This is a genomic window from uncultured Friedmanniella sp., from assembly GCF_964244005.1.
GTDB lineage: Bacteria > Actinomycetota > Actinomycetes > Propionibacteriales > Propionibacteriaceae > Microlunatus.
In genome coordinates, this window is record NZ_CAXTHG010000002.1 from 1 (window position 1) to 111763 (window position 111763).

112 protein-coding genes, 1 tRNA gene and 3 pseudogenes (1 of these 116 cut by a window edge) are annotated in these 111763 nt (G+C 71.3%); 47 read left to right on the forward strand and 69 right to left on the reverse strand.

What is annotated here, in order from left to right; all coding sequences use genetic code 11:
• Positions 1-57 precede the first annotated feature (57 nt).
• From ACFE76_RS01300 to ACFE76_RS01320, 5 genes are all read right to left on the reverse strand, one after another.
• On the reverse strand, positions 58-1212 hold the full coding sequence (locus ACFE76_RS01300) for a PQQ-dependent sugar dehydrogenase (RefSeq protein ID WP_375429925.1): 1155 nt from the start codon (positions 1210-1212) through the stop codon (positions 58-60).
• A gap of 67 nt (positions 1213-1279) precedes the next feature.
• On the reverse strand, positions 1280-2200 hold the full coding sequence (locus ACFE76_RS01305) for an ABC transporter substrate-binding protein (protein WP_375429926.1): 921 nt from the start codon (positions 2198-2200) through the stop codon (positions 1280-1282).
• 12 nt (positions 2201-2212) lie between these two features.
• Positions 2213-2905, reverse strand: coding sequence for an ABC transporter permease (locus ACFE76_RS01310; RefSeq protein ID WP_375429927.1), 693 nt, complete (start codon positions 2903-2905; stop codon positions 2213-2215).
• A complete protein-coding gene (locus ACFE76_RS01315) occupies positions 2902-3549 on the reverse strand; it encodes an ABC transporter permease (RefSeq protein ID WP_375429928.1) in 648 nt (215 codons plus the stop codon). Before ACFE76_RS01315 ends, ACFE76_RS01310 begins: the two co-directional genes overlap by 4 nt.
• Entirely contained in the window at positions 3546-4727 is a 1182-nt protein-coding gene (locus tag ACFE76_RS01320) for an ABC transporter ATP-binding protein (RefSeq protein WP_375429929.1), read from the reverse strand. Before ACFE76_RS01320 ends, ACFE76_RS01315 begins: the two co-directional genes overlap by 4 nt.
• Before the next feature lie 216 nt (positions 4728-4943).
• On the opposite strand from ACFE76_RS01320, the gene ACFE76_RS01325 reads away from it, so the two are divergent.
• On the forward strand, positions 4944-7118 hold the full coding sequence (locus ACFE76_RS01325; RefSeq protein WP_375429930.1) for a (Fe-S)-binding protein: 2175 nt from the start codon (positions 4944-4946) through the stop codon (positions 7116-7118).
• A 27-nt stretch (positions 7119-7145) separates the two neighbouring features.
• On the opposite strand, the gene ACFE76_RS01330 is transcribed toward ACFE76_RS01325, so the two are convergent.
• The 7 genes from ACFE76_RS01330 to ACFE76_RS01360 form a co-directional block, all read right to left on the reverse strand.
• A complete protein-coding gene (locus tag ACFE76_RS01330; protein ID WP_375429931.1) occupies positions 7146-7643 on the reverse strand; it encodes an RNA polymerase sigma factor in 498 nt (165 codons plus the stop codon).
• On the reverse strand, positions 7640-8323 hold the full coding sequence (locus ACFE76_RS01335; protein ID WP_375429932.1) for a hypothetical protein: 684 nt from the start codon (positions 8321-8323) through the stop codon (positions 7640-7642). Before ACFE76_RS01335 ends, ACFE76_RS01330 begins: the two co-directional genes overlap by 4 nt.
• Positions 8324-8521: 198 nt before the next feature.
• Positions 8522-9091 (reverse strand): dCTP deaminase, encoded by a 570-nt coding sequence (dcd, locus tag ACFE76_RS01340; protein WP_375429933.1) that lies wholly within the window; start codon positions 9089-9091, stop codon positions 8522-8524.
• Positions 9092-9101: 10 nt separating this feature from the next.
• On the reverse strand, positions 9102-10115 hold the full coding sequence (locus ACFE76_RS01345; RefSeq protein WP_375429934.1) for an RDD family protein: 1014 nt from the start codon (positions 10113-10115) through the stop codon (positions 9102-9104).
• A 45-nt stretch (positions 10116-10160) separates the two neighbouring features.
• Positions 10161-11285 carry an FHA domain-containing protein gene (locus ACFE76_RS01350; RefSeq protein WP_375429935.1) on the reverse strand — a complete coding sequence of 375 codons (1125 nt, stop codon included), beginning with the start codon at positions 11283-11285 and terminating at the stop codon, positions 10161-10163.
• Between the two features lie 83 nt (positions 11286-11368).
• Positions 11369-11947, reverse strand: a complete 579-nt coding sequence (locus ACFE76_RS01355; RefSeq protein ID WP_375430133.1) for a DJ-1/PfpI family protein — start codon at positions 11945-11947, stop codon at positions 11369-11371.
• A gap of 50 nt (positions 11948-11997) precedes the next feature.
• Positions 11998-12840, reverse strand: a complete 843-nt coding sequence (locus tag ACFE76_RS01360; RefSeq protein ID WP_375429936.1) for a siderophore-interacting protein — start codon at positions 12838-12840, stop codon at positions 11998-12000.
• Between the two features lie 117 nt (positions 12841-12957).
• On the opposite strand from ACFE76_RS01360, the gene ACFE76_RS01365 reads away from it, so the two are divergent.
• On the forward strand, positions 12958-14013 hold the full coding sequence (locus ACFE76_RS01365; protein ID WP_375429937.1) for a class I SAM-dependent methyltransferase: 1056 nt from the start codon (positions 12958-12960) through the stop codon (positions 14011-14013).
• Between the two features lie 13 nt (positions 14014-14026).
• Here the strand turns inward: ACFE76_RS01365 and ACFE76_RS01370 are convergent, their stop codons facing one another.
• The 6 genes from ACFE76_RS01370 to ACFE76_RS01395 all read right to left on the reverse strand — a co-directional run bounded on the left by ACFE76_RS01370 (position 14027) and on the right by ACFE76_RS01395 (position 19073).
• Positions 14027-14596 carry a DinB family protein gene (locus ACFE76_RS01370; RefSeq protein ID WP_375429938.1) on the reverse strand — a complete coding sequence of 190 codons (570 nt, stop codon included), beginning with the start codon at positions 14594-14596 and terminating at the stop codon, positions 14027-14029.
• A 66-nt stretch (positions 14597-14662) separates the two neighbouring features.
• On the reverse strand, positions 14663-16810 hold the full coding sequence (locus ACFE76_RS01375) for a YhgE/Pip family protein (RefSeq protein ID WP_375429939.1): 2148 nt from the start codon (positions 16808-16810) through the stop codon (positions 14663-14665).
• Positions 16811-16812: 2 nt separating this feature from the next.
• The gene (locus ACFE76_RS01380) at positions 16813-17478 is read right to left on the reverse strand and encodes an ABC transporter ATP-binding protein (protein ID WP_375429940.1); all 666 of its coding nucleotides are present in this window, start codon (positions 17476-17478) and stop codon (positions 16813-16815) included.
• Positions 17475-18092 carry a TetR/AcrR family transcriptional regulator gene (locus ACFE76_RS01385; protein ID WP_375429941.1) on the reverse strand — a complete coding sequence of 206 codons (618 nt, stop codon included), beginning with the start codon at positions 18090-18092 and terminating at the stop codon, positions 17475-17477. Before ACFE76_RS01385 ends, ACFE76_RS01380 begins: the two co-directional genes overlap by 4 nt.
• A 96-nt stretch (positions 18093-18188) precedes the next feature.
• Positions 18189-18938 carry an MmcQ/YjbR family DNA-binding protein gene (locus ACFE76_RS01390; RefSeq protein ID WP_375429942.1) on the reverse strand — a complete coding sequence of 250 codons (750 nt, stop codon included), beginning with the start codon at positions 18936-18938 and terminating at the stop codon, positions 18189-18191.
• Positions 18939-18999: 61 nt separating this feature from the next.
• A tRNA-Gly gene (locus ACFE76_RS01395) sits at positions 19000-19073 on the reverse strand.
• A 246-nt stretch (positions 19074-19319) separates the two neighbouring features.
• On the opposite strand from ACFE76_RS01395, the gene ACFE76_RS01400 reads away from it, so the two are divergent.
• Genes ACFE76_RS01400 through ACFE76_RS01410 form a run of 3 tightly spaced genes read left to right on the forward strand, consistent with a single transcriptional unit; the run spans position 19320 to position 22890 of the window.
• Positions 19320-20003 carry a DUF1707 domain-containing protein gene (locus ACFE76_RS01400; protein ID WP_375429943.1) on the forward strand — a complete coding sequence of 228 codons (684 nt, stop codon included), beginning with the start codon at positions 19320-19322 and terminating at the stop codon, positions 20001-20003.
• 20 nt (positions 20004-20023) lie between these two features.
• On the forward strand, positions 20024-20515 hold the full coding sequence (locus tag ACFE76_RS01405) for a PH domain-containing protein (RefSeq protein ID WP_375429944.1): 492 nt from the start codon (positions 20024-20026) through the stop codon (positions 20513-20515).
• The gene (locus ACFE76_RS01410; protein WP_375429945.1) at positions 20512-22890 is read left to right on the forward strand and encodes a PH domain-containing protein; all 2379 of its coding nucleotides are present in this window, start codon (positions 20512-20514) and stop codon (positions 22888-22890) included. The genes ACFE76_RS01405 and ACFE76_RS01410 overlap by 4 nt, the downstream gene beginning before the upstream one ends.
• Here ACFE76_RS01410 and ACFE76_RS01415 read toward each other — a convergent pair.
• On the reverse strand, positions 22880-23350 hold the full coding sequence (locus ACFE76_RS01415; RefSeq protein WP_375429946.1) for an SRPBCC family protein: 471 nt from the start codon (positions 23348-23350) through the stop codon (positions 22880-22882). The two genes, ACFE76_RS01410 and ACFE76_RS01415, sit on opposite strands and share 11 nt — an antisense overlap.
• Before the next feature lie 61 nt (positions 23351-23411).
• On the opposite strand from ACFE76_RS01415, the gene ppgK reads away from it, so the two are divergent.
• Entirely contained in the window at positions 23412-24206 is a 795-nt protein-coding gene (gene ppgK, locus ACFE76_RS01420; RefSeq protein WP_375429947.1) for a polyphosphate--glucose phosphotransferase, read from the forward strand.
• 76 nt (positions 24207-24282) lie between these two features.
• Here ppgK and argS read toward each other — a convergent pair whose 3' ends face one another.
• Entirely contained in the window at positions 24283-25920 is a 1638-nt protein-coding gene (gene argS, locus ACFE76_RS01425; RefSeq protein WP_375429948.1) for an arginine--tRNA ligase, read from the reverse strand.
• Between the two features lie 47 nt (positions 25921-25967).
• Between argS and ACFE76_RS01430 the strand changes: the two genes are divergently transcribed.
• From ACFE76_RS01430 to ACFE76_RS01440, 3 genes are read left to right on the forward strand one after another with little or no spacing between them, the layout of a single operon-like run.
• A complete protein-coding gene (locus ACFE76_RS01430) occupies positions 25968-27857 on the forward strand; it encodes a glycogen debranching N-terminal domain-containing protein (RefSeq protein WP_375429949.1) in 1890 nt (629 codons plus the stop codon).
• On the forward strand, positions 27854-29098 hold the full coding sequence (locus ACFE76_RS01435; protein ID WP_375429950.1) for a phosphotransferase family protein: 1245 nt from the start codon (positions 27854-27856) through the stop codon (positions 29096-29098). Before ACFE76_RS01430 ends, ACFE76_RS01435 begins: the two co-directional genes overlap by 4 nt.
• A 31-nt stretch (positions 29099-29129) precedes the next feature.
• Positions 29130-29498, forward strand: coding sequence for a nuclear transport factor 2 family protein (locus ACFE76_RS01440; RefSeq protein ID WP_375429951.1), 369 nt, complete (start codon positions 29130-29132; stop codon positions 29496-29498).
• Between the two features lie 56 nt (positions 29499-29554).
• Here the strand turns inward: ACFE76_RS01440 and ACFE76_RS01445 are convergent, their stop codons facing one another.
• Genes ACFE76_RS01445 through ACFE76_RS01465 form a run of 5 tightly spaced genes read right to left on the reverse strand, consistent with a single transcriptional unit; the run spans position 29555 to position 30847 of the window.
• Positions 29555-29731 carry a response regulator transcription factor gene (locus ACFE76_RS01445; protein ID WP_375430134.1) on the reverse strand — a complete coding sequence of 59 codons (177 nt, stop codon included), beginning with the start codon at positions 29729-29731 and terminating at the stop codon, positions 29555-29557.
• Positions 29712-29870 (reverse strand): hypothetical protein, encoded by a 159-nt coding sequence (locus ACFE76_RS01450; RefSeq protein ID WP_375429952.1) that lies wholly within the window; start codon positions 29868-29870, stop codon positions 29712-29714. The genes ACFE76_RS01445 and ACFE76_RS01450 overlap by 20 nt, the downstream gene beginning before the upstream one ends.
• An 8-nt stretch (positions 29871-29878) precedes the next feature.
• On the reverse strand, positions 29879-30085 hold the full coding sequence (locus ACFE76_RS01455) for a response regulator (protein ID WP_375429953.1): 207 nt from the start codon (positions 30083-30085) through the stop codon (positions 29879-29881).
• Positions 30085-30522 carry an ATP-binding protein gene (locus ACFE76_RS01460; protein WP_375429954.1) on the reverse strand — a complete coding sequence of 146 codons (438 nt, stop codon included), beginning with the start codon at positions 30520-30522 and terminating at the stop codon, positions 30085-30087. The genes ACFE76_RS01455 and ACFE76_RS01460 overlap by 1 nt, the downstream gene beginning before the upstream one ends.
• The gene (locus ACFE76_RS01465; protein WP_375429955.1) at positions 30470-30847 is read right to left on the reverse strand and encodes a hypothetical protein; all 378 of its coding nucleotides are present in this window, start codon (positions 30845-30847) and stop codon (positions 30470-30472) included. The genes ACFE76_RS01460 and ACFE76_RS01465 overlap by 53 nt, the downstream gene beginning before the upstream one ends.
• Positions 30848-31466: 619 nt before the next feature.
• On the opposite strand from ACFE76_RS01465, the gene ACFE76_RS01470 reads away from it, so the two are divergent.
• Positions 31467-31736 (forward strand): hypothetical protein, encoded by a 270-nt coding sequence (locus ACFE76_RS01470; RefSeq protein ID WP_375429956.1) that lies wholly within the window; start codon positions 31467-31469, stop codon positions 31734-31736.
• A gap of 25 nt (positions 31737-31761) precedes the next feature.
• Here the strand turns inward: ACFE76_RS01470 and ACFE76_RS01475 are convergent, their stop codons facing one another.
• Together ACFE76_RS01475 and ACFE76_RS01480 are read right to left on the reverse strand one after the other, a co-directional pair.
• On the reverse strand, positions 31762-32571 hold the full coding sequence (locus ACFE76_RS01475; RefSeq protein ID WP_375429957.1) for an Fpg/Nei family DNA glycosylase: 810 nt from the start codon (positions 32569-32571) through the stop codon (positions 31762-31764).
• Positions 32572-32601: 30 nt separating this feature from the next.
• Positions 32602-33492, reverse strand: coding sequence for a DNA-3-methyladenine glycosylase family protein (locus tag ACFE76_RS01480; protein ID WP_375429958.1), 891 nt, complete (start codon positions 33490-33492; stop codon positions 32602-32604).
• A 63-nt stretch (positions 33493-33555) separates the two neighbouring features.
• Here ACFE76_RS01480 and ACFE76_RS01485 point away from each other — a divergent pair, with 63 nt between their 5' ends.
• Positions 33556-34200, forward strand: a complete 645-nt coding sequence (locus ACFE76_RS01485; protein ID WP_375429959.1) for a vancomycin high temperature exclusion protein — start codon at positions 33556-33558, stop codon at positions 34198-34200.
• A 191-nt stretch (positions 34201-34391) separates the two neighbouring features.
• Positions 34392-34886, forward strand: coding sequence for a hypothetical protein (locus ACFE76_RS01490; RefSeq protein WP_375429960.1), 495 nt, complete (start codon positions 34392-34394; stop codon positions 34884-34886).
• 63 nt (positions 34887-34949) lie between these two features.
• On the opposite strand, the gene ACFE76_RS01495 is transcribed toward ACFE76_RS01490, so the two are convergent.
• The 3 genes from ACFE76_RS01495 to ACFE76_RS01505 all read right to left on the reverse strand — a co-directional run bounded on the left by ACFE76_RS01495 (position 34950) and on the right by ACFE76_RS01505 (position 37840).
• A complete protein-coding gene (locus ACFE76_RS01495; RefSeq protein ID WP_375429961.1) occupies positions 34950-35819 on the reverse strand; it encodes a hypothetical protein in 870 nt (289 codons plus the stop codon).
• A 121-nt stretch (positions 35820-35940) separates the two neighbouring features.
• Positions 35941-37614, reverse strand: coding sequence for a glucose-6-phosphate isomerase (pgi, locus tag ACFE76_RS01500; RefSeq protein WP_375429962.1), 1674 nt, complete (start codon positions 37612-37614; stop codon positions 35941-35943).
• Between the two features lie 25 nt (positions 37615-37639).
• Complete coding sequence (locus ACFE76_RS01505; RefSeq protein ID WP_375429963.1) at positions 37640-37840, reverse strand: hypothetical protein; 201 nt, start codon at positions 37838-37840, stop codon at positions 37640-37642.
• A gap of 76 nt (positions 37841-37916) precedes the next feature.
• Between ACFE76_RS01505 and ACFE76_RS01510 the strand changes: the two genes are divergently transcribed.
• Genes ACFE76_RS01510 through ACFE76_RS01525 form a run of 4 tightly spaced genes read left to right on the forward strand, consistent with a single transcriptional unit; the run spans position 37917 to position 41484 of the window.
• On the forward strand, positions 37917-38363 hold the full coding sequence (locus tag ACFE76_RS01510; RefSeq protein ID WP_375429964.1) for a MarR family winged helix-turn-helix transcriptional regulator: 447 nt from the start codon (positions 37917-37919) through the stop codon (positions 38361-38363).
• Positions 38364-38393: 30 nt separating this feature from the next.
• Positions 38394-39914, forward strand: a complete 1521-nt coding sequence (locus ACFE76_RS01515; protein ID WP_375429965.1) for a deoxyguanosinetriphosphate triphosphohydrolase family protein — start codon at positions 38394-38396, stop codon at positions 39912-39914.
• A 49-nt stretch (positions 39915-39963) separates the two neighbouring features.
• A complete protein-coding gene (locus ACFE76_RS01520; RefSeq protein WP_375429966.1) occupies positions 39964-40731 on the forward strand; it encodes a hypothetical protein in 768 nt (255 codons plus the stop codon).
• 21 nt (positions 40732-40752) lie between these two features.
• Positions 40753-41484, forward strand: a complete 732-nt coding sequence (locus ACFE76_RS01525; RefSeq protein ID WP_375429967.1) for a M50 family metallopeptidase — start codon at positions 40753-40755, stop codon at positions 41482-41484.
• 7 nt (positions 41485-41491) lie between these two features.
• Here the strand turns inward: ACFE76_RS01525 and ACFE76_RS01530 are convergent, their stop codons facing one another.
• A complete protein-coding gene (locus ACFE76_RS01530) occupies positions 41492-41647 on the reverse strand; it encodes a hypothetical protein (RefSeq protein ID WP_375429968.1) in 156 nt (51 codons plus the stop codon).
• Positions 41648-41757: 110 nt separating this feature from the next.
• Here ACFE76_RS01530 and ACFE76_RS01535 point away from each other — a divergent pair, with 110 nt between their 5' ends.
• On the forward strand, positions 41758-42906 hold the full coding sequence (locus tag ACFE76_RS01535; protein WP_375429969.1) for a serine hydrolase domain-containing protein: 1149 nt from the start codon (positions 41758-41760) through the stop codon (positions 42904-42906).
• Here ACFE76_RS01535 and ACFE76_RS01540 read toward each other — a convergent pair.
• Positions 42875-43333 (reverse strand): hypothetical protein, encoded by a 459-nt coding sequence (locus ACFE76_RS01540; RefSeq protein WP_375429970.1) that lies wholly within the window; start codon positions 43331-43333, stop codon positions 42875-42877. The genes ACFE76_RS01535 and ACFE76_RS01540 overlap by 32 nt on opposite strands.
• A gap of 68 nt (positions 43334-43401) precedes the next feature.
• Positions 43402-44298 carry an SH3 domain-containing protein gene (locus ACFE76_RS01545; RefSeq protein ID WP_375429971.1) on the reverse strand — a complete coding sequence of 299 codons (897 nt, stop codon included), beginning with the start codon at positions 44296-44298 and terminating at the stop codon, positions 43402-43404.
• A 178-nt stretch (positions 44299-44476) separates the two neighbouring features.
• On the opposite strand from ACFE76_RS01545, the gene ACFE76_RS01550 reads away from it, so the two are divergent.
• Complete coding sequence (locus ACFE76_RS01550) at positions 44477-45859, forward strand: mercuric reductase (RefSeq protein WP_375429972.1); 1383 nt, start codon at positions 44477-44479, stop codon at positions 45857-45859.
• A 137-nt stretch (positions 45860-45996) separates the two neighbouring features.
• Positions 45997-46299, forward strand: coding sequence for a hypothetical protein (locus ACFE76_RS01555; RefSeq protein ID WP_375429973.1), 303 nt, complete (start codon positions 45997-45999; stop codon positions 46297-46299).
• On the opposite strand, the gene ACFE76_RS01560 is transcribed toward ACFE76_RS01555, so the two are convergent.
• Genes ACFE76_RS01560 through ACFE76_RS01580 form a run of 5 tightly spaced genes read right to left on the reverse strand, consistent with a single transcriptional unit; the run spans position 46286 to position 51766 of the window.
• Positions 46286-46867, reverse strand: a complete 582-nt coding sequence (locus ACFE76_RS01560) for a DNA-3-methyladenine glycosylase (protein WP_375429974.1) — start codon at positions 46865-46867, stop codon at positions 46286-46288. The genes ACFE76_RS01555 and ACFE76_RS01560 overlap by 14 nt on opposite strands.
• Before the next feature lie 36 nt (positions 46868-46903).
• On the reverse strand, positions 46904-48061 hold the full coding sequence (locus ACFE76_RS01565) for a Gfo/Idh/MocA family protein (protein ID WP_375429975.1): 1158 nt from the start codon (positions 48059-48061) through the stop codon (positions 46904-46906).
• 45 nt (positions 48062-48106) lie between these two features.
• Positions 48107-49141: a substrate-binding domain-containing protein gene (locus ACFE76_RS01570; RefSeq protein ID WP_375429976.1), complete on the reverse strand. Its 1035-nt coding sequence runs from the start codon at positions 49139-49141 to the stop codon at positions 48107-48109.
• Entirely contained in the window at positions 49138-50166 is a 1029-nt protein-coding gene (locus ACFE76_RS01575) for an ABC transporter permease (protein ID WP_375429977.1), read from the reverse strand. The genes ACFE76_RS01570 and ACFE76_RS01575 overlap by 4 nt, the downstream gene beginning before the upstream one ends.
• 49 nt (positions 50167-50215) lie before the next feature.
• Positions 50216-51766 carry a sugar ABC transporter ATP-binding protein gene (locus ACFE76_RS01580; protein ID WP_375429978.1) on the reverse strand — a complete coding sequence of 517 codons (1551 nt, stop codon included), beginning with the start codon at positions 51764-51766 and terminating at the stop codon, positions 50216-50218.
• Positions 51767-51928: 162 nt separating this feature from the next.
• Between ACFE76_RS01580 and ACFE76_RS01585 the strand changes: the two genes are divergently transcribed.
• Entirely contained in the window at positions 51929-53932 is a 2004-nt protein-coding gene (locus tag ACFE76_RS01585) for an ArnT family glycosyltransferase (protein WP_375429979.1), read from the forward strand.
• 100 nt (positions 53933-54032) lie between these two features.
• Here the strand turns inward: ACFE76_RS01585 and ACFE76_RS01590 are convergent, their stop codons facing one another.
• The 3 genes from ACFE76_RS01590 to ACFE76_RS01600 are packed head-to-tail and all read right to left on the reverse strand — an operon-like array spanning position 54033 to position 55980.
• Positions 54033-54761, reverse strand: a complete 729-nt coding sequence (locus ACFE76_RS01590) for a DUF72 domain-containing protein (protein WP_375429980.1) — start codon at positions 54759-54761, stop codon at positions 54033-54035.
• Positions 54758-55228 (reverse strand): DUF6328 family protein, encoded by a 471-nt coding sequence (locus ACFE76_RS01595; protein WP_375429981.1) that lies wholly within the window; start codon positions 55226-55228, stop codon positions 54758-54760. The genes ACFE76_RS01590 and ACFE76_RS01595 overlap by 4 nt, the downstream gene beginning before the upstream one ends.
• Positions 55225-55980, reverse strand: coding sequence for a TetR/AcrR family transcriptional regulator (locus tag ACFE76_RS01600; RefSeq protein ID WP_375429982.1), 756 nt, complete (start codon positions 55978-55980; stop codon positions 55225-55227). Before ACFE76_RS01600 ends, ACFE76_RS01595 begins: the two co-directional genes overlap by 4 nt.
• Positions 55981-56151: 171 nt before the next feature.
• Here ACFE76_RS01600 and ACFE76_RS01605 point away from each other — a divergent pair, with 171 nt between their 5' ends.
• Positions 56152-56340 (forward strand): CsbD family protein, encoded by a 189-nt coding sequence (locus ACFE76_RS01605; RefSeq protein WP_375429983.1) that lies wholly within the window; start codon positions 56152-56154, stop codon positions 56338-56340.
• Positions 56341-56405: 65 nt separating this feature from the next.
• Here ACFE76_RS01605 and ACFE76_RS01610 read toward each other — a convergent pair whose 3' ends face one another.
• Entirely contained in the window at positions 56406-56807 is a 402-nt protein-coding gene (locus tag ACFE76_RS01610) for an adenylyltransferase/cytidyltransferase family protein (protein WP_375429984.1), read from the reverse strand.
• Positions 56808-56896: 89 nt separating this feature from the next.
• Between ACFE76_RS01610 and ACFE76_RS01615 the strand changes: the two genes are divergently transcribed.
• Positions 56897-58207, forward strand: a complete 1311-nt coding sequence (locus tag ACFE76_RS01615) for an MFS transporter (RefSeq protein WP_375429985.1) — start codon at positions 56897-56899, stop codon at positions 58205-58207.
• A 33-nt stretch (positions 58208-58240) separates the two neighbouring features.
• On the opposite strand, the gene ACFE76_RS01620 is transcribed toward ACFE76_RS01615, so the two are convergent.
• From ACFE76_RS01620 to ddaH, 3 genes are read right to left on the reverse strand one after another with little or no spacing between them, the layout of a single operon-like run.
• The gene (locus ACFE76_RS01620) at positions 58241-58984 is read right to left on the reverse strand and encodes a GAF and ANTAR domain-containing protein (protein WP_375429986.1); all 744 of its coding nucleotides are present in this window, start codon (positions 58982-58984) and stop codon (positions 58241-58243) included.
• Positions 58981-60246, reverse strand: a complete 1266-nt coding sequence (rocD, locus tag ACFE76_RS01625; protein ID WP_375429987.1) for an ornithine--oxo-acid transaminase — start codon at positions 60244-60246, stop codon at positions 58981-58983. The genes ACFE76_RS01620 and rocD overlap by 4 nt, the downstream gene beginning before the upstream one ends.
• Entirely contained in the window at positions 60240-61127 is an 888-nt protein-coding gene (ddaH, locus tag ACFE76_RS01630; protein ID WP_375429988.1) for a dimethylargininase, read from the reverse strand. The genes rocD and ddaH overlap by 7 nt, the downstream gene beginning before the upstream one ends.
• Positions 61128-61184: 57 nt before the next feature.
• Here ddaH and ACFE76_RS01635 point away from each other — a divergent pair, with 57 nt between their 5' ends.
• From ACFE76_RS01635 to panC, 3 genes are all read left to right on the forward strand, one after another.
• Positions 61185-61619 carry an Lrp/AsnC family transcriptional regulator gene (locus ACFE76_RS01635; RefSeq protein ID WP_375429989.1) on the forward strand — a complete coding sequence of 145 codons (435 nt, stop codon included), beginning with the start codon at positions 61185-61187 and terminating at the stop codon, positions 61617-61619.
• A gap of 271 nt (positions 61620-61890) precedes the next feature.
• Positions 61891-62778, forward strand: coding sequence for a 3-methyl-2-oxobutanoate hydroxymethyltransferase (panB, locus tag ACFE76_RS01640; RefSeq protein ID WP_375429990.1), 888 nt, complete (start codon positions 61891-61893; stop codon positions 62776-62778).
• Positions 62775-63656 (forward strand): pantoate--beta-alanine ligase, encoded by an 882-nt coding sequence (panC, locus tag ACFE76_RS01645; RefSeq protein ID WP_375429991.1) that lies wholly within the window; start codon positions 62775-62777, stop codon positions 63654-63656. Before panB ends, panC begins: the two co-directional genes overlap by 4 nt.
• On the opposite strand, the gene ACFE76_RS01650 is transcribed toward panC, so the two are convergent.
• Positions 63628-64317, reverse strand: coding sequence for a DUF6308 family protein (locus ACFE76_RS01650; protein WP_375429992.1), 690 nt, complete (start codon positions 64315-64317; stop codon positions 63628-63630). The two genes, panC and ACFE76_RS01650, sit on opposite strands and share 29 nt — an antisense overlap.
• Before the next feature lie 64 nt (positions 64318-64381).
• On the opposite strand from ACFE76_RS01650, the gene ACFE76_RS01655 reads away from it, so the two are divergent.
• The 4 genes from ACFE76_RS01655 to ACFE76_RS01670 all read left to right on the forward strand — a co-directional run bounded on the left by ACFE76_RS01655 (position 64382) and on the right by ACFE76_RS01670 (position 67859).
• Positions 64382-65221, forward strand: a complete 840-nt coding sequence (locus tag ACFE76_RS01655; protein WP_375429993.1) for a hypothetical protein — start codon at positions 64382-64384, stop codon at positions 65219-65221.
• Positions 65222-65255: 34 nt separating this feature from the next.
• Complete coding sequence (locus ACFE76_RS01660) at positions 65256-66158, forward strand: diacylglycerol/lipid kinase family protein (protein ID WP_375429994.1); 903 nt, start codon at positions 65256-65258, stop codon at positions 66156-66158.
• A 79-nt stretch (positions 66159-66237) separates the two neighbouring features.
• Positions 66238-67137, forward strand: coding sequence for an NAD(P)H-binding protein (locus tag ACFE76_RS01665; protein ID WP_375429995.1), 900 nt, complete (start codon positions 66238-66240; stop codon positions 67135-67137).
• Complete coding sequence (locus ACFE76_RS01670) at positions 67134-67859, forward strand: lysostaphin resistance A-like protein (protein WP_375429996.1); 726 nt, start codon at positions 67134-67136, stop codon at positions 67857-67859. Before ACFE76_RS01665 ends, ACFE76_RS01670 begins: the two co-directional genes overlap by 4 nt.
• A 13-nt stretch (positions 67860-67872) precedes the next feature.
• Here the strand turns inward: ACFE76_RS01670 and ACFE76_RS01675 are convergent.
• Positions 67873-71105 (reverse strand): annotated as a pseudogene (locus ACFE76_RS01675) (PDZ domain-containing protein).
• Between the two features lie 52 nt (positions 71106-71157).
• Here ACFE76_RS01675 and ACFE76_RS01680 point away from each other — a divergent pair.
• On the forward strand, positions 71158-71496 hold the full coding sequence (locus ACFE76_RS01680) for a hypothetical protein (RefSeq protein WP_375429997.1): 339 nt from the start codon (positions 71158-71160) through the stop codon (positions 71494-71496).
• Here ACFE76_RS01680 and ACFE76_RS01685 read toward each other — a convergent pair.
• A complete protein-coding gene (locus ACFE76_RS01685) occupies positions 71493-72551 on the reverse strand; it encodes a VIT1/CCC1 family protein (protein WP_375429998.1) in 1059 nt (352 codons plus the stop codon). The two genes, ACFE76_RS01680 and ACFE76_RS01685, sit on opposite strands and share 4 nt — an antisense overlap.
• A 53-nt stretch (positions 72552-72604) precedes the next feature.
• On the opposite strand from ACFE76_RS01685, the gene ACFE76_RS01690 reads away from it, so the two are divergent.
• Positions 72605-73264: an HAD family hydrolase gene (locus ACFE76_RS01690; RefSeq protein WP_375429999.1), complete on the forward strand. Its 660-nt coding sequence runs from the start codon at positions 72605-72607 to the stop codon at positions 73262-73264.
• On the opposite strand, the gene ACFE76_RS01695 is transcribed toward ACFE76_RS01690, so the two are convergent.
• Complete coding sequence (locus ACFE76_RS01695) at positions 73201-73668, reverse strand: hypothetical protein (protein WP_375430000.1); 468 nt, start codon at positions 73666-73668, stop codon at positions 73201-73203. The two genes, ACFE76_RS01690 and ACFE76_RS01695, sit on opposite strands and share 64 nt — an antisense overlap.
• A gap of 32 nt (positions 73669-73700) precedes the next feature.
• Here ACFE76_RS01695 and ACFE76_RS01700 point away from each other — a divergent pair, with 32 nt between their 5' ends.
• Entirely contained in the window at positions 73701-76154 is a 2454-nt protein-coding gene (locus ACFE76_RS01700) for an ATP-dependent DNA ligase (protein ID WP_375430001.1), read from the forward strand.
• A gap of 17 nt (positions 76155-76171) precedes the next feature.
• Here ACFE76_RS01700 and ACFE76_RS01705 read toward each other — a convergent pair whose 3' ends face one another.
• The gene (locus tag ACFE76_RS01705) at positions 76172-77365 is read right to left on the reverse strand and encodes an MFS transporter (RefSeq protein WP_375430002.1); all 1194 of its coding nucleotides are present in this window, start codon (positions 77363-77365) and stop codon (positions 76172-76174) included.
• Between the two features lie 34 nt (positions 77366-77399).
• On the opposite strand from ACFE76_RS01705, the gene ACFE76_RS01710 reads away from it, so the two are divergent.
• Positions 77400-77663: a type II toxin-antitoxin system Phd/YefM family antitoxin gene (locus ACFE76_RS01710; RefSeq protein WP_375430003.1), complete on the forward strand. Its 264-nt coding sequence runs from the start codon at positions 77400-77402 to the stop codon at positions 77661-77663.
• 21 nt (positions 77664-77684) lie between these two features.
• On the opposite strand, the pseudogene ACFE76_RS01715 reads toward ACFE76_RS01710, so the two are convergent.
• Positions 77685-78736 (reverse strand): annotated as a pseudogene (locus tag ACFE76_RS01715) (DNA glycosylase AlkZ-like family protein).
• 24 nt (positions 78737-78760) lie between these two features.
• Here ACFE76_RS01715 and ACFE76_RS01720 point away from each other — a divergent pair.
• Positions 78761-79336, forward strand: a complete 576-nt coding sequence (locus tag ACFE76_RS01720) for a DinB family protein (RefSeq protein WP_375430004.1) — start codon at positions 78761-78763, stop codon at positions 79334-79336.
• A gap of 172 nt (positions 79337-79508) precedes the next feature.
• Positions 79509-79907, forward strand: a complete 399-nt coding sequence (locus tag ACFE76_RS01725; protein WP_375430005.1) for a hypothetical protein — start codon at positions 79509-79511, stop codon at positions 79905-79907.
• A gap of 252 nt (positions 79908-80159) precedes the next feature.
• On the opposite strand, the gene ACFE76_RS01730 is transcribed toward ACFE76_RS01725, so the two are convergent.
• Positions 80160-81593: a DUF222 domain-containing protein gene (locus tag ACFE76_RS01730; RefSeq protein ID WP_375430006.1), complete on the reverse strand. Its 1434-nt coding sequence runs from the start codon at positions 81591-81593 to the stop codon at positions 80160-80162.
• Positions 81594-81897: 304 nt separating this feature from the next.
• Positions 81898-82740, reverse strand: a complete 843-nt coding sequence (gene pip, locus ACFE76_RS01735; RefSeq protein ID WP_375430007.1) for a prolyl aminopeptidase — start codon at positions 82738-82740, stop codon at positions 81898-81900.
• Between the two features lie 148 nt (positions 82741-82888).
• Here pip and ACFE76_RS01740 point away from each other — a divergent pair, with 148 nt between their 5' ends.
• On the forward strand, positions 82889-83779 hold the full coding sequence (locus tag ACFE76_RS01740) for an LLM class flavin-dependent oxidoreductase (RefSeq protein ID WP_375430008.1): 891 nt from the start codon (positions 82889-82891) through the stop codon (positions 83777-83779).
• On the opposite strand, the gene ACFE76_RS01745 is transcribed toward ACFE76_RS01740, so the two are convergent.
• Both ACFE76_RS01745 and ACFE76_RS01750 read right to left on the reverse strand, forming a co-directional pair.
• Positions 83757-84185: an MmcQ/YjbR family DNA-binding protein gene (locus ACFE76_RS01745; protein WP_375430009.1), complete on the reverse strand. Its 429-nt coding sequence runs from the start codon at positions 84183-84185 to the stop codon at positions 83757-83759. The genes ACFE76_RS01740 and ACFE76_RS01745 overlap by 23 nt on opposite strands.
• Positions 84186-84196: 11 nt before the next feature.
• Positions 84197-84628, reverse strand: coding sequence for a hypothetical protein (locus ACFE76_RS01750; protein ID WP_375430010.1), 432 nt, complete (start codon positions 84626-84628; stop codon positions 84197-84199).
• 554 nt (positions 84629-85182) lie between these two features.
• On the opposite strand from ACFE76_RS01750, the pseudogene ACFE76_RS01755 reads away from it, so the two are divergent.
• Positions 85183-85455, forward strand: a pseudogene (locus tag ACFE76_RS01755) (iron chaperone); the annotation flags it as partial.
• On the opposite strand, the gene ACFE76_RS01760 reads toward ACFE76_RS01755, so the two are convergent.
• From ACFE76_RS01760 to ACFE76_RS01785, 6 genes are read right to left on the reverse strand one after another with little or no spacing between them, the layout of a single operon-like run.
• Positions 85431-86657, reverse strand: coding sequence for a fatty acid desaturase family protein (locus ACFE76_RS01760; protein WP_375430011.1), 1227 nt, complete (start codon positions 86655-86657; stop codon positions 85431-85433). The pseudogene ACFE76_RS01755 and the gene ACFE76_RS01760 sit on opposite strands and share 25 nt — an antisense overlap.
• A gap of 12 nt (positions 86658-86669) precedes the next feature.
• The gene (locus tag ACFE76_RS01765) at positions 86670-87764 is read right to left on the reverse strand and encodes a ferredoxin reductase (RefSeq protein ID WP_375430012.1); all 1095 of its coding nucleotides are present in this window, start codon (positions 87762-87764) and stop codon (positions 86670-86672) included.
• A 60-nt stretch (positions 87765-87824) separates the two neighbouring features.
• The gene (locus ACFE76_RS01770) at positions 87825-88010 is read right to left on the reverse strand and encodes a hypothetical protein (protein WP_375430013.1); all 186 of its coding nucleotides are present in this window, start codon (positions 88008-88010) and stop codon (positions 87825-87827) included.
• 10 nt (positions 88011-88020) lie between these two features.
• A complete protein-coding gene (locus ACFE76_RS01775) occupies positions 88021-88986 on the reverse strand; it encodes an alpha/beta hydrolase (RefSeq protein WP_375430014.1) in 966 nt (321 codons plus the stop codon).
• A gap of 54 nt (positions 88987-89040) precedes the next feature.
• Positions 89041-89769, reverse strand: coding sequence for a zf-HC2 domain-containing protein (locus ACFE76_RS01780; protein ID WP_375430015.1), 729 nt, complete (start codon positions 89767-89769; stop codon positions 89041-89043).
• A complete protein-coding gene (locus ACFE76_RS01785) occupies positions 89766-90242 on the reverse strand; it encodes a sigma-70 family RNA polymerase sigma factor (protein ID WP_375430135.1) in 477 nt (158 codons plus the stop codon). Before ACFE76_RS01785 ends, ACFE76_RS01780 begins: the two co-directional genes overlap by 4 nt.
• 289 nt (positions 90243-90531) lie before the next feature.
• On the opposite strand from ACFE76_RS01785, the gene ACFE76_RS01790 reads away from it, so the two are divergent.
• Positions 90532-93834, forward strand: coding sequence for a PKD domain-containing protein (locus ACFE76_RS01790; protein ID WP_375430016.1), 3303 nt, complete (start codon positions 90532-90534; stop codon positions 93832-93834).
• Here the strand turns inward: ACFE76_RS01790 and treS are convergent.
• Both treS and ACFE76_RS01800 read right to left on the reverse strand, forming a co-directional pair.
• Complete coding sequence (gene treS / locus ACFE76_RS01795; RefSeq protein WP_375430017.1) at positions 93831-96098, reverse strand: maltose alpha-D-glucosyltransferase; 2268 nt, start codon at positions 96096-96098, stop codon at positions 93831-93833. The two genes, ACFE76_RS01790 and treS, sit on opposite strands and share 4 nt — an antisense overlap.
• 280 nt (positions 96099-96378) lie before the next feature.
• Positions 96379-97137 carry a class I SAM-dependent methyltransferase gene (locus ACFE76_RS01800; RefSeq protein WP_375430018.1) on the reverse strand — a complete coding sequence of 253 codons (759 nt, stop codon included), beginning with the start codon at positions 97135-97137 and terminating at the stop codon, positions 96379-96381.
• Between the two features lie 218 nt (positions 97138-97355).
• Here ACFE76_RS01800 and ACFE76_RS01805 point away from each other — a divergent pair, with 218 nt between their 5' ends.
• From ACFE76_RS01805 to ACFE76_RS01840, 8 genes are all read left to right on the forward strand, one after another.
• Positions 97356-98153, forward strand: a complete 798-nt coding sequence (locus tag ACFE76_RS01805) for a GAF and ANTAR domain-containing protein (protein ID WP_375430019.1) — start codon at positions 97356-97358, stop codon at positions 98151-98153.
• 89 nt (positions 98154-98242) lie between these two features.
• Complete coding sequence (locus tag ACFE76_RS01810) at positions 98243-98842, forward strand: pentapeptide repeat-containing protein (RefSeq protein WP_375430136.1); 600 nt, start codon at positions 98243-98245, stop codon at positions 98840-98842.
• Between the two features lie 136 nt (positions 98843-98978).
• The gene (locus ACFE76_RS01815) at positions 98979-100877 is read left to right on the forward strand and encodes an acyl-CoA dehydrogenase (protein WP_375430020.1); all 1899 of its coding nucleotides are present in this window, start codon (positions 98979-98981) and stop codon (positions 100875-100877) included.
• A gap of 77 nt (positions 100878-100954) precedes the next feature.
• Positions 100955-101701, forward strand: a complete 747-nt coding sequence (locus ACFE76_RS01820; protein ID WP_375430021.1) for a spermidine synthase — start codon at positions 100955-100957, stop codon at positions 101699-101701.
• Positions 101702-102648: 947 nt separating this feature from the next.
• Positions 102649-103848 carry a sensor histidine kinase gene (locus ACFE76_RS01825; RefSeq protein WP_375430022.1) on the forward strand — a complete coding sequence of 400 codons (1200 nt, stop codon included), beginning with the start codon at positions 102649-102651 and terminating at the stop codon, positions 103846-103848.
• Entirely contained in the window at positions 103845-104507 is a 663-nt protein-coding gene (locus ACFE76_RS01830; RefSeq protein ID WP_375430023.1) for a response regulator, read from the forward strand. Before ACFE76_RS01825 ends, ACFE76_RS01830 begins: the two co-directional genes overlap by 4 nt.
• Before the next feature lie 18 nt (positions 104508-104525).
• Positions 104526-105212, forward strand: coding sequence for an NADPH-dependent F420 reductase (locus tag ACFE76_RS01835; RefSeq protein ID WP_375430137.1), 687 nt, complete (start codon positions 104526-104528; stop codon positions 105210-105212).
• A 41-nt stretch (positions 105213-105253) separates the two neighbouring features.
• Complete coding sequence (locus ACFE76_RS01840) at positions 105254-106099, forward strand: hypothetical protein (protein ID WP_375430024.1); 846 nt, start codon at positions 105254-105256, stop codon at positions 106097-106099.
• Here the strand turns inward: ACFE76_RS01840 and ACFE76_RS01845 are convergent.
• The 5 genes from ACFE76_RS01845 to pdhA all read right to left on the reverse strand — a co-directional run bounded on the left by ACFE76_RS01845 (position 106090) and on the right by pdhA (position 110637).
• Positions 106090-106722, reverse strand: coding sequence for a hypothetical protein (locus tag ACFE76_RS01845; protein ID WP_375430025.1), 633 nt, complete (start codon positions 106720-106722; stop codon positions 106090-106092). The two genes, ACFE76_RS01840 and ACFE76_RS01845, sit on opposite strands and share 10 nt — an antisense overlap.
• A gap of 13 nt (positions 106723-106735) precedes the next feature.
• The gene (locus tag ACFE76_RS01850) at positions 106736-106894 is read right to left on the reverse strand and encodes a hypothetical protein (RefSeq protein ID WP_375430026.1); all 159 of its coding nucleotides are present in this window, start codon (positions 106892-106894) and stop codon (positions 106736-106738) included.
• Positions 106895-106964: 70 nt separating this feature from the next.
• Entirely contained in the window at positions 106965-108479 is a 1515-nt protein-coding gene (locus ACFE76_RS01855) for a dihydrolipoamide acetyltransferase family protein (protein WP_375430138.1), read from the reverse strand.
• Between the two features lie 47 nt (positions 108480-108526).
• Positions 108527-109501 (reverse strand): alpha-ketoacid dehydrogenase subunit beta, encoded by a 975-nt coding sequence (locus ACFE76_RS01860; RefSeq protein WP_375430027.1) that lies wholly within the window; start codon positions 109499-109501, stop codon positions 108527-108529.
• The gene (gene pdhA, locus ACFE76_RS01865) at positions 109498-110637 is read right to left on the reverse strand and encodes a pyruvate dehydrogenase (acetyl-transferring) E1 component subunit alpha (protein WP_375430028.1); all 1140 of its coding nucleotides are present in this window, start codon (positions 110635-110637) and stop codon (positions 109498-109500) included. Before pdhA ends, ACFE76_RS01860 begins: the two co-directional genes overlap by 4 nt.
• Before the next feature lie 136 nt (positions 110638-110773).
• Here pdhA and ACFE76_RS01870 point away from each other — a divergent pair, with 136 nt between their 5' ends.
• Entirely contained in the window at positions 110774-111031 is a 258-nt protein-coding gene (locus tag ACFE76_RS01870; RefSeq protein ID WP_375430029.1) for an RIO1 family regulatory kinase/ATPase, read from the forward strand.
• A 92-nt stretch (positions 111032-111123) separates the two neighbouring features.
• On the opposite strand, the gene ACFE76_RS01875 is transcribed toward ACFE76_RS01870, so the two are convergent.
• Positions 111124-111763, reverse strand: the 3' portion of a protein-coding gene (locus tag ACFE76_RS01875) for an aminotransferase class I/II-fold pyridoxal phosphate-dependent enzyme (RefSeq protein ID WP_375430030.1). Its footprint extends 563 nt past the window's final position; the window shows 640 of its 1203 coding nt (coding positions 564-1203); the start codon falls outside the window, past its right edge; the stop codon is at positions 111124-111126.

The following is a 111763-nucleotide window of genomic DNA, read 5'->3' on the forward strand; positions in this document are numbered from 1 at the left end:
AGCACGCGGCATGCACCCAAACTACACCAATGTGATCTTAACTGAACGGTATTGGATCTAGCGCGGAGTCATCCGGACGATCTTGTCGACCCGCTGGGAGCCCTCGCTGTTGGAGGTGGTGAAGTACAGGACCCCGTCCGGGCCGAGCTGGACGGTCCGGACCCGCCCGTACGCCTTCGTGCCCGGCACGACCTTCGTGCTGGTCACCTTGCCCGCCTTGTTGAGGAACAACAGCTGGACGCCGTTCGCCTTCAACCGAGCGACCGCCAGGGCGCCGTTCCACGTGCCCCACGTCGATCCCTGCAAGAAGGTGATCCCGCTGGTCGCCTTGGTGGGGTCGCCGGACTTCCAGATCGCCGACACTGCCTTCGGGTACTTCTTGAGGTCGGTCATCGGCCGGTTCTCGTCGTAGCCGCCGCGGGGGCCGGGATCCCAGCCGTAGTTGGCGCCCTTGCGCACGAGGTTGACCTCGTCGTCGCGGTCGGTGCCCTGCTCGGCGCTGTACATCCGGTCGGTCCCGGGCTGCAGCGCGAGGCCCTGCACGTTGCGGTGACCGTAGTTCCAGATGTAGCGGGCGTTGCCGCCGGAGCGGTAGTACGGGTTGCTGGTGGCGAGCCGTCCGTCCGGGTGGATCCGCAGCACCTTGCCGCCGAGCGAGGACTTGCGTTGGGGGTTCTTGTACTGGGCTGCGTCGCCGGTGCCGACGTAGAGCATGCCCTTGGCGCTGAAGCGCAGCCGGCAACCGCTGTGCCGGCCGCTGCTCAGTGGGATCCCCTTGATCAGCGGCTTGCCCGTGCCCACCGTGGCTGCCGACCGTCCGTCCTTGCTGAGCCGGTAGCGGCGTACCTGGACGTCCTTGCTGCTCTGGACCGTCTGACAGAGGTAGAAGACGCGGTTGGTCGCCGCGTTCGGGTCCGCGACCATCCCGAGAACGCCGCCCTCGCTCTCAGCGAAGGGCTGAGGGAACGGGCCGGTGACCCGCTGCGGCGCGCCCCCGCGCGGCACCGTGTAGACGCCGCCGGCGCGTTGGTCGAAGAGCATCGTCGAGCCGACCCAGGTCACGTCCCAGGGGATGGCGACCCCGCTGACCACCGTGGTGAAGGCGTACGTCGGTGCGGCCGCCGCGGCGACCTCGGCCGGCCCGGCGATCAGCGCGGACGCGCTCAGGGCGCCGGTCGCGGCGACGACCGTCCAGTTCTTCCAGCGCGACATCGCGCTCCTCCTCGACTCGGGCCCCGAGGCCGCCAGCGTACGCGCCGACGGCGAGCACCGGACCAGCTCAGCTGAGCCCCTTGCCCTGCAGCCAGGCGGCGGCCACCTGGTTCGGGGCGTCGTGGTCGACGTCCACTCTGCGGTCGAGCGCCGCCAGCTCCTCGGTGGTGAGCGCGCTCTGCACCGCGTCGAGGGTAGTGCCCACGGTCGGGTCGGCCGCCACCTCCGTACGCAGCACGGGCACGACGTTCTGCGGCAGGATCATCGCCTGCGGGTCGGTCAGGGCGACGTAGCCCTGGCCCGCGATCGCCGACTCGGTGCTGTGGAACTCCCCGACCTGGATCGAGCCCTTGTCGAGGCCACGCGAGCGGACCGCAGCCGAATCGTACGGCTTGAACTGCTTGATCGTCGCGCCGTAGATCTGCCTCAGACCGGCCGGGCCGTACGGACGGTTGGTGAGGTCTGACGGCCCGCCGAGCACCACCCCGCCGGCCACCTTGCTGAGGTGGGCCAAGGACGTCACGCCGTACCGCTGGGAGAACCGCTTGGTCACGAGATAGACGTCCTGGTTGACGGCTTTGGCAGGCCTGCCGAGCGTGAGGTCGGACGGCAGCACTTTCGGCAGCTCCTGCGCCACCTCGGCGGCGGTGGTGGCGGTGGCGTCCTCGTCGTAGTGGAACAGCAGCTGGCCGGTGTACTCGGGCACGATCGAGACCGTCCCGTCGGTCAGCGCCTTGAGGTAGACGTCGCGGGAACCGAGGTTGAGCCTGGTCGAGGCCGGCATGCCCTTGGCGGTCAGCGCTTGGGCGTACAGCTCGGCGACGACGGTGGACTCGGTGGCGGACGCGGACCCGACCACGACCGCCTTACCGCCGGCCGAACCGGATCTGGGGTACTGGCGCAGCGGGTCGGTCCCGGCGCCGCACCCGGGCAGCAGCAAGCAGGCGAGGCCGGCGACCGCCAGGGTCCGGGTGATGGTCAGGGTCATCGCGGGCGACTACTAGGCGGGGAAGGGTGCGACCGCCAGCGCGGCGCCCGTTCTGCTGCTCGACCGCGCCCGGCGAGCGGCAGCCCAGCCCAGGCCGCCCAGCAGCAGGTACAGCGCGATGGCGAGCGCAGCGATCAGGACCGCGCCCGCGAACATCTGCGGGTAGTCGGTCTGCGCCTGGCCACGGACGAGCAGCTGGCCGAGCCCGCCACCGGAAGCGAAGGCCGCGACTGTGGCCGTGGCCACCACCTGCAGGGTCGCGCTGCGCAGACCCGCGATCGCCGACGGCAGCGCCAGCGGCCACTCGATCTGGCGGACGACCTGGCCCTCGGTCATGCCGAGGGCACGGGCGGCGTGCACCGCCTCGCGGGCGGCACCCCCCACCCCCGACGCGACAGCCGCCAGAATGGTGGGCAGCGCCAGGATCGCCAGCACGACGACGATCGGGCCCGTGCCGGTGCCCAGCAGCATCACGGCCAGGAACAGCAGCCCCAACGACGGAACCGCGTGGGCCGCGTTGCTCAGCCCGAGCGCGATCGCCCCGCTCTGCCGGACGCGCCCGATGGCGATACCGAGCGGGATGGCCACGATCGCGGCCAGCACGACCGCCCCCACCGTGTAGCCGAGGTGCTGCAGCAGCAGCTGCGTGATGCCGTCACCGCCACCCCAGTTGGCGCCGTCCTGCAGGAAACCAAAGAGGTTCATGCGCGCCGAGCCCGGGTCCACGGCAGGGTGCCGCGCTGGATGAGCCGGAGCGCCGCGTCGGCGACCAGCGCCAGCAGCACGGTGAGCACCAGCCCCGCGATCAACGGGGTGTAGAAGCGGCTGGTGTAGCCGAGCTGGAGCAGCGTGCCGAGGCCGCCGCTGGCGACCAGCGCGGCGACGGTCACCAGCGCGATGTTGGACACCGTGACTCTCCGCAGGCCGGCGAAGATGACCGGCATGGCCAGCGGCAGCTCGATACGCAGCAACCGCCGCGACCGGCCGAGGCCCGCCGCTCGGGCGGACTGCCTGACGCGGTCAGGGACGGATCGCAGGCCCTCGACCACACTGCGGATCAGCAGCGCCACGGAGTAGACGGTGAGCGCGACCGCGACGTTGACCCGGCTGAGGATCGAGGTACCCAGCAGCAGGGGGACGACGACGAGCAGCGCCAGCGCCGGAATGGAGGAGATGACGCCGAGGACAGCCAGGATCACCTTCGCGCCTCGACCGGTCCGGTAGACGGCGAAGCCCAGCGGGAGCGAGATCACCAGCGCTACGAGTACCGGCGCCAAGGCCAGGATCGCGTGCTGTCCGAGCAGTGAGGCGATCAGGCCGGCGTTGCGTTGCAGCCAGTCCCAGCTCACCGGACGCCCGCCTCTTCGGGCTCCAGGGCGATCGCGTCGACGTCGTCCCCGCTCTCGTCACCGAGCTCGGCCCAGGCGTGGTCGCCGTAGCCGTACGCCGGCTGTCCCTCGACCGCCGCAGGGCCCGGTCGGCCGCTCCGCAGGGACGCGAGAATCGTCTCGGCGGAGGCGACACCAGCGAAGCGGCTGCGGGCCCCCACGCCGACCGCCAGGCCGAACGGGGAGGTCAGCGCGGCGTCGAGCGCACTGCGCAGGTCACCGGACTCCACGTCGAAGGTCGCGCCCAGCGGCAGCAGCTCGCCGGGCCGGTCGGCGTCGACCCAGCCGGTCGGCCGCGCGTCGGCGTCGAGCACCAGGGTGGGATCGCCCCCGGCGGCCGCTGTCGGGTCACGCACGACCTTGACGCCGTGCAGGCTCAGCCCGTCCGCCGACAGGAACGACAGCGCGCGGTATCCCCGGTCGCGCCCGACAAAGCTCTCGACGAAGGCGTCCGCCGGCTCTTCGAGCAGCTGCCGGGGGGTGCCGACCTGGGCCAGGCGGCCGCCGACGCCCAGGATCGCGACCTGGTCGCCCAGCGCGACGGCCTCGTCGATCTCGCTACTGGCCAGGATGACCGTGAGGCCGATCTCAGGCTGGAGCGTGCGGAAGAGCTGGTGCAGCTCGCTGCGGACCTCCGGGTCGACGCCAGCGAACGGCTCGTCCATCAGCAGTACCGTCGGGTTGGCCGCGAGCGCGCGAGCGATCGCCACCCGCACCTGCTGGCCGCCGGTCAGCTGCACGGGATAGCGGTCGGCGAACGTGCGGTCAAGGCCGACGCGCTCCAGCAGCTCCAACGAACGGGTCTGCGTCTTGGCCTTGGACCAGCCGAGCAGTCCGGGCACGGTCGCGATGTTGTCGACCACGGTGCGGTGCGGGAAGAGGCCGCCGCCCTGGACCACGGAGCCCAGCTGCCGTCGCAACGCGGTCTTGCGGCGGGACCGCAGCGGCGTACCGTCCCAGCTGATCGCGCCCGAGGTGGGTTCGATCAGCCGGTTGACCATCGCCACGGTGGTGGTCTTGCCAGAGCCAGGCGGGCCGACGACGACCGTGACCTGGTCCGTCGGCACGCGCAGGCTGAGGTCGACCACCGCGGCGGTGCCGTTGCGGAAGGTCTTGCTGACGGACTGGAACTCGATCACAGCGGACCCTGACTCTTCGGTTGATGCGTGAGATCGACACTAACGGCGGCCACGGACAATTCCGGCGACTCGTTCCGGCGCGCCCCACGCGCTTGCGACGTTCGGGTAAGTTACCCGTCAGTAACATCGGCTCGGCGATTCAGCCACAGTGTCGGTAGCTCGCACTAAGGTGGCGAACGGCCGCCCACGACCGGTGGCCCGCGAAGGAGCGCTCTGGTGGAGATCGTCGCGATCGTCCTAGCCCTGGCCGTCTCGGTGCTGGGTGTGGCCCTCTTCGCGCGCGCGGTGGCGAGCATTGTCGGGGTGATCTCCCTCGGCCAGCCGGTGGTCGGACGCCGAGACGCTCCGCGCGAGCGCTGGCGGCACATGCTGACCGAGACCCTCGGGCACACCCGGATGCTGCAGTGGACGCTCGTCGGAGCCGCCCACTGGTTGGTCTTCGTCGCCTTCGGCGCTCTCTTCTTCACTCTGGTCACCGCGTACGGCCAGCTGTTCGACCCGCGCTTCGCGCTGCCGCTGATCGGTCACTGGGTGGTGTACGAGTGGGCCAGCGAGCTGATCGCCTGGGCCGGGCTGGTCGGCATCGTGGTGCTGATGGTGCTGCGCGCCCGCTCCCGCAGCCGCGGTCGGGCCTCCCGCTTCTACGGTTCTCGCGGCTGGATGGGCGTCTACGTCGAGCTCACGATCCTCGGGATCGTGGTCTGCGTCCTCACCATCCGGGCGCTCGAGTACCACCTGCTCGGGGCAGACACCAGCCGCTGGCACTTCCCCCTCACCTGGTTCCTGCTGCCAGACGCCATCGCGCCGGAGACGCTGGAGACCGCCGTCGTGCTCGTTGCCGCGGTCAAGATCGTCGTCTCGATGGCCTGGTTCGTCACCATCGGGCTCAACACCACGATGGGGGTGGCCTGGCACCGCTTTACCGCCTGGCCCAACATCTGGTTCAAGCGTCGGGCCGACGGCCGGCCCGCCCTCGGGGCGCTGGAGCCGATCGCGGTCGACGGGCAGCCGCTGGACTTCGCCAACATCGAGGACCTGGACGAGAACGCCAGCCTGGGCGTCGGCAAGGTCGAGGACTTCACCTGGAAGGGCCTGCTCGACTTCACCTCCTGCACCGAGTGCGGTCGCTGCCAGTCCCAGTGCCCCGCCTGGCACACCGGGAAGCCGCTGTCGCCCAAGCTCGTGATCATGGAGCTGCGCGAGCACGCGTACGCGAAGGCGCCGTACCTACAGGCCGCGGAGGAGGCCCGCGGCGGACTGGGCGCGGCCGTACTGGCCGAGTCCGAGCGGCCTCTGGTGGGACCGATCCAGGTGAGCGACGGGGTTGCCGGGGTGATCGACCCGGAGGTGCTGTGGTCGTGCACCAGCTGCGGCGCCTGCGTCCAGCAGTGCCCCGTCGACATCGAGCACGTCGACCACATCCTCGACCTGCGTCGACACCAGGTCTTGATGGACGCCGACTTCCCCAAGGAGCTGAACGGGCTGTTCAAGGGGCTGGAGAGCAAGGGCAACCCCTGGAACATGAGTCCGCGCGGCCGGATGGACTGGGCCAAGGGGCTGCCCTTCGAGGTGCCGGTGGTCGGCGAGGACGTCGAGGACCTGACCAGCATGGAGTACCTGTTCTGGGTGGGTTGCGCCGGGGCGTACGAGGACCGGGCCAAGCAGACGACCCGCGCCGTCGCCGAGCTGCTGCACACCGCCGGGGTCAGCTATGCCGTGCTGGGCAACGGCGAGACCTGTACGGGCGACCCGGCCCGCCGGGCGGGCAACGAGTTCGTCTTCCAGCAGCTGGCGATGGAGAACGCCGAGACCCTGAAGGACGCGGGGGCCACCAAGATCGTGACCACCTGCGCGCACTGCCTCAACACGCTCAAGAACGAGTACCCCCAGCTCGGCGTCGAGGCCGAGGTCGTGCACCACACCCAGCTGCTCAACCGGCTCGTCCGCGACGGCCGGCTGACCCCGGTCACCCCACCGGCAGGCTCGGTCGGCGGCCGCACCATCACCTACCACGACCCCTGCTACCTCGGCCGGCACAACCAGGTCTACGACCCGCCCCGCGACCTGCTCGGCGCTCTCCCCGGGGCGACGCTCGCCGAGATGCCGCGGCATGGGCAGCGGTCCTTCTGTTGCGGGGCCGGCGGCGCCCGGATGTGGATGGAGGAAAAGATCGGTACCCGGATCAACGTGAACCGGACCGAGGAAGCCGTCCAGACGCTCCAGCTGGCCGGCGCCGGGGACTCCGGGGCGATCGCGACCGGATGCCCGTTCTGCCGGGTGATGCTCAGCGACGGGCTGACCGGGATGCAGGCCGACGGCAAGGCGCCCGAGTCGGTCGAGGTCCTCGACGTCGCCCAGCTGCTGCTCGAGTCCGTTCGCCGCGAGGGCTGAGCCGACCCGCTCAGCGGCGACCTCGGGCTAGTCGAGCACCTGAGCCAGCTCGGCTCGGAGCGTTGCTCTGACGCGTTCCAACCGTTTGCGGGCTGCGCCCGGCGAGATGCGGAGGACCTGCGCGGCCTCGGCCGAAGTGAGCTGCTCCCAGTAGATCAAGGTGACCAGCTCGCGGTCGGCGGTGGACAGGCGGTCGAGAAGCTGTTCGGCTCGATCGGTCAGATCGGGGTCGGGCGTGTCGACCATCCGGGGAAGCTCGGCGCGCAGCCGGTCGGCCAGCACGTGACGGCGGGTGGCTGATCGCCGGTGGTTGGCCAGGCAACGTCGTGCGACCCCAAGCATCCAGGCTCGGGCGGCCCGCTCGTCTGACGGCACCGACCGGTACTTGCGCCAGGTGATCATGAGCACGTCGACGTACAAGTCGGCGGCGTCGTCGATCGGGCTGACGCGGCGGGCAAGGTAGGCCAGGACGTCGGGCCCGACCGAGGCGGTCAGCTGCTCGATCCGGCTGGCTGCGTCGGTCAACGGTCGACCTTCGAGCAGTCAATGTCGGAGTCGAGCGGGATCTTGCCGTCTTTGATCGAGGAGGCAACTCTCGCGTCGTGGACCCGGACACCGCCGCCGTCGACCTTGGCCATCAGATCAGAGTCGACGATGCTTTGGAGCTGGGACGCCGCAGCCACCCAACCGGATCGATCGCCGGAGTGGATGGCGTCAACACCCGCGCAGAACCACGACGACTGGGCCCAGAACAGGTATCCGGAATCGATCGCAGTCTCCTGCTGCAACGAGCCCTCACCGTTGGCACAGTACGAAGAGCTCTGGGCCTGAGTAACCAGTGCGCGCGTGGCTACGTCCCAGCTTGTTCCGCCGGGCAATGGACCGTCGGGCTGATGCTTTCTCACCACCTCGGCGTAACCCGGTGCGCAGACGTTGAGCCATTCCGACCGGTCAACGTCTTCGGTGAACCGGCTTGGCTGGCCGTGCATTCCGGTTCGTAGGGCCAGAACCCCTGTACCGGCTGCTGTGGTGGAGACGGTGATGATGATCGCGGCCAGACCGATCCCGAACCTTTTCCTGCGTCCACTACGAGCGCGCGTGCCGAGCTGCGCTGAGATGAGTGCGCCGTGAATGCTGGCAAGGTCGCGGTCCACGTCCAGGCGTGCCGCGGCAAGCGTGTGGGACAGATCGTCTAGGTCGGGCATCGCTGTCGGTCCTCCTCTGGATGATGTCTCTCACCTAGGGAATGTCCGGGGTTGTCGCCCTTTGTGACGCGGGTGCGGGTTGGTCCCCTCAAGACTTGCCTCGACCGGAAGACCGGACCAGCCATGTGCGCCTGGCCGGTGCCAGTCGCCGGCCGGTCGGAACAAGGTTTGAGTGCGACCGCGCGTGCTGGGCCGGGGTCAGAAGCGCTGGAAGTTGAGGTGCGAGCGGCTCGGGGTGGGCCCGCGCTGGTTCTGGTACCGCGAGCCGTACTGGACCGAACCGTACGGCAGCTCGGCGGGCGAGGTCAGCCGGAAGAAGCAGAACTGGCCGATCTTCATGCCCGGCCAGAGCTTGATCGGCAGGGTGGCCACGTTGGACAGCTCGAGGGTGACGTGGCCGGAGAAGCCGGGATCGATGAAGCCGGCGGTGGCGTGGGTGAGCAGCCCCAGCCGACCGAGGGAGGACTTGCCCTCCACGCGGGCGGCCAGGTCGTCAGGCAGCGTCACGACCTCATAGATCGAGCCGAGCGCGAACTCCCCTGGGTGCAGGATGAACGGCTCACCCTCGACCGGCTCGACCGCGCGGGTGAGCTCGACCTGCTCCTCGGACGGGTCGATGTGGGGATAGCGGTGGTTCTCGAAGACCCGGAAGTACCGGTCCAGCCGGACGTCGATGCTGGAAGGCTGCACCAGCTCCGGGGAGTACGGCTCGAGACCGATCCGGCCGGACTCGATCTCGGCGCGGATGTCGCGGTCGGAGAGGAGCATGCCCGCGACACTATCGCGAGCGGCTTCCCTCCCCGTCGCGGTCGACGGCGTCGACCCGGACGGTCAGCCGGTGGTCGCCGACGGTGACGACGGAACCCTCGTCGAGGTAGGTGGGCTGCCCCGGTACGCAGCGGAACGCCTCACCGGTCGGCGTGGTCAGCGTCGAACCGTTCGTCGAGTCGCGGTCGACCACGAAGAGGCCACGCGCGTCGACGTCCAGCGCCAGGTGCGTCTTGGACACCGTCCGGCTCTCGTCGGACAGCTTGATCAGCTCGGCACCCTCTTCACCGGGACGCGGTTGCGGGTTGCGGCCGAGCAGGACGAGCCCCGCCACCACCAGCTCGCGGCCGTCGTCGAGCACCGCCACCCAGGGCCGCGGCGTCGAGGCGGGCGCCGGCGCCACCTCGACCGGAGCGGTCTCGACCGGGCTGGCGGCCTGGACCGGCACAGCCTCGACCGGCGCGAGTGCCTCAGTAGCCGTCTTGGCCGGGGACGCCGCCGGGGAGGCGGCGGCCGGCCGGGCGATGGTCGGCCGGGTCGGGCGAGTACGGGGCGCGAGCGCGCGGGCCCGGATGACCACGGCGTTGCTGGCGAGGTCGTGCCAGCCCTGGTGACGGGGGTGCCGGACGAGGAAGACCAGCATCAGCAACAAGCCGAGTCCGGTGACCGTCAGCAGCGCGAGCACCACCGCCCGCAGCAGCACCCGTCCCCAGCCGATGGGCCGGCCGTCGGTGAAGCCGACGAGCTGCAGCTTCAGCAGCCACATCCCCGGTCCCGCGGCGCGGACAGCGAGCATCCACCAGACCACGAGACCCCAGAGGCCGAGCAGGACCGCGCCCACGGTGGCCGCGCCGCTCGACGGCGAGTCACCGAGGCCGGGCAGGCCGAACGCGACCAGCGTGACGACGGTCGGGACGATCCCGTCGACCAGGGAGGCGACGAACCGCCGGCCCAGCGGGCCGACCACGACGCCGGAGGGCAGACCGGTGAACCGGTCGGGCCTGCGCGTCTGTGCGTTCGCCATAGGTCCTGCTCCTTGGTGGTTGTCGAGCGGGCACGTACAGAGAAACTACTGCGGCAGGTCGAGCAGCACCGAGACGCCCTCGGCGAGCTCGAGCACGCTGCCGAGCGGGACCGGTACGGCTTCACCGGGGGGCAGCGGCCTCCGGCTCGCCCCGTCGGGAGCCACCAGCACCGTCCCGTTGGTCGAGTGCAGGTCTTTCACCAGCACCCGCCAGCCGTCGGGGGCGATCTCCAGGTGGGTCCGGCTGATGTCGTGGGCGGGGCTCGGCACGGTCAGCAGCCGGGCGGCAACCTCACCGCGCTTACCGGGCGCCCGCCCGACCAGCACCACCCGGTCGAGAACGGCCTGGGTGCCGTCGGTCACCCGCAGGGTGGCCAAAGCCGGCTGGGCCACCCGGTGCGGCTGGAGGTCGGTGACCCGGACGCCACAGTCGGTGCAGCGCCGGATGCCGGGCGGGTTCGGGTGCCCGTACGGGCAGACGACGGCGAGGACCGTTGCGGGCGCAGCCCCCACGGCGGGGGCGAACGACGTCGGGGCGTCCGGCAAGGACGCGGGGATCGCGACCAGCCGGGTCTCGCCGTCCTCGCCGGTCAACGAGACGGTGGGCTCGGGCTCGGTCCGGGTGGTCCCGAGGTCGAGCTCGGCCTCGGTCATCGGCTCCGTGGCCTCCTCAGGCTGCGACGTGCCCTGGGGCGAGTTCGGAACGGCGTCCGCGCTCGCGTCCAACAGGATCGACGAAGCCCGTACGGCCCCGACGACCAGCGGGAGCCGCAGCTCGTCGTCGTCAGGACGACTCTCGCCAGCGTCGACCCGGACCGCGACCAGGTCGGCCAGGCCCACCTCCGCCCAGGTCTGGACGCCGTCCCCGCTCGCCACCAGGCGGTCGGTGGCCGGGTCGACGAGGCGTACGGATCCGCGGACGAGCGAGCGCATCCCGGTCGGGGTCCAGAAGAGAGCGCCGAAGCTCGGCATCGTGTCCAGCCCGTAGCCGGCCAGCCGCGCCGCGAGATCGGTCATGGAGGCGGAGCGCAGCACCTCCTGCCAGAGCTCGGCCGCGAGCGTGGTCCACCCGGCGCCCGGCGGCTCGATCACCACGAGAGAAGTCGGGCCGCAGAGCACCAGCCAGCTCCCAGGTGCGTAGGTCGCGCGCCACCGTCCCGCTGCCGCCATCACCCGTCCCCCCGCCTGTGCCCGGCAGTCCGGCCGGCTTCGCTCATTGTCGCCCACCGGCCGCGTTTCGGCAGGCCGCAGGGTCAGACCGGCGGAGCCGGGTCGTACTGGATGTCGCGCCGCACCTCGCGTGCCCGCTCCGTGCCGGCGAGCCGGTCGACCAGGTGCAGGGCCATGTCGATCCCGGCCGAGACGCCGGCCGCGGTCACCACGTCGCCGTCGTCGACGAAGCGGTCGTCGGGCCGCAGCTCGATGGTCGGGTCGAGCTGCAGCAGCTCGGGCAGGGCCGACCAGTGGGTCGTCGCCGGTCGCGAGGTCAGCAACCCGGCGGCAGCGAAGACCAGCGACCCGGTGCACACGCTCGTCATCAGCGGCACGGTGCTGCGCTGGCTGCGCACCCAGTCCATCTGGGCCGAGTCGCTCAGGTGGGTCCGGGTGCCGTGGCCACCCGGATAGACCAGCACCTCGAGCGGTGGCGCGTCAGCGTAGGAGTGGTGCGCCTGTACGCCCAGCCCCTTGGCTCCGGTGACCGGACCGCCGTCGCGGGAGAGACAGAACACGGCATAGCCGTCTTCGGGATGGCCCTGGGTCCAGGTGGAGAGCACTTCCCAGGGGCCGACGGCGTCGAGCTCCTCGAAGCCGTCGAAGAGCAGGATCCCGATCTGTCATGGGTGGTCAGCCATGACCTCACTCTGCCAGGCGCCGCCCAGCCTCAGGCGGCGACGATGCTCTCCTGGCGCTCGAGCTCGACGTTGAAGTCACGCTTGGTCGCCTGCCAGCGGTCCTCGGTCTGGCCGGTGCGCCAGTAACCAGACATCGACACCCGGGCCCGGTTGAAGCTGCAGTCGGTGAACAGGTAGCGCCGCAGCTGGCGGATCATCTCGGCGTTGCCGTGCACGAAGGCCTGGACGTCACCGGCGGGCAGCCCGGCGGAGCGGACGGCCTCGGCCAGCGCGTCCCCGTACGGTCGGCCCGAGCGGTGCACCCACACGACCTCGACCGCAGGCGCCGAGCAGATCTCCTGCTGCTGGTCGGCGTCCTCGATCTCGACGTAGACGGTGGCGTGGGCGCTCGACCCGAGCCGGTCCAGCGTGGCGCAGATCGCGGGCAGCGCCGCTTCGTCGCCGACGAGCAGGTGGTGGTCGGCGGTCGGGTCGGGGGCATAGCCGCCGCCCGGACCGAAGAAGCCGATCTGCTGTCCCGGCTCAGCCTGGGCCGCCCAGGGACCGGCCAACCCCTCGTCGCCGTGGACCACGAAGTCGATCGCCAGCTCGTTGAGCGCGGCGTCGTAGGAACGGACCGTGTACGTCCGGGTCACCGGCCAGCGCTCGGCCGGCTCGGTGGCGCGCAACGTGTCCACGTCGAACGGCCAGGCGTAGTCCGCGCCGGCCGGCGGGAAGAGGATCTTGACGTAGTGGTCGGTGTAGGGCAGATCCGCCATGCAGGCGAGGTCCGCGCCGGTGAAGAACACGCGGCGCATCGACGGGCTGAGCCACTCAGCGCGCACCACCTCCGCGCTACGAGCGATCCGCTTGGGCTTACCTGGCTGTGTCATGCACGATCCTCACACCGTTGTCCCGGACGAGCTCCCGGACGCGAAACGGCGACCCGAACTCCTGCTGGTAAGGGTAGCCTTTGTTTATTCGGATCAAAACCGGGAGAGGATTGGACGGTGCAGCCTCTCGCCGATCCGGTCGACCTGATCCTGCTGCGCGAGTCTGCCCTGCTCCGGGCCACCGACCCGGTCGTCGTGGTCGACGACCAAGGGGGTGCGCTCGTGGACGGCCTGGTCGCCCAGTACGGCGCCGGCGAGGTTCGGGTGTGCTGTGACGCCCTGACCGACGAGCGGGCGGTGGTCGCCGCTGCGGGCAGGCGACCTCAGGTGCGCGTGCTGCCTCCGGGACCGGAGCTGTGGCAGGACGTCCGTGGCGTGGTGGTACGGCTACCGAAAGGGCTGGCCGCCCTGGACGAGACCGCCGAAGCCGTCGCGCGGTGGGCCGACCCCTCGGTACAGGTGCTGGCCGGCGGCCGCGTCAAGCACATGAACCGCAGCATGAACGACGTCCTGTCCCGCCACTTCGAGTCCGTCCGCGGCAGCCTGGGCGCGCAGAAGTCACGGGTGCTGATCGCCACGGGCACCCGGCCGCCGGGAGAGTTCCGCTACCCGCTGTCGGCGGTCGACGACGAGCTCGACGTGACCGTCTGCGCCCACGGGGCCGCCTTCGCCGGACCGTCGGTCGACCTCGGTACCCGCTATCTGCTGAGCTTTCGGGACTCCTTTCCTGCGTCCGCCCGCCAGGTCGTCGACCTCGGCTGCGGCACCGGGGTGCTGGCCGTGCTCGCCGCCCGCACGCTGCCGCACGCGCAGGTGCTCGCCCTCGACGAGTCCCGTGCGGCCGTGCTCTCCGCGGTCGCCACCACCGAGGCGAACGGGGTTGCCGACCAGGTCGAGGTGCGCCGTACGCACCTGAGCGAGGGCGTACCCGACGCGTCCGTCGACCTGGTGCTGTGCAACCCGCCCTTCCACCGGGGCAACACCCGCGACAGCGCCGTCGCCTTCGAGATGTTCGCCGACGCCGCTCGCGTGCTGGCCGCCGGCGGTGAGCTGTGGGCGGTCTACAACTCCCACCTGCCCTACCTACGGGCCCTGCGCCGCCTCGTCGGGCGGACCGACGTGGTGGGCCAGAACCCCGCCTACACCGTCACCCGCTCAGTCCGCAGCACCTGAACCGGCCGGCCACTCAACCGGCGGCGACCTCCGGCCGCCAGGGCTTGAGCCAGTCCGTCTCCGGCCAGCCCTCGACCGCCGCCATCAGCGCGTACATCGTGGCCCCGTCGACGTGCTCGCGAACGAGGTCGGCGTGCCCGGCGTGCCGGCTCAGCTCCTCGAAGATGTGCAGCAGCGCCCAGCGCACGGTGTACCCGCCCCCGGTCGGCATCCAGGGTGCGGCCGGCAGCGTCACCTCCGCGTCCAGGCGGGTCGCCGCCACCACCGCCTCGGTGGCCGCAGCCGTCGCCGCCACCTCAGCGGTGAGGCTCTCCAGCGTGTCCTCCGGCCCCAGCGCGAAGCTGTCCACGTAAGCGTCCTCGGACTGCTCGGAGTGGCCAGCGATCACGTCAGCCCAGCTCTTCTCGGTCCGGCTCGCGTGCTTGATCAGTCCGCCGACGCTCAACGCGCTCACCGTGGGCGTCAGCCGCAGCTGCTCCGGCGTCAGGCCGTACCCGGCGTTGAGCAGCCCGGCGCGCTGCTGGCGCAGATAGACCAGCAGCCCGTCGACCTCGGTACGGACAGGTGGTGCGTTTCCTGGCATCGGTCCCCCTCTGGATCACCTCTGAGGAAGACCACGATGCCGGAGACCACTGACAGAAATCGCGGGTCAGGGAGCGACGAGCGGCGGATGCAGGTCCTTGAGGCCGAACTGCTTGCGTCGGTGCACCGTCAGCACGGTCAAACTGAGCACCACGACCGTCACGGCGGCCAGAACTCCGGCGTCGCGGGCCACATGGCTGAGCAGCCCGCCGGAGATGGCGACCCGGTAGGCGTCGATCAGGTAGGTCATCGGCAGAAACGGGTGCAGCATGGCGAAGAAGCCTGGCAGCAACTCCGGTGGGTAGGTGCCGCCAGCCGCGGTCAGCTGCAGGATCAGCAGCACCAGCAGCAGGCTCGAGCCCGGGGTACCGAGCGCCGTCCGGAGCAGGTGGGCGATGGCGGAGAAGCAGATCGCCGCCAGCGTCACCATCAGCATCGTCAGCACGGGGTGCACCGGATCGAGGCCGAGCGCCACCCAGACCACGCCCACCATCAGCCAGCCGGCGGCGACCGCGATCGCGCCGATCGGCAGCCAGGCGGTCAAGGCCAGCCGCAGCGAGCTGGCCCGGCCGGCCAGGGCTCGGCCGGAGATCGGGCGGACGACCAGGAACACCGAGATCCCGAAGACCCACATGGCGATCGAGAAGAACAACGGGGCGAGGCCGCGGCCGTAGAAGGTGGCGGGGTTGTCGATCTGCATGGCCACGTCGGCGGGTGCAGAAAGGACCTGGACGGCCTGGGCCTGGTCGTCGGCGCTCAGCGTCGGGATCCGGTCAGCGCCCTTCCCGAGCTGCGTCGCGAGAGTCCCCGCGCCGCTCTGGAGCTTGGTCAGGCCGTCGGTCAGGTCGTCGGCACCCTCATGCAGGTCCCCCACGCCGTCGCTCAGGGTGCTCGCACCGGAGGCAAGGCTGGTCGCGCCGTCGGCGGCCTGGCCGACGCCGATACTCAGCTTGTCGGCCCCGGTCGAGGCGCGGTGGATCCCGGTGTGCAGCTTCTTGGCGCCGGACGCCACGTCGGCCGAGCCGTCGGCGAGGTCGTCCAGGTTCTTCCGGGCCGTGCTGATCCGGGAGTCGAGCGTGCCGCCCGTCTGCACCTGGTCGTTGATCGTGTCGACCCGCTTCGCGCCGGCGCGGACGTCGGCGGCGATGTCGTCGGCCCGACCCGACGCCGTGCTGACCGAGGACTGTGCCGTCCGGAACGCCTGGCTGTTGGCGATCTCGGGATACTGCCTCTTCAGCGCGGCCAGCTGCGTGGCTGCGGTGTCGAGGTTGCTGGTGACCGAGGACGATTCACCCGAGGTCTGGGAGGCGATGGCGTCCAGCCGGGAGGTGACCGCCTGGGCGTCGGACTGGAGCCCCGGCAGCGCCGCCTGCGCAGCCTTCAGCGCGGGCTGTACCTGGTCGTTCAGCTCCTTGTTCCCGGCGGCGACCTGGGCGGCACCCGTGCTCAGCTGGCCGGAGCTGGTGTCGAGCTGCTGCAGACCGGTGGCCAGGTCGGACGATCCGGTCCGTGCGGTGCTGAGGCCGTCGGCCAGGGTCGTCGCGCCTGTGCTCAGCGACGTCGCGCCGTCCGCCGCGGTCGACGCGCCGTCCGCGAGCTTGGCGGACCCGTCGTGCGTCGTGGCGAGACCGTCATGGAGCTTGTCGGCCCCCTGCTGCGCGTCGACCAACCCGGAGCGGATCTTCGCCAGGTTGGCGAAGACGGCGTCGAAATAGCTGGCGACCGCCGACTCGTCGACGGAGCGGGCGATCGTGTTCTGGGCGCTGTTGGTGAGGCTGCCGATGACGAAGCCGTTCGCGTCGTTGCGCCGCAGCGTGATGGTGGCCCGCTCGGGGTCGTCGCCCTGGCCGCTGACCAGGTCGGACGAGAAGTCCGACGGCACGTAGACGGCGAGGTAGTAGTCGCCCTCGCGCAGCCCACGGGTCGCCTCGGCGTCGGTCGTGTCGCGCCAGTCGAAGGTGTTCCTCTGGTGCAGGCTGGCGACGAAGTCGTCCCCGGCCGTGACCGTCCTGCCGCCGATCGTGGCCGGCTGGTCGTCGTTGACGACCGCGACGGGCAGCCGGTTCAGGTGCCCGTACGGGTCCCAGTTGGCGGTCAGGTACACCGCGCCGTAGAGCAGCGGGATGATCAGCACGAAGACCAGGGCGATCTTGGCGGGTCGTTCGCGGAAGCGCCGCAGCTCGAAGCGGGCGAGCCGGGCAGCAGGGATGCGCATCGTCAGGGGGTCTTCTCGTCGGTACCGGTGGTGGGGTTCAGGTGGATCACGTGAGCCTCGGCGGGGACCGCAGCCACCTCGGTGGTGCTGGTGAGGATGGTCCGGCCCGGACGGCAGAGCAGGGTGAGCGCGGCCATCAGCCGCCGCTGCGCGGCGAGGTCGAGCGACCGGTCGGCGTCGTCGAAGACGATCAGCTCCGACGGCTTGACCATCGCGAGCGCGACGCAGAGCAGCGAGCGCTCGTACGCAGGCAACTGATCGACCAGGCCGTCGCGGTCGAACGTCACGCCAGTGACCTCTTCCGCCTCGGCGAAGGCGAGGTCGGCGTCCGCGGCCTGGACACCGTCGATCAGGGCCCGCTCGAGCATCGACTCACCGACGGTGAGCTGACCTTCCGGCTCGACCAGGGTGGCGATCCGCGCGATGGCCGTGATCTCGCGCAGCTGCCGGGGCCGCGTCGTACGGGTGTGCCGGCCGAGCCGGACGCTGCCGGTCAGCCCACGCATCCGACCGGAGACGGCGAGCAGCAACGAGGACCGGCCGCTGCCGGACGGCCCGACGACGACCGAGACCTCGCCGCGGGGGACGCCGAACGTGAGGTCGGCGAAGATCGTCCCGGAGCGGCTGGCCAGGCCGAGGTCGTCGACGAGGATCAGCGGAGCGCTCACGCCAGGATCCCGGTCATCACGTGGGTCAACATCGCCTCGATCAGCGGCAGCGGCAGGCTGTGGGGCGCCGCGGCGTACTCGAGGGAGACGCCGTTGACGCAGGTGAGCAGCAGGGTGGCGGCGACCGCCACGTCGACGCCGTCGGCCAGCGGGACGCGGTCCGCGACACCGGTCAGCAGCTGCTCGAGCTCGCGGCGCTGCCGCAGCCGCAGGTCGCCGTAGACCCGGGCCAGCTCGGGGTCGCGCGCGGCGAGGGCCCGGAACTCTGCGAGCAGCGCGGGCAGCCGCTGATCGTCCGCGACGCCCTGGGCCAAGGAAGCGCCGACCGCGTGCGCCGGATCGGTGGCACCGTCCGCCTCGATCGCCGCCATGGCGAGCGTCAGCACGTTGCCCAGCAGGCCGGTGAACTCCGAAGCGAAGACGGCAGCGAAGAGCTCCGGCTTGCCCCCGAAGTTGGAGTAGACCGCCCCCTTGGTGAAACCGGCCGCGGCGGCGATGGCGGTGACCGAGACCTCGGCGTACGAGTGTTCGGCAAAAGCAGTGGCCGCCGCCCGGAGCACCTGCTCACGGACGTCGGAGCGCTTGGTGCGGGAGCGGGGAAGGGTGGAGCTCATCGTGGTGCCGTCCTTTCGATACCTAGGGTATCGGGAAGGCCCGGCTTTGCATACTTGGGGTATCGAAAGCCGACCCCCGGGATGCTCGAGCGCAGTTCAGGCGGGCCGGTGGGAGCGCGGCAGCTTGGCCACGACCATCGCGTACGAGGCGTCGATCAGCTCGCGCACCTCGTCCTCGGGGACGGTTCCGTCGAGCTGGATGGAGTTCCAGCCGTGCTGGCCGAGGTACGGCATTCGGGAGGCGGCCGCCGGATAGCGCTCGAGCAGGAGGTCGGCCTCCTCCCGGTTGCCGCACTTCAGCCCGATGCTCGGTGCGACTCCGTGCAGGCCGAGGAACGCGAAGATCTTGCCCGTGCCGGCCGGCCCGACCTTGGCCACCACGTCGTCCTCCCAGGGCTCGTCGCGCCAGGCGCCCGGCTTGTCCAGGCAGTAGTCGAGCCAGCGGTCCTCGGCCGCGACGCGACGGACAGGGGCGCCCGCTCGGATCGCGCGCGGGATCTCGGCGACGGCGTCGACCCGGGCGAGCAGGTTCGCCAGCTCGTCCGCCGTGGCCGCGGTGTCGACCTGCACGGTGTACTCCACGCCGGTGGACCGCCAGGACTCGACGTCGAAGTCCCCGGAAGCGTCCACCCGGACGCCCTCGACGGCGAGGCCGAGCTCGGCTGCCTCTCGGTAGACATCGTTGAGGACGCAGCCGGCCGTCGCCAGGTGCAGCAGGTGGGCGCCGGTGAAGGCGGCGGTGACACTGACCCCGCCGGCGGTCCAGCGGTGCGGGAAACGCGCGGTCGGCTCGTCCGCCGACGTGAGGGATCCTGCGGTCACGGTCACGGCATAGCGCTCGGTCACATTCGCGGATTCTGCCCGACGCCGTCGTCTGACATTTCTCCAGGGGCAGCTCCGCCGAAGATGGAGCGGACGACGGGAATCGAACCCGCATTCTCAGCTTGGGAAGCTGATGTACTGCCATTGTACGACGTCCACCTGCGGCGAACCGCGTTCGAAAGTCTAGCTCATCCGGACCCCCAAGCTGCCAGCCCGAGACAGCCCGTGCGCCTCCCCGGCCCTCGTGCGCCCCGCCTGCGGGGCGCATCCGTACCGGCCGGGCGCACGACGCCAGCGCCGACCGCGACGTGAGCGCTCAGGGTTTGCCCCTGAGCACACCCCGCCGGCCCCGGAGCTTGGCGCCGACCCCTCGCCAGCGGAGCATCCGCGGCCTAGCGTGAGGCCATGACCGAGAACACCGTCGAACCCAGTGGCGTCGGACCTGTCGCGGGCGGACACCTGCGCGCGGCGGACAGCGACCGGGACCAGGTGTCGACCGTCCTCAGCACGGCGTTCGCGGAGGGACGGCTGAGTCGGGAGGAGTACGACGAGCGGATCGACGGCCTGCTGGCGGCCAAGACGTTCGACGACCTCGTCGGTCTGACCCGCGACCTCGTCGACGTGCGGCCGGCGCCGGCGACGGTCGCGCCGGTCGGTCCCCGGATCGACATGGTCGCCGCCAGCGACGAGACCGACCGGATGATCGCCATCTTCTCCGGCGCCGAGCGCAAGGGGGTCTGGCGGGTGCGGCGCCGGATCGAGTCGTACGCCATCTTCGGCGGCGTCGACCTCGACATGCGCGAGGCGACGTTCGAGAGCCCGGTCACCGAGATCACCGGGGTCTGGTGTTTCGGCGGCTTGGACATCAAGGTGCCGGCCGGTGTGGAGGTGCGCGACCAGACGACGGGCATCTTCGGCGGCAGCGACGTGAAGAACGTCGGTGAGCCGACCCCGGGCGGACCGGTCCTGGTGATCAAGGGAATGGCGATCTTCGGTGGCGTGTCGGTGAAGGGACCGCGGCCCGCGAAGCGGTGGGGCGCCACCGCCCTCAGCCGCCGTTCGGCCGGCGGACACCACTCGCACCACTGAACCCGTAGCCTGGGGGCGCCATGGACGACCTCTTCGCACCGCCCGGCTACGACTGGCAGCGGCTCTCCCCCCAGTACCGCTCGCTGCGCCGGCTGACCACCGTGCTGGTGGCTCCGGTGATCTTCACCATCCCGGCGCTGATCCTGGGGATCGCGTTCGGGCTCTGGTGGGTCTCGCTGCTGCTGTGGGTGCTGGCCGCCGTGATCGTGGTGGTCCGGTACAGCCTGATCGAGCGCACCTGGCGTTCCTGGGGTTACGTCGAGCGCGACGACGACCTCTACATCACCCACGGCGTGCTCTTCCGCACCCTCGTCGCGGTCCCGTACGGCCGGATGCAGCTGGTCGAGGTCGAGTCCGGACCGCTGGAGCGGGCGTTCGGGTTGGCCAGCGTCACGCTGAAGACGGCAAGCCCGGACACGAACGCGACCATCCCGGGACTTCCGCCGGAGGAGGCAGCCCGGCTCCGTGACCGGCTGACCGAGCGGGGCGAGGCGCAGGCCTCCGGGCTATGACCTCCCCGCCCACCGCCGAGCCCGAGACCGCTCCGGGCAGCGAGCCGCTCGCGCCCGCCGTCCCCGGCGCCCCGCCGGTCAAGCAGACCGAACGGCCGCACCCGCTCAGCCCCTTCATCCGGGGGTGGATCGTCTTCGTCGCCCTCCTCTTCTCCCTCTCCCAACAGCTGATCCCCGACGGGAGCGACGACCGCTTCTCGGCGAGCGACCTGGTCAGGTTCCTGCCGTTCGTCGCCGGCTTCCTGCTGCTGGCCGGCGGGACCGGCTTTGTCAGCTGGTACTTCACCCGCTTCGTCATCGACTCCGACGAGCTGCGCCTCGAGACCGGCGCCCTGTTCAAGAGCTCCAAGCGGGTGCCGTTCGAGCGGCTGCAGTCGGTCGACATCATCCAGCCCTTCGCCGCCCGGCTCTTCGGCCTGGCCGAGCTGCGGATCGAGGTCGGTGCCGGCGACAGCTCGCTACGGCTGCGCTACCTGAGCCGCACCCGCGCGACCCGGCTGCGCGAGTACCTGCTGGCCCGCGCGCACGGCCGACGCCAACACCCCGACGATCCCGACCTCGCCCTGCCCGCCAGCGCGTTCACCGACCGCGCCGCGGACGACCGACCACTGGTGCGGGTCACACCGCGGCGTCTGGTGCTCAGCTTCTTGGTCTCGACCGAGTGGCTGGTGTCGGCGGGCTCGACCGTGCTGGTGCTGGTGGTCACCAGCATCTTCGACGTGGTGGCGTACGCGCTGCCGGGACTGCTGCCGCTGCTGATCGGCGCGGTCTCGGTGGTCGGGCGCCGCGTCTTCCAGATGTACGGCTTTACCTTGTCGGCCTCCTCGCGCGGCCTGCGGGTCACCCGCGGGCTGACCAACCTGACGAGCCAGTCGGTTCCGGTCGACCGGATCCAGGGCGTGAGGGTCAGCCAGCCCGTGCTGTGGCGGCCGTTCGGCTGGCACCGGGTGGACGTCGACATCGTCGGTTACGCCAGCGGGGACAGCGAGAACAACGAGCGCAGCGCGACCAGCGTGCTGCTGCCGGTCGCGACGGCCGCCGAGGTCGCCCTGGCGCTCGAGCAGGTGCTGCCGGGGATCGACCTGCCGGCGATCGCCCTGCACCCGGTCCCGCGACGCGCCCGTTGGATCCGCTGGTTCGACTGGTGGACGCTGCGCTACGGCTGGGACGACCGCGCGCTGGTCACCGAGCACGGCTGGCTGACCCACGTCCGCGACGTCCTGCCGCACGCCAAGACCCAGTCCGTCCGGATCGAGCAGGGTCCGCTCCAGCGGCGGTTGCACCTCGCCGACGTCCACTGCGACACCCCGCGCGGCCCCGTCAACGTCGTCGCCCACCAGCTCGACCAGGCCGCGGCCCGCGAGCTGGCCATGAGCCAGCTCGACCGTGCGCGGGCGGCCCGAGCCGCCGACGTCGACCGCCGGGCCGCCGCCCGCGAAGTGACCTCCTCGACCGACGACGAGGCCGCGCTGCTGGCCGCGTTCGGCACCGACCGCTCCGCCCTGCTGGGCGCCGGTTCCGAGAGCGAGGTCTTTGCGCTGTCCGACCCGGAGCGGGTGCTGCGGCTCTACCGATCCGGGCACGAGGCGCCGGATCTGACGTCGGGCCAGCTTCGTTCCCTGTACGACTTCTGGCGCGGTACCGACGTCGGCGTCGAGGTGCCGCTGATCTGGCAGACGGGCCGCGAGGGCAGCCGCAGCTTCACCGTCGACCGGCGCTTCTCGGGCCGCAGCTTCTCCGACTGGCTGGCCGAGGCGCCGACGGATCAGCGACGCCAAGCCCTGCTGACCTATCTGGATGCGACCACGACCGTCTCCCGGCTGCCTGCGCCGTTGCCGGACTTCGCCCGCCTGGTCGGACCCGACGCGCCCCGGTCCTACGGCACCTGGCCCGAGCTGGCGAACGTGATGCTGGCCGGCCCGGTCAGCCGCAGCTCGGCCGCACTGGGGCGCGACCTGCCCGACGTGGCCGCGGTGTGGGACCGGCTGCAGGCCGACCTGCTGGAACGGGTCGTCGTGCCGGTCGTCGTGCACGGCGACATCTGCCCGCCCAACGCCTACGTCAGCCTGGGACCGGCCGGGCCCGTGGTCACCGGCCTCGGCGACTTCAGCCCGCACACGGTGCAGGGCGACCCGCTGCTCGACCTGAGCCTGGCGATCGCCGCGCTGGAGCTGGAGACGTACGCCGGCGCGGTCGAGGACGCCGCCTGGCTGCAGTCGGTCGCGCTCGAGCGCTACGGCGACCTCGACGTGACCGCCGGCGACCTACCGCGCTGGCTCGCGGTGTACCGGCGGTTCGCGGGGTTCTACTTCTCCGACGCGTGCCTCGACCAGCCCGAGCTCTACGCCTGGTGCCTGCGCCAGCTCACGAGCTGAGACCGGCGCCGCCCGGGGTGCGGTCCCGCGCCCAGCCCTCGAGCCGGATCAGGGTCTGCTCGATCGCGCGCTGGTTCCGGCTGGCCGCCCGGATCAGCAGCAGGACGAGGGGCGAGCGCGAGGGGCGAGCGTCGAACTGCTCGGTCACCCGGGTGCTGGTCGCGTCGACCGGCTCGAGGACGTAGCGCCAGACGTGCCCGCCGAAGTGCCGCCAGGCGATCCGCCGGCCCTCCTCGAACTCGACCACCTCGTTCAGGATCTTGTACGGCAGGCCCCAGTGCATCTGCATCCCGAACCGGGCACCGGCCGACAAGCGTTCGGGCGTCCGGTCCTGAGCACCGCGGACCTGACCCGACCCGTCGATCAGCGCGTGTTGGCGCGGCGTCGCCAGCAGCTCGAAGATGTCGGCGGCGGCCGCGGGGATCAGCCGGCTCGCCTCGGCGCTCGGGGCGGTCAGCATGGTGCCAGTGTGACAGCCACCACCCTCCCCACGGGGATCCGCTATCGCTAGGCTGCCAGCCATGACCGACCAACCCGTGCACACGGCTCCCGTCCTCGGCATCGACATCGGCGGCAGCGGCATCAAGGGGGCTCCGGTCGACCTGACCACCGGGGACTTCACCGAGAAGCGGCTCCGGATCGCCACGCCCGCCGAGTCGACCCCAGCGAACGTCGCCAAGGTGGTCGGCGACATCGTCGACCACTTTGCCGACACCATCGGTAAGGACGGCCCGATCGGGGTCACCATCCCGGCCGTCGTCACCCACGGCCAGACCCGGTCGGCGGCCAACATCGACAAGTCCTGGATCGACGCCGAGGCGGAGAAGATCTTCGAGGACCACCTCGGTCGCGACATTTACCTGGTCAACGACGCCGACGCTGCTGGCGTCGCCGAGGTCAAGTTCGGCGCCGCCAAGGACCACCCCGGTCTGGTGCTGCTGACCACGCTGGGCACCGGCATCGGGTCGGCGCTGGTCTACCGCGGGGTGCTGATCCCCAACACCGAGTTCGGCCACCTCGAGATCGACGGTCACGACGCCGAGTCGCGTGCCGCCTCGAGCGTCAAGGACCGCGAGGACCTGTCCTACAGCCAGTGGGCCAAGCGGCTGCAGCGCTACTACGAGCGGGTCGAGGCACTGCTCTGGCCGGACCTGATCGTCATCGGCGGCGGGGTCAGCAAGGACTCGGACAAGTTTCTGTCCAAGATCAAGGTGCACGCCGAGCTGGTGCCGGCCAAGCTGCTCAACACCGCCGGCATCGTCGGCGCCGCCTGGCTCGCCAACGACCGGCGGCTGAACCCGGACCTGCTCAAGTAGGGCGACCGAAGGAGAAGCGCAACCCCTTCGGGGCCTTCGACAAGCTCAGGGCGCGTTTCCAAACGTGGTCGTTGGCCTACATCCGGTCGGGTGCGGGGATGCCGAGCAGGGTGAGGCCGGATCCCAGCACCTTCTTGGTCGCGGCACAGAGCGCGAGCCGGGAGTCGCGGACCTCGCCGTCGCTCTTGAGCACCGGGCACTGCTCGTAGAAGGTCGACAGGGCGCCGGCGAGGTCGTAGAGGTAGGTGCACAGCTTGTGCGGCTGCAGCGACTCCGCCACCTCGGCGACGACCTCGCCGAAGCGGGACAGCAGCAGGGCGAGCTGCTGCTCGGCGGGCTCGCCGAGCACGGTGACCGTCACCTGACCGGTGAGCCCGTCCGCCTCCGCCCGGCGCAGCACCTGGGCCATCCGGGCGTGCGCGTACTGCAGGTACGGGCCGGTGTTGCCGGTGGTCTGCACCATCCGGTCGACGTCGAACACGTAGTCCTTGTTGAGCCCGGTCGACAGGTCGGCGTACTTGATCGCCGCCAGCGCCACCGGCGGGGAGGCCTGTGCCTCGGCCGCGTCCAGCAGCGCCGTCAGCGGGACGGCGGTGCCCTCCCGGGTCTTGAACGGCTTGCCGTCCGGCCCGAGCACCATGCCGTAGCCGACGTGCTCGGCCCGGACGCCCTCAGGCAGGTAGCCCGCCTTGCGGCAGACCGCGAACACCTGGCCGAAGTGGTCGGCCTGCCGGGCGTCGGTCACGTAGATCAGCCGGTCGGCGTGCAGGTCGCGCACCCGGTGCCGGACCGCGGCCAGGTCGGTCGCGGAGTAGCCGAAGCCGCCGTCCCGCTTGCGCACGATCATCGGGGCGTTGAAGCCCTCGACGAAGGCACAGAGCGCGCCGTCGTCGATCACGGCCGCACCGGTGGACTCCAGCTCCTCGGCCACCACGGGCAGGTCGTCGTTGTACATCGACTCTCCTGCCAGGTCGTCGTCGGTCAGCAGCACGCCGAGCCGGGAGTACGCGGCGTTGAAGCCCACGAGGGACGACTCGATCAGCTGCCTCCAGATGTTGCGCGTCTCGAGGTCGCCGGCCTGCAGGGCGACGACGCGCTGCCGGGCGGCGGTGGCGAACTCCGTGTCGGCCTTGAAGTGGGTCGACGCCTGCTGATAGAGGTCGGCCAGCGCCGGTAGGTCGAGATCGTCGGGGTTGATGCCCTCGTCGAGGATCTCCTCGACCAGCATCCCGAACTGGGTGCCCCAGTCGCCGATGTGGTTCTGCGGGATGACCTGGTGGCCGACCGCGGTCAGCACCCGGTTGAGGCAGTCACCGATGATCGTGGTGCGCAGGTGGCCGACGTGCATCTGCTTGGCCACGTTGGGCGCGGAGTAGTCGATGACCACGACCTGCCGGTACTCACCGGGCACGATGCCGGCCGCCGGGTCGGCGAGCTGACCGGTCACCCAGTCGGCCAGCACCGACGACTTCAGCCGCAGGTTGAGGAAGCCGGGGCCGGCGATCTCCGGGGTCTCGCAGAGGTCGTCCAGGTCGAGCCGCTGGAGGATCGAGGCCGCGACCTCGCGCGGCGGCCGTCCCTCGCTCTTGGCCAGACGCAGCGCGACGTTCGACTGGAAGTGACCGAACTGGGGCTTGGTGGCCGGCCGCAGCTCGGGGTCGACACCGACGACGGCTTCGATCCGAGAGCTCAGCAGAGAGGGCAAAGAGGGCACGAAGAGGAAGTATCCCACCCTCGACGAGGGACTGGCAGGATTAACCGGTGCCCCAGCCCCGGCAACCCTTCCTGCACGACCTGGTCACGGTCTTTGCCGCACCGACGCAGGTGCTGTCGGCGTGGAGCGGCGAGATCGACCCCGGCAGCACCGGTCCGAGCGCGGAGGGCGTGCTGCACGCCGACGTCCGGGTGCTGAGCCGCGCGACGCTGACCGTCGACGGGCAGGTCGGTGAGCACATCGCCACCCGGGTCCGCGGCCGCGAGGCGACGTTCACCTCGCTGCTCCGCCAGATCGGCGCGGACCTCGGTGCGGGCCCGGACCCGCAGGTACGGCTCGACCGGGTGCGTCGGGTCGAGCCCGGCTCGGTGGCGGAGCAGCTGCAGCTGACGTCGGTGCTGCCCGGGCCGGTGTCGGTCGAGGTCGCCGTGACCTTCGCCGCCGACCTGGCCCTGATCGAGGCGATCAAGGTGGGTGAGCCGTCCGTCCCGCTTCCCTTTCCCGACAAGACTGAGGGTGAGCTGCTGGCTTGGGGCGGGGGCACCCTGTCCGCCACGCTGACCGCGACCGGGACCAGCCTGGAGCTCGCGCCGGACCAGCTCACCGTGACGGCCCGCTGGCGGGTCGAGGTGCCGGCGCACGGTCGGACTGAGGTGGGCTGGCGGCTGCAGGTGCAGGACGTCGGCGCCGCGGTGGCGGCCGCGGCACCTGCTCCGCCGGTCCCGTACGAGCAGCTGGTCGCGCCTGACGCTGACCAGCGGCTACGCCCGTGGCTCGAGCGGTCGCTGGCCGATCTGGACAGTCTGCGGATGGTCCGGCCTGAGGCCCCGGACGACGTGTTCTACGCCGCCGGCGCCCCCTGGTACCTGACCCTCTTCGGCCGGGACAGCATTTGGGCGGCCCGGATGGTGCTGCCGACCGACCTCGCGCCGGCCCGCGGGACGCTCCGCGCGCTGGCTGCGCTGCAGGGCAGCCGGACCGACGACGAGACCGCCGAACGGCCCGGCAAGATCATGCACGAGCTGCGCCGCGGGTCCTTCGCACTCGGCGACATGGCCCTGCCGCCGCTCTACTACGGCACCATCGACGCGACTCCGCTCTGGGTCTGCCTGCTGCACGACGCGTGGCGGGCCGGGCTGCCCGACGCTGAGGTGGCCGCGCTGCTGCCGAACCTGGAGCGGGCGCTGGCCTGGCTGACCGAGTCGTTCGACGCCGACGGGGACGGCTTCGGGGAGTACCTCGACGCCACCGGTCACGGACTGGCCAACCAGGGCTGGAAGGACTCCGCCGACTCGGTCCGGTTTGCCGACGGGAGCATCGCCACGGGTCCGGTCGCCCTGTGCGAGGTGCAGGGCTACGCCCACGAGGCGGCCCTCGGCGGCGCCGCGCTGCTCGACGCGTACGGCCGACCCGGCGGAGACCGGCTTCGCACCGGGGCCGCCGAGCTGGCCGTGCGCTTCCGGGCGTCGTTCTGGTGCGGGACGGGCGAGGACCGCTATCCGGCGCTGGCCCTCGACGGATCCAAGCGTCGGGTCGACGCCCTGACCAGCAACATCGGGCATCTGCTCGGCACCGGTCTGCTCGACGCCGACGAAGAACGGCTGGTCGCCCGGCACGTCTCGAGCCCGGCGCTGGACTCCGGCCTCGGTCTGCGCACGATGGCGGCGACGGACGGCGGCTACTCCCCGTTGAGCTACCACTGCGGCTCGGTCTGGCCGCACGACACGGCCATCGTGATCGCCGGGCTGGTCCGCGCCGGCCTGGGCGAGCACGCCGGCGGTCTGGTCGAGGGGCTGCTACGCGCCTCCGTGGCCTTCGACCAGCGGTTGCCGGAACTGTGGAGCGGCGAAGGCGAGCCGGTCCCCTACCCGGCCAGCTGCCGGCCCCAGGCGTGGTCGGCTGCCGCCGCGGTCGTCGTTGCGGAGGCCCTGCGGTGAGCGGCCCTGGGGCCGCGGCGGGCGTGGACCTGGTCGCGGCGGTCCGGGGCGGCCGACTGCTCGTGTCGGACGGCGCTTCCGGACCCGTGCTGCCGCGGGTCGAGGACAGCGACGGCTGGCTCGAGACGCCGAAGGTCGTCGCCACCGCCGGTGTCGCTTCGGCCACCGTGCTCGCCCCCGCCACCCGGCTCGGCGGCGAGCCGACCACGACGGTGCACCTGCTGGGCCTGCCGCTGGCCGGACCCGATCCCTCGATCGCCGACGCGTCTTGGCTCGACGTGGACGACCTCGACCGGCTCGCGCACCCGCCCGCAGTCGCGGCCGCGATCCGCACGGGGCTGGTCGAGTACGCGAGGGACGTGCCGTGGCCGCCGGGACGGCCCGCCTGGTACCGGCCCAGCTGGCCGGCGGAGCTGGACGGGTGGGTGGACGAGCAGCTGCCGCGGCTCGGGCTCACGCGCACCGGCGGGACCGTGGCGGTCAAGGTCTGGAGCCTGTCTGCGGTGGTCCGGATCCCCGTCGTGTCCGGCACCGGCGCGACGTCGGTGTACGTCAAGGCCACCTGCGAGCACTTCCGCGCCGAGCCGGCGGTCACCCGGCTGCTGGCGTCGTTGGCGCCGGAGGTGGTGCCGGACGTCCTGGCCATCGACGAGACCAGAGGCTGGATCTTGATGCGGCCGTTCACCGACGGCGACGGCGACGACGCCGAGCGGCCCGAGACCGCCCCGGTGGCCGCCTTCGAGCAGCTCGTCAGCGGCGGTCTCGAGCTGGCGCTGCTGAACCACGTCGAACGGCAGCAGGCGGTCGCACTGCTGCCGTGGGTGGCGCGCGAGCACGCCGCGCTCGCCGCCGTCGGGGTGCCGGACAGCCTCGCGCACGGTGACCTGCACCTCGCCAACTACGTCGCGGACAGCGCCGGGGTCCGGATCTTCGACTGGTCGGACGCTGCCCTCGCGTGCCCCGTGCTCGACGCGCTGATGTTGGCCCACGGCGGCGGTCTCGAGCACGAACAGGCCACCTTCGACGCGTACGCCGAGGTGTGGGCCGAACACCTCCCCGAGGTGGACGTGGCCGCGGCGCTGCGGCTCGCGGCCGTCCCGCACCTGGTCTACCTGGCCGTCTCGTTCGAGGGCATCTACCGCGACCAGGAGCAGCAGTCGCGCTGGGAGATGGCCGGCATCTGCGCCCGCCTGCTGCGTCGGCTCATCCTCCGCTGGACCGAAGCCGGCAGCCCCTCCTGACCGGCGGGCAGCACGTCCCTTAAGGTGCAGCATGGCCGATCCCGTACGCCGCTACTACACCGCGCTCGAAGCCCGGGCCTGGGACGAAGTGGAGTCCCTGCTGGCTCCCGACTTCGTCTACGAGCTGCCCCAGAGCCACGAACGCGTCCACGGAGTGGAGAACTACCTCCGGTTCAACCAGGACTATCCCGGGGAGTGGCACCTCGAGGTGGACCGGGTCATCGCCGATGGCGACCGCGAGGCGGCCGTGCAGCTCACGGTCACCTACGAGGGCGAGCCGATGGCCAACCTGTCGTTGCTCACCTTCGACGACGAGCAGCGGATCACCCGGATGGTCGACTTCTGGCCCGAGCCGGCCGAACGGCCGAGCGGGCGGCCGTACTACGTGGAGAGCGACTGACCCCGTACCAGCTATCCGCCGACCCCGACGACCGGCGCCCGGGTGAGGTGAGTGCGTCAGCGGTTCTCGAGGTAGGTGACCACAGCCAGGACTCGGCGATGGGTTGCGTTGTCGGCCGGTAGGGCGAGCTTGGTGAAGACCGAGCGAATGTGTGTTTCCACGGTCCGCTCGGAAAGCACGAGACGCTCGGCAATCATGCTGTTGGACAGTCCCTCAGCCACCAGTTCGAGCATCACGCTCGCGCTCCGACAGCGAGTCCAGCGCCGATCCGAACCTGGCGCGCACCAGTGCGTGGACGATCTCCGGGTCAAGCGCGCTGCCGCCTCTGGCCACACGCTCGGCCGCGGCGACGAAGTCCGTCAGCTCGATCACGCGGTCCTTCAGCAGACGGCGGCGGCGCCGTCACACTCCATCCGAGGCGGCATGCGGATGTCGATGACCGTCAGGTCGGGCTCGGCCTGCGCCACTGCATCGTGCAGGGCCGTGGCGTCGGCCACGGCCGCTACCACGTCGTGTCCCCGCTCAGAGATCAGGCGAACGAGTCCTTCGCGGAAGAGCACGGAATCCTCGGCCACCACGACCCGCATCAGAGCATCGCCATGATGGTCGTTCCGGCGCCCGGAGGACTGTTGACCGCGAGCGTTCCACCGACTGACAGGACCCGGTCCCGCAGGGCAGGAAGCGGAGCATCCGAGGGCATCCCACCGATCCCGTCGTCGGTGATCTCGACGGCGAGATCTTCATCTCTCGCGGCGATCTTGACCCTGACTCGCGACGCGCCGGCATGCTTCACGATGTTGACGACCGCCTCGGTGACGACGAGATATCGCCTGGCCCGGCGGGAGTCCCACCCGAGGCTGATCCTGGCCACGACCTCGCCGCCGGCCTCGAGAGCGAACCTGTCGGGGTCGGCAACGCTGCTTCCGTCCAGCCTGGCCCAACCGGACGGCGTCCGCACCTGAACGACCAGATCAACATCGTTCTGGACGGTTCGGAGTACCCCTTCGATCTCCTCCGTTGGCATCGCCCGGCCCGCACGTCGGCAGCGAACCGCTCGCCCTCGCTACCGCGACGAAGCGGTCGCGGTCGATGACCCGTCCGACCCGTCGCGCCACATATCGCTGCAGCGGCAGGAACACGATGGCCGCCACAAAGGCGGCCGCCGCACTATTCGGCCCGCCGCCGAGCGAGATGGCCTGACCCATGACCCACACGATCACGATCCCGGCCAGCAGCAACCAGCGGATCTGCTGTCGAGTACGTCCTGTTCCCGCACGATAGCGGACCACCAAAGGTGCGACCGCGAGAACCATGCTCGCGGCCAGCACGGTCATGGACAGATAGCCCACGCCCAGGCGCCACCCCGCTGGTTCCGGTCCGGTGACCCGTCCGCCGACCTGCGCCGATCTCCAGAGGGTGACCTGGAGCCCAAGCGCCGCCGCTACGAATGTCCGCGGCAGCGCGCGCCAAAGCCCGCCGGACCGTGGGCCGTCCGGGAAGATCAACAGAAGCGCGAAAACCCCGGCGAGGTTGAACGGCCAGAGCCCGGTCGACCACGGGACGTGCCCCAGCAGTGCATCGTGCAGGGAGACGGCGACGGCAGCGGCACTCCAACGCCACTGCTGGGCCCACCGGCGAGCGTGCATCGTGCCGCACAACAACCCAGCCGCCGACGACGGCGACGACCCCCGCGACGGAGACGACCAGGAGCTCCTGCGACCGCTCGACCGCGCCGGTGACCAGGCCGGTAGAGACGACCGAGGTGGCGGCGACCGTGAGCAGGCGAGGAGCGGTCAGCGGCACCACAGGATGATTTCAGAACGCGGTGGGCGGCGCTCAGTGCCAGCACTGGCGGGAAGGCGGCGTTGGCACCGAAGCCGCAGTGTGCCGATTCGGCGATGCTGACCCCACCACACACCGCCAACCTCGGGAGCACCCTTGAACGTCATCTTCACGGTCTTGTTCGCCTTGACGATCGGCTTCTTGGTCAAGCAGCGTGGAACCGCGATCGTCACCTATCGGGCGCTCGACGCGATCATCTTCACCATGCAGACCTTCAACGTCCTGCACGACAGCTGGCTCGACGACGAAGGACGTATCACGTTGAGCAACAGCGAAAGCTTGGCTTACTGCGGGGTCAACCTCGTGATCATCGCGGTCGGTGTCGGCCTGGTGGTGTTCGGAACGGTCGTCGCACGACGCCGTGCAGCCAAGAGCAACGCCGTCACGGTCGGCTGACCAGATTCGCAGCCCTTCGACAAGCTCAGGGCCCTTCGACAAGCTCAGGGAACAGGGGCTGGCAGCGCGGGCACCAGTAGCTACGGCGTTCCTGGCCGCGGGGCCCGAACTCCTCGGTGAGCACCGGTGTGCCGCAGCGCCGGCACGGCTGGCCCGGCCGCTCGAACACGTAGCGGCTCCGGCCGGCTCGCAGGTCACCGGTGGTCGACTGCTCGGTGCGCCAGCGGTTGGCGTAGAGCAGCAGCTGACCCCGTTGCAGCACCCGGCGGACGTTCGGGACCTGGCCGACGGGCGTCCGCGGGTGGAGGCCCTGCAGGAACAGCAGCTCGGAGCGGTACAGGGTGCCGATGCCCGCGAGGTTGCGCTGGTCGAGGAGGGCCTCGCCGATGGTCCGCTCCGGTTGGGCGCTCACCCGGCGGACGGCCTCGTCGAGGTCCCAGTCGGGACCGAGCAGGTCCGGCCCGAGGTGGCCAACGACGGTGTGCTCCTCCGCGGTCGGGACGAGCTCGACGACCGGTAAGCGGTACCCGACGGCGTCATGGCGGGCGGTGGCGAGCACCGCCCGGATCTGGAACTCCTGTCCCCCGCTCCAGCGCCGGCCGCGCTCGATGATCCGCCAGGTGCCCTCCATCCGAAAGTGGGTGTGCAGGGTGTAGCCGTTGTCGAACCGGAACAGCTGGTGCTTGCCCCGCGACACCACGGCCCGCACCGTCACCCCGGTCAGGTCCGTGGTGGCCAGCGTGGGCACCCGTAGCTCGCAGCGGGTGAGCTGCTGCCCGGCCAGCGCCTCGTTCAGCCGCTGGCAGGACCGCCAGACCGTGTCTCCCTCGGGCACCCGCCCATTCTGCCCGCCGGGCCCCGAGCGTCACGCCGCCAGCCGTCCCCCCAGCGCGCGGGCGCTGACCAGCACCCAGGTCCGGAACGGCCGCCAGCTCTCGGCCAGCTCTTCCAGCTCGACCACGCTCAGCTCGTGGTCGATGCCGTAGAGCTCCTCCACGGCCTCCCGTGCGTGCCCCTCGACCGCCAGCACGTCGGCGTGCCCGCAGCCGCGGACCACGATCAGCGAGCTGTAGAACGGACCGATGCCGGGCAGCTGTTGCAGCTCACGCTCGGCCTCGGCCGGGTCGAGCGCCCGTAGCCGATCGGCGCCAAGACGTCCCTCGGTGGCCGCACGGGCGATGGCGTGCAGCCGCGGAACTCGGTCGGCCGGCAGTCCGGGAGCGGACTCGACGGCGAGCAGCTGCGACGGCGTGGGCAGCGCGGCGACCCGCTGACCGGCGAGGTCGAAAGTCGTGCCGTACTGCTCGCAGATCCGCTGCCGCAGTGCGATGCCCTGACCGCGGGCCCTACGGGCACTGACCACCGACCAGACCGCCGCCTCGTACGGGGAGTAGAACAGCGCCGGCCGGAAGCCCGGCGCCACCGCGTGCAGCCGGGCCAGGACCGGGTCGCGTCGGCAGATGGCGTCGAAGGCTGCGCCGTCGTGGTCGAGCGAGATCACCCGCGCGACCTGGTGGGCGACGTCAGCCAACCGGTCCGGCGGACCGTGCACCGTGAGCTCCACCGTGGACCCGGACTGGCGGGCCTCCACCCCGACCGGGGTCTCGTAGTCGCCGTCAAGACAGAAAGCCATCCGCATCACCCCGTCGAACTCGCGTTCGTCGCGGTGGCCGAAGCCCATCAGCGCGACCTCGGCGAGGTCGTACGGTCCGGTGACGTCGAGCGACGTCGTCTGCACATCCGCAGTCGTGGTCATGGCTCCATCCTGCGACCAAGGACTGACAGTTTTGGGTCGTCCACAGGCTCGTACGCTGCCGGGATGAGACGCACCGCCCAGATCGTGCTGCTGGCCTTGCTGACCGGGGGCGTCGGGGCGCTGACCGCCGTCGCGGGGTCGGTTGCCTTCGTCCGCGCGCGGTCGGCCGGCCACTGCTACTCCGAGACGGATGTGCCCTCGGCTCCGGTCGCGCTGGTGCTCGGGGCGCAGGTCCAGCCAGACGGCACGCCCTCGCCGTACCTCGCGGCTCGGCTGGAGCTCGGCCGTCGGCTGCTGGAGTCGGGACGCGTGCGGGTGCTGCTGCTGACGGGCGACGCCGGAGCTCCCGAGCACGACGAACCCGCGGCGATGCGGGCGTACCTAGTCGCGGCGGGCGTGCCCGCTGAGCGGCTGGTGACCGACGCCCACGGCTACGACACCTACGACTCGTGCGTCCGCGCCCGCCGGGTCTTCGGCGTCGACCGAGTGGTCGTCGTCAGCCAGAGCTATCACCTGCCCCGCGCGGTGGCGACCGCTCGTTCGGTCGGGCTGGACGCGGTCGGGGTTGGCGACACCTCGGTCCGGCGGGCCAGTCGGGCCTGGATCCAGGGCCTGATGCGCGACCAGGTGGCGTGTGTCAAGACGGTGATCGACCTGGTGACCTCCCGCCAGCCCGTGCTCGGCGGGCTCGAGACCGCGTCTCGCTAGCGCTCGCTCCTTGAACCCTTGCGTCATCGTGTAATCATGTAATCACTGCAAGACGACGCGAGGAGATCGCTATGTGGCATGGAATGGAAGGACCGCACGGGCCGGCGGACGAAGGCGACGGACCGGGGCCGGGTCGGGGTCGTCGCGGACCGCGCGGCCGCGGTTTCGGACGACCGGGAGGCTGGCAGAACGTGGACTCCCCACCCGCTGACGACGCCCCCGCCTGGTTCGAGGGGCGGCTGCCGAAGGACTGGTTCTCTGACGTCACGGTGTCAGTGGACCGCGAGGAGATCACCGTCGTCGGCACGCTGGCCGACGACCCGGCGCCCGACCGGGCGACCGCCGAGGGACGCATCTCGCGCTTCCGCGCTGAGACCCGCGGGACCCGGATCCACATCGCCGAGGAGGCCGAGGCGCGCTACGGCCGCAAAGTCTCCTGGGGTGCTCGGTTCGGCGAGGTCGACACCCTGTTCACCAACGTCTCGGTGCCGGTGATGACCCGGTTGCGGCAGCCCGAGCGGCAGGTGCTCGACACCCTCGTCGACGCCGGCGTTGCCCGCTCCCGTTCTGAGGCGCTGTCCTGGGCGGTCAATCTCGTCGGCGAGCACGCCGACAGCTGGCTCGCCGACCTGCGGACAGCCATGCAGGAGGTCGACAAGCTCCGGTCCACAGGCCCGGAGCTCTGACGCCAAAGTAATTGCTGGGAGATCCGGGCTTCCGCGGCCTCGAAGCAGGCGGTCTCCCAGCAGTTACTGGCCGTAGGACGACGCGCGCACGAGGGCGCGCCACCGGGCCAGCCGATCAGGATCCCAGCACCGCCCGAACAGCGCATCAACGGAAGCGATGATGGGTCCGCCGCCACGGAGCACTTCTGCGGCGGTGTACCCGTGCCGCTGCCAGCCTGTGTCCACCAACCGTCGTTCCCGGCTGAGGTCACGGCGGTGCGTCCCAAGGTCGCGGTGGACCTCGCCGTCGTACTCGTGCAGGCGCCGGGTGCCGACCAGCCACAGGTCTGCCCGGGCGACGAAGCGACGGTTGGCGTCGAAGATCTCGTACTGAGGCTCGACCTCGATCCCCGCCGCCCGGTGCAGGGTGCGCATGATCGACTCCCAGGGGGACTCGCTGCGCGGGTCGAGGAGGGGCAGCACCTCCCGCAACCGAGGCGCACCGCGGCGTCGTTGCCTAGCGGCCTCCGACAGCTCATCGAGCGTGCAGTCGCCCGTGCGGAGCGCCGAGTCCGCCAGCGCCACGAGGTCCAGCACACCGAAGTCGCGAGACAGCGCCAGCAACGTCTCCGCGGCGGTCGCCAGCGGCAGCCCGTCCACGTACTCGACCAGCGGCGATCGTCCCAATCGGGTGACGGCGAGACCGGATCGTTGCGGGTGCCGCTCGCCCGGACCGACCGCGATCTGCACCGGGTGCGAGGCCGGCGAGGGCAGCCACCAGCCGCGGACTTCAGCGGCGGTGAGGTGGGTGAAGACCGCAGTCGTGGGCAGGAGGGACCCCCAGGCGAGCAGCACATCGCGCTGAGCGCAGGCAAGCGGAGGACGGTTGAGGTAGAGGCCGTAGCCCACCCGCGTCCAACCCGCCCCCGGTCGCTGTCCCCGGCTCACCTGCACAGCAGCAGTGTGAGCACCTTTCTGGACCGGTCGGACTTGTCCACAGCCCACCTGAGCCAGCGCCAACTAACTGCTGAGAGCGCCGGGCTAACGGGCCGGCGAGACCCAGATCTTCCAGCAATTAGTTCCGGTGCGCCTGGTACCAGCCGATCAGGGAGCGGGTGGAGGGGTCCTGCTTGGCCAGGGCGTCCGCGTCGCCGTTCACCGCGGGAGTGACCTGCTGGGCCAGCTGCTTGCCCAGCTCGACGCCCCACTGGTCGAAGCTGTCGATGCCCCAGACGACGCCCTGGACGAAGGTGATGTGCTCGTACAGGGCGATCAGCTGGCCGACCACCGACGGGGTCAGCGCAGGGGCGAAGATCGAGGTCGTCGGCCGGTTGCCGGTGAAGACGCGGGCCGGGACGATGGCCTCGGCCGTCCCCTCCGCCCGAACTTCCTCCGCCGTCTTGCCGAACGCCAGCGCGGCGGTCTGGGCGAAGAAGTTCGCCAGGAACAGCGCGTGCACGTCGGCGCCGCCGTCACTGAGCGGATGGGCCGGGTTGGCCACGGCGATGAAGTCGGCCGGGATGACCCGGGTGCCCTGGTGGATCAGCTGGTAGAACGCGTGCTGGCCGTTGGTGCCCGGTTCACCCCAGAACACCTCACCGGTCGGCGTGGTCACCGGCGACCCGTCGTAGCGGACGCCCTTGCCGTTGGACTCCATCGTCAGCTGCTGCAGGTACGCCGGGAAGCGGTGCAGGTACTGCGCGTACGGCAGCACGGCGTGGGTCTGGGCGTCGAAGAAGTTGTTGTACCAGACGTTCAGCAGCCCCATCAGCAGCGGCACGTTCTCCGCCGGCGCCGCCTCCACGAAGTGCGTGTCGATCGCGTGGAACCCATCGAGGAAGCTCGCAAAGCTCTCCGGCCCGATCGCCACGGCGACGGAGGTGCCGATGGCGGAGTCGACCGAGTAGCGGCCGCCCACCCAGTCCCAGAAGCCGAACGCGTTGGCCGGGTCGATGCCGAAGTCGGCCACCTTCTCCAAGGCGGTGGAGACGGCCACGAAGTGCTTGGCGACGGCGTCGCGCGCCGCGTCCTCGCCCTCGGCCAGCGCGCCCGAGGACCGCAGCCCGTCCAGCAGCCAGGTGCGCGCGAGCCGTGCGTTGGTCAGGGTCTCCAGCGTGGTGAAGGTCTTGGACGCGACGATGACCAGCGTCGTCTCCGGGTCGAGGTCCTTGGTCGCCTCGGCGACGTCGGTCGGGTCGATGTTGGAGACGAACCGGCAGCTCAACCCCTCCTGCACGTACGGCAGCAGGGCCTCATAGACCATCACCGGACCGAGGTCGGAGCCGCCGATGCCGATGTTGACCACGGTCTCGATCCGCCTGCCCGTGACCCCGACCCACTCGCCGCTGCGCACCTTGTCGGCGAAGGCGTACACCTTGTCGAGCACCTCGTGCACCTGAGGCACGACGTCCACACCGTCCACCTCCAGGCTCGCTCCGGCGGGCGCTCGCAGTGCGGTGTGCAGCACGGCCCGGTCCTCGGTGACGTTGATGTGCTCGCCGGCGAACATCGCGGCCCGCCGCTCGGGCAGCCCGACCTGCTCGGCCAGCTCGAGCAGGTGGGTCAGCACCGTCTCGTCGACCAGGTTCTTGGACAGATCGACGAACAGGTCACCCGCGGTGAAGCTGAGGCGCTCGGCGCGGCCCGGGTCGTCGGCGAACCAGGCGCGCAGGTCTGGCGCGAAGCCGTCGCGCGCGGCGGTCAGCCCCTGCCACGCGGCGGTGCTGGTCGGGTCTACCGGTGCGCTCATCAAAGCCCTCGTCTCGCTCGCCTGGTCAGTTCCCCGGCAGCCTACTGAGCGAGCGCCGCGCCTCGTGCGCGGCCTTGCGCCGGTCTCGGTCGCGGCGCATCTGGGCCCGCGGGTCGCGCGCCTCATCCAGGTCGGCGGGACCGTAGACGTGCATCAACGCGTACTCGACGTTCCAGCGAAAGCGCCAGAACCAGCCGTACCGCTCGTCCCTGCGGATCTTCTCCATCGTTGCTCCTCCTCGTCGAAAGATCAGTCCACGTATGTTTCGTGTACTAACCATTAGCCTACCGTACAGTGCAGACGTGACCGCAGCAGCCCCCGTCGACCCGCTCGCCCTGCAGAGCCAGGTCTGCTTTGCGCTGGCGGTGGCGTCGCGGCGGGTGATCGCGGAGTACCGGCCGTTGCTGGAGCCGATGGGCCTCACCCACCCGCAGTACCTGGTGATGCTCGCTCTCTGGCAGCACGAACCGCTCTCGCTGCGCCAGCTGGGCGAGCTGGTCTCGCTCGAGCCGGCGACCCTCTCACCGCTGGTGAAGCGGCTCGAGGGGCTTGGCTACGTCCGCCGGGGACGCCGGGCCGACGACGAACGCACCCTGGACGTCACCCTCACCGACGAGGGCCGCGCCCTGCGCGCGGGTGCGCTGGCCATCCCGCCGGCGATGATGGCGCAGCTGGGCATGTCGGTTGACGAGCTGCAGGCGCTGCACGCCCTGCTCAGCGACCTCATCGGTCGGACTGCCGCCCACTGAGCAGGCCCGATCTGGCATACCTTGACGGTCATGGACCCCCGTCTTGAGCGCGCGTGGCCGGAGCCGGAGCACCCGAACGCGCCCGGCGAGTCGGAGTTCCGGACCGATCTGGAACGCATCCGCTTTGCCCAGTCGTTCTCCCGGCTCGCCGAGGTCACCCAGGTGGTCTCGGCCGGCGCGACCAACGGCGTGGTGCACAACCGGCTGACCCACACCCTGAAGGTCACCGCCGTCGCCCGGGCGATCGCCGTCCGGCTGCTGCGCACCGAGGACCGCGACCAGCTGCGCGCGATGGGCGGTCTCGACCACGTCGTCGTCCAGGCCGCCGCCGGCGCCCACGACCTCGGCCATCCCCCGTTCGGGCACCTGGGCGAGCGTGCGCTCGACCGGCTGGCCCGCGACCGGTTCGGGCTGACCGACGGCTTCGAGGGCAACGCGCAGACCTTCCGGATCCTCTCCGAGCTCGAGGTGCTGGGTCCCGGCGACAACGGGCTCAACCTCACCGCCGCCGTTCGCGCCGCCGTCCTGAAGTACCCGTGGGCCCGCTTTCACCACCCCGACCCGCACCCCACCGACTGGCCGGACCCGCCCCGCGGTGCCGGGCACGGCAGCGGAGGCACCGGCGCGGCCAAGTTCTCCAGCTATCTGATCGACCTGCCCGAGATGCTGGACGCGCTGAGCGCCTTTCCCGACCTGCCGCCCGGCCGGCAGACGCTGGAGTGTTCGGTGATGGACCTGGCCGACGACATCGCCTACTCACTCCATGACGTCGAGGACTTCCACCGCTCGGGCGTCCTGCAGTTCTCCCCGGTGTCGGGGGAGTTCCGCACCTGGCTGGCCGACCGCCGGGCGCTCGCCGCCCTCGAGCCACGTGGGCTCGCCGCCGTGGGCCGCGAACCGGGCGCCGGTCTCGAGCGACTGCGGCGCCGGCTGCAGGAAGGGGACGCCTGGATGTTCGACGAGCCGACCTTCATCGCCGCCGTCGCCCTGGTCGGCGACGAGTTCGTCGACGGTGTGCTGGCCACGCCGTACGACGGGTCGATGGTCTCCGACCGGGCCATCTCGGCCTTCGTCTCCCGCTGGATCGACCACCTCGTCGGCTCGGTCACGCTCGACCCCGACCCGCCCGTACGGTCGGGCTACGTGCGGATGAGCGGCCAGACCTGGCACGAGGTGTCGGTGCTGAAGTTCGTCAACTCCTACTTCATCCTCGACCGGCCCGACCTCGCCATGTTCCAACGCGGCCAGGAACAGACCATCCGGCACCTGGTCACCGGCTTCGACCACTGGCTCTCCGACCGCAGCGACGCCGCCCGCGCCCCGCACCGGCTGCTCGACCTGGTCAACTCCGCCACCTACGGCTACGAACGGATCGCTGCCGCCCACCCGGAGTGGCTGGACGCCCGCACCTCCGACGCCGAGGTCGCCCGGATGGGTCGCGGCCGCGGCATCGTGGACTTCGTCAGCGGCCTGACCGACGCACAGGCCGTCGCCTTCGCCGCCACCCTCACCGGCACCAGCAGCGCACTCTGGACCAACGCGAGCTTGTAACTGTGACATGTCGTGGCTGAGTGTCAGACGCGTCGGTCACACTCGAGCTATGGCTTTTTCGGATCGGACCCGCAGCATAGCCGTGGTCGTCACCGCCGTGGCGGAGGTGCTCGTCGGTGGCCTGAGCGCGACCCTCGGCGGTGACGTGGGCGCGATCAGCGACGACAACCGCAGCCCGGTGACGCCGGCGGGCTACGCGTTCGCGATCTGGGGGCTGATCTACCTCGGGGCGCTCGTCCTCGCGGTCTACCAGGCGTTGCCGAGCCAACGGGAGCGCGAGGTGCACCGCCGGACGGGCTGGTGGCTGGTGGCGGCCTTCACCGCGAGCACGCTCTGGGTACCGGTCTTCGTGAGCGGCGCGATCTGGCTGTCCCAGGTGATCATCCTGGCGCTGGTCGCCTTCCTCGCGATGGCTGCACGTCGGTTGGTCACGACCGGGCCGGCTGACGGGCTGACCGAACAGCTGGCGCTCCGGCTGCCCATCACGATCTACCTGGGCTGGGCCACGCTGGCCTCGGCCGCGGGCTTCGGCACCACGTTCCGCTCGCTCGGGATGCCTGAGCGAGCGGGCTGGGTGACCGCGCTGTCGCTGCTGCTGGTGCTGATCGCCGCGGTCGGGTCAGTGATCGCGGTCGGCCGGCTCGTCGCCGTTGCCGGCTTTGCGTTCACGGCCTGCTGGGCGCTGGTCGCGGTCGCGGTGGCGACCTACGCCGGCCCCGTCCGAATCGCCGCGGTGGTCGCCCTGCTGGTCATCCTCGCCGTCGTGGTGCTGCGGACCAGGAACTCACGCCGCCCCACCACGGTTCTGTTTGGCTGAGCCGTCGTGCTGAGGAGGGCAATGACGGTCCTGGCCGAGATCTGGCGGCGCGCGGTGTCCGAGCAGCCGGCGCCGGACGCAGCGCTGGTGGTCGGCGCAGCGGTGGTCGCCCTGGTCGCGGTCCTGCACCCCACCTTGTGGCGGGCCACCCGGCTGCTGGTCACGATCACGCACGAGGGCGGTCACGCCGTCGCGGCGCTGCTTGCCGGTCGCCGGCTACGCGGGATCCGGCTGCACGCCGACACGTCGGGGCTGACCGTCTCGAGCGGACGGGCGGCTGGGCCCGGGATGGTGCTGATGCTGTTGGCCGGCTATCTCGGTCCGGCGGTGGTCGGGCTGGGCGCGGTCGCGTTGCTGCTCAGCGGCCACGCGCTCGGCCTGCTCTGGGCGTTCGTGCTGCTGCTGGCCCTGATGCTGCTGCAGATCCGCAACCTGTACGGGTTCGCCCTGGTGGTGGCGGTCGGCGCGGGACTGGCGGCGCTCAGCTGGTACGCGGCGCCGACCACACAGACGGCGGTCGCCACGCTGCTCACCTGGTTGTTGCTGCTGGCCGCCCCCAAACCCGTGCTCGAGCTGGGGCGGCAGCACCGGGCCGGCCGGGCGACGCACTCCGACGCCGGTCAGCTCCACCGGCTCACCAGGCTGCCGGTGGGGCTGTGGATCGGCGTCTTCGGACTGCTCAACCTCGGGGGCCTCGCGATCGGGACGGCCCTGCTCGTCCCGGCGCTGGCCACCCTGGCTGGCGGGCGCTGAAGGTCAGTCAGCGAAGCGAACCCGGTCCACCGGAGCGCTGGGCGACCATGATGAGCTCGTCGCGGAGGGCGGGGGTGGAGGCGTTGCTGATCGCACGGGACAGCTCACGCCGGGTACGGCTGATCTCACGGTGGCTACGGACGGCCTGCGCGAGGCGGGACATGGTGGTGCTCCTTCGTTGTTCGCCCGAGGACTCTTTGACCTCGAAGCTTTCGATATCGAACTTATCATCTCAACCCTGGCCCGGGCAGCGCTATTCCCTACCCTGAGCGGGTGACTGCGGACACCTTCGGCGCCCTGCTGGCCCGCGGGAGCACCGGCCCACGGCCGCTCTTCCCGGGTGCGGTGCTCGGCCTGGACGTCGCCGGCGATCGGCGGATCTGGACCGTCGGGGTGACGCGGGCGTACGCGGACGCCAGCGGCACCCCGCTGCCCGAGGCGGTCCGGGTTCCGGTGGCCGCGGACACGCTCTACGACCTCGCGTCGATCACCAAGCTGGTCACGGCCACGGTGGTGCTCACCCTGGTCGAGCGCGGCCTGCTCGACCTCGACGAGCCCGCGTGCCGCCGGCTGCCGGAGCTCCGCGGCGAGGACCGGCGCGACGTCACGATCAGGCAGCTGCTCAGCCACACCGCCGGACTGCCGGCGGACACCGGGGCCTGGCGCGACCAGTCCGACCTCCGCGCGCGGCAGCGGGCGGTGCTGGCCACGCCGCTCCTCGACGCACCGGGGACGACCTACCGCTATTCCTGCGTCGGCTACCTGCTGCTGGGGCTGCTCGTCGAGCAGGTCGCCGGCCCGCTGGACGTCGTCGTCCAGCGGGAGGTGGCGGACCCGCTTGAGCTGACCGGGCTGGGCTACCGGCCGCTCGACCGCGGGATCCCACGGGACCGGATCGCGGCCACCGAGGTGCGTCCGGTCAGCTGGAGCAGCCTGGTCAGTCCGGACGAGGCGGACACCCGTGGTGTGGTGCACGACGAGAACGCGGCCTCCTGGGACGGGGTCGCCGGCAACGCGGGACTCTTCGCTACGGCGGCCGACCTGCTGGGGTTCGGCCGCGGCCTGCTCGACCGGCTGGCCGGTCGCCCGTCCCCGCTGCCGCTGGCCGTCAGCTCGGCGCGCGCCATGGTCACCGACCAGGCGCCGGGTCTGGGGGCTGGCTTCGGGGTCGGTCTCGGCTGGCGGGTCGACGACCCGACGTTCCTGGGTGCGCTCGCGGGCCGCGGCCGCGCGTACGGACACACGGGTTTCACCGGCACGTCGCTGGTGGTCGATGAGGACCGTGACCTGGTGGCGGTGCTGCTGACCAATCGCGTGCACCCGTCCCGTACCTGGACCGACCTCAGCCCGTTCCGCCGCGCACTGGCCGCCGAAGTGGCTGGCTTGACCGCTAGGCCGCCTGGCCGAAGTGACGGTCGGTGACGTAGACGCCGGCCCGCTCGAGCTCGGCCTCGATCCGGATCCGCTCGATGTCGCGTTCCATGCCGCCGGTCTCGTGCGCGAGCTCGTGCTCGATGTCGAGCATCTCGCAGGCCTGAGTGAGCAGCCGGTCGTAGGCGAGCCGGTTGCCCATCTGGTGAGCGGCCGAGCGTTGAGCGTCGTCACCGACGACCAGCCGCAGCCGACGCAAGTTGGCCACGACGTCCTCGAGCGGCAGCCCGGCTTGACGACGCAGGGCCCGCACGGAGCGTCGGTGGTCACGGTTCAGCTCGCGGCGTTCGCGCCGGGCTTTGAGGCTCGCGTCCCATCGGCCGGCGAGCAGGTCATAGCTCAGCACGCAGAGGACGGGGACGAGCACCATGATGGACACCGCTATCGCGCCCAGCACCATCTGGTACTTGTCCATCATGGTCGGATATTAGGTCGCGCTCAGTGTCCTCACAAGTCACGGGCGCAGATTGCCCCCGAGAAGAGTCATCAGCCGCCGGAGCTGCCGTACACGGAGACGTGGACGTGGTCCTCGTGGTTGGCCGTGGCCGAGCCCCGGTCGGCGAAGGTGCGCCAGCCCTCGCTGGAGCGCTGCACCGTCCAGATGTGCCGGTCGTAGAGGACCTCGCTGACGCCGAGCTGCTTCGCGTTCGCCCGGACCCACTTCGCGATCTGCCAGCCGACGGTGGAGTCGGAGATCATCGCGTCCAGCGCGCGGCCGGACGGGTGCTCGGGCAGGGAGTCAGCCCGGACGCCGCCGTAGGACGTGACGGCGGGGTAGCGGGCACAGATCGCGCGGTGGACCCGGATGGCGTCCTGGGTGAGCCCGGACTCCACCGTGGAGCCGCCCACGCAGGCAGCCGCAGAGATGCCGGCCGGCTCAGCCTTGGGCTTGGACTCCACCAGGTACTGGTTCTTCACCCAGGCGCCGTCGCCGCGGTAGGAGATGTAGCGCCAACCGTCTCGGACGGTCGCGGTCACCGACAGCTTGCTCCCGGTCTTGAGGACGGTCAGGAGCTCGGAGTCCGGGTCGTTCCTGGCACGGACGTTGAGGTCGACCCGGGTGTACTCGTGGTCGACCACCGTCAGGGACGGCGCCTTGGGCTTGGGCTTCGACGCCTTCTTCTTCGCCGTCGTCGGCGTTGACTCGGCGGCAGCCGAGGGGCTGGCTGAGGACGTGGGCAGGGCCGGCCGGAGGTCGGCGTTGCTGCGGCTGGTCGACTGCTCGCGGACGGGGCTCGAGGTCGGACCGGCGACGGGAACGGCCACCGGGACCGCGGCGACGGTCGGCGGCGACTCCGCGCCCGTGGCGATGCCGACGACGCCGGCGGTGGTGAGGCCGACAAGCAGCCCCGGGACGGCGATCCGACGCACGCGGCCGGCCATGGACGGACGGAGCGCCCGCCGCGGACGTGCTCGAACCACGCGTACCCCACTCCCCCGAGCCGTACCTGGTCGAGATCGAATCGTGATCTTCTGGTTCGGGGAGTCTAGGCACGCCCGTACCGGCTTGGCCAATCCCGCGCGAACTACTGTGAGCAGAAGGCGACGAGAGGGGCTTCCGATGACCACGACGACCGGACGCGGCACCGACCAGTACGACGCGATCGTCGTCGGTGCTGGACAGGCCGGACCGGGCGTGGCCGCGGCGCTCGCCGGTCAGGGACGCCGGGTGGCCCTGGTCGAGATGGAGCGGGTCGGCGGCACCTGCCTCAACCACGGCTGCAAGCCGACGAAGGCGCTGCGGGCCAGCGGAGTGGTGGCCCACCAGGCCAGGCGCGCGGCGGCGTACGGCGTGCACACCGGTGAGGTGACGGTCGACTTCGGCGCCGCGATGGCCCGGGTGCACCGGCTGGTCGAGGACCAGGTCCAGGGGCTGGCCGACTACCTCGACGGGATCGACAACCTGGAGCAGGTGCACGGCCGGGCCACCCTGCTCGCCGACCCGAGCGGCGCCGCCCACCGGGTCACCGTCGAGGGCCGCACCCTGACCTCCAGCCAGGTCTACCTGAACGTGGGGGCCCGCGCGTCCGTCCCACCGCTGCCCGGGCTGGACACCGTCGACCACCTCACCGAGGTCGGGCTGCTGGCCCTGACCGAGCTGCCCGAGCACCTGGTCGTCGTGGGCGGGGGCTACCTCGGGTGCGAGTTCGGCCAGATGTTCGCCCGTTTCGGCTCGCAGGTCACGATCATCGCGAGCGGCGGGCTCGCCGCACGCGAAGATCCCGACGTCCGAGCGATCCTCACCGAGACGTTCGCTGACGAGGGCATCAGCGTCCTCGACGGGCGGACCGCCAGCGTCGCCCCGACGGGTGGCGGCGACGGCGTCGAGGTGACCCTGACCGACGGCCGCACCGTCACGGGCAGCCACCTGCTGCTGGCAGTGGGCCGGCGGTCCAACTCCGACCTGCTGGGCGAGCACGGTGTGGAGACCGACGACCACGGCTTCTTCGTCGTGGACGGCCGCTACCAGACCTCGGCGCCCGGGGTCTGGGCGCTCGGCGACGTGAACGGCCGCGGCGCCTGGACCCACACCTCGTACCAGGACTCCCAGATCCTGCTCGCGCCGCCGCGGACCGCCGACGGCCGGATCACCACGTACGCGATGTTCACCGACCCGCCGCTCGGCCGGGTCGGGATGAGCAGCGCCGACGCCCGGGCGTCCGGCCGGCGGGTGCTCGCGGCGGAGGTGCCGATGTCCCGGGTCAGCCGGGCGATCCTGGAGGGCGAGACCATCGGCGTGATGCGGATCCTCGTGGATGCCGACACCGAGGAGATCATCGGCGCCACGATCCTCGGCCTGCAGGCCGACGACGTGATCCAGGTCGTGAGCACGGCGATCCAGGCCGGTGTGCGCTACCCCACGTTGCGGGACTCGCTGCCGATCCACCCCACGGTGGCCGAGTACGTCCCCTCGATCCTCACGTCGCTGCAGCCCCTCAACTGAACGTTGCCTGAGCACGTTACGACCGCATCACGAGGCCGCCCCCCACCGCCGGTACCGGCGCAGAGTAGGAAGCGACGGCAGCAGCAAGGAGAGCTCGGGATGGGCTCGGCGCGGCCGACGACACGGGGGGACAGCACATGCGTGCACACAAGCAGACGGCCGAAGCAGATCTCGAGCAGTGCGAGGTGGAGGGTCACCGGTGGCCGGCCGTCCGCGAGGCCATGACGGCCCGCCAGTTCAAGACCACGCGTAGCCGCTGCACCCGCTGCCGCGCGCGCAGGGTCGCGGTGCTGCGGACCGACCTCGACGAGCCCACGATCGAGATCACCATCACTCACGGCACCAGCTCGGTCTCCCACCTGGAAGGCCTCGTGCTGCCCAAGGCACCCGCCTCGCCGGGTCACCTCGCCGACGCCGACCTGCAGCTCAAGAGCGCGTAGCTGCTCGCGGGCTGCGCTTGTAGGCGGAGACGAAGCGGTCGCCCGTGAGCCAGAACCGCCAGGGTCGTTCGGCCTCGACCGAGACCCCCACCCGGGGACCCGTGCTGATGGCCGCCGCTGGCTGAGGGTGCCGCTCGAGGGTGACCGGACCGTCGCCGAGCACGGAGGCACCCTGGTGCTCGGCGCCCAGCGCCAGCGCCTGGCAGAGCCGGCCCGGACCACGAGCAAGGTCGCGGTCGGTGGCGCGTCCCCGGCGCGACCGGGCCAGCCCGATGCCCTCGACGACCTCACCGGCGCGCAGCAAGCAGCCCGCGGCGGTGCCGTCGGGTCCGCAGACGACGTTCGCGGCCCAGTGCATGCCGTAGGAGAAGTAGACGTAGAGCCGGCCGGGCGGGCCGAACATCGGCTGAGTCCGCGCCGTCGGTCCGCGGTAGGCGTGCGAGGCCGGGTCGCTGGTGCCGCCGTACGCCTCGACCTCGGTCACCCGGACCGTGACCTCCCCGTGCCGCAGCAACGCCCCGAGCAGGGTCGGCGCCACCAGCTCCACCGGGCTGTCGAGTCCGATCACGACCGGCGTCGGATTCTGTGTGCAGAAATGCGTCGACTACGCCGCAGAAGTGAACACAGGAACGTCGACCCAGGCCCGGGTGGCGGCTGACCTCAGCATCGCGTCGCAGATCGCGGCCGCCCGAGCCCCGTCGGCGAAGGTCGGCAGCCCGTCCGGCCGCTCACCGACCCCGGCGGCGGCGTCGATCGCGGCGTAGGAGTCGGCGACGTAGCTCTCGAAGCACTGGGCGTAGCCCTGGACGTGACCGGCCGGCAGGGTGGCGAGCCGGCGCTGCTCGGCGGAGCCCGCGTTGGGGTCGCGGACCAGCGTGCGGAAACCCTGGGCGTCGCCGAGCAGCAGCTGCTCGGAGAGCTCCTGGTCGAAGACCGCGCTCTGGCTCATCCCGTCCACCTCGACCCAGAGCCGGTTCTTGCGGCCGGCGCTGAGCTGGCTGATCACCGCCGAACCGGCGACGTCATTCACCGTCCGGAAGAGAATGAGCGCACTGTCCTCGGTGGTCACGTCGACCAGCGGGGCGTCGGACGCCGCGGCGCTGAAGCTTGCCGCCGTCGCTGCCGGTCGCTGCGGAATGCTGATCGAGGTGGTGGCCACCAGTGAGGCGATACGGTCGCCCGTCACCCACTCGACCAGGTCGCACCAGTGCGAGCCAACGTCCCCGAACGCCCGGGACGGACCGCCGGCGGCCGCGTCGACCCGCCAGCTGGTGGCCTGCGGGTCGAGCAGCCAGTCCTGCAGATAGCTGCCGTGCACCAGGTTCACCGCGCCGAACGCGTCGCCGGCCACCCGGGCCCGCAGCTCGCGCACCATCGGGTGGAAGCGGTAGGCGAAGGGCATCGTGGCGACCACCCCGGTGCGCTCGGCGACGGCCGCCGCCTGCTGGGCCTCCGCCAAGCTGACGCCGAGCGGCTTCTCGCAGAGCACCGGGATGCCGGCCTCCAGCAGCTGCACCGCGTACGGCACGTGAGAGGCGTTCGGCGTACAGACGTGCACGGCGTCGACGCCGCTGGCGGCCACCTGGTCCAGGTCGACGTACGCGTGCTCGACCCCCCAGGCGCCAGCGACCGCCCGCGACCGCTCCGGGCTGGAGGCCATCACGCCGACGACCTCCGCGCCCGCCAGCAGCGCCGCCCGCCGGTGCACCTCGCCGATCATCCCGGCCCCGAGGATCGCCACCCGCTTTGATGCCGCGCTCATGCGACCAACCCTAGAACGCACCCCTTTCGACACTCCCAGGGAGCTTCAGAAGACCGAGTTCGGGTCGTAGTACTCGTCGATGTTCTCGCAGCCGATCCCGACGGCCTTGGTGAAGGTCTGCTCGGGATAGTCGCTCGGCTTCTTCTTGCCGGTGGCGATGTCGACCGCGATCTGCAGCGCCTGCTCGGCGGCGAGCGAGGGAGAATTGAGGCCGGTGGAGATGTACTTGCCGGTGCAGCCGCCGGACTTGATCAGCTCCTCGCCCTCCTTCTGACCGTCAGCGGACGCGGCGACGTAGACGTTCTTGTACCGCTCCTTGCCGTTGATGACGTTGTACGCCCCCAGGGCCATCGAGTCGTTCAGACCCAGCACCAGGTCGACGTCCGGATTGCCCGCCAGCATGGTCTCGGCCGCGACCTGGCCCTTGTCCTGGGCGTAGTCGCCGGGCTGCTCAGCCTTGATCTCGTACGGCAGGCCGCCCTCCTTGAGCCCGTCCAGGAAACCCTGCCGGCGGGCTGGGCCGACGAACTCATCGGTCGCCGGGCCCGTGAGGATGACCATCTTGATGCTGGTCTTGCCCATGTCCTTGAACCGCTTGGCCGTGATCTTGCCCGACTCGCGGCCGATGGTCAGGTTGTCGGACTGGACGCTGGTGGTGCCGGTACCGGGGACGGAGGTGTCGATGTAGATGACCGGGATCTTGGAGGCGATCTGGGTCATCATCTGCTTCTGACCCTTGACACTGGTGGCGTTGACGATCATGACGTCGGCGCCCTGGGACATCATTGCCTGCATCTGGTTCATCTGGATGACCGGGTCCTTGTTGGCCGCCTGGATGAGGATCTTGAACCCCTGCTGGTCGGCGATCTGCTGGGCCTGCACCTGCATCGCGGCGAAGTAAGGCGCCTGCAGCTGCTGCTGCGCGAAGCCGACGACGACCTGGTGGATGTCGGGCTTGACGCCGTTGGCCGGTCCCTGGGCCGGGGTCGACGACGGATAGATCTGGCCGCAGGCGCTCAGCAGCAGCACCCCAACCGCACCGGCCGCCCCGAGCGCCGTCCAGCGCCGCCCCGTGGTCACTTGGCCGCCGGGGTCGTGGCGGCCTTGCGCTTGCGGCTGAACTGCACCGTGGCCAGCGTGACCGCGACGAGGATCAGCGCGCCGCGGAAGGCGTCCTGAAGGAAGGTGGAGACGTTCAGCAGGGAGAGCAGGTTGGCGATGACCGCGAAGATGATCGTGCCGACGACGGCGCCGAAGACCTTGCCGTAGCCGCCCGACAGCCGCGCGCCCCCGATCACGACGGCGGCGATGGCCTCGAGCTCGAGGAGGTTGCCGGCCGTCGAGGTGCCGCTCGCGAAGCGGCTCAGGAAGATCCAGCCGCCCAGCCCGACGAGCAGACCGGCCAGGATGTAGACCGACCAGAGCGTGGTCTTGACCGGGATGCCCGAGCTGCGGGCTGCCTCGATGTTGGAGCCGATGGCGTAGACCCGGCGGCCCCACACGGTGCGGTAGAGCAGGAAGGCGACGAGGACCACCATCGCCAGCCAGATGATGGCCAGCACCGGGATCCCGATGATCGTGGTCTGGCCGAGCTTGGCGAAGGACGACGCGGCGTCCGGGTTGATCGGGATGCCGTTGCCGTAGGCGTAGACCAGGCCGCGCGCCAGGGCCAGCATGCCCAGGGTCACGATGAACGGCTCCAGGCCGCGGAACGCGACGAGCCACCCGTTGACCGCGCCGATGATGCCGCCGATGACCACGGCGACGACGAGCGCGAGCAGCACCGACGGTCCCTGGAACAGGCCGGCCGCGATGACCGCGGCGAGGCCCAGGGCGGAGCCGACGCTGATGTCGATGCCACCGGTGAGCACGACGATCAGCTCGGCCAGCACGACCACACCGATGATCGACATCTGCAGCAGCAGGTTCGTCAGGTTGGTGCCACCCCAGAAGATCGAGCCGCGGGTGACGGTCGCCACCAGCAGCAGGGCGACCAGGATATAGAGGGCGTACTGTCCCTTGAGCCAGGCCCCGATGGCGTTGCCTCGGGAGTTGTCCTCCTCGTAGGCGTGCACGGAGGGGGGTGGCGCGACGGTTGTTGCCATGAAGGAGCTCCTCGTTGAGTCTGCGGGCCGTGGTGGTGCGTGCGGGGGATCAGTCGGTGTGACTGAGGGCGGTGCGGATGAGGTCGTCGGTGTCAGCCTGCTCGGGGTCGAACTCCTCCACGATCTGGCCGTTGCGCATCACGAGGATGCGGTGACAGAGCGAGAGCAGCTCTTCGGCCTCGCTGGAGACCACGAGGACGCCCTTTCCCCGCGCGGCGACGGCGTGGATGATCTCGTAGATGTTGGAGCGGGCCCCGACGTCGATGCCCTTGGTGGGCTCGTCCAGCACGACGAACTCCGGGTCGGACTCCATCCACTTGGCCACGACGACCTTTTGCTGGTTACCGCCGCTCAGCGTCCGGGTGTAGGTCTTGGTGCCGCCCTTGACCTGGTACTCATCGATCAGCTCGCGGACGCGCTTCTTCTCCACGGCGCTCTTGACCACCCCGCCGGAAGACATCTTCGGCAGCACGACCAGGCTCATGTTCTCGCCGTTGTCGAAGTCCTTGACGAAGCCCTCGAGCCGCCGGTCCTCGGTCAGGTAGGCGATGCCCTTGGACACCGCGGAGCCCGGGGTGGGCAGGCTGATCTCCTCGCCGTGCAGCTTGATCGAGCCACTGACGGCGGGGCGCTGACCGGTGATCGTCCGGGCCACCGACGACCGGCCGCTGCCGACCAGCCCGTACAGGCCGACGATCTCCCCGGGCCGGACCTCGAACGAGACGCCCTTGGCCGTGCCGCCGTGAAGGTCCTTGACCTCGACCACCGGCACGGTGTTGGCGTCGGCCTGGACGGGCGCCGGCCGGTCGAGGGCCTTCAGGGCCTGCCCGATCATCAAGGTGGTGACCTCGTCGGGACTGCTGCTGGCGGTGTCGACCACGTCGATCAGCTTGCCGTTGCGCAGCACCGCGATCCGGTCGGCCATGGCGAAGACCTCGTTGAGCCGGTGGCTGACGAACATGATGTGGGTGCCGGCCTCCTTCTCGCGCCGGACCAGGTCGAGGATGTCGTTGAAGTGCTCCTCGCTGGTCGAGGCCGTGGTCTCGTCCAGGATCATGATCTTGTGCGTGGTCACGGCCGCCCGGGTCAGGGACAGCATCTGGCGCTGGCCGGGACCGAGGTCGCGGGCGACCTCCCGGGTCTTCAGGTGGCCGAGCCCGACACCGGCGAGCACCTTCCGGGTCTCGGCAGAGTTGGTGTCGACCTTCTGAGCCCAGGGGCGGATGTCGCGTCCCTCCCGCAGCTTGTAGAGCCAGACGTTCTCTCCGACGGTGAAGTCGTCGATGATCAGCGGCTCCTGGTGCATCATCAGCACCCCCGCCTGCTCCGCCTCGGCCGCGTTGCGCACGGGGTGCGGATAACCGGCCACCGTGATCTCGCCGTCGGTCGGGGTGTCCACGCCGGCCAGCAGCTTGGCGAACGTCGACTTGCCGGCGCCGTTGGCCCCGCAGACGGCGAGCACCTCGCCGCGGTAGCCCTCGAGGTCGACGCCGTCGAGCGCCTTGACTCCGGGGTAGTACTTCTTGATCCCGACCGCGGTGAAGGCCACCTCACCTCGCGCGGGGGCCTGTGGGGAAGACTCGCGTTCTACTGCGACCACCGTGGGAAGCTCCTTTGCCTTTGCGGGTGATGTGTTGCAGCACATCGGTCCGGAGAGCGAATGTCAAGGATCAGGCATCTTCGGTGCGTCGCCGACAGACGTACAGCGCGCCCACAGACCCATCCCCGACCCGGCACAGGGCGAGCCGCCACGCTCGTGCCCATGCCTGCCACCGCCCTCTCCCCCGACAGCACGTCGCTGACCGGCCACCGCCTCACGCGTGCGTCCCGGCCCGCCACCGATCCGGCCGCACCCGCCACGAGACGTCGAGGCCGCTTGGTCCTGCGCTCGGTCATCACCGGGGCGGACCGTGACCCGCGTTGGGCCCAGCCGCTGCTGTGGCTGTTGCTGCTCGGGACCGCCGCCCTCTACCTCGTCAACCTCTCCTCCTCGGGGACGGCCAACGAGTTCTACGCCGCTGCCGTCAAGTCCGGCACCGAGTCGCTGAAAGCCTGGCTCTTCGGCTCCCTCGACTCGGGAAACGCGATCACGGTCGACAAACCGCCGGTATCGCTGTGGGTGATGGTGTTGTCGGCTCGCATCTTCGGATTCTCCTCGTTCTCGATGCTGCTGCCGCAGGCGTTGATGGGCGTCGGCTCAGTCGCGGTGACCTACGCCGCGGTCAAGCGCTGGTCCGGACCCGCCGCCGGGCTGATCGCGGGCGCGCTGCTGGCCCTCACGCCGGTGGCCGCGCTGATGTTCCGCTTCAACAACCCGGACGCACTGCTCGTGCTGCTGATGGCGGTCGCCGCGTACGGTGTGGTCCGGGCCATCGACGCCGCGAGCGAGACCGCGCGGCACGCGGCGCTGCGCTGGATGCTGGTGGCCGGTGCGGCGATAGGCTTCGCCTTCCTGACCAAGATGGCGCAGGGCCTGTTGGTGCTGCCGGCGTTCGGGCTGGTCTACCTGGTGGCCTCGCCGCTCCGGCTCAAGGCCCGGATCGGCCACCTGCTCGCCGCGACCGGCGCGATGGTCGTCTCCGCGGGCTGGTTCGTCGCCCTGGTCGCGCTCTGGCCGACCGCCTCGAGGCCCTACATCGGTGGCTCCACCAGCAACTCCCTCTGGGAGCTCGCGATCGGCTACAACGGCCTCGGCCGGATCTTCGGCGCCACCGGCAACGGCGGCGGGGGCATGGGCGGCGGCGGGAACACCAGCTTTGGCGGGGCGACCGGCATCACCCGGCTGCTCGGGACCGCGTTCGGCACCCAGATCTCCTGGTTCCTGCCGGCGGCGCTGATCGCGCTCGTCGCGGGCCTGGTGCTGACCTGGCGTGCTCCGCGGACCGACAGGACGCGCGCCGGGCTGCTGCTCTGGGGCGGCTGGCTGATCGTCACCGGCCTCGTCTTCTCCTTCATGTCCGGCACGATCCATCCGTACTACGCCGTCGCCCTCGCCCCGGCCATCGGCGGCCTGGTCGCCATCGGCGGCCGCGAGCTGTGGCGGGCCCGTACCTCCGACGTCGCTCGGACCACCCTGGCGCTGATGGTCACCGGCACGGCGGTCTGGGGCTGGTACCTGATGGACCGGGACGCCAGCGGCTGGTCGACGTGGCTGGCCTGGACCATGCTGGTCGGCGGAGTGCTGGGCGCCCTCGTGCTCGTGGCCTCGACCGGTCGGCTCAAGAAGCTGGCCGTCGCCGCCCTGCTCGTCGGCGCGATCTCCGCCTCCCTCGGCGCCGCGTCCTTCACCACCGCCACCGTGTCCACCGGTCACACCGGTTCGACCCCCTCGGCCGGACCCAGCTCGGTCGCCAGCGCCCACCTGGGTGGGATGGGCGGCTCCAGCACGACCGACACCGCCCTGGTCGACCTGCTGAACGCCACCAGCAGCCGCTGGTCGGCCGCGGTGGTCGGCGACCAGTCGGCTACGGGGTACATCCTGTCCACCGACACCGCCGTGATGGCGATCGGCGGCTGGGGCGGCACCGACAACTCCCCCACGCTGGCCCAGTTCCAGGCGTACGTGGCCAGCGGCGACGTCGGCTACTTCATCGCCGGCAGCAACGGCGGCGGCGGGGGCACGGGCGGCGGGGGCATGGGCAGCGGGGGCATGGGCGGCGGGGGCAACAGCAGCTCCTCGGGCAGCGAGATCACCGCCTGGGTCGAGGCTCACTACACCGCGACCTCGGTCGGCGGCGCGACGGTCTACGACCTGACGGCCGGCTGAGCGGGCTCGGGCTCGCCCGGTACTGATGAGCAGCTGCGCGGAGCGCGGATGACCGTGGCCGAGAGCGTTGCGGCCCGACGCGGGAGAGGCAGGGCCCGGGTCAGCCGACGAGCTCGGCCAGCCGGGCGGCGTTGCGGACGGCGTGGCCGTGGCCGTCGTTGTTGAAGTAGGCGTAGACGTCCTGACCTGCCTCACGCCACTCGCCGATCCGCTCCGCCCACCAAGCCACGTCGTCCTCGCCGTAGCTGCCCGCGTAGAGGTGGTCGTGGTCGGGCCCGTGCAGCCGGACGTACGCCCACGAGGTGGTGGTCCGCAGCAGGCACGGCAGCCCGGCGCCGCTCAGCACACAGTAGGCCGCGTCGTGGTCGGCGAGCAGGCCGAACACCCGCTCGTCCACCCAGCTCGGGTGTCGGAACTCCACCGCCACCCGGATCCAGGACGGCAGCCGGTCCAGGAAGTACGCCAGCCGGGCGTCGTCGCGCTCGTGGCCGGGGTGCAGCTGGACGAGCAGAGCACCGCGGCGGTCGCCCAGCTCGTGCCAGCAGGCGGCGATCCGCTCCACCCAGGCCTCCGGGGCGTACAGCCGCTTGGCGTGGGTCAGCCCACGCGGAGCCTTGACGCTGAGCCGGAAACCGTCCGGCAGTCGTCGACGCCACGAGGCGAAGCTCGACTCGCGCGGCCAACGGTAGAAGCTGGCGTTGAGCTCGACCGTGCCGAAGGAGCCGACGTAGCGTGCGAGCCGGTCGCGCGAGGGCAGACCTGGTGGGTAGAGGACGTGCTCCCAGTGGTCGTAGCTCCAGCCGGAGGTACCGATCCGGACCTCCGTCACGACGGACGGACGAAGTGCGGCAGCCGCGGCAGCAGCGCGATCGCCGCGATGACCAGGGCCGTCGCCCCGCCGGCCACCAGCCCGGCCGTCCGGCCGGCGACCACGTCGAAGACCAGCAGCACGACACCCGTCAGCACCAGCCCGACCCCGAGCAGCATCAGCCGCAGCACGACGTGACCGAACCGGACGATGGTCAGCTTGGCGTGCCGCCGGAACAGGGCCCGGTGCAGGCTCACCGGGGCCAACCCGACCGCGGTCGTGAGCACGGCCAGCCCCACCAGGACCAGATAGATCAGCTGCTGATCTGCGGTGATGGTGTCGAACTTCTGCTGGAACGAGATCGTCAGCAGAAAGCCGGTGAGGATCTGGGTGCCGGTCTGGGTGACGCGCAGTTCCTGCAGGATCTCGCTCCAGTTGCGGTCGAGGCGCTCGTTCACCGACTCGTCGCGTCCGTCGGTGGCGGTCACGCGCTGTCGCCGCTGACCAGCAACCGCGCGATCAGGTCCTCGAGCGCGTCCTCGAACTCGTTGTCGAAGGTGTCCAGCGACAGCTGCGGCGACAGCGCCATCAGCCGCGGGTAGTGCGCGAGGTCGCTGCTCTCGACGAACTCGAGGTCAGCCGCCGGCAACGCCTTCGGCTCCACCGCGTAGATGGCCGACTCGAGCAGCAGGTGACCGAGCAGAAAGGTCGAAAAGGCGCGGTAGGCGCGGACGCTCTCGTCGGCGCTGAAGCCGTAGTGCGCCAGCCCCTCGAGGAAATCCTCCACCCAGCGCAGGCTGCGCAGCGGCGGCCGCAGCCAGGGCGCCGCCGGCGGTCGGCTCGCGACCAGCGGAAAGATCTTCGGGTGCACCATCGAGATGGAACGCACCCCGTGGGCCATCTGCTGCAGGAACTCCTGCCAGGTCTCGGGCCGGTCGCGGCCCATCGTCATCGCGTACAGCTCGTCCATCACCACCTCGACGACACCGTCGAGCAGCTCGTCGCGGCCGGGGACGTAGCGGTAGAGGGCCATCGCCTCGACGCCGAGCTCGGCGCCGAGCCGGCGCATGGTCAGCCGGTCCCGGCCGTGCTCGTCGATGAAGCTCACCGCAGCCGTGAGGATCACGCGCTGGTCGAGCGGCCGCCGACCACCTGGAGTGGGGACGCGTTCTGGACCGGACGCCTTCTTGGGACCCGGCGCCGTCGTCGGCGCGGGTCCGTCAGCTCCTCCGCTGGTCATTCGGCACCGCCTCGGTCTCGAGACGCCGGCCCGCCGTTCCGGTGCGGCAAGTCGTGCGCCTACCGTTCATCATGGATAGCCGCCAGGGATTTACAGCGTAAATCACGGGGTTTACGTTGGTCTGATGAGGTACGTGGCCGAAAGCCCGTCCCAGAACGTGAGGAGCACGGCATGAGTGGATTGAGTGACAAGCTCGAGGGCAAGGCCGACGAGCTGAAGGGCGCCGCCAAGGAAAAGGTCGGCGACGCGACCGACAAGCCCGACCTGCAGGCCGAAGGCCAGGCCGACCAGGCCGGCGGCAACGCCAAGCAGGCGGTCGGCGAGGTCAAGGACGCGGCGAACGACGTTCTCGGCCGCTAGATCTCCCACACCGAGTTGTCAGCCGCTGTGGCTGCTCTGGCGACCACAGCGGCTGACAGGTCGGGTCAGCCGCCCGCGTTGCTGGAGATGTGCTCGATGATGGCGGTGGTCGAGACCGAGGGCGTACGGGGCAGGTAGATCACCCGGCAGGCGTCGTTCAGGAAGTCGAACTTTCCGGCCCAGTCGTCGCCCATCACCAAGATGTGGGCGGCGTGCTCGCCGACGTAGGCCCGCTTCAGCTCCAGGCTCTCCTCGACGAAGACCTCGTCGACCACCTTGAGGTTGGAGACGATCTCGGTCCGCTCCTCCTGGGTGAACACCGGGTTGCGCCCCTTCTTGGCGAAGTTGAGCGCGTCCGAGGACACCCCCACCACCAGCCGGTCACCGAGGGCTGCCGCCCGGTTCAGCACGCGGACGTGCCCCACGTGCAGGACGTCGAAGGTGCCAAAGGTGATGACGGTCGTCACGAAGTGCTCTCCTGGGATCAAAGGGTGGGGATCACCCTATCGGCCCCCGAGAGCCGAGCCGGTCAGCGCCGACGTAGATTCGACCAGCCATGGCTCTGCTCCTCGACCTCGCTCCGCTCCGGGTGAGTGCCCCGTTCCGGCGGCTGCTGATCGGCCTCGGTGTCTCCAACCTCGGCTCGCAGCTGACCGTGGTCGCGGTGGGGCTGCAGGTCTACGCGATCACCGGCTCCACGCTGTCGGTCGGCGTCCTCGGCATCTGCGCGCTGGTCCCGCTGGTGGTGCTCGGCCTCTACGGCGGTGCGCTGGTGGACGCCTACGACCGGCGTCGGGTCGCGCTCTACTCCTCCTTCGGGCTCTGGGTCGTGACGCTCGGCCTGGCCACCCAGGCGTGGTTGCACGTCGACTCGGTGCTGCTGCTGTACGCCCTCGTCGCGGTCCAGTCGGCCGGGTTCGCCATCAACAACCCGGCCCGCAGCTCGATCATCCCGCGGCTGATCGAGCCGCGGCTGTTGCCGGCGGCCAACGTGTTGACCACCATCGAGACCAACGTCGCCATGACCGTCGGCCCGTTGATCGGCGCCCTGCTGGTCGCTGTCGCCGACTTCGGGCCGGCGTACACGATCGACGCAGTGCTGTTCACGTTCGCCCTCTGGGCGTTGTGGCGGCTGCCGGACCTGCCGCCCGTCGGGGCCGCCGCGGACGCAGCTGAGCTGCGTGGGACCGAGGGGGCACGGGCCAAGCGCGGGTTCGCCTCGATCGTCGAGGGGCTGCACTATCTCGCCACCCGGCCGAACGTCCGGATGACCTTCGTGGTCGACCTGATCGCCATGATCTTCGCCATGCCGCGGGTGCTGTTCCCGGCCGTGGGCGTGGTGTTCCTCGGTGGCGGGGCGACCACCACCGGGCTGCTCAGCGCAGCGTACGCCGCCGGTGCGGTGCTGGCCGGGCTGTTCTCCGGCGGTCTTGTCCGGGCTCGTTGGCAGGGTCGGGTGATCGTCGGTTCGATCCTGACCTTCGGCGCCGCCGTGACCGCGTTCGGCGTGGTGCTGGTCGCCGTCGGAGGGGACCGACCGGGCACCGTGCTGCTCGGCGCGCTGGTGCTGGCGATGATCTTCCTCGCGGTGGCCGGCGGCTCGGACTCGGTCAGCGCCGTCTTCCGGCAGACGATCCTGCAGTCGGCGACGCCGGACCAGATGCGGGGGCGGCTGCAGGGCGTGTTCATCGTGGTGGTCGCCGGCGGTCCGCGCCTCGGCGACCTGGTGCTGGGGTCAGAGTCCAGCTGGTTGGGTGAGGGCTGGGCCGCCGTGGTCGGCGGCCTCAGCTGCATCGTGCTGCTGAGCGTGGTGGCCGGCGTGCAGCGCCGCTTCCTGCGCTACGACGCCCTGCACCCGGTCGCGTGAGGCTCCCATCGGCGTCGCGTGAGGCGCCGGTCGCTAGCGGGTGATGCCGGCCGTGAACGGTGCGGTCTCGGTGCTCCCGGAGCTGTCGTGGGCCTGGACGACCTGCGCGGCGGCGCGGTGCAGCGGCACGTTGTAGTGCTGGGAGTATCGCCGCAGCAGGTCGAACGACGCGTCGGCGCCGCAGCGGTTGCGCTCCATCAGCATCCCCAGCGCCAGGTCGATCGTCCGGCGCCGGTCCATCGCGGCCGCGCGGTCGTCGAGCTCCCGCGCGTGCCGGCTCAGGTGCATCGCGAGGGCGACGCCACCGGAGATGTCGGCGGCGGTCTGGATCGTGATCGCCTGCTCCTTGGCGCCCAGGCCGTCGATCTGTCGGCTGTAGACCTTGAGCACCGCGGCGGGCTCGCCGTCGACGCAGACCGGGACCGACAGGCAACAGGCGGCGCCCCGCTCGGCCGCTCGGGGCCCGTAGTCGCCCCAGCGCAGGTCGGCACCCAGGTCCGCCACGTACATCGTGGTGTTGGTCTCGAGCGCGTGCAGGCAGGGGCCAGCGCCGTTGTCGTACTGGATCCGGTCCACCTCGAGGGCGAGCGCGCTGCTGGTGCCGATCGTCACCGGGGCGGCGCCCAGGCCGAGCGTGACCGCGACACCCCCGACGTCACCGAGCTGCTCCGACAACCGTTCCGCCACCGCGACGAGGAAGTCCTCGAGCAGCGGGGCGACAGCGTGCGCGGCAGGACCGACATCGTCCGGATCGATGGACACCCCCGTAGGACTCACTCGCTCAGGATAGGACGAACGCGCCGACCCGGCGATCGGCTGAGCTCGCCGAGGACCGCCTCGAGCTGGTCCAGCCCTGCGTCGAGCTGGTTCTCGGTGATCACCAGCGGCGGAGCGAGCCGAACCGTCGAGCCGTGGGTGTCCTTGGCCAGGACGTGCCGGGCGGCCAGCGCCTCGCAGACGTGCCGGCCGCTGCCGAGCGACGGGTCGACATCCACTCCCGCCCACAGCCCGCGGGCCCGGAAGCCGACCACGCCGTGGCCCAGCATGCCTTCGAGCCGATCGCGCATCCGTACCCCCAGCCGGGTCGCCCGCTCCTGGTACTCCCCGGTGGCGAGCAGGCCGACGACCGCGCGGCCGACCGCGCAGGCCATCGGGTTGCCGCCGAAGGTGCTGCCGTGCTGGCCGGGCCGCAGCACACCGAGCACGTCCGCGTCGGCCACCACGGCCGAGACGGGCACGATGCCGCCGCCCAGGGCCTTGCCCAACAGATAGACGTCAGGCACGACACCCTCGTGCTCGCAGGCGAGGGTGCGACCGGTCCGGCCGAGACCGGACTGGATCTCGTCGGCGATGAACAGCACCCGGTGCCGGCTGGTCACGGCCCGGACGCCGGCGAGATAGCCGGGCGGCGGGATCCGGACGCCGGCCTCGCCCTGGATCGGCTCCAGCAGCACGGCGACGGTGTGCTCGGTGATCGCGGACTCGAGCCCGGCGAGGTCGCCGTAGGGGACGGTGACGAAGCCCGGGGTGTAGGGGCCGAAGTGGTCGCGGGCGTCCGGGTCGTCAGAAAAGCTGATGACCGTGGTGGTGCGGCCGTGGAAGTTCCCGCCGGCCACGATGATCTCGGCGCGGCCGTCGGGCACCCCCTTCACCTCGTACCCCCACTTGCGGGCCACCTTGACCGCCGACTCCACCGCCTCCGCGCCGGTGTTCATCGGCAGCACCATCTCCTTGCCGACCAGGGCGGCGAGGCTCTCGGCGAACGGCGCGAGCTGGTCGTGGTGGAAGGCGCGAGAGGTCAGCGTGACCCGCTCGAGCTGATCGCGGGCGGCGGCCAGCAGCACCGGGTGCCCGTGGCCGAAGTTCGTGGCGGAGTAGGCGGCCAGGAAGTCGAGGTAGTCCCGTCCCGCGACGTCGGTCAGCACCGCACCGGAACCCGAGGCGACCACCACGTCCAGCGGGTGGTAGTTGTGGGCGACGTGCTCCTCTTCGGCGCTGAGCAGCGCCTCGGCGCGGGTGGGGGTGTCGATGGTCAGCATGAAGCGAAGCCTTTCGTCGGGAGTCGGATCTCCTGGGTGCAGCACTTGACGCTGCCGCCGCCGCGGAGCAGCTCGCTGAGGTCGACCTCGACGGGCGCGTACCCGGCCGCGGTGAGCAGCCCGACCAGGTGGTCGGCGCCGGCGGGTACCCAGACCGTCCGGCCGTCGCTGACGCAGTTGAGCCCAAGACACGCGGCGTCCGCGTCGTCGGCGATCAGGGCGTCGGGGAACAGCTCGGCCAGCAGCTGCTGGCTGGCCGGGCTGAAGGCCGGCGGATAGTAGGCGAGGTGGTCGCGGGTGTCGTCGAGCACGGTGAGCGCGACGTCCAGGTGGTAGAAGTACGGGTCGACCAGCTCGAGGCTGATCACCGGCCGGCCGGTCAGCCGCGCCAGCTCGAGATGCGCTGCGGGTGAGGTGCGGAAGCCGTACCCCGCGAGGATCCGGTCGGCCAGCACCGCGTAGTCGCCCTCGGCCTCGTTGACGGCGTCCGGCAGGGTCACCGAGCTCGAACGGGTGGCGTGCCAGGCCCCGTGGTGGGCGGCCTCGGCGGCCCGTTCGGGGGTGGCGAAACGCGCCTGCAGCACCTGGCCGTCGATCACCGTGGCCCCGTTCGCGGCAAAGACCATGTCGGGCAGTCCCGGGACCGGCTCCAGCAGGTCGACCCGGTGGCCCGCGGCCCGGTAGGACTCCACCAATGCTGACCACTGGGCGAGAGCGAGGGCGCCGTCCACCGGCGGTCCGGGGCGCATCCACGGGTTGATGGCGTAGCTGACGTCGAACCAGGTCGGCGGGCACATCAGGTACGTGCGCGGTGAGGCACGACGGACCGGAGCGTCAGGGCCAGTCAGCACCGTAGGGCGAGCCAGCACCGTCGAAGTCACACTTCCACCCTAGGCGTCCTCTTGCGCAACGATAGGGTCCTGTTGTACGAAGTTACTGTGCTGAGTTTGCGTCTGGACGACCTTGACCGCAAGATCATTGCTCGTCTGCTGGAGAACGGTCGGGAGAGCTTCGCCAGCCTCGGTCACCAGATCGGTCTCTCCACGGCCGCAACCAAGCGCCGGGTCGACCGGCTGCGTGGGGAGGGGGTGATCCGGCGCTTCACCGCCGAGATCGACCCGGTGGCGCTCGGCTGGACGATCGAGGCCTTCGTCGAGCTGTACTGCGAGGGACGGGTGCCGCCGGACCGGATGCGCGAGCTGGCCCGCACCATCCCGGAGGTGAGCGCCGCGTACACGGTGACAGGCGAGGCGGACGGGCTGTTGCTGGTCCGCGCCTCCGACGCCAGCCACTTCGAGAAGGTGCTCGGAGTCATCCGCAACCACCCGGGCGTCAGCCGTACCCGCTCGGCCGTCGTGCTGTCGCATCTTTGACGGAGCCAATCGTGACCGCTCTCGGTGCGGGGTCCGCCACGCGACCCGGTCGAAGATGCCACACTGAGCGGGGCCCTCTCCCCCGGGGCCGGACCGATGACCGCCGCCGTACGTGGGCTAGGTTCTCGGGGAACAAAATCACCGGGATCACCGCATGTTTGGTGATCGAGGGCACGCTTGCAGGTCGGCGCTGGAGAAGCCAGCGCACCCAGAGGAGTCCGCGACACACGGCACAGCTGCGCTGATGTGGGGGAGAACAAGAGGTCGTGTTGTGGCTGAGACGACAGCACCGCAGCGTCGGGTCCGCGTCACCGACCTCGTCAACGCCAAGCTCCGCGGGCAGCGTTGGGCCATGCTCACCAGCTACGACCAGTACACCGCCGCCCTCTTCGACGAGGCCGGGGTCTGGAGCCTGCTCGTCGGTGACTCCGCCGCCAACAACGTCTACGGCTACGACTCGACGCTGCCGGTCACCGTGGCCGAGCTGCTGCCGCTGGTCCGGGCGGTGGTGCGGTCTACCCGACGCGCGCTCGTGATCGGTGACCTGCCCTTCGGCTCGTACGAGGTGAGTCCACAGCAGGCGCTGGAGACCGCCATCCGCTTCTTGAAGGAGGGCGGCTGCCACGCCGTCAAGTTCGAGGGCGGCGTCCGGGTGGCCGAGCAGATCCGCCTCGTCACCGAGGCCGGGATCCCGGTGATGGGCCACATCGGTTTCACCCCGCAGAGCGAGCACCGACTCGGCGGCTATCGCGTCCAGGGCCGCGGCGACGGGGCGGCCCGGCTGCTGGAGGACGCCCACGCGGTCCAGGAGGCCGGTGCGTTCGGCGTGGTGCTCGAGATGGTGCCGGGCGACCTCGCCGCGCAGGTCACCGCCGAGCTCGCCATCCCGACCGTCGGTATCGGCGCCGGGGTCGCCTGCGACGCCCAGGTGCTGGTCTGGCAGGACATGCTCGGCCTGCGGCAGGGCAACGTGACCCGCTTCGTCAAGCAGTACGCCAACCTCGCCCAGACCATTTCCGACGCGGCGGCGGCCTACGTCGCCGACGTCACCGACGGGTCGTTCCCGACCGCCGCCCACACCTTTGAGTCCACTCCCACAAAGAAAGCCGCTGGCTCCCCCGCGCCGGGCACCTTCCCCGCACCAGGAGCAACCCCGTGATCGTCACCTACACCCTCGCCGACTTCGCCGAGGCCCGGAACGCCCTCGAGGCCGAGGGCCGACGGCGCGTCGTCTTCGTCGCGACGATGGGCGCCCTGCACGAGGGTCACCGCTCGTTGATCCGCTCGGCCCACCGCCGCGGTGACGCCGTGGTGATCAGCGTCTTCGTCAACCCCCTGCAGTTCGGGCCGGGCGAGGACTACGCGCGCTATCCGCGGCCGCTCTCGGACGACCTGGACGTCTGCGACGCCGAGGGTGTCGACCTCGTCCTGGTGCCAACGGTGGCCGAGCTCTACCCCGCCGGCCGGCAGGTGAGCGTCAGCGCCGGCACGATGGGGTCGGTGCTGGAGGGCGCGTCCCGGCCCGGGCACTTCGACGGCGTGCTGACCATCGTGCTCAAGCTCTTGCACCTCGTCCGACCGCAGGTCGCCCTCTTCGGTCAGAAGGACGCTCAGCAGGTGGCCTGCGTGCAACGGATGGTGACCGACCTCAACCTTGACGTCGAGGTGGTGAGCGAGCCGACCGTCCGCGAGGCCGACGGTCTGGCCCTGTCCAGCCGCAACATCTTCCTGACCCCGGCCGAGCGGGCGATGGCCTGCAGCCTCGCCGCCGCCCTCGAGAAGGCGGCAACCGCCGACACCGTCGCCGCCGCCCGGATCGCCGCCGACGAGGTCCTCGACCGCGTCCAGTTCGAGCCGGCCTTCGAGCTCGACTACGCCGTGATGGTCAACCCGACCACCTTCGCCGAGATCCCCGACGACCACACCGGACCCGCGCTGTTCGTCGTCGCGGCCAAGGTCGGCACCACCCGGCTGATCGACAACATGCCCCTGCACCTCGCCGCCGTGATCAGCGAGTCCGTCGAGCTGACCGCGTAGGTTCTGCCGCCGTGGCGGGCTTTCCGAGGAACCACGCGACGATGTCGAGCGCGCGTAGCGGTGTGACTGGCACGCCGTCCGCGAGACGGCTCAGCTGCTCAAAAGCATCGAGCTGGCTTCGCAGGTCGTGTTGCATCTCCTCGGCGAGCGCGACGGTGAAGTCCGCCCACCCTCGGCCGGGTACGACCGGTATTCGCGGCTCGGATCCCTGCTGGTAGCAGCGGCGCACCTGCTTGTCCTGGAGAGGGATGAGCGCAGGCCGCTTGCGGTGCAGGATCTTGGAGAGGGTGGTGGCCTTGGCCCCATCCAGGCGATCCTCGTCGATACCGGCGAACAGGGCACCGACGAGTCGGAGATCGTCGGCCGTCGCGTCCACCAGGGAGAGTGCGGGGTCCAGCTGGTCGAGCAGCGGCTGCCAGTAGGTGAGCTCTTGCTGGAGGAGGTAGTACGTCTTGACGCTGAGGTGTCGGACGTTGAGCAACGTCGGCGCGAGCAGGTCAGCGTCGATAACTGGACCGGTGGCCGTCTCGAGCATGTACCCGTCGTACGCCGGATAGGCCGACCGGGGAGCGCCCGCCGTCTCAGCGCCCAGGTACTCGGATACGTACTCCACCACCTGTTGCCACGACGCCGACCGATTACCGACTCGAACCAGTTCCATCGGGTGAGTATCGCAGCCGGAACGGCGTCCCTCTTCGGTACCACGGGCGGGGCAGGATGAGCCCGTGGACCTCGAGGCGGCGGCAGACGAGCTGTACGGCGGCTCGCCTGAGGACTTCGTCGAACGCCGGACGGCGCTGGTCGCGGCGGCGCGAAAGGCGCGCGAGCGCGAGCTGGCCAAGCAGATCGGCGCCCTGCGCCGGCCGACCCGGACGGCGTGGCTGGTCAACCTGCTGGCCCGGGAGTCCCCGGTCGAGGTGACCTCCCTGCTCGAGCTCGGGGACGCGCTCGCCGACGCGCAGCGCCGATCCTCCGGCGCCGACCTGCGCCGGCTGTCGACGGACCGGCGGCGGCTGGTCGACCGGCTGGCCAAGACGGCCGTCACCCTCGGCGCCGACCACGGCTACCGGGCGCCGGACGCCGCGTTGCAGGAGATCAGCCAGACGCTGCAGGCCGGTCTCGGCGACCCCGAGGTCCGCGCGCAGCTGCGGGCGGGCCGGTTGAGCGCCGCCGTCACCTACGGCGGGTTCGGTCCGAGCGACCTGATGGCCGCCATGGCCGCCTCCCTCCCCGAGCCGCCGGAGCCTGAGCAGGCCCAGCCGGAGGAGGCGCCCTTCGACGAGCTCAGGGAACAGGACGAGCTCAGGGAACAGAAGGCTCAAGCGGAACAGCAGGCTCAAGCGGAACGGGAGGCGCAAGCCGAACGCGAGGCAGCGGCCGAACGCGAGGCCGAAGCGGCCACCGCCCGGGCCGACGAGCTGGCCGACCGGGTCGAGGAGCTGCGCGCCGAGCTGGCGGCCGCGGAGGCCGACGAGCGCGACGCCCGCGAGACTGCTCGGACGGCCCGGCGGCACCTGCAGGAGGTCCGACAACACCGCCCAGCCGAGCCTCACCCCCAAGGGTGAACCGAGACGCCTCCAAAGTCTGGGAAAATCGAGCGTGTCCGACTCCGCGCCACGCCGGCTCGCCGTGATCGCCAACCCGGTCAAGGTGTCCGCCGCGTTCCCTGACCTGGTCCGCGCCCGCGCCCGGGCCGCGGGCTGGTCCGAACCGCTCTGGCTCGAGACGAGCGTGGACGACCCTGGGCGCGGGATGGCGCAGCAGGCCCTCGACGCCGGCGTGGACCTGGTGCTGGCGGCGGGCGGGGACGGCACCATCCGGGCCGTTGCCGACGTGCTGGCCGAGACCGACGTCACGATGGCCCTGATCGCCGCCGGCACCGGAAACCTGCTCGCCCGCAACCTCGAGCTGCCGCTGAACGAGCCGGGCGGCCTCGACGTCGCCTTCGCCGGCCTCACCCGCGACATCGACCTGATCGAGCTGACCGTCGACGGCGACCGCTCGGAGCACTTCGCCGTGATGGCCGGCGTGGGCGTGGACGCGATGATCATGGACGAGGTCGACCCCGCGCTCAAGGCGCAGGTCGGCCCGGCGGCCTACTTCCTGGCCGCGGGCAAGGCGTTGGGCCGGTTGCCGATGTCGATGGAGATCACGATCGACCAGGGGCGCCGCCGCCGCCGGCGCGCCATGCTCTGCCTGATCGGCAACGTCGGCAAGCTGCCCGGTGGTCTGGTGCTGATCCCTGACGCCGAGGCCGACGACGGCCACCTCGACCTCTACGTCGCCTCACCGCACCGCGTCCGGCACTGGCTCAAGCTCGCGTTGCGGGTGGTGACCCGCCGCAGCCAGCGCGACGACCAGGTCGACACCTGGCAGGCCCGCCGGGTCCTGGTCCGCCTGGACGAGCCCGAGCCCTACCAGCTGGACGGCGACGTCGCCGGCGAGTGCCGCACCCTGGAGGCCGTGATCAAGCCGGGCGTCCTGCGCGTCTGCATCCCCTGACCGACCCCCCGGAGAACTCTGGACGTCAACCGCTCCGCGTAGGCTCGTAGCGACCCGATCACCGGCCCAGGAGGCCCCCATGCCCTTGACCGTCCTCGTCACCGGCGCCTCCGGCTTCGTCGGCTCGCACCTGGCGACCGCTCTGGTCGACGCCGGCCACACCGTCCGGGCGATGACCCGGCATCCCGACGACTACGACGGAGCCGGCGAGCCGGTCCAGGCCGACGTCAGCGACCGGGTCAGCCTCGACCGCGCGATGGTGGGCGTCGACGCGGCCTACTACCTGGTGCACTCCCTCGACAGCGCCGACTTCGTCCGCCGCGACGCCGAAGCGGCTCGACACTTCAGCGCCGCCGCCGCCCAGGCCGGCGTCGAGCGGATCGTCTACCTCGGCGGGCTCGGCGACGAGAACGCCGACCTGTCCGACCACCTGAAATCGCGGCGCGAGGTCGAGCAGCTGCTCGGCGCGGACGGCGTCCCGGTGACCGTGCTGCGGGCGGCGATCGTCATCGGTCATGGCGGCATCTCGTGGGAGATCACCCGTCAGCTGGTGGCGCACCTGCCGGCTATGGTCGTCCCACGCTGGGCCACCACCAAGACGCAGCCGATCGCCCTCGCCGACGTGGTCCGCTACCTGGTCGGGGTGCTCGAGCCGGAGGCGGCCCGGGGTCGGGTGTTCGAGATCGGGGGGACTGAGGTGCTGACGTACGCCGAGATGATGCAGCGGGTGGCCAAGCTGCACCACAACCGGACCCTGCCGATGCTCACCGTGCCGCTGCTGACCCCGCGGCTGTCGTCGCACTGGCTGGCCTTCGTCACCGACGTGGACACCGAGACCGCGCGCAACCTGATCGACTCGATGAGCAACGAGGTGGTCGTGCACGAGCACACGATCCTCGACGTCGTGCCCGGCGAGCCGATGGACTACACCGCTGCGGTGGAAGAGGCGTACGCACAGCGCGCGAAGGCCAACGCGTGACCGACACTCGGGGGCGTCTCCTGGGGCGCGCTTTGGGGGTCGTCCGGCCGATCCTGATCGACAAGGTCGAACGCGACCACGCCCAGACCGACCGGGCGTTCCACTACCGGCGGATCGTCGTCGCCGTCACGCTGGTGGTGGGCGCCACCTTGCTCGGGCTGTCGTTCGCCACCGAACAGGGCGACCCGGCGTTCTATCCGCTGACCTTCGGGCTGGCCGCCACCTGGGCCGTCGGCAGCCTGGCGTCGGGACCGCTGCACCTCGGGCACATCGAGATCCTCGGCGCCCGCCGGCGGCCGATCATCACCCCGATCCTGGTCGGGCTGGCGCTCGGCGCAGTCTTCGTGGTCGGCGGCCTGATCACCCGCGAGATCCCGCCGCTGGCCGCTTACATCGAGGACGTCCTCGGCTACGCCAAGGCCGGCAACCTGTACCTGCTGATGGTCATCACCTTGGTCAACGGGATCGCCGAGGAGCTGTTCTTCCGGGGCGCGCTGTTCGCCGCGATCGGCCGTAAACGGCCCGTCCTGATCTCGACGATCATCTACGCGCTGGCCACGATCGCCGGCGGTAACCCGGTGCTGGTCTTCGCTGCCGTCACCCTGGGCGCGGTCGTCGGGCTGCAGCGTCGCGCCGGTGGCGGCGTGCTCGCGCCGATCCTGACCCACATCACCTGGTCGACGATCATGCTCCTGGTGCTGCCGCGGATCTTCAACGGATAGCCGATCGAGTGCCTCAGCGCACGCGCGGCTCCGGCTGCGTGGGCGGGCTTGCCGCCGGGGTCTGGGCCAGCCGGTCAAGAGCCTCCGCGATAGCCCGGTCGAGCTGCGGGTCGGCTTCGGACTCGCGCTCGTAGTCGTCGGGGGAGTGCACGACCTCGATGTCGGGGTCGACGCCGTGGTTCTCCACCGCCCAGTCGTAGCCCTGCAGCCAGGTGGCGTAGCGCGGCTGGGTGATGCTGGTCCCGTCGACCAGGTCGAAGCGGCCGTCGATCCCGACGACCCCGCCCCAGGTCCGCCTCCCGACCACCGGGCCGAGTCCCATCGCCTGCGCGCCGGCGTTGACGATGTCGCCGTCGGAGCCGGAGAACTCGTTCGCCACGAAGATCACCGGCCCCCGCGGTGCCAGGCTCGGGTACGGCCGGGCCTGGTCCGCGTGCCGGGCGACGGTCCAGCCGACGACCCGGCGGGCCAGCCGCTCGAGCACCAGCTGGCTGGTGTGGCCGCCCCGGTTGTAGCGGACGTCGACCACGAGACCCTCGGTCTCCGTGGCCAGGTGCAGGTCGCGGTGCAGCTGGGCCCAGCCCGGGCTCATCATGTCGGGCACATGGACGTAGCCGAGCCGACCGCCGCTGTGCTCGCGGACGTACGCCGAGCGGCCGAGCACCCAGTCCTGGTAGCGCAACGGCTCCTCGTCGCCGAGCGGCACTACGACGACGCGGCGATCCCGGTTCCCGGAACGCAGCGTGAGCTCCACCGGCTTGTCCGCGGTCCCGATCAGGGCGGCCGCCGGACCCACGGTCGGGTCCACCGGGCGGCCGCTGACCGCGACCACGAGGTCGCCCGGCTGCGCGGCGACCCCGGCGGCCCGTAGCGGCGACCGGGCAGCCGGGTCGCTGCTCTCCCCGGGCAGGATCCAGTCGATCCGCCAGCCGCCGGCGGCTGGGCTGAGGTCGGCGCCGAGCAGGCCGAGCCGACGCTCGCCGTCGCCGGCGTGGCTGCCAGCGTCGACGTAGGCGTGGGAGGTGTTCAGCTCGGCGACGGTCTCCCAGAGCAGGTCGACCAGGTCGTCGTGGCCGGCCAGCCGCGCGACCAGCGGCCGGTAGCGGGCAACGACGGCGTCCCAGTCCACGCCGTTGAGGTCGGCCCGCCAGTAGTGGTCGCGCATGATCCGAGCGTTCTCGTCGAACATCTGGTGCCACTCGGCGACCGGGTCGAGCTCGAACCGCAGCCGGCTGAGGTCGACGGTGACCAGCTCGCTGTCCTCGGGCTTGACCGGGCGCGCGGTCAGCCGCACGGAGACCTCGTCGCCCGCCCGGACGACCACCCGCTCACCGTCGCCACTGACCCGGGCGCTGTCGGCGCGGTCGACCAGCTCGACCACCTTTCGGTCGACGAAGGAGAAGAACTCGACCGCGTGGCCGGGCGGCTCCCCCTCGACGCCGGCCCGCCGCGCACCCAGCTCGCCGGAGTCAGCGGCCTCGCGGATCCAGAGGACACCGTCCCGGGCTGCCTGCAGGTCGCGGAACCGACCCGAGGGCACCGGAAAGGCCACGACCCGCTGCTCGAAACCGTCGGGATCCAGCGCCACGGCCGGCCCGGACGGCGCCGTCTCCTCCGGCTTGTCGGTGGCGGGCTCCTTGCTGAGCCGCCAGCCGTCCGCGCTCGGACCGAAGGGCGCCGGCTCGGTCGCGGTCAGCGGCACCAGGTAGGGCCGGACGGCCGCGCTGAAGCCGAGGGAGAAGACGTGGCTGTCATAGCTCGGGTCAAAGGTGCGAGCGGAGAGGAAAGCCAGGTACTTTCCGTCGGCGGTGAAGGCGGGCGAGGTGTCGTCGAACCGGCCGCTCGTCAACGGCACCGGCTCGCCCTGCGGAGCGTCCAGGTCGACGAGCACCAGTCGGTGCTGCGCCTCGATGCGGATGGGCTCGGACCAGACCAGCCAGCGGCCGTCGGGGGAGAAGGTCAGTCCTCCGGCCTCACCGTTGGCCGAGGTGCCAAGCAGCCGGACGGCACCGGTCGTGGCGTCAACCAGCCGGACCGCGCCGTCGTGGGACACGGTCGCCACCCGCTCACCCGCGGGGTCGCTCTCCAGGTGCAGGACCCGGCCCAGCTGGCCGAGGGCCAGCCGGCGTACCTGGCCGGCGCCGGGCGCAGGATGGACCTGCATCGCGTCCTCGCCGTCGGCGTCGCTGACCAGCACGGCAGACCCCGTCCGACCGAGGGGACGTACCAGCCGGGCTCGGACGCCGGAGTCGGCCGCCAGGGCACGCGCCGGTCCCTGCCGGTGGCTGAGCAGGAAGGCCTTGCCGTGCCACTCGACCAGGCTGGCGTCAGCGCCGGCGTCGGGACGCAGCTCGGTGAGCTGCTTGGTCGGGTCGAGCTGGCGCGGCTGCCGGCCAGCCAGACTGCCCGGCAGCGTGATGTCCAGGGGGGCGGCGGACCCGTCGAGGCTCGGCAGCAGGTACAACGTGCCGAGGGCGGCGTAGACCACCCGGTCGCCGTCGGTGGTGGCGTCGCGCACGTACCCGGCTGAAGCGGTGTGACTGGTCAGTCGACGCGGTCGGGCCCCCGGCTCGTCGACGTCGAGGGCGTAGAGATTGCCGACCTCGTCGGCATGGTCGGGGAACGTCGCGGCCAGGTCGCTGGTGAAGACCAGCGTCGAGCCGAGCCACATCGGGTCGACCAACGAGGCCTCTTCCTCGGCCAGCAGCTGTTCCCACGTGGCCGGGTCGCCGCCCCGGTTCAGCCAGAGCCGGGGCGCGGTCCCGCCGCGGTAACGCTTCCAGAGGGCGGGCGGCCGACTGCCCACCGTGGCAGCACCGTCGCACCGTCGGCGCGGGTGGCGAGGCCCCAGGCGGGCCCGTACGGCAGCCGCTCGACGGCGCGGTCCAGGCCCACGGCGTGCACGACCTGGCGGCGCAGGTTGGCCTCGTGGGCCGACGAGGCGACGAGCACCCGGCCGTCGGCGGTCCACCCGAGCACCGAGGTGGTGGGGTTGCCCCACCAGGTGAGCCGCAACGGCGTGCCGCCCTCGACGTCGACCGCGTACGCCTCGCTGTGGCCGTCGCGGGTGGAGGTCCAGGCTACCGTACGGCCGTCGGGGGAGAACCGAGGGTTCTTGACCGGCGTCCGGTCGTCGGTGAGCCGCCAAGCGCGGCCGCCGGTGAGCGGGGCGAGCCAGACGTCGTCGGCGGCGACGAAGGTCACCAGGTCGCCGTGCAGGTGTGGGTAGCGCAGATAAGAAGGCATCGTTTTTGCAGGCTATCCGCCGCCACTGACAAGCGCCTGCGAGGATCGGCACGTGCCCCCAGAATCGCGGATGGTCTCGCTCGGCTTCGGCAAGTTCGCCCGGGCCGACAAGATCTTCGCCCACGAGCCGTTGACCGGCGACGAACGCGGGGACGGCCGGCGGACGAAGGTGTGGGTGGACGGCATCCCCGACCCGGTGATCGCCTCCCGCACCGAGGGCACGATCCTGCGCGACATGGGTCAAGAAGCCGCCGCGGACGCCCCGATGGTCGAGGAGGCGCTCGACCTGGCCGCGCGGCTGGCGGCGGCTGCTGACGCCGGCCGGGTCGACCTCAGCGACCTCGGTCGCCGGGCCCGCCGACTGCTGGCCGCGACCGTCACGCCCGGCTAGCCGGTGCCCAACAACAGGCCCAGCAGGTACGTCACCGCAGCAGCCGCGTACCCGATCACGAGCTGCCGCAGGCCACGCTTGAGCGGGGAGGCGCCGGAGAGCAGGCCGACGGTCGCCCCGGTGGCGAGCAGGCTGAGCCCGACCAGGACGGCCGCGACGACCACCGCCGTCAGCCCCGAGAGCCCGAACAGGTACGGCAGCACCGGGATGACCGCGCCGGACCCGAAGAAGCAGAAGCTCGACACGGCAGCGCCGAGCCCGGTGCCGATCGCCTCGTGCTCGTCCACCTCGACCAGCGCGGGGGCGTCGCTGACGTCGGGTTCGGGACTGCCGAGCACCGCGGCGGCGTGCGCTTCCGCCTCCGTCTCGTCCATCCCTCGCGCACGGTAGACCAGGGCCAGCTCGTTGGCGTCGAGGTCGAGCTGGGGCAGCAGGGCTTGGGTGTCCGGATCCGGGGCCGAGGCCTCCAGCAGCTCGCGCTGGGAGCGGACCGACACATACTCCCCCGCCCCCATCGACAGGGCGCCGGCGAGCAGCCCGGCCAGTCCGGTCAGCAGCACGATGTGGTTGGCCACCCCGCTCGCGCTGATCCCCAGCACCAGCGACAGGTTGGAGACGAGCCCGTCGTTGGCGCCGAAGACCGCGGCCCGAAAGGTGCCCGAGAGCCGGTTGCGGCCCCGCGCGGCCAGCCCGCGGACGACCTCCTCGTGGATCCGCTCGTCGGCGGCCATGGTGGGGGTGGCGTCGCGGTCCTGCTCGTACGGCGACCGGGCCTCGGCCCGCTGGGCCAGCGCCAGCACGAACACCGACCCGAAACGGCGGGCCAGCAGCCCCAGGATCTGGGTCCGGACGTCAGGCCGTCGGGGTCTTCCGACGCGGTCGCCGAGCAGGTCGAGCCAGTGCTGCTCGTGCCGGCCCTCGGCCTCGGCGAGGGCCAGCAGGATCTGGCGCTCCTCACCCTGCCGGTGGCTGGCGAGGTCGCGGTAGACCGACGCCTCGGCCCGCTCGTCGGCCAGGTACTGACGCCAACGGCGTACGTGGTCGGGCTGGGGCAACCGACACCTCCGGTGCTGTGCGGGACGTGCGTGACGTGGGTAAGGATCCCACCATGGCTGACACCGCGATCTTCGACGTCGACGGCACCCTGGTGGACTCGAACTACCAGCACGCTCTCGCCTGGTTCCGCGCCTTCCGGCGCTACGGCATCACCCGGCCGCTCTGGCGCATCCACCGCGGCATCGGGATGGGCGGCGACACGTTCGTCCCTGAGATCGGCGGCCGCGAGGTCGAGGAGGCGCACGGTGACGAGCTCCGCGACGCCTGGGTCGAGGAGTTCGACCAGCTGATCAACGAGGTGCAGCCCTTCGAGGGCGCCCACGAGCTGTTGCGCGACGTCAAGGACCGCGGCTTCCGCCTCGTCCTGGCGAGCTCGGGCAAGAGCCAGCACGTCGACCACTTCCTCGACCTGATCGACGGCAAGGGGCTGGCCGACGCCTGGACCACGTCCGACGACGCCGAGCACAGCAAGCCCGAACCGGACCTGGTGCAGAGCGCGCTGGCCAAGGTCGAGGGCTCGACCGCGGTGATGGTCGGCGACTCGGTCTACGACGCGATCGCGGCCGGCAAGCTCGACGTCGCCACCCTGGCCCTACGGACGGGCGGCTTCTCGACCGAGGAGCTGACCGCGGCCGGGGCCGTCGGGGTCTATGACTCGCTGGTCGAGCTGCGCCACCACCTCGACGAGACCGGGCTCGGCCGACCCACCTGACCCAGGGCCGCGGCCAGCGCCACCAGGGCGAGGCGGCTGCGCCACCGGTCGGCGCTCAGCAGCCGGGCGAACAGCTCCGGGTCACGGATGGGTGTGAGCCGTCCGTGCAGGGGCGCGGCGACCAGGGCCGTGGTGGCGAGAGCACCCGCCGAGGCGGCGGCCGCGGCCAGGGTCGGGACGGACGGCCGGGTGAACGCGCAGCCAGCCGACGTCACGACCACCGCGCCGTAGACCAGACCAACCAGGGGCACGATCCGGCGCGAGTGACACGCGTGCGCGGCGGTCCAGGCGTCCGGGGCGACCTCGCCCAGCGCGGGATAGACCAGGGTGGTCACACTCAGCTGGAAGCCGGCGTGCACCGCGGTCGCGGCGACCAGCGCACTTTCCCAACAGATCCGAGGCACGGGCCGAGAGTAGGCCAGGGATACTGACGGGCATGGCCAAGCCGACGAGCGAGCAGGTCGTCGACGTCGACGGGCGCGCGGTCAGGCTGACGAACCTGGCCAAGGTGCTCTATCCCGAGACCGGGACCACGAAGGCCGACGTGCTCGACTACTACGCCCGGGTCGGTGCGGTGATGCTGCCGCACCTGCGGCAACGGCCGGCCACCCGTAAGCGCTGGCCAGACGGCGTCGGTTCAGACGTCAAGCCCGGGAGTGTGTTTTTCGCGAAAGACCTGGCCGCCGGGACGCCCGAGTGGGTGCGGCGCTATCCGATCGCCCACCGTGACCACGACAACGACTACCCGGTGGTCAACGACCTCGCGACCCTGACCTGGCTCGGCCAGCTCGCCGCGCTGGAGCTGCACGTGCCCCAGTGGCGCTTCACCGACGACGGGACGCCGCGGAACCCTGACCGGCTGGTGCTCGACCTCGACCCCGGCGACGGGGTCAGCCTGGCCGACTGCGCCGAGATCGCCCGGCAGGCCCGCGACATCCTGCACGACATCGGCCACGACCCGTACCCCGTGACCAGTGGCAGCAAGGGCGTGCACCTCTACGCTCCGTTGGAGGGGTCAGTGACCCCGGAGCAGGCGACGGCGGTGGCCCGCGAGCTCGCTCTGGCGCTGGAGGCCGAGCAGCCCGACCGGGTGATCAGCTCGATGAAGCGCAGCGACCGCGGCGGCAAGGTGTTCGTGGACTGGAGCCAGAACAACGGCAACAAGACCACCATCTCGCCGTACTCGCTGCGCGGCCGGCAGCGGCCGACCGTGGCGGCGCCGCGGACCTGGGCCGAGCTGGACGACCCGGACCTGCGTCAGCTGGAGTACGAGGAGGTACTGGCTCGGATCGAGGCGGACGGCGACCCGCTGGCCCCCCTTCTGGGCGCAGCGACGGCGGACCGGCTGACCACCTACCGCAGCATGCGCGACGCCGCGAGGACCCCGGAACCGGTCCCCGCGGCCGCGCCCAGCACTCGGGCTGAGGGCAACAGCTTCGTCATCCAGGAGCACCACGCCCGAGCCCTGCACTACGACTTCCGGCTCGAGCACGACGGCGTCCTGGTCAGCTGGGCCGTGCCCAAGGCGCCGCCCACCGACCCGAAGGTCAACCACCTCGCGGTGCAGACCGAGGACCATCCGCTGGAGTACGGCACGTTCGAAGGCGGCATCCCGGCCGGGGAGTACGGCGGCGGGCAGGTCCGGATCTGGGACGCCGGTACGTACCGGCTGCACAAGTGGCGCGACGGGAAAGAGGTCATCGTCACCTGCTTCGGCCGGACTGACGGTGGGTTGGGCGGTGTCCGCAAGTTCGCCCTGTTCCACACCGGTGGAGCCGGCCGGGCGGAGAAGAACTGGCTGATGCACCTGATGGCGACCGACGAAGAAGACCGCCCGTCGACAAGCTCAGGGGACGGAGAGCGGATCGAGCCGATGCTGGCGGCGCTGACCGACGTGGAGCGCTTCGGCCCGCAGCAGGGCTGGGCGTTCGAGATGAAGTGGGACGGCGTCCGGGTGGTGACCTACCTGACCGGCGATCGGGTCGAGCTGCGCAGCCGACGCGGCCGGGACGAGACTGCCGCGTACGCGGACGTCCTCGCCTCGTTCGGTGAGCTCGGGGTGCGCAGCGCCGTGCTGGACGGCGAGGTCGTGGTGCTGGACGAGGTCGGTCGGCCGAGCTTCGGCCTACTGCAGAACCGGATCAACCTCACCAAGCCCGCCAACATCGCGCGGCTGAGCGCAAAGTACCCGGCGCAGGTGATGCTTTTCGACATCCTCGAGCTGAACGGGCAGTCGCTGCTCGGCCGGCCGTACGACGAGCGTCGTCGGATCCTCGAGGAGCTGGTGCCGTCGCGGCCAGGGTCGCGGCTGCAGGTGCCGCCGGTCTTCGACGGCGATCTGGAGGCCGCGATGGAGACCAGCACGCTGCTCGGCCTCGAGGGGGTGGTGGCCAAGCGGCACGACTCCACCTACACCCCTGGCAGCCGCGGCTCCTGGCGCAAGATCAAGCACATCCGCACCCAGGAAGTGGTGGTCGGCGGCTGGCGGGCGGGTCAGGGCCGCCGCGACGGCGTCGTCGGGTCGCTGCTGATGGGCGTGCCGACCGCCGACGGTCTGCACTACGTGGGTCGCGTCGGCTCGGGCTTCGACGACCGGCAGCTCGTCGAGATCACGGCCACCCTGACGCCGCTGGCCCGCGCGACCAGCCCGTTCGCCGACGTCCCCCGCGAGGAGAGCCGGGACGCGCACTGGGTCGAGCCGCAGCTCGTCGGCGAAGTGACCTACAGCGAGCTCACCGGACCCGGCCGGATGCGGCACCCCGTGTGGCGGGGGCTACGGCCCGACCAGCCACCAGCGGAGGTGGTGTGGGAGGTGCCGGGCCGCCCACCAGCGGACGTTCGACATCGCCCTGTCGGGTCGGGACGCGCGCAGAAGGTGCCGCCGGGCTGAGTTCAGGTCGGCAGGGATCACTCGGCCATGCTGCGCATCGCGCGGTTGAGGTGTACGCCGGCCGTCACCAGCGCGGTGGCAGCCGCGAGCACGACGAAGGTCGTCGGTGAACCGGTGTGGTCGAGAAGCAAGCCCGCCAGCGGCGGGCCGGCCGGGGCGACCAGACCGGCGACGAGGTACGACGCGGCCATGACTCGACCCTGTAGGACGGCCGGGGTCCGGCGGACCTGCGCCGCTAAGAGCATCGCGTTGGCCGGGGCGGTCGCGACGTAGAGGCAGCCGAGCAGGGCGCCGGCCAGCAGCGGCCGGTCGACCCAGCCGAACGCGGCGAACACCGTCGTCGCGACCAGGCCCATACCTACCACCAGCCGGTGCGGAGCGAGCCAGCGCTGCAGCGTCGGTGCGGTGATGGCGCCCAGGATGCCGCCGACGGCAGCCACGGCGAACAGCCCGCCCAGCTGACTCGGTGAGACGCCGCGGGCGGTGAGCTCGGCCAGCAGGGCGAACGTGGTGCCGGCGTACACCAGCTGGAAGCCGGCCGCCGCCAGCAGCGTAGCCCGCAGGAACGGGTCACCGAACACGAACTGAAGTCCCCTCAGCAGATCGCGGCTCAGGCGGGGCCGAGGACCGGTGGCCCGAGCCGGATCGGTCAGTGGCGACCGGATGCTCGCCGAGCACACCGCGCTGACCACGAACGAGACGGTGTCCGCGACCAGCGGCAGCCCTGGCGCGACACCGAACAGATAGCCGCCGACCGGCTGGCCGACGAGTCCCACCGCGTGCCCTCGGCCGTCCAGCAGGGCGAACGCCCGTGGCAGCTGGTCGGCGGGCACCAGGTGCCGGACGGCGACCGAGTGCGCCGTGTCACTGAACGTGCCCGCACAGGCGTTGACGGCGGCCGTCGCCACCAACCACGGCAACGTCAGGTGGCTGCTCACCACCGCCGCGGCGGCTCCCAGGGTGGCGCCAGCGCGGATCAGGTCGGCCGTGACCAGCACCCGCCGCAGCGGCAGCCGGTCCACCAGCACGCCCGCCGGCAACCGCATCGCCGCTCCGGCGGCGAGCGCGACGAGACCGACCAGGCCCGCCAGGCTCGCCGACCGGGTAAGGCTCAGCGCCAGCAGCGGGTACGCGAGCGTGGCCACCGCGGAGCCGAAGGCCGACACTGCTCCGCCGGACCACAGCCGTACGAAGTCACCATCTCTGCTCAATTTGTACATAGTGTACGCAGCGTACGCTCACTTCATGAGCAGCGAGATCCCCGTGACCGAAGCGAGGGCGCAGTTCTCCGAACTGGTCAACCGGGTGGGCTACGGCCGCGAACGCATCGTCCTCACCCGGCACGGACGGCCGCTGGTCGCCCTGGTCCCAGCGGCCGACCTGGAGCGGCTGGAGGAGCTGCGTACGGATACCGCCGCTTCCGTGGTGCTCGACCTGTCGGCCCAGCCCGAGCGGCAGCGGTCGTCCTACGAGATCGCGGCGGAGGACTCCTCCGACCACCGGGCGTAGCCGAAACGGTCGACGTGGGCGCTACGAGGTCGTGCTGACCGCCGTCAACGACACTCCGCGGTGGCTGGCGAGCCGCTCCGCCTCGGCGTCGATCAGGGCCCGGCGGCCGGTCAGGACCGGCGTCCAGAGGTCGAGGGTCACGGTCAGCCGACGCCCGGACGCCTGAGGCCGCCAGGTGCCGACGATGTCGGTGCCGACGAGGACTGCTCCGGGTCGTCCGATGGTGGGCCAGAGTGACTTGTGCCGGGTCCGATCCGGGACGAGCAGGTCGCGGTCGCGGCCCTGCAGCAGCAGGTCGAAGGGCCCGAGCAGTCGAACGAGGTCTGCCGGTGGCGGCGCGGCGTCCGGCCCGGGTAGCAGCCACGCAGGAAGGTGACGACGTCCTTGACGGTCGCGGGGCCGAGCAGCCGGAGGTAGCCGCGGATCACCTGCAGCCGCTCCGGTGCGGCGAACGGGTCCGGGGCGGGTCCCCAGCTCGTCCGGGGCCAGTCCGGGATCCGGCGTAGCACCGGCGGTGACGTGCCGGGCTCGAGCTCCAGCCCGGCGTAGAGGGCGCCGAGCCGGAACGGCACCTCCCAGGAGTGGTCAGCCCCGCAGGTCACACAGGTGCGCAGGTACGGCTCGCTCAGCCGGGCGGAGACCCGGGTCGACGCCTCACCCTTGCTGGTCGGCTCGGTCACGACCGCCCGGAGATGGGTGGCCACCTCGGTGAGTCCGTCGACGGGACCGATCCCGGCTTCTTGCCACGGCTTGTCGGGACCGAAGATCCGTTTCGCCGCGTCGCGGTCGCTCATCGGCGACGTAGCGACGAGGACCTCGGGCAGGTCGACCCGGCGGTAGTAGTGCGGGGCGCTACGCAGGGTCCAGGCCAACGCGACGGCGGGACTGCGCTCGAGCTCGGCCGGAGACGTCACCGGGACGCCCCGGTTCGCCAGGGCCCAGCTTGCGCCGTCGCGCCCCGTGTCCTGGACGCCGAGGTCGAAGACGGCCGCGTCGGTGAGAGGGCGGGCTACGGTCGACCGACCGAGCTGTTGCGCGACCAGTCGTCGCGCCAACGCCTCTCCTCGGTCCATCAGCCCTCCCCTAGCGTGGGCTCCATGGAGTCCAAGACTGTCCTACAGCAGTACCTGGCCGAGCAGCGGGCGGGCTTGTTGAGCCGCCTCGACGGTCTCGGCGAGCGAGACCTGCGCTGGCCGATGACGCGGACCGGGACCAATCTGCTCGGGCTGGTGAAGCACGTGGCGAGCGTGGAGGCCGGCTATCTTGGGGACGTCTTCGGCCGCCCGTTCGGCGAGCCGCTGCCCTGGTTGGACGAGGACGCCGAGGTCAACGCAGACATGTGGGCGCCGCCGGAGCAGACCAGCGCGGAGATCATCGCCCTGCACCATCGCTCGGCCGCGCACGCCGAGGCGACCATCGCCGCCCTCGACCTCGACTCCCCAGGCGACGTGCCGTGGTGGGGACCGCAGCACCGGCACGTCACGCTGCACCAGATCCTGGTGCACCAGATCGCTGAGACCGCCCGGCACGCTGGTCACGCGGACATCCTCCGCGAGCTGATCGACGGGTCCGCCGGCGACGACCGGGGCAACCTGGCGGACCAGTCCGCTGATGAGTGGGCGTCCTACCGCCGCCGGCTCGAGGCGGCGGCCGAGGCGGCGGCGGGCTCGTGAGCGCGGCGCCGCTGTTCGTCACCCACTACTACCGGGCGGACCGGCGGCCCTTCGCCAACCTCAGCGACCTGACGGACGACGAGGTCGACGTCGTGCTGGCCAGCCTGGGATCGGCTCCCGCCGCCGTTTCGGTCCGCGGTACCTGGCGTTGCGACGCGCCACCGAGGCGCGGATGCGTGAGCTCTTCGTGGCCGCAGGTGGACGCCCCGAGCGATCGCACCCCCACTACTTCGTGCTCGGCGACAGCCCGTGGTTTGCCGGGCTGTACGACGAGCCGCTCGCTGTCCGGCTACCGCTGTCGCGGCTACCAGGACCGGTGACGAGCTTCAGCTGGACCGACAGCATCACCGCTGTCGGGCTGGGCGAGCACCTCGGGGTGCCCCCGCCCGCGGAGGAGTGGCAGCAGGGTGTCCACCCCCTCGAGCTGCTCGACCCGGGCCGGGCCACTCGGGCGGTCGCTCCTCGCGACGAGGGCTACGACGGCTACCAGAGGCGGCCCTTGCAGCACTACGTCGAGGTTCAGCTCTGGTCGGACGGGCCGGTCGCGGACCTGCTCAGCGCCTCGAGCTGAGCGACGAGCGCGCGCCGAAGAGGGTCGTGCTGCGGTCCCAGCCGGTCCTGCGGCGCTGGTCGGGACCACGACTCAGGCGGGTAGAGCCAGACCGGCTTGGTCACGCGCTCGGCGGGCTCCCAGTCGTACCGCGGCCAGACGTGCCGGCGCAGCGCCGTCGGGTTCTCGCCGCGGAGGGCCGAGCCGATACGGTCCTGCCGGAATCCAGACCCATGCCACATGAGACCACGGCGGTCTCGCCGACCTCGGGGGTCAGGCGGCGCTGACGTTTGAGGGCGCGGCGGCACACCAGACCTGGTCGGCGAACCGGCTGCGTCCGAGCGGCAGGGTGCCCTGGTTGGTGACCAGGTAGACGAAGCCGGTCGGGGACCGGAACAGGTACCGGCCGGGTTCGGGTTGTCGGCGTCGCCAGCCGCCGTGGGTGACCGCCCGATGGCTGGACCGGCTGAGCGGACCCAGGTTGGCGAGGCTGGTCTGGCCCGGTGGCCCGCCCGTCGCTCGTGGCCGGTAGGGGATGGTGTGGTCCAGGTCGAGATGGGCGGTGGTGGCGACGCCGTAGGGGAACACGTCCGCGGGGTGTCGGATCGCCATCGCCGCCCGCATCCTCGTCGGGGTCTCGTAGCTGTCGACCGCCGCCACCAGCGCCGGGTCGAGGACCGGTCGGACGGTGACGTGGCACCCGTGGCCGGTCAACCAGGCCGTGAACTCCGCCAGCGTCCACGCCTCCCCGCCCTGGTCGGGGCGGACCAGCCCGTGGCCGTCGCGGACGGCCACCTCGTTGAGGTGGAAGGTGAGGACCACCCGCGGCCGGGCCGCCGACAGGTCCGTTCCCGCCGGTAGCGCGGTCAGGCCGACCGACTGGTAGCCGTCCTCCGGCTCCGCCGCCGGCTCCGGCTCCGGCTCGGGCTCCGGCTCGAGCTTGAGCTCGGGTTCGGGCTCGGTCGGCTGGTCGGGGGCGGGCTGGTCGTGTTGGTGGTCGATCAGCAGCTGTAGTGCGACGGCCGGTTGGGCGAGGATGCCGACCGCTTTCGACCGGCGGGCGCCGACCGGGTCGAGGTCACCGTCGACGGCGAGGATGTCAGCGATCCGGTCCACCATCGCCATGAACCAGGCCACATCGCCTTGGGAGGCGCGGGCGATCAACGACCGCAGCCCGTCGACGGTCCGACCCGCCCACACGCCTCGTTCGGTCTTGGCCCGCTGTTCCCGCTCGACCGCCTGCTCCGGGTCGGCGTCCACGATCGCCGCCACCAGCACGTTCTCGAAACGGGGCCACGGCAACACCCCGAGATAGCCGGTGACCGCCTCATCCACGTCGGCGGCGGCCGCCCACGACAACGGCCGGGTCAGCTCGGCGATCTTCCGCGCCTGCCAGCCCCGCACCTGCCCGGCCTGGACCTGCGCCCACAACCTGGGCAGCCGGTACCGCACATCCAGGGCGTCCGCGATCAACGACCGGGCCGCGACCATCCCGGTCCCCTGCAGGGCGCCCAGCTCGCTCGCGCAGAACTCTGATACTGCCGGTGTCCCGTCCCCGCCCCACGCACACGCGCGTTCGACCAGGGGTTGGTAGTCACCCGCGTCCGCATCCACCTCGTGGGCGTCCGCCCAGGCCACCGCCACCGACAGCACCCGACACTCCACCCGCATCAGGTCGGTGTGGTTCTGACCGAACAACCCCGTCAAGTCAGCGATCGAGCAGCGCGACAGGTCCACCGGCCACCCACCGGACCCCGACCTCGCTCCATCGAACATGTGAGCAATTCTAGAGATGCCCACTGACACTTCTTGAGCAGCGGCCGCGCCGGCTCAGCGGTGACGGCGAGTGAGTCCAGGCAGGACCAACCCGGGTCGCAGGCGGCGCGCGCGGCGGAGATACGGGCCCCGCCTGGCCGTTCAGCGCGGCCAGGCTCGCCTGGCCTGCGACCACGTCGAACCCGTACACCAGCGCCGTCGCGGCGGACCCGTACGGCCGAGGGAACCCCGATTCTCAGCCGCCGAAACGATCGGTTGCCGCGAGCAACGCGTCGCCCATCTCGTCGCTGCCCTTGTGACCGGAGCCAGGAAAGATGGTCAGCTCCGAGCTGGGCCACGCTCGGTGCAGAGCCCAGGCGGTGCCGGCCGGACCGCTCAGGTCGAGCCGGCCGTGCAGCAGCACGCCGGGGATGCCGGCGAGCTGGTCGATGTCGCGGAAGAGCTGGTCCTCCGCCAGCCAGCACCGGTGGGCGAAGTAGTGAGCGCAGATCCGGACGAAGGCGAGGCGGGCGTCGTCGACGCGGTCGCTGTAGGGAGACGCGGAGCCGTACTCTTCCGTCGAGAGCACGGCGTCCTCCCAGGCGCACCAGGCTGCCGCCGTCGCATCCCGGACCGACCGGTCGGGGTGTTCCATCCGCCGCGCGTACGCCTGGACCACGTCACCCCCGCGGTCCGCGACCGGCAGGGCGTCTCGGAACCGTTCCCACGCCTCGGGGAAGAAGGCGCCGACGCCCCCGTACAGCCAGTCGAGCTCGGCGTGCCGGCCAGTCGTGACGCCGATCAGGACGATCTCGCTCACCCGCACGGGGTGCGCCTCGGCGTAGGCGAGGATGAGCGTCGATCCCCAGGAGCCGCCGAAGAGCAGCCAGCGCTCCACGCCGAGGTGCTCACGCAGCCGCTCCATGTCGGCGATCAGGTGCTGGGTCGTGTTGACTCTCATGTCGGTGGCGGGGTCGGCGGCGTGCGGGACGCTGCGGCCACAGCCTCGCTGGTCGAACTGCGTGATCCGGTAGCGGGCGGGGTCGAACGTGCGTCGCGGCCCGGGCCGCGAGCCCGTGCCGGGTCCGCCGTGCACCACCAGCGCGGGCTTGCCCGTCCGGATTGCCCGAGGTCTCCCAGTAGACGCGATTGCCGTCGCCGACGTCGAGCAAGCCGCTGGCGTACGGCTCGATCGGCGGATAGCGCACGACCGTCATTTTGTCAGTGGTGACCATCAGGATGGGACCATGACTGGTACTCGACCTCCTGCTCTCGGCATCGCCTACGTCCCTACGCTGCCGCCGGAGCGGTTGCGCGGCTTGGCGCGCGCGGCCGAGGACAGCGGGCTCGACGAGCTCTGGGTCTGGGAGGACTGCTTCAAGCAGAGCGGCATCGCCTCAGCCGCGGCGGCGCTGGCCTGGACGGTGCGGATCACCGTCGGTATCGGCCTGTTGCCCGTCCCGCTGCGCAACGTCGCCCTCACCGCGATGGAGCTCGCCAACCTGGAACGGATGTTCCCCGGCCGGCTGGTCGCAGGCACGGGTCACGGGGTGCAGCCGTGGATGGAGCAGACGGGCGCCCGCGTGGCCTCGCCGCTCACCCTGCTGCGGGAGCACACCGCGGCTCTCCGCAGCCTCCTCGAGGGCGAGCGGGTGACCACGACCGGCCGCTACGTCCGGCTGACCGACGTGGTCCTCGACTGGCCACCTGCACCGCCGCCACCCCTGATGCTGGGCGGTGCAGGCCCGAAAGCGCTCGCCTTGGCCGCGGAGCTGGGCGACGGGGTGCTGCTCGGTGCCTGCATCTCGGAGTCGGCCGTCGCCGAGATCGCGCAGCGGATCGCGCCCCTGCAGACCCGTCCGAGTCGGGCGCTGGTCCACAGCCACCTCGTCGCCACCGGAGCCGGCGCTCAGGAACGGCTGGAACGCGAGGTGCCGCGCTGGGGTGCCAGCTACGCGCCGGACATCGGGATCGCCGGAGACGCGGCGGCCGTCGCGGCCTCGGTCGACCGGTTGGCCGCAGCCGGTGTCTCCTCGGTCTGCTTCCAGCCGACCGAGGACGAACCAGACCTGGAGGGTCTGGTCCACTTCCTCGGGAGCGAGGTGAAGCCGCTGGTCAGCTCCGTGGGTGCTGGCTGAGCCAGGCCTGCTGCCGACGCGCCGACGCCCGGCAGATCCAGGCGTCCTCGACCATCTCGGTCAGCTGGTCGTAGGTCAGGTCACCGAGCCGGCATGCCCGGACGAGCACCGACGGGTGCCCGTCAAAGTGCGGCGTGGTGAAGAACGGGGTGCGGTCGTCGGCGACGAGCGCCTGCTTGTCGAGCTCGTCGGGCACCCAGAAGATGATCACGTCGTCGTAGCGCTCACCAGTCTGCGGGTCTGCGGCGTCAGGCCGGGGCGTCCGGAAGTAGACGAAGCTGCGACCGCCGACCTGGTAGACCGGGTTCGCCGACGACCCGCTGACCACCGTCACGTACGGCATCGCCGACGCCAGCGCATGCACGTCGGCGACAGATGCCGGCCGTCCAGCGGCGCGAGGCGGCACGTGCGGCAGGCTCAGCGGTTGAACAGCCCGCGGAGTCCGCTCCGCTTGCTGTCAGCGGCGGTAGCCGCGGGGGTGTGGGACCCGTTCGGCGGTACGGCACCGGCAGCGGTCGTCATCTTGGCTTCGGCCTCGACCTCGCTCGGGGCACGGCCCCGGAAGCCGTCGATGTCGAGCAGCGACCCCTTGGCGTCCTCGGCCCGCGGTTCGATCTCACCGCGCACGGCGTAGCGCGTCCGTGTCAACGAGGCGGTGCACTTGACGCCGTAGTCGTACTCCATCACCTCGCAGCCGTAGCAGACCAGTCGCCCCGGCAGCACCGTGACGTCCGGGTTGTCCTGGCCGACCTGCCGCTCGCGACGGTTGACCTCGTCCGCGTACGACGCGACGGCCGGGGCGTTCCAGCACCGCACCCCGTCGCCGCCGTCCTTGATCCCGACCTGCATGCTCGCTCCTTCGCGTTGAAGCCAGCCTACGTCCACGGTGTGTGGCGAGGATCACCGCAATCGATGAGCTGCGGCTGCATCTGGCTGGGGCTGCACCTGCCCGCCCTACTTGGGCCGTGGATCCCGTGTTCTCGCGCGTTGACAGTCAGGTGCGCGTCCCATCGCTCGTGCCGAACCTTGCCTCCCCCTCCCCCTCCCCGCCCCCGCCCCGTGGGGTGGACGCCGCAGAAACGCAAGGGCCAAGCCGAGCGGCGGCACATCAGCGGGCAGGACGATCGCTGCCCAGATCACGTACACCGCCGCGAGGATGACTGCCGCGATGAGCAACAGACGCCGGATCACTGTGGCGCTGGCCAACACGAGGTAGGTCTACGCAGCCCAGCCCGTACGCCGGATACCCCAGCTAACAGATGCGACGGTGGACCATCGCGAAGGTCTGCGGTTCGGTTGCCGGACGTCACCGCGACCAGTCGGCGGGTGGCCCTCATCGATGCCCTCGGCCAACTCAAGGTCGAGGGCTGGACGCGTCCGACGACCTGTGGGACGGTGACCCGATGGGCCACGCTGCTACCACGGTCGAGGACTACCTGGCCGCCCTACCCGCGGATGTCGAGCCGGTCGTGCGTGAGCTGCGCCGACGGATCCGGGTGGCCGTCCCGGACAGCACGGAGACGATCAGCTACGCCATCCCGACAGTCCTGCTCGACGGCCGGCCGCTGATCCACTACGGCGCCTGGAAGTCCCATCTGGGGCTCTATCCGGTGCCGATCGCCGACAGCGACCTCAAGCGGGAGCTCGCGCCCTACCGCTCGACCAAGGACACCTTGCGGTTCCGGTACCGGGACACGATCCCGCTTGACCTGATCGCCCGCGTCGTCAGCGAACGGGCGGCCTTGGTCACCGAGAAGTCGTTGGGCAGCGACAGGGCGATCACCTGACCCCAGGCCGAGGCAACCTGGCGGGGCAGCGATCCGGTGGTGTAGCTGAGGCCGTAGCGCTCGCAGATGTCGCGGATCCGCGGGGCGATCTGCCCGTACCGGTTGCTCGGCAGGTCGGGGAAGAGGTGGTGCTCGATCTGGTGCGACAGGTTGCCGGTGAGCACGTGCATCGCCCGGCTGCCCTCGATGTTGGCCGAGCCGATCATCTGTCGCAGGTACCACTCACCGCGCGTCTCGCCCTCGACCGACTCCTTCGCGAAGGTCTCGACCCCGGCCGGGAAGTGCCCGCACATGATCACCGCGTGCGACCACAGGTTGCGGACCAAGTTGGCGGTCGCGTTCGCCGCCACGGTGGAGAAGAAGGACGGCCCGGACAGTGCCGGGTGCACCAGGTAGTCCTTTCGCGCCTGCCGACCGATCTTGGCCAGCACCGCCTTGGCGTCACGGCGGAACCGCTCCGGGTCGTCGCTGCGGCCGTTCAGCTGCTTGCCGAGCTCGAGGTCGTACGCCGCGATCCCGTACTGGAAGAAGCAAGCGTTGACGAAGTTCCACAGCGGCTGGCCGAGGTACATCGGCACCCAACGCTGGTCCTCGTCGACGCGCATGATGCCGTAGCCGAGGTCGTTGTCGCGGCCGAGCACGTTCGTGTACGTGTGGTGGGTCTGGTTGTGCGACCGCTTCCACAGGTCGGCGGGCGAGGCGTGGTCCCACTCCCAGACCTGCGAGTGGATCTTCGGGTCACGCATCCAGTCCCACTGGCCGTGCATGACGTTGTGACCGATCTCCATGTTCTCGATGATCTTGGCGACCGACAGCCCCAGCGTCCCCGCGACCCACGCCGGCGGGAAGCGCGAGAACAGCAGCACCATCCGACTGCTCAGCTCGAGCGTCCGCTGCACGGTGATCACCCGGCGGATGTACGCGGCGTCGGCGCTGCCACGGGAGTCGAGCACCTCCTGCCGCAGCGCGTCGAGCTCACGGCCGAGCTCGGCGACCTGCTCGGCGGAGAGGTGCGCGGTGGGGTCGGGCTTACCGGAGCGCTTGGGGACGTGGTGCCGCTCGGTGGCTGTGGAGGTCACGATCGAGGTCATGGTCAGGTTCCTTTAGATATCGAGAGTGCAGGCGCTGGCCGCAGCCGAGACGCAGGTCTGGATGCGGACGCCGTCGCCGGGGGCCGCGGTCGTGAGCTCGCCGTTGCGCAGGTCGCGGACCGCGCCGGAGGTCAGGCCGACGACGCAGCCGAAGCAGATGCCCATCCGGCAGCCGGACGGCATCGAGACTCCCGCCGCCTCGCCGGCTTCGAGAAGGGGGGCGGCACCGTCGGTCTCGACGACCGCGCCCGTACGGGCGAACGTCACGGCACCGCCCTCGCCGGCGGTGACCACGACGGCGCGGAAGCGCTCGGTGTGCAGCCGGTCGGCCAGCCCGGCGGCGGACCAGTGGCCCTCGAGCGCGTCCAGCAGGCCGGTCGGCCCGCAGGCCCAGGTCTGCCGGTCGTGCCAGTCGGGGACGAGGGTGTCGAGCTCGTCGGGCACCAGCACGCCCGCGGTCGCGGTGTGCCGCTCGACGAGACGGATCCGCCCCGCGGCAGCGAGAGCCCGCAGCTCGGTCCCGAAGATGACGTCGTCGGGCCTCGGAGCCGAGTGCACCAGCACCACCTCGACCAGCCGCGCCGCGTAGTGCCGGAGCATCCCCATCACCGGGGTCACGCCGCTGCCGGCGGTGACGAAGAGCAAGCGCGGGGGCGGACGCTGCGGCAGGACGAAGTCTCCGGCCGCCTGGTCGAGGTGCAGGATCATGCCGGGCTGCAGCCGCCGGACGAGGTGGTTGCTGACCCGCCCGCCGGGGATGGCCTTGACGGTGATGGCGATCAGGCCGTCGGGCCGGTCCGGTGCGGACGTGAGCGAGTAGGCCCGCCACTGCCGTACGCCGTCGACGTCGACGCCGATCCGGACGTACTGGCCGGGCCGGTGACCGCGCCAGCTGCGTCCGGGGCGAATGGTGACCGTGGCGGCGTCGGCGGTCTCGGCGTACACCGACACGACCCTTCCTCGCAGGTCGGCGCCGGAACGCAGCGGCGCCACCAGGTCGAGGTAGTCCGCCGGCACCAGAGGCGTCGCGACAGTCTCGGCCAGCGAGCCCAGCACCGAGACCAAGCTACGCAGGGGTTTCGCAGGTGCGAGGAAGAGCGAGCTCATACCTCCAGGCTAACCTACGGATCCGTAGCTTACGACTCCGTAGGTTGATCCTCGAGCAACCTAGGAGGCGCCCGGAGCAGCCGGCGGCTCGTCGTCCCCCAGCCGGGTGGACGGGGTCGCGTCCGGCGTCCCGGGGACAGCGTCGGCGCCGCCGCCGGAGGTCTCGGCGTCGCTGAAGCTGTTCGGCCCCTCAGAGACCTCACCGCCCGAGTCGTCGTCGTGGTCGTGCTTCTTGAGCGAGATCATGACGCCGACGCTACCCGGCGGTGTCGTGCAGAGCCTTCCGCAGCGCCTCCGTGGTGGCCGCAACGGCCCGCCGGGCGGACGGCAGCAACCGGGTCAGGTAGGTCGAGCTGTGGATGTGCCCGGCCGCCCGGTAGGTCGAGACGGCGACGCCCGCCTCGCGCAGCCGACGAGCGTACGCCTCGCCCTCGTCGCGCAGCGGGTCGCACTCACACGTCAGCACGAACGCCGGCGGCAGCCCGGAGAGGTTCTCGGCCAGCAGCGGCGAGGCGTACGGGTGGCGGGCGAGAGCGGGGTCGGGCAGGTAGAACGCGTACGCCTCGACCAGCGACTTCCGGGTGAGCCGGTAGCCCTCGGCGAACTCCTCGATCGAGGGCTGGCTCATCGTCGCGTCCAGGGCGGGGATGTCGACGGCGAGGAAGCAGATCCGCGGCCCACCGCGGTCGCGCACCATCAGGGTGAGGGTCGCCGCCAGCCCACCCCCGGCAGAGATGCCGCCCACCGAGAGCCGGTCGAGGTCGACACCCAGCTCGTCGGCGTGGGCGGCGAGCCAGAGCAGCGCGGCGTAGCCGTCCTCGGCGGCGGTCGGGAACGGGTGCTCAGGGGCCAGCCGGTAGTCGACCGAGAAGACCTGGCAGTCGGCGTCGCCGGCGTAGGTGCTGCAGATCGGGTCGTAGGCGGCGGCGCTGCTCAGCCAGAAGGAGCCGCCGTGCAGGAACAGGTGGGTCGGCAGCGGACCGGTCAGGCCGGCGGGGCGGTAGCGGCGGACGCCGATCTCGCCCCCCGCCACGGACACCCGGTGCTCGGTCGTGACCACCGGCGTCCGGCCCCGGGCGGTCACCGTCGCCATCTGGCCGGGACTGGCCGCGGACCGGCGGCGGCGTTCAGCGACGCTGCCCCGCTCGGGCCCGTCCGGGTGGCGCCGCTCGGCGGCGTTGGCCAGCGCCAGCAGGGGCCGTAGGACCGGACGCACGCTCATGGCCCGCAGCGTAGGCGCCCCGGTTGCCTGAAGAGCTCACACCAGTTGGCGGCGTCAGCGCAGCGAGGCCCGCAGCACGGTCTCGTCGGTCGCGGTGGCGCGGATCTCCACGTCTCGGATGTCGGACACCTTCAGCGGCGTGGTGCCGCTGGGGTGCATCACCTTGTTCGTGCTGACCGGCCAGTCCTTCACCGAGCTCGAGCGGCCGGCTCGGTCGATGACGACGATCGAGTACTCCGGGTGCTCCCCGGCCGGGCCCGGATAGACCTCGCCGCCGTACTGGCACTCGACGTCGAGCTGGGTGCCCTGGGCCAGCGGCACCACGTCGACGACGGCGGTGATGGTGGTCGGCTCGACCGGGGAGAAGGCCAGCCGGCGCGCCGGGTCGCTCGCGGGCCGTAGCAGCCCGACGCCCAGGCCGACGGCCAGCAGCAGGATCACCGCTGCCGCGGTGCCGACCAGCGCGCGGGTCAGCCGGGTCCGCCGTCGGGCCGAGGCGAGCACCCGCGGCAGCACCCCGACGGGCGCTCCCGGCTCCGGCGACCCCGCCGCCGACGACGGCGCCTCGGTCAGCCGGGCGGCGTCCTCGGGGTCGACCTGCGCCAGCAGCCCGGGCAGCCCGGCGATCTCGGCGACGCCGGACCGGCAGGCCGCGCAGCCGGCGAGGTGTTCCTCGAACTCCAGCCGCTCGGCCGGGGCCAAGGCGCCCAGCACGTACGCGGCGTCCCAGGAGGCGTACGGGTCGGACCCGGGAGGCTCGAAACGCTCCTTACCGCTGCTCACGCTCGGGTCACTCCCTTCTCCTGCAGAACCAGCTTCAGCGTCTTCAACGCGTAGTGCAGCCGCGACTTCACGGTGCCTTCCGGTATTCGGAGCCGGCCGGCGATGTCGGCCACCGACCGCCCCTCGAAGTAGGCGGCGGCGACCACAGCCCGGTGGTCGACCGACAGGCTCTGCAGTGCCTCCGCAATCAGCCACCGGTCGAGGACCACGCTGGTCGCGTCGCCCACCGACCCCTCCGGAGCCTCCCCCGTCCCGAGCTCGTGCCGCGACGCCGCGCTGCGCCACCGGTCGATGATCAGGTTGCGCGAGGCGGTGAACAGCCAGGCCCGCGCCGCCGCCTCGCCCCGCTGCCCCAGCTGCGGGTCCTTCCACGCCTTGAGCAGGACCTCCTGCACGACATCCTCGGCGACCTGCCGGTCGTGGGTGAGCCGCATGGCAAAGCGCCAGAGCTCGCCGCCGTGACGATCGTGCAGCTCCCGTAACGCCGCCTGCTTCTGCTCCGCGCCCTCCCCGGCTCACACCGTGCCGCTTCCCCCGTGGCCTGCACGCGTGGAGACGTAACGGCGACCTTCCTGGTTCACCGCTGAAGGTTCCAGTGCTGAGGTCACGATAAGGTCTCCATCGCCTGCGCGATGCGGAGGATCGAGGTACTTCTGCTTACAGTGGCGACACCTCGGGGGTGGGACGCCACGGATGTACCGCACGCCCGGCTTCACCAGGCGTCCGTTTCTGGACCGCGGGCGCCCTGACCTAGGTGGCCCCATGACCGTCTGCACCCCCGCGCCCCGACTGCGGCTGCTCGCGCTGGCCCTCACCGTCGTGGCGGGTTACGTCCTCACCCTGCCCGCTCTGCCCCAGGCGGCGGCCGACACCGCACCGGTCACGGGGACGCCGGCGACGGTCTCGAGCGACCCGCTGCCCACTGTCCAGGTCGACGGCGTCGTCTGGTCCCAGGCGGTGGCCGGCAACACGGTCTTTGCCGGCGGCAAGTGGGACACCGTGCGGCCGGCCGGCGCCGCCGCCGGGGTCTCCACGATCGCCCAGCCCAACCTGGTCGCCTACGACATCCGGACCGGCGTCCGGGTCGCCTCGACCCCGGCGGTGGACGGCCAGATCAAGGCCGTCGCGGCCTCGTCGGACGGCTCGACCATCTACATCGGCGGTGACTTCGGCAAGGTCGGCGGCAAGCTGCGCACCAAGCTGGCCGCCTTCAGCGCCACCACCGGCGCCGTCCTGGACTGGGCGCCCGGGGCCAACGCCTCCGTCCAGTCCCTCGCCGTGACCCCCACCAGCGTCTACGTGGGCGGCATCTTCACCGCCATCGGCCTGCCCACGGCGGCCCCGGCCACGGCGCGGACCAGCATCGCGGCGCTCGACCCGGTGACCGGCGCCGTCCAGGCCTTCAACCCGGTCGTCGGCGGCTCTGAGACCAAGGCAGTCAAGGCCATCGCCGTCTCCCCCGACCACACCTTGGTGATGATCGGCGGCCAGTTCGAGACGGTGAACGGGTCAGGTAACCCCGGCTACGGCCTCGCGCTGCTGAACGCCAGCACCGCCGCGTCGCTGCCGCTGCAGGCCAACCAGACCCGGGTCCGCAACGCCAAGAACAACTCCGGCATCCTCAGCCTGACCAGCGCCGCCGACGGCGTCTACGGCACCGGCTTCGCCTTCGGCAGCCCGCCCAGCGGCACCTTGGAAGGCACCTTCAAGGCCGACTGGAGCGGCAACCTCACCTGGATCGAGGACTGCCACGGCGACAGCTACTCCGTCTACCCGACCGCCGACGCCGTCTACGTCGCCGGCCACCCCCACTACTGCGGCAACATCGGGGGCTTTGAGGAGACCGTGCCGCGCAGCTACCACCGCGGCCTCGCCTTCACCAAAGACGCCCAGCTGACGATCGGCAAGGAAACGGGGATCTACAACAACTTCTACGGCGTCGCCGCCCCGCACTGGCTGAACTGGTTCCCCGACTTCAACACCGGCGCGGCCAGCGGTCAGAGCCAGGGTCCGTGGAACGTCACGGGCAACGGCGACTACGTCGTCTACGGCGGTGAGTTCACGAAGGTGAACGAGACCGGCCAGCAGGGGCTGGTCCGGTTCGCGAAGTCGGCGGTGGCGCCCGACCTGGATGGGCCGCGAGTCTCGGGCAGCAGCTACGTCCCGGTGGCGCAGAACTTCGCCCAGGGCGTCCGGCTGCGCTGGCCGGCCAACTACGACCGCGACAACGAGCAGCTGACCTACAAGCTGATCCGCAACGGCAACACCGCCAACCCCGTCTACACCACCCAGCAGGCCTCCACTTTCTGGCAACGGCCGACGATGGCGTTCCTCGACACCACGGCCGTCGCCGGTACGGCCTACACCTACCGGTTGCAGGTCTCCGACCCGTTCGGCAACACCGTCTCCGGGGCCGACATCTCGGTCACGGCCGCGGCCGGCGCGTCGATCAGCAGCTACGACCAACGCGTCCTCGCCGACGGCGCGCAGTCGTACTGGCGGCTCGCGGAGAAGACGGGCACGGCAGCGGTCGACGTCGCCGGCTCGATCGGCCCGGCGACCCGTCAGTCCGGGGTCACCCAGGGCGTTCCCGGCGCGATCAGCGGCGACATGGGTACGGCCTACCGCTTCCCCGGAAACAGCACCGGTTTCGTGTCCACCGACTACCTCCAGGTGGGTCCCCAGTACTTCAGCTCCGAGGCCTGGTTCAAGACCACCAGCACCACGGGCGGGCTCATCCTCAGCTTCGGCAACGCCAAGACGGGCAGCTCGACCACGACCGACCGCCAGCTCTACCTCTCCCCGACCGGCCAGGTCGTCTTCGGCACCAACCCGACGACGCCCAAGGTGGTCACCAGCCCGGCCGGCAAGAACGACGGCACCTGGCACCACGCCGTCGGCACCGTCGACATCTCGGGTCAGAAGCTCTACCTCGACGGCGCGCTGGTCGGCTCTCAGGGCGGCACCCCCGCCCAGGGCGGAGCCACCCAGCCGCAGCGCTACAGCGGCTACTGGCGGATCGGCGGGGACGCCGTCACCGGCTGGCCCAACAACCCGACCACGGGCTACCTCGCCGGCGACATCGACGACGTCGCCGTCTACGACAAGATCTTGACCCCCACCCAGGTGGCCAACCACTACACCGCTGGTCGGGGCACCGCCACCAACACCAGGCCGACGGCCGCGTTCACCGCGACCACCACCGGCCTGTCGGCCTCCCTGGACGCGTCCGGCTCCAGCGACCCGGACGGCAGCATCGCCTCGTACGCGTGGACCTTCGGCGACGCCAGCACCGGCACCGGGGTCAGCCCGACCCACACCTATGCCGCCGCCGGCAGCTATCCGGTGGGTCTGACGGTGACCGACAACGGCGGCGCGACGGCCACCCTGAGCAAGACCGTCACCGTCACCGCTCCGGCGGCCGACAACTTCGTGTCAGACACCTTTGACCGGGCCGTGGCGTCTGGCTTCGGGACGGCGACGACCGGTGGGCCCTGGACCGCCACCACGAGCCGGACCTCGGTCTCCGGCGGCGCCGGCGTGCTCACGCTGCCCTCAGCCGGCGCCAGCGCTGACGCCTACCTCGGCTCGACCCTGCGGACGAGCACGGACGTGACCAGCACGATGAGCCTCGCCAAGGTCGCCGACGGCGGCGGGACCTACCTGACCACGTACGGCCGGCGGGTCAGCACGACGGCGGACTACCGGGCGCGGGTGCTGGTGAAGAGCACCGGCGCGGCGAGCATCTACGTCGCGGCCTTGAAGGGCAGCAGCACGGTGGTCAGCCTGTCCTCGACCGTGTCCGCCACCGGCACCGTGACCCCGGGCAGCCAGATCCACGTCCGGCTGCAGGTCACCGGCACCAGCCCCACCACGGTCCGGGCCAAGCTGTGGCTCGGCTCAGCCACCGAGCCGTCGGCCTGGACGGTGACCGGCACGGCCGACAGCTACGCCGGTCTGCAGACCCCGGGCGCCGTCGGCGCCAACGCCTACCTCTCGGCCAGCTCGACCAACGCTCCCGTTGCGGTGTCCCTGCTGGACATCAAGGCGTTGCCGGTGGCCTAGCGGACGCTGGGCCGGTCGGCGTAGCGGTGGCTGCTGACCGGGTGGTCGCCCGGGCAGAGCACGAGCAGCGAGAGGCCCTGGAACGGGGCGAGGGTGACGTTGAAGCTGTTCAGGTCGTCGACCTCGCCCAGGGTCTCGTCGGTGAACATGTCCATCAGCACGCTGCCGGGCACGAGGTGCTCCGACCGTACGGTGCCGGAGATCTCGAGGTCGGAGAAGTTCAGGACCGTCACCTGCTCGGCGTCGCTGAGCTCGTGCACCATCACGAGCATCGCTTTGTTCGACACCTGCGGGACGTCGAGCTGGACACCGGTGGCGATGCCGTAGCGCTTGCGGACGGCGAGGATGTCGCGCAGCCGGCAGGCGAACGACCCCGGGTCGGCCAGCTGCGCGGGCAGGCTGCCGTACAGGCTGGTGCCCCGGGGCAGCCGGGAGAGCGACTCGGTCGCGTCGGGCCGGTAGTCCATCAGGTCGTACGCGGAGCGGTGGATCCAGCGGGTGTCACCCTCGGCGACCAGCCAGCCGACGGCCTTGCGGTCCAGGGTCAGCATCCCGCACAGGTCCCAGCCGGAGAGGGCGAAGACGCCCGGCTGCAGCGCGTTGAACATGGCCAGCAGCAGGTGCGCCTCGAGGATGGTGCTGATCTGGCTGGGCGCCAGGTTGTCGATCGAGGTGTAGCCCAGCGACGCGGCGATGATCGTGGCCGTCGTCGAGGCGATCCCGTTCTGGGTGAAGGTCGCGTTGTACGGGCCGGCCTCGCCGGTCAGGTGGTCCAGCAGGTCCTGCCGAATCGTGACGGCCAGGTCGCCGCCGCGGACCTCGGCGCCGCGGAACCGGAAGAGGTCCTCCGCGTGCAGGGTGGCGAAGTGCACCAGCTCGTAGGTCATCTCGTCGTGGTTCTGCAGCGCGTGCACCAGGGACGCCGGTTCGATGCCCATCTCCGTGGCGAGGTTCAGGGTGAGCCGCAGGAACTCGGTGTCCCCCGTCGCCATCGCGTGGTGATAGGCGGGGCGGGTGACGAAGTCGTAGGACAGGTCGGCGCCGCGCTCGGCCGAGGACTTGATGTCGTCGATCGTGAGGTTGAGCTCCTGGAAGGTGAAGCCGCCGACCTTGCGCACCATGCTGGCGATCAGCTGGTTGGCCGCCTCGGACAGCGGGTGGCCCTCAGACCAGGCCGGGGTGTCCTCGGCGCTCTTCTCGACGCCGAGGAAGCCGTTCGCGTCCAGTCGCAGCGCACCGCTGCCGAGGTCGCCGAGAGAGTGCAGCGCGTCCCCGATCACCAGCCGCATCCCCGCGAAGGAGGGGTCGAGCCAGTTGATCGAGGGCTGGCCCTCCTTGAAGTAGTGCAGGTAGACCCAGCGCCGCTCGACGCCGTCCGGGCCGAGCACCGGCGCGGTGGCGCTCCAGTTCGTGTCCTTCTGGCCGGGCTCGTAGAAGATGACCCGCTGCAGCCGGCCGATGATGTAGCCCGCCTTGGCCAGCTGGTCCTCGGCCTCGACGTCGAGGTTGATCGAGTCCCCGCGCCGGACCTTGGGCAGCAGGTGCCAGTCCTTGGGGTCGATCTCGACCATGTGGTAGATACCGGGATAGTCCCCGACCTTCATCTCGGCCAGCCGGAAGTCCGCACCCTTGCCCGTGTGACCAGGGACGATGTCGTCGATGATCATGCCCAGGTGGCCAGCCGCCACCTCGGTCATGGTGCGGAACTCCTCCTCGGTACCGAACGCCTCGTCGATCTGGGTGCTGATCCGGTCGAAGTGGCCGTCCACGCTGGGGGTCGGGTCCCAGCCGCTGATGCCGCCAGCCTGCTTGACCGGACCGGTGTGCACACCGTCGATGCCAATCGCCTCGAACGCCGCCCACAGGTCGTCGTCACCGAGGGTGCCGAGGAAGGACGAGCCCTTCTTGGTGATCATCGAGATCGGGTACGCGGTGAACCACACCGACGCCTTCTCGATCGCCGCCCGCGGGTCAGGGTTGGCGAACGGGTTCTGCCACATGCTGCCCTGGCCGGAGAACTGCCGCGCGAAGTCGATCGCGTCGGCCAGCATCGACTGCTCGGCCAGCCAGCTCACGTAGAGCGCGTTGTCGCCGCTCGGCTTGCCGCTGCGTTCGGTCCGCGGTCGCAGGAACAGCCCGCGCAGCCGGGCCCGGGGCCGCAGCCGCTTGGGTCGGGCCGGGTAGCGCTGCTCGTCGTAGCTGATCTCGCTGCGCTCGTGGGCCTCGGTGGACCCCGAACCTGGCTCGGCAGCGCTGTCGCTCATCGATCTCCTGTTGGCGGGTGGTGGCCGACTCCTACGATGGCTCACGTTAGTCCACCGCCTCAGGTCGCCGAGCCGTACTGCTCAGGAGTGGATGCGGACGGATCGCGCGTCCCCGGTCCTTGACGTGACGCCTGTCACAACGCAGACTCGAGGGAGGACACATCGGGCACCTCAGCGTCATCGGGGACGTGCCGAGGCCTGGACCGGGGGCTGGGAACAACGGTGTCTTCCAGCTCCCGTGTCCGAACTCCGCACCCGCTCCTTCTGCCTTCTCGAAGGGTCAGGCGGGGCGGGTACCCACGAAGAACTCCCGTGGCAGCCGGTTCTCGGCGGTGACCTCGGCGACCGAACGGGCCGCGAAGCCCGACTCCGTCAGCACCCGTAACCAGGTTGCGCGTGGGAACAGCCCCAGCACGTGCGTGTCGTGCGCCACCCTCACCGTGCCGTCGGGGTCGCGCAGCAGGAAGGCGTACTCCGTCGTGCTCGTCGTCGCCCCGGCCTCGACCGGGGTCGACCAGGAGAGGAAGCGGACGCCGCGGCCGTCGGCACCGTCCTGGCCGCCGTGGTCGGCGGCCGGCTCGTAGTTCTCGGCGATGGTGTCCGGGACGAGGACGGCGACCCCACCGGGCCGGCAGTGCGCGTAGACGGTCTCGACCGCCTGCCGCAGGTCGTCCTCGCTGGTCATGTACTCGATCGCGTCGTGCACGAACACGGCGTCGAACTGCCGCCCGAGCCGGACGCTGCGCATGTCACCGCGGACGTGCTCGCACTCGGGGTTGAGCTGTTCCGACACCGCGAGCATCTCCGGCGACAGGTCGAGCAGCGTCATGGCGAAGTGCCGCTTGAGGTGGAACGCGTTGTTGCCGCCACCGCTGCCGAGCTCGAGCACCGTCCGGGTGGGCGGCACGGCCTCCCGAAGCAGGGCCGCTGCGAACGCCGCCTCCTCCGCGTACTCCGCCGGTGCCGACACCAGCGGCCACCACGGCGCGAGGGCAGAGTAGAAGAGGTGCGTCGCGGGCGGCGCCGTGGGGTCAGTCACGAGGCCGACGTTACCGCCGAATACGGGGCCGTAACCTGGGGCCACGGCCGGCTGACGCCCGGGCGTCCGGCCCGTCGAGGTCCCGTTGGTTGAGCACACAGCTGACGGGACCGCCGCCGGGCCCCTGCGGCGGACTGTGTCACAGTGGGGCGAGGACAGATCCCGCACAGTGACCGGTCAGCTGACCGGACGGGACGACACCGCCGGAGGAGTCGGAGATGGTGGACGACAGGTCTGATGGCGTCCCTGCCCAGGATCACCCGCCGACCGGGCTCGGCCAGGTGGCCGGGCAGATGGGCGAGATCGCCCGTTCGATGCAGGGCCACGGCGACACCCACGCCCTGCTCGACGACATCGTGTCGGCCGCGGTGTCGCTGATCCCCGGCGTTGACGAGGGCTCGGTCAGCATCGTGACCGACCGCCGCACCATCACCCCGCAGAACCCGTCCGGTGAGCTGCCCCGGATCGTCGACGCGCTGCAGTCCGAGACCGGCGAAGGTCCGTGCCTCGACGCCGTCTACGAGCAGGGCACCGTCCACGTGCCCGACATGGCATCGGAGCAGCGGTGGCTCCACTTCGCCCCCCGGGCCGCCGCGGCCGGCGCCGCCAGCATGCTGTCCTTCCAGCTCTACGTGGAGGGCGACAACCTGGGGGCGCTCAACCTGTACGCCCGCACGCCGCACGCCTTCGACGAGGACTCCGAACAGGTCGGGCTGCTCTTCGCCACGCACGCGGCGGTGGCGCTCGCCAGCGCGCAGCAGCGCGACAACCTGACCCGCGGTGTGGCCACCCGCGACCTGATCGGCCAGGCGAAGGGCATCTTGATGGAGCGGTACCGGATCGACAGCCAGCGGGCGTTCCTGCTGCTCTCCCGAGCGAGCCAGCAGTCCCAGGTCAAGCTGCGTACGGTCGCCGAGCAGCTCAGCCTCACCGGTGAGCTGCCGGCGGGGACCAAGCCGCACCTGCTGATCGACGGCCTGCCGAGCGCGACGGCCGGGCAGAGGCGGGTCAGCTGAGCCCCAAGAGCGCCGGTTCCGCCGCTCGACCGACGTCGCCGCAGCCGGCGCTCCGACCGGGCCTGGCGGACGGGCCCGGACCCGAGCTGCTGGAGACCCCGGCCGACCAGGTCCTCGCCGGCGACCGGCGCGAGGGCGAGCGGTACGTCGACGACACCTTCTCACGGGTACGGCTGAGCGGCACCACGTTCACCGACTGCGCCTTCGAGCGGGTCTCGTTGCACGAGGCGGACCTACGCGGCCTGCACCTGGCCGAGTGCCGGCTGGTCGCGGTGGACGCGCCGGTGCTCACCGTCCCCCGGTCGAGCTGGCGCGACGTCGTGGTCACCGGCTCCCGGCTCGGGGCTGTCGAGGCGTACGAGTCGACCTGGCGCACCGTGCTGGTCGAGGACGGCAAGCTCGGCTACCTGAACGCGCGCGGCAGCCAGTGGACCGACGTGAGCCTGCACGGCTCGGTCGTGGACGAGCTGGACCTCAGCGGTGCCCGGCTGAGCCGGGTCTCACTCGCCGGCTGCCGGATCAGTACGCTGCGCCTCACCGCCGCGACCCTCACCGACGTCGACCTGCGCGACACCCGGCTCGAGGTGATCGAGGGCCTGGCCGGGCTCGCCGGTGCCTGGGTGAGCGAGACCCAGCTGAGAGAGCTAGCGCCGCTCCTCGCCGACCACCTCGGCATCCGCGTCGGGTAAGGGCGGCGTGCCGTCCAGCGGGTCGAGCCGGACGAGCGTCACGATGCACCGCTGGTTGCGGGGGTAACCGGCGGGTAGCATGAGGGAAGTTACTGGCCAGTAACTTCAGTCAGCCACCACCGTCCCAGGGGTCCAGATGAGCCACTACCGGTCCAACCTCCGCGATATCCGCTTCAACCTCTTCGAGGTGCTGGAGCGCGGCACGATCCTCGGCCACGGCCCGTACGAGGACCTGGACGCCGAGACGGTCGACGCGATCTTGACCGAGGTCGACCATCTCGCCCGGACCAAGCTGGCCGCCTCGTTCGTGGAGGCCGACCGGGAGCCGCCGGTCTTTGACCCCCAGGCGCACACCGTGACGCTGAACGAGGCGTTCAAGGCCTCCTACCGGGCGCTGATGGCCTCGGGCATGTGGCAGCTCGAGCTGCCGGCGGAGCTCGGGGGCCAGGTCACCCCGCCGTCGGTGCAGTGGGCGGTCAGCGAGCTGGCCATCGGGTCCAACCCCTCGGTCCACCTCTACTCGGCCGGGCCGAAGTTCGCCTCGATGATCTGGGCCAACGGCACCGAGCGGGACCGGCGGACCGCCGAGATCATGATCGAGCGCGAGTGGGGCGCCACGATGGTGCTGACCGAGCCCGACGCCGGTTCCGACGTGGGAGCCGGCCGGACGCGGGCGGTCCGGCAGCCCGACGGCAGCTGGCACCTCGACGGCGTCAAGCGGTTCATCACCGCCGGCGAGCACGACCTGGCCGAGAACATCGTGCACCTCGTGCTTGCTCGCCCCCTGGTTGCCGAAGGCGCGGGGGGTCCGGGGGATCGTACCCCCGGCGGTGTCACCGTTGGCGGTCCGGGCACCAAGGGACTGTCGCTGTTCGTGGTGCCGAAGTTCCTGTTCGACCCCGCCACCGGCGAGCTGACCGGACGTAACGGCGTCTACGCGACAAACCTCGAGCACAAGATGGGGATCAAGGCCTCCGCGACCTGCGAGCTGACCTTCGGCGCCACGGACGTGCCGGCGCAGGGCTGGCTGCTGGGCGAGGTGCACGACGGCATCAAGCAGATGTTCCAGGTGATCGAGCACGCCCGGATGACGGTGGGCACCAAAGCCATCGCCACCCTGTCGACCGGCTACCTCAACGCGCTGGAGTACGCGAAGTCGCGGGTGCAGGGCGCCGACCTGGTGCAGACCGCCGACAAGACCGCCCCCCGGGTGACCATCACCCACCACCCCGACGTACGACGGTCGTTGATGACCCAGAAGTCCTACGCCGAGGGGCTGCGTGCCCTGGTCCTCTACACCGCGAGCATCCAGGACCGGCTGGCGCTGGCCAAGGCCGAAGGAGTGACCGACGAGGACGGCGCCCGGCTGAACGACCTGCTGCTGCCGCTGGTCAAGGGCTACGGCTCCGAGCGTTCGTGGGTGCTGCTGGGGACCGAGTCGCTGCAGACCTTCGGCGGCTCCGGCTTCCTCACCGACTATCCGATCGAGCAGTACGTCCGGGACGCCAAGATCGACACCCTCTACGAGGGCACCACGGCCATCCAGGGCCAAGATCTGTTCTTCCGCAAGATCGTTCGCGACCGCGGCCAGGCGCTCGACGACCTGTCGAACCAGGTCACGGCGTTCCTGGAGTCCGAGGGCGGCAACGGCCAGCTCAAGATCGAGCGCGAGCTGCTGGCCAAGGGGCTGGGCGACGTCGGCTCGCTGGTCAGCACCATGATCGGCGACATGTACGACTCCGACGCCAGCTCCGGCGGCGACGCGCGCAACGTCTACAAGGTCGGCCTGAACACCACCCGGCTGCTGATGGCGCTCGGCGACGTGATCTGCGCCTGGCTGCTGCTGCGGGGAGCCGAAGTGGCGCTGCGCGCGTTGAACACCGACCAGCCGGCCGCCGAACAGGCCTTCTACGAGGGCAAGGTCGCCTCGGCCCGCTGGTTCGCCCGGACCGTGCTGCCCAAGATCACTGCCGAGCTCGCCATCGCCGAGGCCACTGACCTCGCCGTGATGGACCTGGCCGAAGCCGCCTTCTGAACCTCCCGAGTCCGACGTGTCAGCGTCAGTGGTCGCCATAGCCGCCACTGACGCTGACACGTCGGCAGGATGGTGAGGTGAGCAGGCGTTTCGAGGAGCTCGACTGGCAGCCGACCCCGATCGGGGAGGTGAGTCTGCGGCGACGGCTCGAGCCGGTGACCGGCGTCGAGATCCACGAGGTGCTGCTGGGCGAGGAATACCTGATGTCCAGCATGTTCCCGGTGGCGGAGATCGCCTTGGCCCGGCTCGGGCTGGCCCGGCTCGACTGGCCTCAGCTCGACGGCTCAGGACTGGCCGTCGCGGTGGGTGGGCTCGGGCTCGGCTTCACCGCCGCGACCGTGCTCGAGGACGAGCGGGTCGGCGAGCTGTTCGTGGTCGACGCGCTCGAACCAGTCATCCGCTGGCACCAGCAGGGCCTCGTGCCGCTCGGCCCGAGGCTGACCGCCGACCCCCGCTGCCGCCTCGTCCTCGGTGACTTCTTCGCCCTCAACGCGGGCGCCGGCTTTGACCCCGACCGGCCGGACCGGGCGCTGGACGCCGTCCTCATCGACATCGACCACGCGCCGCGGCACCTGCTCGCCGAGGGCGACACCGACCTGTCCGGCGCCGGCTTCTACTCAGCCGCAGGTACGCGGTCCCTCGCTCGGCACCTACGGCCGGGCGGGGTGTACGGGCTGTGGTCGAACGACCCGCCCGACGAGGCCTACCTCGCCGTCCTGGAGGAGGTGTTCGTCGACGTCGCGGCCGAAGTGGTCACCTTCGCCAACCCGTTGCAGGGTCGCGACGCCGCCAACACCGTCTATCTCGCGACTCGGGCGGCCTAGCGGGCGGCCGGTCCGCAGCCGCCAGAGCGCGAGCGCGCCCAGACCGACGGCCGCGTAGCTGGTCCCCAGCAGGACGCCCAGCCGGTTCTGGTCGGCGCCGGTGACGAAGGTGAACAAGAAGCCGCCCGAGAACACGTTGAGCACGGTGTGCCAGACCACCGCGAGCGTCCAGCGGGAGCGGGCGAGCTGGAACAACACCAGGATCGCCAGCTGGAAGCCGGCGTTGCCGCCGATCCCGACCACCCAGGGCAACATGCCGCTCACCATCAGCGGCAGGTGCCACCCGATCCGCATCGACGCGAGGATCGCAAAGCTCGCGAGCAGGCCGCGCCGCCGGGCCAGGAGGGGCACGACGAACGCCGACCACCCGGCTTCTTCCCCGATGCCGACCATGACCAGCATCCCGACGAGGTTCGGGCCCATCGTGGGCCAGGTCGCCCACTGCTGGGCCGTCGGCCAGGGTGCGCCGAGCAGGTGGTTGATGGCCGTGTCCGTCAACGCAATAGCGACTGGGGCGAGCACCGCCAGCGCGTACAGCCCGGGCGACGCCGCCCAGCCGACCAGCCGACGGGCCCAGCGGCGCAGCTCGGCCCGGCCCTGGCAGGCGGTGACGATCGCGGCCGCCGCCAGCGGACCGAGCGGCATGTTGTCAGGTGAGGAGCCCAGCCCGAAGGCGGCCGCGATGAAGATCGACCAGCCGAAGAGGCAGGCCAGGACGTAGAAGGACACCAGGGGGTGGCGGCTGACGAGACGAGACAGGGTGGACACGGGTTCTCCTCGGGCTGGCGCGGCTCGCGAGTGGGCCGCGGCACCAGCGTGACCGGGGTGCGGCTCCGGCCGCGTCGGCCGGGAGAGTGGAAACGGGCTCCGTCTCCAGCACCGGGTCGGAGGAGTTTCTCCGTCTGCAGACCGAGGACAACGCGTCCGGGGCTGGTTAGCGTGAGGTCGTGGACCGCAGACCTCGTCGCCAGGTGGTGTTCGATGTCGTCCTCGGCGTCGCCCTCACCGCGCTGGTGCTCCCGGTCAACCTGAGCGGACTGGAAGCGGTGCCGGCCAACCGGCCGCCCGGGCCCCTCCTGGTGGTCCTCACCCTGCTGGCCGTGCTCCCCGTCGTCGTCCGCCGCCGCTATCCGATGACGGTGCTCGTGGTCACGCTCCTCGCCGCCTTGGTCATGGTCATCACCCGCACCACCGTCGGCTTCGCCACGCTCGGCCCCCTCGTCGCCTCCTACACCGCCGTGGCCCACCAGTCCCAGGCTCGAGCCCGGCAAGCCACCGCCGTCCTGGTCGCGGGCCTGGCGGCGGGCGCGCTGCTGCGACCGGTCGACCTGAGCGTCGAGGGAGCGGTGGTCCAGGTAATCATCTTCACCGGCGGTTGGCTGCTGGCCCGGGGGACTCGAGAGCGCCGGGAGCTCTTCGCCGCCGGCCTCGGCCGGGCCCAGGACGAGGCCGCGCGGGAACGCGAGCGCGCCGACACCGAGTCCGAGCGGGCCCGGGTGATCGCCACCGAGGAGCGGTTGCGGATCAGCCGCGAGCTGCACGACGTCGTCGGCCACACGCTCAGCGTGATCGTGGTCCAGGCCGGGGTGGCCGAGCAGCTGCTCACCTCCCGGCCGGAGGAGGCGCGCCGCGCCGTGGCCGAGATCGGACGCACCGGCCGGCAGACGCTGGACGAGATCCGGCAGCTGCTGGGCGTGCTGCGTGAGGGTGACCTCGACCGGCCGTCCGCGACGGCGTCGGCCACCCCGACGCTGGCCGACCTGGACGCCCTGACGGCTCGGGTGCGCGACGCCGGCCTAGCGGTGGAGGTACGGGTCGACGGAACCCGGCGGGAGCTGCCGCCGGGCATCGCGCTGGCCGGCTACCGGGTGGCGCAGGAGGCGCTGACCAACGTCCTGAAGCACGCGAGAGCCTCGCAGGCGCTGGTCACGGTCCGCTACGGCAGCGCCGCGCTCGACATCGACGTCGCCGACGACGGGTCCGGGGCGAACGCGCCAAGCGGAAGCAGCGTCACCGGCCACGGGCTCGCCGGCATGCGGGAGCGGGTGGTGGTCTACGGCGGGAGCTTCTGGGCGGGGCCGGCGCCCGACGGTGGCTTTGCCGTGCACGCGAGCTTTCCGCTGGCGCCGGTGGGAGCGGCGACGTGATCTCGGTGGTCGTGGCCGATGACCAGGAGCTGGTGCGCTCCGGCTTCGCGCTGATCCTCGGTACCGACGCCGAGATCGAGGTCGTGGCCCAGGCGTCGGACGGGGTCGAGGCGCTGGCCGTCGTCCGGCGCTACCGGCCGGACGTGGTCCTGATGGACCTGCGGATGCCGCGGATGGACGGCGTCGAGGCGACCCGGCACCTCACCTCCAGCCCGGAGACCCGGGCGACCTCTGTCCTGGTGCTGACCACGTTCAGCGCCGACGAGGACGTGGCGCAGGCCCTGCTCGCCGGGGCGAGCGGCTTCCTGCTCAAGGACACGACCGCCGCCGACCTGATCCGCGCGGTCAAGGTGGTTGCCGCCGGCGAGGCCCTGCTCGCCCCCGCCGTGACCCGCAGCCTGATCGAGCAGTTCGTCTCCGGTCAGCAGGCCGGCCCGGTGGCCGCCACCCTGCCGCCGCTGACCTCGCGCGAACGCGACGTCCTGGCCGCGGTCGCGGAGGGGCTGTCCAACGTCGAGATCGCCGACCGGCTGGTGGTCAGCTACTCCACCGTGAAGACCCACGTCAGCCACCTGCTGACCAAGCTGGACGCCCGCGACCGCTCACAGCTGGTCATGCTGGCCCACCGCGCCGGGCTCGATGGTCGCCGATCTGGCTGACGACGTCCGCGGTGGGGAATCGGGACCGCCCGGCCCGGTGTTGTTCCGGCCATGACCACCATCGGCATCATCGGAGCAGGATTGATCGGCAGCCAGGTCGCGCGTGCGGCGATCGGCGTCGGGTACGACATCGTGATCAGCAACTCGCGCGGCCCGGAGACCCTCGCCGACCTCGTCGCTGAGCTCGGACCTAAGGCGCGGGCGGCGACCGCCAGCGAAGCGGCAGCGGCAGGCGACTTCGTCGTCGTCACCGTCCCGCTCAAGAACTACGAGCAGGTCCCGGTCGAGCCGCTGGCCGGCAAGATCGTGATCGACACCAACAACTACTACTTCGAGCGGGACGGCCACATCCCCGCCCTCGACGCCGGCGTCGACACCGTCTCGGGGATGCTGCAGCGGCACCTGCCGACCAGCAAGGTCGCCAAGGGCTTCAACCACATCATGGCCTCCGACATCACCACCGACGGATATCCGGCCGGCTCGCCCCAGCGCCGGGCGCTGGCCACCTCGAGCGACTTCGAGGAGGCCGCCGAGCTGGTGCAGCGGCTGTACGACGAGCTCGGCTTCGACACCGTGAACGTCGGCCCGCTGGCGGACAGCTGGCGGGTCGAGCGCGACCAGCCCGCCTACGTCGTCCGGCAGAACCGCGCCGAGCTGGTCGAGAACCTGACCAAGGCCGTACGCGCCTCGGCCACCCCCGCCTGAGGGCAAGCCTGGGGGTCATCTCGCGGCGCTACGATGCCGGCATGCTGCGTCAGGTGATCGCCGTCACTACGGTGGCGGTCGCCCTCGGTGGCTGCGCTGCTGTCGTGCCGGCAGTACCCGCGGATACGCCTAGCGCCGCCCCCGTGCCCAGCTCCAGCCCCGACGGTCGGCTGGTCGGGCGTGGGCTGGTCCTCGACGACGGGTCGGGGCCGGAGCTCTGCCTGGGCGGCGTGGCGGAGTCCCTGCCGCCGCAGTGCGGAGGGCCGAAGCTGGTCGGGTGGTCGTGGCCGGCCGATGCGGAGCGAGCCGCCGGCGTCACCTGGGTCGACGCCGCCCTGCTGGGGACGTACGACGGGCACCGCTTCACCGTCGTCCGGACGCTCAGCAACGCCGAGACCACCCGGCTGTTTCCGGCCGAGGAGATGCCCGACTTCGCCACCCCGTGCCCCGAACCTGCAGGGGGCTGGGTGGCGCCGGACCTCGACCGCGCCACCGAGGACGACCAGCAGCGGGTGTTCACCGCAGCCGAGCAATTGCCCGGCTACGCCGAGTCGTGGCTCGACGACCTCGGCGACTCGGCGCAGGACCCGCGCAAGATCGTGGTCAACGTCCGGGTGACCGCCGACCCAGCCACGGCGGAACGGGCCCTGCGTGCCGTCTGGGGCGGATCACTCTGCGTCACCCGCGCCGACCACAGCGCCGCCGAGCTGCGGCGGATCCAGACGGAGCTGATGCGCCTACCCGGCGCCCTGACCTCGGGCGCCGGCCAGGCTCCCGTCGACCTCACCGTCACCTACGACGACGGCAGCCTGCAGGCCGAGCTGGACGAGCGCTACGGCCGCGGCCTGGTCGAGGTGGCGTCAGCGCTGCTGCCCTATCAGGAGTGACGCTTGACCGCCGCCGCAACGGCGTCGGCGTACGCCTGCTGGCCGCGGGCGTTGGGGTGGAAGCTGGCGGTGGACACCGTCGGCGGGTTACCGAGGGTGAAGAGGATCCCGTTGACCCACGGGGTGCCGGTGCTGCAGACGTTGTGGCTGGTGAACGGCGTGGCCACGTCGACGTAGGTCGCGTCGATCCCGTGCCGGCGGGCGCCGGCCACGCTCGCGGCGATGGCGCTGTTCAGGCCTTCGCTGTTCCGGCGGATCCACTTCGCGTCGGTCTTGGTGACGTAGAGCGGCACCTGGCCCACCTGGTCGAGGTCGCCGACCCGGCAGCCCTGCGGGTCGGGGAAGGAGAGCCCGAAGAGCCGCGGGTAACCGGTCACGTAGATCTGCGCCTTCGGCGCCTTCGCCTTGATCGTCGCCAGCAGCGCGGGCATGCTGACCGCGCTCGGGACCGGTTTCGGGGCGCCGGGCACCCCGGCCAGGTAGGCGGTCGCGGCCCGCACCGCCAGGTCGTCCCGGGTGGCGCAGCCCGGCCGGCCCGGCACGAGCTCGGGGGCCAGCGGGCTGTAGATGCAGTCAGCGAGCACCGCTGCAAAGCCGATGTCGTTACCGCCGACCGTGAGCAAGACCGTCCTGGTCTTAGGGCGCCAGGCCCTCGCCCGAGGCGAAGGAGTCTCCGAGAGCCACCGCTCGGGGCTTGGCGGACGCCGCCGCCGGCACTGTGCTCGTCGCGGTCACCAGCCCGGCGAGGGGCAGCACGACCAGGCTGCACAGGATCCGTCGTAACCGTGACTTCATGGCTGCTCCTCGGGGGCGTCGCTGGCGTCCCTCACCCTGCTGGATCCGGCGCTGCCACACAGGACCCCGGCTAGAAGAGCAGGCCGAGTCCGGGATCGCCGAGGATCTGGGCGACGGCCGCGAGGAAGGTCGAGCCCTGCGCGCCGTCAGCCAGCCGGTGGTCGAAGGAGACGGCCAGCGTGGTCACCCAGCGCGGCTCGATCCGTTCGTCGTCGCCCGCCCCGACCACCCAGGGGCGGCGGGTGATCTGGCCGAGGCAGAGGATCCCGGACTCGCCGGGGTTGAGGATCGGCGTCCCGGCGTCCACCCCGAAGGTGCCCACGTTCGTGATGGTGAACGAGCCCTGCGCCATCTCGGCCGGGCTGGTCCGGCCCTCCCGGGCGGTGGTCACCAGGGCGTTGATCGCCTGCGCGAGCTCGAGCAGCGGCAGGGTCTGGGCGTTCTTGATGTTGGGCACGACCAGCCCGCGCGGGGTGTTGGCAGCGATGCCCAGGTTGACTGCGCCGAGCTGGACGATCTCCCCGGCCGGCTCGTCCCAGAACGAGTTCAGCTCCGGCGTCCGGCTCAGCGCCAGACAGACCGCCTTCGCCACGACCAGCAGCGGGGAGATCCGCATGTCGCGGAACTCCCGCCGCGCGCGCAGCCGCTCGACCAGCTCCATCGTGGCGGTCACGTCGCAGGTCAGCCACTCCGTGACGTGGGGGGCGGTGAACGCCGATCGCACCATCGCCTCGGCCGTGGCCTTGCGGACGCCGCGGATCGGGATCCGCACGTCTCCGGCCTCGGACGGAGTCCGACCGTCGAACCGCCCCGACGAAGGAGGGGCCTGGTTCGACGGAACCGACAAGTCGCGAGCGCTCGCGCTCTCCATGCCGTTCGGCTGCGCAGCAGCCGGTTGCGCAGCAACGGTCACGTCGTCGCGGGTGATGATGCCGGCCGGACCGGAGCCGGTCAGGGTCGCGAGGTCGACGCCGAGGTCCTTGGCCAGCTTGCGGACGGGCGGCTTGGCCAGTACGGCGCCGCCGGTCAGCTGCGGTTCCGGCGCGGCGGGGCCGGGGGCTGGCAGCGGGGCGGCCGGGGTCGGTGTGCCCGTGGCGGCGTGCAGGGGCTCGCGGTCGTCGGCCCGACGGCTGACCGGGACGTCGGTGGCGAAGGTGCCCGAGAGCTGGTCGTGCGTCTGCTGCGGGGTGGGGTCGGTGCGGCCCTTCCGCGGCCGCCGGCTCGTCTCACCGGTTCGGGGACCGTAGCCGACGAGGTTCGGCACCCGCTTACCGCCGTCGCCGCCCCCCACCATGCCGTCGGTGGGTTCGCCCACCTCGGTCGGCTCGAGCGCGGACGGCGTGGTCGGCGGCCCGGCGGGAGCGACGCCGTCGTCGATGGCGATGATCGGGGTGCCGACGTCGGTCATCGTGCCCTCGGCCACCAGCAACGCCGCCACCGTGCCCGCGTACGGGCTGGGCAGCTCGACCAGGGACTTGTCCGTCTCGATCTCGAGCAGGATGTCGTTGACCTTGACGGCGTCGCCGACCGCGACCCGCCAGGTCACGATCTCGGCCTCGACCAGACCCTCGCCGGGGTCGGGCAGGCGGAACTCACGCAGAGACATGGATCAGGCTCCTCAGTAAGCCGGCATCAGTACGCGAGGGAACGGTCGACCATGTCGAGCACCCGGTCCAGGTCGGGCAGGTAGCCGTCCTCGGCCTTGCTCGGCGGGTACGGGGTGTCGAAGCCGCCGACGCGCAGCACCGGCGCCTCGAGGGAGTAGAAGCACTGCTCGCTGATCCGCGCGGCGAGCTCGGCGCCGAGCCCCAGGTTCATCGGCGCCTCGTGCACCACGACCACCCGGCCCGTCTTCTGCGCGGACTGCGCCACCACGGCCATGTCGAACGGGGAGAGCGAGCGCAGGTCGATCACCTCGAGGTCGCGGCCCTCGTCAGCGGCGGCCGCCGCCGCGTCCAGGCAGGTCTTGACCATCGGCCCGTACGCGAGCACGGTCACGTCGCGGCCGGCCCGCAGCACCGACGCGGCGTAGAGGGGCAGCGGCGTCGCCGACTCGTCGATGTCAGCCTTTTCGTGGTAGCGCCGCTTGGGCTCGAGGAAGACCACCGGGTCGTCGGAGGCGATGGCCTGCTGGATCATCCAGTAGGCGTCGACCGGGTTGCCGCAGCTGACCACCTTCAGCCCGGCGGTGTGCGCGAAGTAGGCCTCGGGCGACTCGCTGTGGTGCTCGACGCCGCCGATGCCGCCGCCGAACGGGATCCGGATGACCATCGGCACCGTCGCCGCGCCGCGGGTCCGGTAGCGCAGCTTGGCGACCTGGCTGACGATCTGGTCGAACGCGGGATAGACGAACCCGTCGAACTGGATCTCGCACACCGGCCGGTAGCCGCGCAACGCCATCCCGACCGCGGTGCCGATGATGCCCGACTCGGCGAGCGGGGAGTCGATCACCCGGTCCTCGCCGAAGTCCTTCTGGAGGCCTTCGGTCACCCGGAAGACTCCGCCCAGCTTGCCGATGTCCTCACCGGCCAGCACCACCTTGGGGTCGGCCTCCAGGGCCCGCCGCAGTCCGGCGTTCAGGGCCTTGGCCATGGTCAGCCGGGTCATCGTGCGGCCTCCGCGCTCTCGAAGGACTCGGGCTCGAAGCTCGCCACGTACTCGGCGTACGCGGCCTGCTGTCCGCTCAGGTACGGGGTCTGCTCGGCGTAGACCCAGTCGAAGGTCTCGGTCAACGTCGGCTCGGGCAGCGCCAGGCAAGCGGCCCGTAGCGCGGTCGCGAGCTCGTCGGCCTCGGTCTCGACGCCGGCGAAGAAGGCCTCGTCGGCCAGGTCGTGGCGCTCGAGGTAGGTCCGGACGCGTGAGATCGGGTCCTTGAGCTGCCAGTGCTCGAGCTCGTCGGCCAGCCGGTACTTGCTCGGGTCGTCCGACGTCGTGTGCGCACCCATCCGGTAGGTGTAGGCCTCGATCAGCGTCGGGCCGTTGCCCGAGCGAGCCCGCTCGAGCGCGACCGCGGTGACCGCCTGCACGGCCAGCACGTCGTTGCCGTCCACCCGGACGCCAGGGAAGCCGAAGCCGGAGGCGCGTTGGTAGAGCGGGATCCGCGACTGTCGCTCGATCGGCTCCGAGATCGCCCACTGGTTGTTCTGGCAGAAGAAGACGACGGGCGCGTTGTAGGAGCTGGCGAAGATGAACGCCTCGTTGACGTCACCCTGGCTGGTCGCGCCGTCGCCGAAGTAGGCGATCACCGCGGTGTCGCGGTCGGGGTCGCCGGTGCCGACCAGGCCGTCCCGCTCGATGCCCATCGCGTAGCCGGTGGCGTGCAGGGTCTGGGAGCCGATGATGATCGCGTACGGGCCGAAGTGGGTCTCCTCGATGTCCCAGGTGCCGTGGTCGACGCCGCGGAACATCGCGAGCAGCCGCAACGGGTCGACCCCGCGTACCCAGGCCACCCCGTGCTCGCGGTAGGTCGGGAAGGCGAAGTCCTGCCGGCTGAGCGCCCGGCCCGAGCCGACCTGCGCCGCCTCCTGACCGAGGCTGGACGCCCAGACGCCGAGCTCGCCCTGACGCTGCAGGGCGGTGGCCTCGGCGTCGACGCGGCGGCTCAGCATCATGTCGCGGTAGAAGCCGCGGATGTCCTCGTCGCTGCCGGCGAAGGTGTAGTCGGGGTGCTCGCGCCGCTCGCCGTCGGGCGTCAGCAGCTGGATCAGCTCGTGGCCGGGTTCCGGCGCCGGGCCTTCGCTCACGGTCTCCTCCTTCGCTGGGGCTCGGACAACGTACCGCCGAGGTCCCCGGGTGGGAAAACAACTTGCGGGTCCTAGTTCTTCTGTTTCATGGTGTTTTCGGCAGGTCGCACGTGCGGCCAGCTCCGAGCAGGAGGAGGTGCGTGGTGTCCATCAACAACCTCGGGTTGCCGACAACCCATTCCTTCCGCTCAGGAGCTGTGCTCTCTCATGTCTGTGCCCATGGCCCGCTCCCAGCCGGGCCCTCAAGACCCTGACTTCCTACTGGGCGCAGCTGAGCGAGGCGATGCGCGGAATGGCCGCGCTGGGGCTCGCGCACGGCGACCTGTCACCGTTCAACCTGCTCGCGACCGAGGACCGGCTGGTGCTGATCGACCTGCTGGCGTACGCCTTCTGAGACGGAAGCGCTGATAAATGCTCCCCAGTCCACCGACCAGAGCCTGTGAGCTCCGGTACGGGTGACTGCGGAGCATTTATCAGCGGATCAGCTCAGGGCGCGTTTCGGGCTTGGAAGCGGCGGATCCGGACGAGGGCCGCGGCCACGGCGTCCGGCCCGGCGGCGAGGCTCAGCCGGACGGTGCCGCCGCCGCGGACGGCGTCGAAGTCGGTCCCGGGGGTCACAGCGACGCCCTCGGTCTCCAGCAGGGCGGCGCACCAGGCGACCGAGTCGGGGTACTCACCGAGGGCGCCGCCGAGCTCGGCGTAGACGTAGAAGGCCCCATCAGCCGGGGCGACCGCTCCCCAGCCGAGCTCGGGCAGCGCCGCCAGCACGAGCTGGCGGGCGTCGGCGAAGGTCTCGACCGCCGTCGCCGCCTCGGCGTAGGAGCGTTCGGTGAACGCCCCGAGCGCTGCGTGCTGCGCCGGGACGGGTGCGCAGAGCGCGAAGTTGCCGGCCAGCGCGTCGAAGCCGCTGCTCAGGTCATCCGGCACCAGGCACCAGCCCAGCCGCCAGCCGGTCATCCCCCAGTACTTGGAGAACGACGACACGACCAGCGCGGTCCGGTCGGTGGTCCAGGCGCAGCTGCCGTGCCCACCGGCGAGCTCGGGCCCCGACCCGGTGATGCCGTGGTAGATCTCGTCGCTGACCAGCCGGACGCCGGTCTCGCGGCACCAGGCCGTGATCGCGGCG

Excerpts from the sequence above, each read along its gene's own strand:
- ACFE76_RS01860 (WP_375430027.1), bottom strand. The coding sequence starts at position 109,501 with ATGACCCGGCTGACCATGGCCAAGGCCCTGAACGCCGGACTGCGGCGG.
- ACFE76_RS01840 (WP_375430024.1), top strand. The coding sequence starts at position 105,254 with ATGCTGCGTCAGGTGATCGCCGTCACTACGGTGGCGGTCGCCCTCGGT.
- pgi (WP_375429962.1), bottom strand. The coding sequence starts at position 37,614 with ATGAGCGCACCGGTAGACCCGACCAGCACCGCCGCGTGGCAGGGGCTG.
- ACFE76_RS01615 (WP_375429985.1), top strand. The coding sequence starts at position 56,897 with ATGGCTCTGCTCCTCGACCTCGCTCCGCTCCGGGTGAGTGCCCCGTTC.
- ACFE76_RS01815 (WP_375430020.1), top strand. The coding sequence starts at position 98,979 with ATGAGCCACTACCGGTCCAACCTCCGCGATATCCGCTTCAACCTCTTC.
- ACFE76_RS01575 (WP_375429977.1), bottom strand. The coding sequence starts at position 50,166 with ATGGCAACAACCGTCGCGCCACCCCCCTCCGTGCACGCCTACGAGGAG.
- ACFE76_RS01405 (WP_375429944.1), top strand. The coding sequence starts at position 20,024 with ATGGACGACCTCTTCGCACCGCCCGGCTACGACTGGCAGCGGCTCTCC.
- ACFE76_RS01360 (WP_375429936.1), bottom strand. The coding sequence starts at position 12,840 with ATGACACAGCCAGGTAAGCCCAAGCGGATCGCTCGTAGCGCGGAGGTG.
- ACFE76_RS01725 (WP_375430005.1), top strand. The coding sequence starts at position 79,509 with ATGCGTGAGCTCTTCGTGGCCGCAGGTGGACGCCCCGAGCGATCGCAC.
- ACFE76_RS01345 (WP_375429934.1), bottom strand. The coding sequence starts at position 10,115 with ATGGCGAACGCACAGACGCGCAGGCCCGACCGGTTCACCGGTCTGCCC.
- ACFE76_RS01385 (WP_375429941.1), bottom strand. The coding sequence starts at position 18,092 with ATGAGCTCCACCCTTCCCCGCTCCCGCACCAAGCGCTCCGACGTCCGT.
- ACFE76_RS01805 (WP_375430019.1), top strand. The coding sequence starts at position 97,356 with ATGGTGGACGACAGGTCTGATGGCGTCCCTGCCCAGGATCACCCGCCG.
- ACFE76_RS01300 (WP_375429925.1), bottom strand. The coding sequence starts at position 1,212 with ATGTCGCGCTGGAAGAACTGGACGGTCGTCGCCGCGACCGGCGCCCTG.
- ACFE76_RS01605 (WP_375429983.1), top strand. The coding sequence starts at position 56,152 with ATGAGTGGATTGAGTGACAAGCTCGAGGGCAAGGCCGACGAGCTGAAG.
- ACFE76_RS01790 (WP_375430016.1), top strand. The coding sequence starts at position 90,532 with ATGACCGTCTGCACCCCCGCGCCCCGACTGCGGCTGCTCGCGCTGGCC.
- ACFE76_RS01530 (WP_375429968.1), bottom strand. The coding sequence starts at position 41,647 with ATGTCCCGCCTCGCGCAGGCCGTCCGTAGCCACCGTGAGATCAGCCGT.
- ACFE76_RS01525 (WP_375429967.1), top strand. The coding sequence starts at position 40,753 with ATGACGGTCCTGGCCGAGATCTGGCGGCGCGCGGTGTCCGAGCAGCCG.
- ACFE76_RS01760 (WP_375430011.1), bottom strand. The coding sequence starts at position 86,657 with ATGACCTCGATCGTGACCTCCACAGCCACCGAGCGGCACCACGTCCCC.
- ACFE76_RS01710 (WP_375430003.1), top strand. The coding sequence starts at position 77,400 with ATGAGCAGCGAGATCCCCGTGACCGAAGCGAGGGCGCAGTTCTCCGAA.
- ACFE76_RS01520 (WP_375429966.1), top strand. The coding sequence starts at position 39,964 with ATGGCTTTTTCGGATCGGACCCGCAGCATAGCCGTGGTCGTCACCGCC.
- rocD (WP_375429987.1), bottom strand. The coding sequence starts at position 60,246 with ATGCTGACCATCGACACCCCCACCCGCGCCGAGGCGCTGCTCAGCGCC.
- ACFE76_RS01515 (WP_375429965.1), top strand. The coding sequence starts at position 38,394 with ATGGACCCCCGTCTTGAGCGCGCGTGGCCGGAGCCGGAGCACCCGAAC.
- ACFE76_RS01440 (WP_375429951.1), top strand. The coding sequence starts at position 29,130 with ATGGCCGATCCCGTACGCCGCTACTACACCGCGCTCGAAGCCCGGGCC.
- ACFE76_RS01310 (WP_375429927.1), bottom strand. The coding sequence starts at position 2,905 with ATGAACCTCTTTGGTTTCCTGCAGGACGGCGCCAACTGGGGTGGCGGT.
- dcd (WP_375429933.1), bottom strand. The coding sequence starts at position 9,091 with ATGCTCCTCTCCGACCGCGACATCCGCGCCGAGATCGAGTCCGGCCGG.
- ACFE76_RS01690 (WP_375429999.1), top strand. The coding sequence starts at position 72,605 with ATGGCTGACACCGCGATCTTCGACGTCGACGGCACCCTGGTGGACTCG.
- ACFE76_RS01445 (WP_375430134.1), bottom strand. The coding sequence starts at position 29,731 with ATGCTCGAACTGGTGGCTGAGGGACTGTCCAACAGCATGATTGCCGAG.
- ACFE76_RS01410 (WP_375429945.1), top strand. The coding sequence starts at position 20,512 with ATGACCTCCCCGCCCACCGCCGAGCCCGAGACCGCTCCGGGCAGCGAG.
- ACFE76_RS01765 (WP_375430012.1), bottom strand. The coding sequence starts at position 87,764 with ATGAGCTCGCTCTTCCTCGCACCTGCGAAACCCCTGCGTAGCTTGGTC.
- ACFE76_RS01585 (WP_375429979.1), top strand. The coding sequence starts at position 51,929 with ATGCCTGCCACCGCCCTCTCCCCCGACAGCACGTCGCTGACCGGCCAC.
- ACFE76_RS01545 (WP_375429971.1), bottom strand. The coding sequence starts at position 44,298 with ATGGCCGGCCGCGTGCGTCGGATCGCCGTCCCGGGGCTGCTTGTCGGC.
- ACFE76_RS01350 (WP_375429935.1), bottom strand. The coding sequence starts at position 11,285 with ATGGCGGCAGCGGGACGGTGGCGCGCGACCTACGCACCTGGGAGCTGG.
- ACFE76_RS01665 (WP_375429995.1), top strand. The coding sequence starts at position 66,238 with ATGCCCTTGACCGTCCTCGTCACCGGCGCCTCCGGCTTCGTCGGCTCG.
- ACFE76_RS01455 (WP_375429953.1), bottom strand. The coding sequence starts at position 30,085 with ATGCGGGTCGTGGTGGCCGAGGATTCCGTGCTCTTCCGCGAAGGACTC.
- ACFE76_RS01720 (WP_375430004.1), top strand. The coding sequence starts at position 78,761 with ATGGAGTCCAAGACTGTCCTACAGCAGTACCTGGCCGAGCAGCGGGCG.
- ACFE76_RS01700 (WP_375430001.1), top strand. The coding sequence starts at position 73,701 with ATGGCCAAGCCGACGAGCGAGCAGGTCGTCGACGTCGACGGGCGCGCG.
- ACFE76_RS01550 (WP_375429972.1), top strand. The coding sequence starts at position 44,477 with ATGACCACGACGACCGGACGCGGCACCGACCAGTACGACGCGATCGTC.
- ACFE76_RS01370 (WP_375429938.1), bottom strand. The coding sequence starts at position 14,596 with ATGCCAGGAAACGCACCACCTGTCCGTACCGAGGTCGACGGGCTGCTG.
- ACFE76_RS01460 (WP_375429954.1), bottom strand. The coding sequence starts at position 30,522 with ATGCCAACGGAGGAGATCGAAGGGGTACTCCGAACCGTCCAGAACGAT.
- ACFE76_RS01400 (WP_375429943.1), top strand. The coding sequence starts at position 19,320 with ATGACCGAGAACACCGTCGAACCCAGTGGCGTCGGACCTGTCGCGGGC.
- ACFE76_RS01415 (WP_375429946.1), bottom strand. The coding sequence starts at position 23,350 with ATGCTGACCGCCCCGAGCGCCGAGGCGAGCCGGCTGATCCCCGCGGCC.
- ACFE76_RS01650 (WP_375429992.1), bottom strand. The coding sequence starts at position 64,317 with ATGGAACTGGTTCGAGTCGGTAATCGGTCGGCGTCGTGGCAACAGGTG.
- ACFE76_RS01485 (WP_375429959.1), top strand. The coding sequence starts at position 33,556 with ATGAGACGCACCGCCCAGATCGTGCTGCTGGCCTTGCTGACCGGGGGC.
- ACFE76_RS01600 (WP_375429982.1), bottom strand. The coding sequence starts at position 55,980 with ATGACCAGCGGAGGAGCTGACGGACCCGCGCCGACGACGGCGCCGGGT.
- ACFE76_RS01565 (WP_375429975.1), bottom strand. The coding sequence starts at position 48,061 with ATGAGCGCGGCATCAAAGCGGGTGGCGATCCTCGGGGCCGGGATGATC.
- ACFE76_RS01335 (WP_375429932.1), bottom strand. The coding sequence starts at position 8,323 with ATGCCCGACCTAGACGATCTGTCCCACACGCTTGCCGCGGCACGCCTG.
- ACFE76_RS01775 (WP_375430014.1), bottom strand. The coding sequence starts at position 88,986 with ATGAGCGTGCGTCCGGTCCTACGGCCCCTGCTGGCGCTGGCCAACGCC.
- ACFE76_RS01305 (WP_375429926.1), bottom strand. The coding sequence starts at position 2,200 with ATGACCCTGACCATCACCCGGACCCTGGCGGTCGCCGGCCTCGCCTGC.
- ACFE76_RS01480 (WP_375429958.1), bottom strand. The coding sequence starts at position 33,492 with ATGACCACGACTGCGGATGTGCAGACGACGTCGCTCGACGTCACCGGA.
- ACFE76_RS01850 (WP_375430026.1), bottom strand. The coding sequence starts at position 106,894 with ATGAAGTCACGGTTACGACGGATCCTGTGCAGCCTGGTCGTGCTGCCC.
- ACFE76_RS01770 (WP_375430013.1), bottom strand. The coding sequence starts at position 88,010 with ATGATCTCGCTCAAGAAGCACGACCACGACGACGACTCGGGCGGTGAG.
- ACFE76_RS01555 (WP_375429973.1), top strand. The coding sequence starts at position 45,997 with ATGCGTGCACACAAGCAGACGGCCGAAGCAGATCTCGAGCAGTGCGAG.
- ACFE76_RS01505 (WP_375429963.1), bottom strand. The coding sequence starts at position 37,840 with ATGGAGAAGATCCGCAGGGACGAGCGGTACGGCTGGTTCTGGCGCTTT.
- ACFE76_RS01750 (WP_375430010.1), bottom strand. The coding sequence starts at position 84,628 with ATGCAGGTCGGGATCAAGGACGGCGGCGACGGGGTGCGGTGCTGGAAC.
- ACFE76_RS01540 (WP_375429970.1), bottom strand. The coding sequence starts at position 43,333 with ATGATGGACAAGTACCAGATGGTGCTGGGCGCGATAGCGGTGTCCATC.
- treS (WP_375430017.1), bottom strand. The coding sequence starts at position 96,098 with ATGAGCGACAGCGCTGCCGAGCCAGGTTCGGGGTCCACCGAGGCCCAC.
- ACFE76_RS01740 (WP_375430008.1), top strand. The coding sequence starts at position 82,889 with ATGACTGGTACTCGACCTCCTGCTCTCGGCATCGCCTACGTCCCTACG.
- ACFE76_RS01375 (WP_375429939.1), bottom strand. The coding sequence starts at position 16,810 with ATGCGCATCCCTGCTGCCCGGCTCGCCCGCTTCGAGCTGCGGCGCTTC.
- ppgK (WP_375429947.1), top strand. The coding sequence starts at position 23,412 with ATGACCGACCAACCCGTGCACACGGCTCCCGTCCTCGGCATCGACATC.